Source organism: Cellulophaga omnivescoria (assembly GCF_001999725.1).
Classification (GTDB): domain Bacteria; phylum Bacteroidota; class Bacteroidia; order Flavobacteriales; family Flavobacteriaceae; genus Cellulophaga; species Cellulophaga omnivescoria.
On sequence record NZ_MDDP01000010.1, the window covers coordinates 1 to 115,343 of the forward strand.

Below are 115,343 nucleotides of genomic sequence, written 5' to 3' on the forward strand. Positions count from 1 at the left end.
TTTTTTTTTTTTTTTTTTTTTTTTTTTCCCTTTTCTTTTCCCTTTCTTTATTTTTTATTTTCATTTGATTTGGTATTTCTCCAAATTTCATTTCAATGCTCTTTTTCGGCAGTATGTATGTTATAAATTGGTTAATTGCCATTCGGTTTCTCAAATTGGTTACAACTAGTTAGTAAACGCAGTTTATTGCGTTTATTTCTCTTTCAAATATAATATTATTTAGGTAACATTTCTAAAGGACTTGTAATATTTATAAGATTAGTAGTACTTACATGCGTGTAAATTTCTGTAGTTTTAGAGCTGTTGTGGCCTAGTAATTGTTGTATAAACCTTAAATTAGTGCCCGCATCTAGTAAATGTGTTGCAAAAGAATGTCTTAAGGTATGTACTGTTGCAGGTATATTTATATTTGCTTTTCTTTTAGATCTATTAAAAACTTGCCTAATGCTAGATGCACTGTATTGTTTGCCTTCTACACCCTCAAATAACCACTCTTTAGGTTTATATAACTTGTAATACGCCCTTAATTGTATAAGCATAGTGGGCGATAATAGTGTAATTCTATCTTTATTACCCTTTGCATTTCTTATCCATACCCGCATATTTTTAGAATCTATGTCTTCAATTTTTAAATTTAAACATTCAGATATACGTAAGCCACAACTATATATAGTCATAAAAATAGTTTTATGTTTTATATTGTATGTGCACTTAAGTAAACTATCAACTTCATTTAACGATAATACTTTAGGTAGTTTTTTAGCTTTTCTTGGTCTGCAAAAATCATACTGTACTTTTGGTAAGTTTAATACTTTTTCTATGTAAAACTTAAGTGCATTAATACTTTGGTTTTGGTATGATGTAGATATGTTTTGCTTGGTAATTAACTCTTGGTGGTAAAATGTTATATGTGCAGTAGTTACCTGGTGCAAAGGCATTGGATATATGTACTTTAAAAACTGTTTAAACATATGTAAATATGTTTTTGTAGTGTTTTTACTATAATTTTTTAATATTAACTTTTGTTGCATGAGTGACACAGCCAACACATAATCTGGTTTTGTAGATGCTGTATTTGGTAAGTTGTGTTTTGTTATAATAGATTTCATACCGTAAAAATGATTATAATACCACTAAAATGCTTATTTTTAAGCGATTATATTCGTTTATAAACGTATAATAATACTATTATGTATGAAAATTAAATTTTGTTTGCAGTGTAATAAAGAGTTAATTGGTAGGTCTGATAAAAAATTTTGTGATACCGACTGTAGAAGTTCTTACCACAATACCAACAGACCAATGCATGAAATAACTATTAAGCAAATTAATAGCGCTCTTAGAAAAAATAGAAGTTTGCTTGCTCACTTTTGTCCAAGTGGAAAAAGTACAGTTAAAAAAGAGGTTTTAGTGCAACTTGGTTATAGGGTAGATTTGTTTACTCATATTTTTCCGTTTAAAAACGGAGTTTATTTCTTTTGTTATGAATTTGGTTATTTGCCCATTGTAGATAATGGTGTACACAAAATGCTAATTGTACATAAGCAAGAGTATATGAATACCTTGACCTTTAATCCTTGGAAAATAAAACTTGCAAAGTAATTTGTTACTTATATTTACTAGGGTTAAAGTTGGTAAATCCACTCTTCAGGATTTAACTTGCTAACGTTTTTGTATAAATAAAACTTTAATAATGTTTGTCCGCTAAACTTATTGGTAGCAACTTCTCCTATTTCCTGCTTTGCAGTAACTTTATCTCCTTTTTCTACGTAAGTTGTAGCGAGGTTATAGTATGTAGTTATGTAGTTACCGTGTTTTATTTGCACGCCTTTATTACCACCAGGTACAGCAAGTACCGCTATTACCTCCCCTTCAAAAATAGAGCGTGCCTTAGAGCCCTTGTCTGTAGCTATAATTACACCATTATTTTGGTGTTTAATACCCGGGTATACAGCATCTTTGTATACGCCAAATCCCTTACTTTTAAATCCTTTTGCAACAGGCCAAATAAGCTTGCCTTTATTTGCAGTAAAATTGTTAGCAACAATTTTAGCTTCTGGAGTTAATACAAATTTAGTGCTACTGGTTTTTGTTGTGGTTTTACCGGTAGTTTTTTTGTTGGTAGCTACAATTGCAGAACGTATTAATTTTTCAATTTGCTGATCTATTTTACGTGCTTCAGATTTTTTCTTATTAATACTAGCAGTGTACTTACTTTCATTCTTTTTAATAGTGCTTAAAAGTGCATCTTTAGCTTTCTTCTCTTGTTCTAATTCTTTTTTTGTAGCTAAATTTTCTTTAAGCAACTGTTCCTTTAATTTACGCTGGTCTATTAAAGCCTGGTTTTTAAGTTTTAAAGTGTCCGTTTTGGCAAGTATGGCTTTACCTTGCTCTTGTCTGTAATTTGTATACTGTTTTATGTATTGCAGTCGTTTGTATGCTTGTAAAAAGTTTTCCGAAGAAAGTAAAAATAACAGTCTACTTTGTTGAGATTTGTTTTGATACGATTTTTGTATCATTTGGGCATAATCTTCCTTTAAGCTCAGTAAATTCTTTTTTAAGGTGCCTATGTTACGCACGTTAGCATTTATTTGCCTATTTAACAAGTTGCTTTGTTGGTTGGTAATACGCACTAATTGTTGCTGTGCATTAATTTTTTGCTCTAAACTTTCTACTTGTTCTAAAACATTGCCTTTTTCTTTAGTTTCAGCATATAAAAGTCGGTTTATAGCTCTTATGTCTTTTTGCAATTGCGCACGTTTTTTCTCTAATGCTATTTGCTGGTTGGTTTGTGCAGCCAAAAAACTTCCGCATAGCAGAAAAATAAGTAATGTAAAAAACGTAATTTGGCGCATAAATAGTATGGTTATTTTAAAACAATTTCTTTAAAACCATTTGGTATTTTGTAAGGAAAACCAAATTTTTTGTTTAACTCTATGTTCTTAAAAGTTAGGGCAATAGAGTCCGTTTTGTTTTTGTCTGTAACATAAATGTCTATAATATTTGGCACTAGTTTTTTATCTACTAATTGGTAGTTTTTATATTGTACATCTAATAACCTATTTTTATCTGGCTGTGCTAATTGCATACCAGCAATTTTGTAATTGTTAGGCTCTATTTGTAACAGTGTTTTAAAAAGCTCATTTACTTTTTTAGGTGCCAATTGGTATTGGTTGTTTAGTTCAACGGTGGTATATTTTTCCTTTCGCAAGTCAAACAATGCTTGTCCTAAAAGTAAGTTTTGTAATTTATTATAATCTAATTCTGTACCTAGTAAATTGCTTAAATATGTAAAATCTCCATCAAAATACTCATTTTGTAACCTATTGTAAAAACTAACTCTTGTTGGTGTTATGTAGGCTTTAACTACACCTAACGTGGCGCTAATCCAAATAGCTTTATCTTTTTCCATTCTAAAACTAACTGTATAGCCTTGTGCATCTGTGCCATCGGTATAATCAATCTTTAATCTTCCGCGTAATGTTTTAAAATCTAAGGCGTTTGCATAATGGTTTTTAACAACAGTTTTTGTGTTAAGTTTTTTTAAGGTTGATGTATTACTTGCGATAACCTTTTTAGATTTACATGATACAAAAAACACCGCAATAATAAGTGCAAGTACTAGTTTTGGTGCTATTTGAAGATTTTTTGTCATTTGTTATTTTTTAAATTTTACTTTAGATAAGTACATATTTGCTTTTGCAGGATTGCCCATTGCTGTATATGCGGCAGCAATTTCTCTATAAAAATCATCTGCAAGGCGTATGTCATCTAACACATAGTCCAATCCTGTTTTTAAAGTTTCTAGAGCTTGCCTGTGCTTTCTTTTACCATTATATGCAGCTCCTAACGCATAGTAAAAGTAAGGCTGAGATGGGTATGCCTCTAGAGCCTCTTTAGCAGTGGTCTCTAAAAAAATATAATTTTTCTGTTTTAGTGTAAACTTTAATCTGTTTTTGTAGTTAAAGGCAGAATTACTACTGTTGTTAACACTTTTAGTAGTTGTTGTATTTTTATTTTTAGTAGTGGTTGTGCTAGTACTTGTAAAGGTGTAAGTGCTAGTATTGGCTTTTTTGTGTGCTATGGCAGCCTGTAATTTTGCATTTAAATCTTCTTTAAACGCATCATCTTTTAGTTCAGCAAGTATATTTTTTGCTTCGTTATAATTTTGTTTTAAGTACAACAAGTGCGCTAAGTTTTGCTTTAGGTTGTAGTTATTATAGGGTACTATTTCTTTTAAATTACTAACGTTTTTGTATTGTTTTACTAAGGATATGTATAAACTCTCTAAATACCACAAATTATCTGGTTTTTTACTAAGCGCAATTTCTGCTTGTTCTTGTGCCAAACTATACTGTTTGTTTTTTATATAAGCTTTGGCAAGTTCATTAGCTACTGCTGCATTATCTGGTTGTAGTTTTTGGCAAACCAAAAAGCTATTTATTGCACGGTCATAATTTTCTATACCTTTTTGCTTTAGTCCTTCAAAAAAGGCTTCTTGAAAATTATCTGAATATTCTTCTAAAAAAACATCTGCGCTATTCTCTATCTCTTGCGCATAGCCAAAACTCACTACTATAAACATTAGTAGAGCAGTAATTTTTAAAAAATAGGAGTATATAGTGTTCATACGTTGGTAAAATTATTAAAAAAACAAATGGTATGGTAACCAGAGCTCTATCAATATTTAATAATAGTCAAAAATTATACCGTAGTATTTTTGTTGTACGTTAAATTTCCAATAATTAAAGCAACTGCAGCTGGCAAAACCCAGCCAAGACTAAATTTACTTAATGGTAGGTATTCTGCCGTAAAATTAGAAACACTTGTTATACCTATGCTGTTTAAAAAATCTGGAACACTAAATAAAATGGTAGTGTAAACAACCGCTCTAAAAACTTTTGGTTTTGTGTACCTATCTGACAATACATTAAGCACTATTAAAATAATAGTAATTGGGTAAATAAACATTAAAGCTGGTATGGCCACAATAATAATGTAATCTACATTAAACTGTCCCATAACTATGCCTAAAATACAGCTTATAACTGCAGTAATGGTATATGCTTTGTTAGAGTTGTTGTACCTGCCTTTAATAAAATCTGCAGTACCTGTAACAATACCAATTGCCGTTGTAAAACAGGCTAAACTTACCAAAATACTTAAAAATTTGTTTCCTTCATGACCTAAAAGTGTTCTGCTAATACCGTTTAACAAATCTGTACGGTTTATGCCACTATCAAAACTAGTATGCATTAAAGCGCCTGTTAATATTAAGCCTCCGTATACAAATAGTAAACCTAGGCCTGCAAAAATACCGGCGTTTTTAATGAGTGCTTTCCGGTCTGTGTAAGATATATCTTTGTTTTTTAGATTAATAGATATAATTAGTACGCCACCCACTACAACGGCTGCAATGGCATCAAAAGTTTGGTAACCCTCTAAAATACCGTCTGTAAATGGGTTTTTTATGGTAGATGTGCCAAAGGAAAAATCAAAACTAAAAACGCAAATTCCAATAATTGCTAGTAATATTATAAGTATTGCCGGAGTTAATAACTTACCTAGTAGGTTTAAAATTTTAGATCTGTTTAGAGCAAATACAAGTACCAGGCTAAAATATACAATGCTTGTGTATATAGAAGGTGTATCAAAAAAAGGAGCAATACCAATTTCATGTGTTACTGATGCCGTTCTGGGTGAAGGCAATGCAACAGCTATAATATAAATACAAAATGAAAATACCAAACTAAAGGTGTTAGATACTTTTTTACCAAAGTCAAAAATGGTTCCTTGTAATTTTGCATGGGCAAAAATACCCAATATAGGTATTAGTATAGCAGAGAGGCAAAAGCCTATAGCCATTACCCACCACATTTCTCCAGAGTTAAAGCCTATAAAAGGAGGAAGAATTAGGTTTCCTGCACCAAAAAAGAGCGAAAACAATGCAAAAGCAGATACTAGTGTTTCTTTGGTATTATTCATTGGGTGTGTATTGTATTAAAAGGGAAAGATAGTGTATTCTAAATTATCGACAAACGACTACTTGTTCATAAAATTTTGTGTATTTCATCGAAAAAAATGTTTTTTGTTAAAAAAAATTAACATTAGCTCAATATTTTTAACAATGAAACGTTATTTTAAAAATGATGATAATTAATGGTTATCAATCATCAAAAAAAATATTATTAATATCAGTGCCTGGTCCCCACCAAACATTGTTTAAATCCTACAAGCTATGAAAAAATTTTTAGCCACTTCTAGTTCAGTTTTTAACGCGTTATGTTGTGGAATTTTTGGTCATTATTACGCAGTAACAAAAAAAGTAACGTCCCATATAAACGAGTACGAGTGCATACACTGTAAAAAACAAGTTACTACAGATGTAACAGGAAATTTGTCTGCACTAACACCAGAGTTAGAGGATATTAACAATACTTTGCAAAAGGTTTATAAGAAAAAACGCCAACACACTCCGCAACATGCGGTATAGTGTTATGGTTCTTCAGATAAAGAGTTCCAGCCCTGCGCGGTAATCGGAATTTTAGTATTATTCCTGGAAATTAAGTGAACACCTTCATTCTTATCTGTCATATGCCCTACGACAGTTAGGTTAGGATTCCCTTTTATTTTCGGGAATTCTTTTTGGTCTATAGTAAAAAGCAGTTCATAATCTTCACCACCGCCTAAGGCAACAGTTGTACTGTTTACTTTAAACTCTTCACAAGAACTAATAACAGTTGGGTCTAGTGGTATTTTTTCTTCATACAAATTACAACCAACATTACTTTGTTCGCATAAATGTAAAATTTCTGAAGACAAACCATCACTTACATCAATCATAGAGGTTGGTTTAACTCCCAAAGCATCTAATAAAGGCACAATGTCTTTACGTGCTTCTGGTTTTAATTGTCTTTCTACAATGTATGTGTACATAGATAGGTCTGGGTTGTTATTAGGGTTAACTTTAAAAACCTCTTTTTCGCGCTCTAAAACTTGTAGTCCCATATAAGCAGCACCTAGGTCTCCTGTAACAACAAGTAAATCGTTTGGTTTGGCACCATTTCTGTAAACTAAATCTTCCTCTTTTGCTTGGCCAATAGCAGTAATACTAATTAGCATACCTTTTGTAGATGATGTAGTGTCTCCACCAACTAAATCTACATTATATGTTTTTGCAGCAAGTGCAATACCACTATACAATTCTTCTAAAGCCTCTAACGGAAACCTGTTAGAAACCGCTATAGAAACAGTAATTTGTGTTGCTGTAGCATTCATAGCATAAATGTCAGACAAGTTTACCATTACGGCCTTGTATCCTAAATGCTTAAGAGGTACATAGCTAAGGTCAAAATGCACACCCTCTATAAGTAAATCTGTAGAAACTACTGTTTTTTTGTCTTTAAAATCTAAAACAGCAGCATCATCACCAATACCTTTAATACTAGATTTGTGCTGTAAAGTAAAATCTTTAGTAAGGTGGTTTATTAAACCAAATTCGCCTAATTGTTCAAGAGATGTTCTCTTTGGATTTTTATCGTCTAACATGCTGCAAAAATAATAAGGATATTGTATTAATTGTGATTTTTACACATAAAAGAATCTTAATATAGATTAACTTTTTTGGTAAATAGAGAAATCTTATGTTATCATTCGTTATAATAATGTTAGGATGTATGGTAAAACCCTACTTATACACTATATTTGTAAATTGTTTAGAACTAAACCAAATTAAATTTGTGTTTAACTCTAATTTAAATAAAGATTAGTATGATAAAAGTCTCAGATACAGCAAAGAAGAGAGTCATAGATTTAATGACAGAAAGTGGTTTTGATGCTGAAAAAGATTTTGTGCGTGTTGGTGTTAAAAGCGGCGGATGTAGTGGTTTATCTTACGAGTTAGATTTTGATAAAACTACAACAGATACAGACAAAGTTTTTGAAGATAATGCGGTGCGAATTGTAGTAGATAAAAAAAGTTTTTTATATCTAGTAGGAACTACTTTGGAGTATTCTGGAGGATTAAACGGAAAAGGTTTTGTGTTTAATAACCCAAATGCACAAAGAACTTGTGGTTGTGGCGAGAGTTTTTCGTTATAAACAATGATTAAAATTATAAAAGCAAAGATTTAAAAATTAGCTAGTAAAATAGTGTTTTTAGTAGCAAATTAAGATGATATGGCATATACAGAAGAAGAGTTAAAGAAAGAGCTAGAAACCAAAGAATATGAGTACGGTTTTTATACAGACATAGAATCTGATACTTTTCCTATAGGATTAAGTGAAGAAATTGTAGTAGCTATTTCTAAAAAGAAAAATGAGCCTAAGTGGATGACAGACTGGCGTGTTGAAGCATACCGTGTTTGGGAAAAAATGGAAGAACCAGACTGGGCAAACGTAAATTATGAAAAACCAGATTTTCAGGCAATAAGTTACTATTCTGCCCCAAAAAAAGCAGATCCTAACAAAACTTTAGACGATGTAGATCCAGAGTTGTTAGAAATGTATAAAAAGCTAGGTATTTCTATAGACGAACAAAAGAAATTGCAAAATGTTGCTGTAGATATTGTTGTAGATTCTGTTTCTGTTGCCACTACTTTTCAAAAAACATTAGCAGAAAAGGGTATTATTTTTATGCCAATTTCTGAAGCTATACAAAAACATCCAGATTTAGTACGTAAGTATTTAGGAACTGTAGTACCAACTACAGATAACTTTTACGCAGCATTAAACTCGGCTGTTTTTACAGATGGGTCTTTCTGTTACATACCTAAAGGCGTACGTTGCCCTATGGAGCTTTCTACTTATTTTAGAATTAACCAAGCAGGTACGGGTCAGTTTGAGCGTACTTTGGTGGTAGCAGATCAAGAGAGTTATGTAAGTTATTTAGAAGGTTGTACTGCGCCATCTAGAGATGAAAATCAATTACACGCAGCCGTTGTAGAATTAATTGCAATGGATGACGCAGAAATTAAATACTCTACCGTACAAAACTGGTTCCCAGGAAACAAAGAGGGTAAAGGTGGTGTTTATAATTTTGTTACAAAAAGAGCTTTGTGCGAGAAAAACGCAAAAGTATCATGGACACAAGTAGAAACCGGTTCTGCGGTTACTTGGAAATATCCTTCTTGTATTTTAAAAGGAGATAACTCTATTGGAGAGTTTTATTCTATTGCAGTAACAAACAATTACCAACAAGCAGATACTGGTACAAAAATGGTTCACCTTGGTAAAAATACCAGAAGTACAATTATTTCTAAAGGTATATCTGCGGGTAAATCTCAAAATAGCTATAGAGGTTTGGTACAAGTAAGTAGTCGTGCAGAAAATGCACGTAACTTTTCTCAGTGCGACTCTCTTTTAATGGGTAATGAGTGTGGTGCACATACATTTCCATACATAGAGGCTAAAAACAAAACTGCTATGATAGAGCATGAGGCAACAACAAGTAAAATTGGTGAAGACCAAATTTTTTATTGTAACCAACGTGGTATAGATACAGAAAAAGCAATTGCATTAATAGTAAACGGTTTTAGTAAAGAGGTATTAAATAAGTTGCCAATGGAATTTGCTGTGGAAGCACAAAAACTATTAGAAATTAGTTTAGAAGGCTCTGTAGGATAAGCTTGTTTCTTTAACAAAGAAACGCTTGGTGGTGTTTTTAGATAAATGAAAAAAACGCCCAAAAAAACAAAAGAATAATAAAGAACATTAAAGTAGCGATAAAATGCTTAAAATTAAAGATTTACACGCTAGTGTAGAAGGCAAAGGAATTTTAAAAGGGATTAACTTAGAAGTTGGTGCTGGTGAAGTACATGCTATTATGGGGCCAAACGGATCTGGTAAAAGTACATTGGCATCTGTTATAGCTGGTAATGAAACTTACGAAGTTACTGCAGGAGGCATCTTTTTAGATGAAGAAAACATTGAAGACCTTTCTCCAGAAGAAAGAGCTCACAACGGTGTATTTTTATCTTTTCAATACCCTGTAGAAATTCCTGGTGTATCTGTAACTAACTTTATGAAAACTGCTATAAACGAGTCTCGTAAAGCTAAAGGTTTAGAAGATATGCCTGCTAAAGACATGCTAAAGCTTATTCGTGATAAGTCTGAGTTGTTAGAAATAGACCGTAAGTTTTTATCTCGTTCATTAAACGAAGGTTTTTCTGGTGGCGAAAAAAAACGTAATGAAATTTTCCAAATGGCAATGCTAGAGCCTAAACTTGCTATTTTAGATGAAACAGATTCTGGTTTAGATATTGATGCATTACGTATTGTCGCTAACGGTGTAAATAAGTTAAAAAATAAAGACAATGCTATTGTTGTAATTACACACTACCAACGTTTGTTAGAGTACATTGTGCCAGATTATGTACACGTACTTTATAATGGTAAAATTGTAAAGTCTGGAACTAAAGAACTTGCCTTAGAGTTAGAAGAAAAAGGATACGATTGGATTAAGCAAGAAGCGGCAGTTTAAAAAAGTACTGAGTTATATGTTTAATGTATATATCAAATACATTAAATTTTCACTTACTACTCAACATTAAATAATATGGATTTAAAAGATAAATTAGTTTCTTCATTTTTAGCGTTCGAGAATAACGTAGACGTACACAACCCTGTGCACGATGTACGTACAGAGGCTATTAAAAATTTTGAGACTAAAGGTTTTCCTTCTAAAAAAGAGGAAGCCTGGAAATACACCTCGTTAAACAGCTTACAAAAAATAGATTTTAGCATCTTTCCTAAAAAAGAAAGTTCTTTAGAATACAAGGATGTTAAAAAATACTTTATTCATCAAATAGATACTTATAAAATAGTGTTTGTAGATGGTGTGTATAGCTCTAACTTGTCTGAAACTACACATGATGGTGTAGATATTTGTTTAATGAGCGCAGCATTAACTAAACCAATGTATAAGGCTGTTATAGATGTTTATTTTAATAAAGTAGCTTCTAAAGACGAGTCTTTAACAACACTAAATACAGCCTTTAGTAGAGAGGGAGCATACATTTATATACCAAAAAATAAAGTGCCAAAAAAACCAATAGAGATTATACATTTCTCTACTGGTAATGATGCTGCTTTAATGTTGCAGCCGCGTAACTTAATTATTGCCGAAGAAAACTCAGAGATGCAAATTATAGAGCGTCACCAAAGTTTAACTAGCAATGCGGTATTAACAAACTGCGTTACAGAAATTTTTGCTGCAAAAAATGCAATTGTAGACTATTATAAGGTGCAAAACGATGTAGATTCTGCATCTCTTATAGATAACACTTACGTAGATCAAAAAGATGGTAGTCACGTAAAAGTGCACACTTTTTCTTTTGGAGGTAAATTAATGCGTAACAACCTAAATTTTTACCAAAATGGAGAACGTATAGATTCTACCATGAAGGGTATAACTATTATTGGAGACAAGCAGCACGTAGATCACCATACACTTGTACACCATATACAACCAAATTGTGAGAGTCACCAAGATTATAAAGGTATTTATGCAGACAGCGCTACAGGTGTTTTTAATGGTAAAATTATAGTAGATAAAATTGCTCAGAAAACAAATGCTTTTCAGCAAAACAATAATATATTAATTAGTGATAAAGCAACAATTAACACAAAGCCACAATTAGAGATTTTTGCAGATGATGTAAAATGTTCTCACGGTTGTACTATTGGTCAGTTAGATGAAGAAGCTTTATTTTACTTACAGTCTAGAGGTATACCTAAAAAAGAAGCAAGAGCATTACTAATGTATGCCTTTGCAAATAACGTATTAGAAAGCGTACGTATACCAGAATTAAAAGTTAGAATTAATAAATTAATAGCTAATAAACTAGGTGTTAATTTAGGTTTTGACTTGTAAAAAATACAATCTGATAGCTTAAAAAATTATGCAGAAAACAACCCTAGATATCCAAACAATACGCAAAGATTTTCCTATTTTAAGTAGAACTGTAAATGGGCAGCCTTTAGTGTATTTAGATAATGCAGCAACATCGCAAACGCCTAAACAGGTATTAGATGTTATTGTGGACTATTACAGTGGTTACAATGCAAATATACATAGAGGTGTGCACACACTTTCTCAAGAAGCTACAGATAAGTATGAGCAGGCTAGAGCAACAATACAACATCATTTTAATGCCAAACATGCACATGAAATAATTTTTACTGCTGGTACAACACACGGTATTAACCTTGTTGCAAGTGGTTTTTCATCACTATTAAAAAAAGGAGATGAAATTATTGTTTCAGCATTAGAACACCACTCTAATATTGTGCCTTGGCAAATGTTATGTGAGCGTACTGGTGCTATTTTAAAAGTTATTCCAATGAACCAAAATGGTGAATTGGATATAGAGGCGTATTATAAATTACTATGTAGCAATACTAAACTTGTTTTTTGTAACCACGTTTCTAATGCTTTAGGGACAGTTAATCCTATAAAAGAAATTATAAACGCTGCACACAAGGTTGGTGCAGCTGTTTTAATAGATGGCGCACAGGCTGCACCACATATAAAAGCAAACGTGCAAGCTTTAGATGTAGATTTTTATGTTGTATCTGCACATAAAATGTGCGGACCAACAGGGGCTGGTATGTTATACGGTAAAGAAGAGTGGTTAACTAAACTACCTCCTTACCAAGGTGGTGGAGAAATGATTGCTGAGGTTACTTTTGATAAAACAACCTATGCAGATTTGCCACATAAGTTTGAGGCTGGTACACCTAACATTTGCGGTGGTATAGCTTTTGGTGCTGCTTTAGATTATATGAATGCTATTGGTTTTAGTGCTATTGCAGATTATGAGCATGAACTGTTAGAGTATGCAACGGCACAATTATTAACTGTAGACGGACTTAAAATTTACGGTACGGCAGAACAAAAAACATCTGTAATATCTTTTAATGTAGGCAGCATTCACCCATACGATATTGGTTCTATTTTAGATAAATTAGGAATTGCTGTACGTACAGGTCACCATTGTGCTCAACCTATAATGGATTTTTACAAAATACCAGGTACTGTAAGGGCTAGCTTTAGCTTTTATAATACAAAAGAAGAAGTAGATATTTTAGTTGCTGGTGTAAAAAGAGCAGTAGCAATGCTACAATAAAAAGTTAATTACTACACGCTAATTTGATAAGCACTTTTGTTATCGTATTTTTGTTTTAAATATAAACGCTTCGGCTTTTTGTAAAATTAAAAAGGAACTATGACAATTAAAGAAATACAAGAAGAAATAGTAGACGAGTTTTCTATGTTTGATGACTGGATGCAACGCTATGAATATATGATAGATCTTGGAAAGTCATTGCCTTTAATAGATGAGCAATACAAAACCGATGATAATATTATTAAAGGATGCCAAAGCAAAGTTTGGGTTCATGCAGATTTAGAAGGAGATAAACTTTCTTTTACCGCAGATAGTGATGCTATTATTACCAAAGGAATTATAGCCATTTTAATACGTGCTTTTAGTGGGCAACACCCTAAAGATATTATTGATGCAGATACCAGTTTTATTGATGAAATTGGATTAAAAGAGCATTTGTCTCCTACAAGAGCAAATGGTTTGGTAAGTATGATTAAGCAAATAAAAATGTACGCCATTGCATACCAAACGCAATTAAAATAACAACAAGTAACAAGTATATAAGTTATGAGTGAAGCAGTAGATACACACCAATTAGGAGAAGATATTGTAAAAGTTTTAAAAACCATTTACGATCCAGAAATTCCTGTAGATATATATGAACTAGGTTTAATTTACGATGTTTTTGTAAATGAAGATAATGATGTTAAAATACTAATGACATTAACATCTCCTAACTGCCCAGTTGCAGAATCTTTACCTGTAGAAATAGAAGAAAAAGTAAAATCCTTAGACCTTGTAAAGGGTGCCGAGGTAGAAATTACTTTTGATCCGCCTTGGACACAAGAATTAATGAGTGAAGAGGCTAAATTAGAGCTTGGACTTTTGTAATTAGTAGTTAAATTTTCTGGTATTTAAATCTTACTATATGGCACAGTCTAATGAAATTATAAATAGAGTGGCAAGTTCTAAACTTGTTACTTTTGATTTGGAAGATTACTTTCCAAAGGAAGAAAAAGTGCTTTTAGATATAAAAGATTGGCTTTTTGAAGGCTTTATTTTAAAAGAAAAAGATTTTAGAAAACATATTGCAAATCACAACTGGGAGCAGTATACTAATGCCTATGTAGCTTTACATTGTTCTACAGATGCCATTGTGCCTGGTTGGGCATATATGTTAATTACTACGCAGCTACAACCACATGCAAAATATATAGTGCAAGGAAACCTAGAGGAATTGTACTCTTCTGTTTACCAGTCTATTATAGCTAACTTAGATTTTTCTGTTTATAAAGACAAACCCGTTATTATTAAGGGTTGTAGCAACAAGCCAGTGCCGCCAAATGCATACTTATGGGCTACAGCAAAAATGCAGTCTTACGCTAAAAGTATTATGTATGGTGAGGCCTGTTCTTCTGTGCCTCTATACAAGAGAAAATAAAAATTGGTTTTTATTTTAAAGAACTATACTTACATTTGCGGTTCATTAAACCATTAAAAAAAACTATAAAATGAAGAAAATTGTTTTAACAGCAGCATTATTATTTGTTGCAACTGTATCTTTTGCACAAACAGAAGAAGAATTAAAAGCAGAGCAAGCAGTTAAAAAAGATTCTGTTGCTGCAATACAAGCAAGAATTGGAGCTATACAAGCTAAGTTAGACGCTATGCCAGGTTGGAAAATGGGTGCTTTTGGTACTATTGGTGGTACTATCTCTAGTTTTGATAACTGGTACGCTCAGGGTTCTCCAAACAATAACTCTGGTAACATTGGTTTTACAGTTAATGCATATGCCAATTTAAAAGAAGATAAATTTTTCTGGAGAAACTCTGCTAACGTTAACCTTGCTTGGGTAAAGTTAGATGATAAAGATAATCCTAACGATAGTGATAAGTTTGAAGGTACTACAGATGTTTTTACATTAACATCTTTATATGGGCGTAAGTTGTCTGAGAAATTTGCTATATCTGGTTTAGCAGAATACAGAACTACTATATTAAATAACTTTAATGATCCTGGTTACTTAGATTTAGGTGTTGGTGCTACGTGGACTCCAATACAAGATTTAGTAGTGGTAATACACCCATTAAACTATAACTTTGTTTTTGCAGATAACGACGCTGTTTTTGAGTCTTCTTTAGGTGCTAAAATAGTTGCAGATTACACTAAAAAAATTGGTGCAGTAAACTTTAAGTCTAACTTGTCAATGTTTCAAAGCTACAAAAGCTCAGACTTGTCTAACGTAACTTGGACAAACTCTTTTGGGTATACACTTTGGAAAATGATTGGTGTTGGTTTTGATTTTGGTTTAAGAAGCAACAAACAAGAAGCTTTAAACTATGCTTTAGGTCAGTTTGATGCTACTGCGGTTCCTGCACAAGCAGTTCCAGATTTTGAAAACGTAGATAATAAATTACAATCTTTTTGGATGCTAGGTTTAAACTATGCATTTTAATACACTGTAATTACAATATAAAAAAAGACCGCAATTGCGGTCTTTTTTGTTTTATGTATGTACTTTACTTGTTAAGCAGTTTTAAGTAGCTTGTGCTGTTCATCCAAAAAATTTAAGGACTTTAATAAGCTGGCATAAAAAGCAATGCTTCTGTCATCCCTTTCTATACAAGATCGTAAAAAGTCTTGTAAATCTAAATAATAAAAGTTTGCTTTAAAAGTAGGTAGGTATGTGTTTATAGTATTAGGATTGTAAAACGTATCGTCTATTACTAAATCCATATCTAACCTTTTTCTAAAGTAATCTATAGTTACCTCTGTGGCGTTATAGTGTTTTTTAATAATTGCAGTATGTAACGCTCTAGATTTATCATCTATTCTTTGTGAACATGTAGAAGAAATTAAACTATAGATGTTGTTTTCTATCCTTGATTTAATATCTGTATTTTTCATTCTATTTTTTGATTAATTGATACCTCTAATTTACCAAATAATCTGCAAAAGCCTGTTAATCAGCGTTTATAATTAACACTTGGTCTATGCCTTTGTTGTGAAACATTAAAAAAGTGTTGTGAAAGTATGTTAAACTGATGTCACAAAATTGTAAAATTTAACAAAAATTAAATTGTAAGAAATAACTTTCTTGCCAGAATTGCTCTCATCACTTGTAAACACTGGAGGTTTAAGTCCTTTGTTATGAGCTATTTGGGTATAGTATTCTTCTTTGCTCGGGTAATTAGGGTACACAGCATTAAAAATCTCGTTCCAATAGTTTTTTTCTATTATTAGCTCTATAATTGAAATACAGTCTGTAATATCTATCAAATTAATAGGATAGTTTCCATTAGTTACTTCATTTTTTTTAACTAAATGATTAATTGGATGTCTACCATGACCAATTAAGCCTCCAAAACGTATTATAGTAGCTTTTAAGCTACTATCATTTAAAAATAACTGTTCTATTGCTACTAATTGTTTTGCGGCGCTTGTTTGGGGCTTAGGTGTGGTTTTTTCGGTTATGTCCCCATTTAAATTACCATAAACAGATGTGCTGCTAACAAAAATTACTTTTTTTACGTTTGTAATTTTACATTGTTTATGTACAATTTTCATTTTAGCAAGGTAACTACTTGCGTCTCCAGTTTTCATTCTTGGCGGAATATTGATAATGAGTATATCTACATTGCTTAAAAAAGCATCTAATTGTGTAGTAAAGTCATTATCATTTAAATCAACTAAAAAAGGCATTATAGAAAGCTCTTTTAGGAGACTCAATTTATCTTTAGTAGTAGTACTGCCATTAATTTTATATCCTAGCTTTTGCAATGAAGTGGCTAAAGGTAAACCCAGCCATCCGCAGCCAAATACGGCTATTTTGTTATTCAAAATTTTACTGTTTTTGTAATTAGTATTGCATCGTTTAAAACAAAAGGCATAGGTATTTCATTTACAGGTCTTGCGGGTATACTAAAATGTTGGTTGGTTAGCAAATCATTAGAGGCCTCGTAAAAAGTAAGTTCTAAAGGTGCATTTGGCTCCAAAATTAAACTAATTTCTGTGTAATTGTTATTGCTAATGTAATGTGTTATAAACTTATTTGTTGTATCTAATAAAGAGTAGTCAGGCAATGATACTCCGTTTGCTGTGGCTTTTGCTAAAGCTACATTATTTTTATAAATATCTAAACGGTTTACATTACGCTGCGGCGTAATACAAATTTTTAAATGTCTTTGGTTATTTATAAGTGTATCAACTGTTTTTTCAATTTTAGGTACAAGTATATTTTTTATTGGAGCATTAGTAACATATGTAAAGTTAGAGTTGTATTTACTGCTAATTGTATTGCTAGCCAATTGCTGTGGTTTTGTTTTGTATTGTTTACATATTGTGCCGTCCACTCTGTTAAATAACTGTCATAAGTAGCCCATTTAGCAGTATTGCTGTTAACGTCTAATACATAAAGTAAACTACTAGGTTTGGCATTATTTTTTGTAAAGTTAGACTTTAAATGTGCCTTTGCAAAACCACCTAAACTTAACAATAGACAAAGTAATGCAAGTCTGTTTTTATGTTTGTAAAAGCCAAATATTGGCGTAATAGCAATAAATAAAAGTGTTGTTAAAACAGTACTTGCAACCAACATTTTTAAACCAAGACCAACTGGAAACATTTTTACAAAAGGAGCAAATATGGCTAATAGCGGTAAGGTTAAAAAGAATAGTAAAAAAGGATTTGGATTTTTTTGGTTGCTAACAATCATAAAAGACACTAATAGGGCAAATACAGGTACTATTGTGTAACTGGCGCCTTTTAAAAATGCTGCAGCCATACCAGAAATTACAAGCCATATAAATATTGGCGCAACTACTAAATTTGGTGTTTTTAGTTTTTTAAATTTATGGTAAACGTAAAAGCATACAGCCAAAGTCAAAAGAGTAAATGTTGCTATGTAGGTGTAGCCGTTGTAGGTAAAGCCGTGTAGAATATCTTTGTATTGTGGGTAAATAATTTTTAAAACGGTATAACTAAAATAGCCAACTACGCCCGTAATAAGTAAGGATATAAGTAGCGGAGCAAAGCCAACTATAATTTCTTTGGCATCTAGTTTCTTATTTTTAAAACCTAATATAAGTAGTGTTATAAATAGTAGAACAGCAATAGCAAACATTGGCCAAATCCAGCTAAAAGGGTAGGACACTGTTTTAAATACAGGAACGGTAAAGTAAATAGCGTCTTCATTGGTTTTTAAGGTTGATAAGTTTGCATCTGCAAAATGTTGTAACAACGGCATTAAGTAGCTTCCTTGGTGTGCCAAAGTATTTTTGTCTAAACGCTCATAATTATCTTTCTCTGTATGATAGTCAAAATGATCATCTATAAAAGCAAAATTAAAACCTTGTATATCTGCATCTTCTCTAAAAACAGTTAAATCGGTATCATTAGGAAGCATTTTATAAATACTATAAGCCAAAGAATTTGCAACAGGATATTCTGGGTTGGCAGCGGTAAATTCTTCAATTAATCTGCTATTCCCTTGGTTGGTTTCAATAAGCATATAACTAGGGCCGCCACTACCACGAGCTTCAAAATTTAAAACCAAACCAACATCTTTTGCCCACGGATGTTTATTTACAAAAAGTTCAGCTCCATTTAAGCCAAGTTCTTCACCATCAGAAAATAAAATTACAATATCGTTTTTTGGGGTTTTATTTTCTTCTAAGTAGGCACGTACGCTTTCTAAAATAGCAGCTACGCCGCTACCTGCGTCACTAGCGCCTAATGAGGAATGTGGATTGCTATCATAATGCGAAAGCAGCAACAAAGCATTGTTGCTATTTTCTCCTTTAATTTTTGCTAAAATATTGCTAGCATATGATAAATTTCCCCAATCACCAGCAGTGTAACCTTCTTGTAGTGTAGTTTTTAAACCAAGTTTGTTTAATTCATTAATTATATAATTTTTTACCTCGGTATGCCCTTTAAAACCTATTGCGTGTGGTTTTTTGCTAATTTCTGCAACGTGTTTTAATGCCCTGTCTGTAGAGAAAGATGTTTTAGTAGCGCTACTATCTTCCTTATATGTTGGCATTATAGTGCTAAAACTTAGGTAAGTGGCTAGTACTAAAAGTAATAAGATTAAAACTCTTGCTATTTTGCTCATTTTATTGCGTATTTCCAAATTGATACCTTAAAATTATACAAATTTGGTGCTTTTAATGCAATTTATTTAGATAATTCATTAAAAATCACTAAGTTTAAGATTAACCTAAAACCAAATATTATGGGAATAAAAAGCTTTCAAGGAGTGCGGAAGACCATTAAAAAGGAATTTGAAGCACCAATTTTAGTAGAGGATTATATGACTAAAAAACTTATTACGTTTAAACCAGACCAGTCTATTTTAGAAGTTATGGAGCTGTTTACCAAGCACAATATTTCTGGTGGGCCGGTTTTGGATAATAACGGATTTTTGGTAGGTATTATTTCTGAGGCAGATTGTATGAAACAAATCTCGGAGAGTCGCTATTTTAATCAGCCAATATTAAACAAAAGTGTAGAAAATTTTATGACCAGAGATGTAGAGTTTATTTCTCCAGACATAAGTATTTTTGACGCTGCAGGTATTTTTGTAAAGCACAATAGGCGTAGACTACCTGTGCTTAAAAATGATATTTTAGTAGGGCAAATTAGTAGAAAAGATGTAGTTGTTGCAGCATTAAAGTTAAATGGGCAAAATTATAAATAGCGTACCTTATGATTTCTATTTTTATATGAATGGTTTCTGTCCCCAGAAACCATTTTTTTGTTATTTATTCTTTACGTAAACCTCATTTTTAACATAATATTATAAAATACACCTCTTCATTTTAATAATTGTGTTGATATTCTTTCATTTTGTTGTCATTTTATTAGTTTTTTAGAAAAAATTAACAAAATTAAAAAATGGCACTATGTTTTATTGTCTATTTTGGCATGCAAATTTGTAATTAGGTTTAATTAATATATCTCTTGAGATTCTTTAAAAAACATATTGCTATATTCTTCTGCTTGCTATTTTTTGTAAGTCAGGTAAGCTATGTTTTTCATACTTATTTAGAACCTCACAATCACAATCATTACACCACATTAGAATCTAAGAGTGTAGATCATAATTCTTTACTGCTAGAGAATACTGAATTTACTACAGCTATATATGACTGTTTGCTTTATCATCAGTTTAAGTTATCTAAAATTGTTGTAGCTTATGAAAATAAGCTTCAAATTAAAAAGGAAACATCAACGCATTATTTAAAAACAGCATATGTAGAGCCATATACATTTTTCTATTTTTTAAGTAACAGTCCGCTCAGGGCACCACCTTCTACAAGCTTAATAGCGTAATTTTTCACAAAAAATAATACAGTGTTGTAAACAAATAATACCAATTTAATTTGTTGGTATGTTGTTTTGTATAAGTATGTTATGTGTTGTTGTATACAAACACACTATAGCATATTAACGGCTATTATTTATTGTATGTTTTTATAAAAACAGTATTAAAATATATAAAATCACAACAAGATAAAAAATGATAAAAACAACTAATTTAACCAAGAAATATGGCGATTTTACCGCTTTAGATAATTTAAATGTTGAAATTAAAGAAGGAGAAATATTATGCTTACTTGGTGCTAACGGAGCAGGAAAATCTACCACTATTAATTTGCTGCTAAATTTTATAGCGCCTACATCTGGTAACGCCTATATTAATGGTTTAGACGTGGTAAAAAACCCAAAAAAAACGAAGCCATACTTAACGTATATTCCAGAAAATTTAATGCTTTATCCTACTTTAACAGCTATAGAAAATTTAGATTATTTTTTGGGTATAGGTGGTAAAAGTTTTTCAAAAGCAGAGCTAAAAACCTTTTTAGAGGAAGCAGGTTTGCAACAAGAAGCTTTTAATAAGCGTGTACAGTTTTTCTCTAAAGGAATGAGGCAAAAAGTAGGCATTGCATTAGCAATTGCAAAAGGAGCCAAAGTATTGTTGTTAGATGAACCAACCTCTGGTTTAGATCCTAAATCTAGTAACGAGTTTGGAGAATTATTAAAGCGTATGAAAAACGCCAAAGTAGCCATACTTATGGCTACACATGATATTTTTAGAGCCAAGGAAATAGGTACGCATATTGGTATTATGAAACAAGGCGTTTTAAAGCATTATTTTAGGAATGATGAAATTACACTGCAAAATTTAGAAAAAGTGTATTTAGAGACTATGACCTTAAATAACACTGCTGTATGATACGCTACATTGTAAAAAAAGAAATAAAAGAAATTTTTAGAGACGGACGCTTTAAAATTTCTGCTCTAATAGTATTTGTATTGGCCGTTGTAGCCTTTTTTGTGACATTTAAACAGTATAAAAATACGGCAGCACAGTATAATGAAGCTAAGGCTAATGAACGTAAAGTTTGGGAGTCTCAAGGAGCCAAAAATCCGCATTCTGCTGCACACTACGGAAATTATGTTTTTAAGCCTAAATCTCCATTGTCTTTAATAGATCAAGGTGTAGATAAATATACAGGTATTTCTGTTTTTTTAGAAGCTCATAATAGAAATGAAGCTGCTTTTAGTGATGCTGCAGACCAAACAGCACTGTCTAGGTTTGGAGCTTTAACACCAGATTTTATTTTGCTATACATTATCCCTTTAATTATCATTTTAATTGGGTATAATATTTTTTCAAAAGAGATTGAAGGAAGTACCTTTTTTATACTAAAAAGTCAAGGTGTTGTTGGTTGGAAATTGTTTATTGGTAAATGGCTTGCTGCCTTAATACCTACATTGGTAATTGCAACGGTATTATTTGTTGTAGCAGCTGTAGCACTAACAAGTTTAAATGACTTTGGTTTATTTGAGTGGAAAGAGATTTTGGCCTTGTATTTTGTATATGTGTTGTACTACTTAATATTTACAAACGTGGTATTGTTTATATCATCTAAAGTAAAAAAATCTGGTATTGCACTTGTAATTAATTTGGTGTTTTGGGTTTTAGCTTGTTTTGTGGCACCTAAAGTAGCTAGTAATTTGGCAGATGCTAAATATCCTTATCCATCTCATCAAGAGTTTAATGAGCAAATTGCTAACGAGAGCAAGCAAGGTTTAGACGGACATAACCCTTGGAATGAAGAATCTCAAAAACTGCGAGAGCAAACTTTAAAAGAATATAAAGTAGATAGTGTACATAAATTGCCTTTTAACTTTAATGCGTTTTTAATGCAGAAGAGCGAAGAGTACCAAGCTCAAGTATATGCTAAACATTATGGTCTTTTAAAGGAAAAAGCTAAAAAGCAAGGTGGAGTGTACAAGTCATTATCTACAATTTCTCCATTTTTACCAACTCGTTTTTTATCTATGGCAATTGCCAATACAGATTATGAGTCTCACTGGGCTTTTACAGAAGCAGCAGAAGAATATAGAGTAGGTGTACAGCGATTTTTAAATGGCACTACAGAGAAAAATGCTAAATATAACGAACGTTACGTAGCACCAGCAGACACATGGAGTAAGTTAGAAGAGTTTAATTATGAGAGTCCAACTTTTTCTGAAGTTTACAGACAAAATACAAGCGTGTTTTCTGTGCTTATAATTTGGTTTGTATTTACTGCTGCACTATTGTTTTTCACCAATAAAAAATATTAAAATGTTTAGATATAATTTTAAATATGAATTAAAGTCGTTGCTACGTAGCAGATGGCTTTTACTGTTATCATTACTACTTTTAATTGTAGTTTTATTTGCAGGTTACAATGGAAAAGAAAAAGTTAAAGAGCGCACACAGGAACTAAAAAATGTTGTGCTAGAGTCAAATACTAACGACGCTGCAATGGCATTGGTGTTAGACTCTATAGAAAGTGGTCTGCAGGTAAGTGTTAACCCAAGGAGAATGCCTAATGCTCCAATGAATGTAGCTTATAACTATCCTAGGGTTGCAGCAATTCCTGTAGCACCCTTAACATTTATTTCTACAGGGCAGAGCGATCTTTTTACGCATTTTATTAAACCTAGTGCGTATGGAGATAGTTTTAGTTTAGATTACTCTGAGCTTGCAAATCCAATACAATTACTTTTTGGTTCTTTTGATTTGTCTTTTGTAATTATTTATATATTGCCGTTAATAATTATTGCGTTTAGTTATAATATATTATCTGAAGAAAAAGAATATGGCTCTTTAAAATTATTGGCATCTCAGCCAATATCTATTTACCAATGGATAGTACAAAAAACAGCGCTTAGATTTTTTTGGTTAACCTTAATAACTCTTGCTGTTATTACAATTACGTTATTGTTTTTTGGGTTTGACTTTAAAACTAATTTCTCAGCATTTTTACAGCTAATAAGTTTAGTGTGTGCTTATATACTTTTTTGGTTTACTATTGTTTTATTAGTTAATCTAGTGGTTAATAATTCGGCTAAAAATGCAGTAAGTTTATTAGCAATTTGGGTTTTTGTAATTTTAATTATTCCGGCGGTAGTTGGGCAATTGGCAAACTCTTTTTACCCAATACCATCTAGAACTAAAATGATTACTGAGGTTAGAGAGTTAAAAGAAGAATTATCTAGCAAACAAGATAAAATATTGGATAATTTTTTAAGAGATCATCCTGAGTATGCATCTAAAGACGGGAATAGTAATTATTCTTTTTGGCATAAATATATAGCATCTCAAGAGTTGGTAGAAGAGGAGTTAAAGCCTTTAATTAGCTCTTATGAAGATCAGCTAACAAAACAGCAAAATTGGGTAAGATTGTGGCAATATAGTTCCCCTGCCATACTTATGCAGCAAAGCTTTAATAATTTGGCGCATACCTCTACAACTCATTACCAGAGTTATAGAAATCAGGTTGCTTTGTTTTCTAAAGAATGGCGTAACTTTTTTAAGCCTATGTTGTATGGTAATAAGAATTTTACAACTAACGATTATAAAAAACTTCCTAGTTTTACATACGAGCCACCAATAAATAGTTCGGTTTTATTAAAAGTAGTTGTATTACTTATTTTTTCAGTGATATTTATTTTTATAGGTAAGCAAGTGTTTGTTAAAAAGATTAAAAAAGGAACTATAATTTCTTAACAACTTAAACGTAAGTTTTAGTACTATAAATAGGTGTGTGTTTTGTAACGCACGCCTATTTTTTTACTTTAATATTATAACTTGTTGGTAACTAAATAACACAGGTCTTTTGGTGTAGGTGTAAAAAGAAAGAAATAAGTTAAAATTATATTTTTGTTAAGTTTGCATCTTACAACACTAAAGAAGCGTTTTACCTTACAGAGAATGAAAAATAACAAACAGTTTTACAAACAATTATTCATTGCCTTTTTATTTAACTTAATTATTGTTTTTATAATTGCAGGAACATATTTAAAATATGTAGAAATTGCAGATTATTTTGTTTCAAAAGTATATGTTGTACTATCTACTGTTAGTCATTTTATTCTATTAACAACTCCTGTGTTTTTGTTAAGTGCATTGGTCTTTTTTATTACAAAGAAAAAGATACTAACCAAATGTTTTTTTGTGCTGTTGTCTACTTTATTCTTATTAGGTTTAAAGTTAGATAGTATTGTTTTTAGTCAGTTTAGATATCATTTATCTCCCTTTGTTTTTAGGTTGGTTTTTGGAAAAAAAGCTACAGATATATTTGAGTTTTCACACACCACTTTTTTTAGTGTTATTCTAGCTGTATTGGCCTTAATAGGGATTCAGTTTTTATTTTTGTTTTTAGGAAAGCTAATTGTGAATAAAGAATTTAATTTAAGGATTAAGCTTATGTGCGTGGTGTTTTTTACATCACTTGTTTGTACACATTTGGTGTATATGTGGGCAGATGCTAGTTACTATAGGCCGGTAACTCAAATTGCTAGTGTGTACCCTCTTTTTCACCCTTTAACTGCAAAACGTTTTTTAGCAAAAATTAATGTGGTAGATCCAAAAAAGGCTATTAAAAACAGAGATTTATATAATATTACAACAAGCAATTCTATTGTATATCCTTTACATAAAATAGAATCTGTTGCTCCTGGAGTTAAAAAGAATATACTTTTTATAACCTTAGACTCTTGGCGTTTTGACTGTATGGATAGTATTGTTAGTCCAAATATGTACAATTTATCTAAAAAGTCGCAGGTATTTCAAAAGCACTTTAGTGGGTCTAATGGTACAGATGGTGGTATTTTTTCTCTGTTTTATGGCTTTACAGGCTTGTATTGGGAACAATTTACCAAGTTAGAGCGCTCTCCTGTTTTTATAGATGAGTTTTTAAAGCAAGGTTATGATATTGGAATTTACGGTAGTGCCAACGTGCAAAACCCTCCTTTTGATAAAAATGTTTTTAGTGCTGTTCCTAATTTAAGATTGTCTTCTAACGGTGACTCACCATCTGCAAGAGATGCCGAAATAACTGAAGAATGGATTGCTAATTTGGATAAAAAAGATGGAGAAACTCCTTTCTTTGATTTTCTGTTTTATGATGCTGCTCACGGGTATGATTACCCTAAAGATTATGATATTAAATTTAAGCCATCATCTAAAGAAGTAAACTATTTAGGCTTAGACTCTAATGATACAGAAAAATATACAATGTTTTTTAATAGGTATAAAAACGCAGTGTATTATATAGATGATTTGGTGGGTGATGTACTAAAAGCATTAGAAGAAAAAAACTTGTTGGAGTCTACTATTATAGTGGTTACAGGTGATCACGGACAAGAATTAGATGATAACAAAAAAGGATACTGGTCTCACGGAGGTAACTTTACCAAATATCAAATACAAGTGCCTACGTTTATTTTTGATGCTTCTAAAGCAGCAAAAGAATACAAAACAACTTCGTTACATTATGACATTGTACCTACATTAATGAAAAATTATATGGGTGTAAAAAATCCTATTGGTGATTATAGTATGGGTCAAGATTTGTATAATTTAAGCCAGAGAGATTGGTTTGTAAGTGGCTACAATAATAATTACGCTATTATTGAAAAAGACAGAATTACAAAAGTGTATTCTACAGGTTTGTTTGATATTACAGATCTAAAACTAAACAAACTTATGGATGCAGAATTGCATTATGATGTTATAAAAGAAGCGCTAGAACAAATTAATATGTTTTATGAGAAAAAGGAATAAAACTACTCGCGTTTAACAATCATATAAAAATCATTATCTAAGGGTAAATAACCAAGATCATACACAAAAAAATAGGTAGTTCCTTTTTTGGTGGTATAGGTGTTGGTAATAAACTCAAAGTCAAAACCTTTGTCTATAAGCCTTGTACGTGTAGTTTTAGTTTTGCCTTCTGTAAGTGTAAAACTATCTAAAATACGGTAGTTTTTACGCAGCCTATTGTTTATGTTTCTAATTAGGTTTTTACTGTCTTTATTTATTTTGTTGTTGTAAGCATTACGGCAATAGTCTTCACAGAATTTTTTATCTGCTCTACCAACAAGTTTTTTTCCGCATTCTAAGCAATTAGTCTCCAAATTTATAAGTAACTTTTTAATGGTTTTATGTTTAACAAGTTACAAATAAAACTGTTATGTGAAATTTAGCTAACACTAATTTTATATTTTGTGAGTAAGCCAAACAAACTATCTTTAGAAAATTTAGCTCCTTTTATGGCATTATTTTCTGGGTCTATAACAAAGTTATAAGCCGTTGTAAAGTCTGTTTTATGTAAAACAGTAGTATTAAAAGCTGTATTTTTTAAATTACAATTGCTAAAAATGGCCTCATTTAATGTTGCTTTAGAAAAATCTGCCTGTTCTAAATTACAGTTATTAAAAAGTGTTTTTTTTATTATTAACTTGTAAAACGATGCCAGCTGTAAATTACAATCATTAAAAGTAAAAGACAATAAAAACGGATTACAGCTAGTAAACTGTACACCTAGCAACTTGCAATTGTTAAATGTAGCGTTGTTAAAAGAAGTGTTTTTAGTTTTTGCGTTGGTAAAGTTACACTCTATAAATGTGCATTCTATAAAATTATTATCAGACAAGTATGCTTCTGTAAAATTACACTCTACAAAAGTACAGTTATCATACTCTGCAAGAGCCAACCTGTTTGTTTTATAGTCTTCTTTGGTAAACGTTTTGTCTAAAACAAGGGCATTCATATGTTCTGGTTGTAATTAAGTATAGCTTCAATTCTACTTTTAAAAAACTCTTTGTCTTTAGCAGATATTCTATTTAAAGAGGAGTTTATTTTTCCTTTAAGCATATTGTATTTATCTAGAGTAAAATTTAACTTTATAATGGTTTTAAAAAGTACTTTTTTGGTTTCTACACTTTTAATATCAGAGAGTGGAATTTTTGTATTGGCAAGAATGGTTGTTGGTTTTCTTATCCAGGTGGCGTAGTCAGAAACGTAAATATTGTTATTGTTAATTGTACATATTACTTTATTTTGTTTAAACTGATTGTAAATCATTAGCAGTAAATAAATTGAAATTACTACAGGAGAAAGCAATATAATAGACATAAATATTAAGAAAAATATAGATTTTTTATCAGTTATAGTTTTGCCATCAAAAAAACTCAGAAACATAGTTATTGTAAGTACAGATAGCACTATAAAAACTAGAAGAAGAACAGTTAACACAAGCAATAGTGTAGCTTTTTCTTTTTTAGATTGATAAAAAACAGATGTGTTTTCTGATTTCATATATTGTTACTCACATTTTAAAACTTTTTTGCATTGCAATACACTAAAATCAAAAACTTTTAGGAATACTTTTGCTCTTGTTGCTTTAGTCTTTTTTATATTTTTTATGCGCTATTTTCTTTTTTTCTAAAATTGCATAAAATTTTCGGGGAGATATTTTCAGGTCTTTTGTAATTTCACTTACTTTTTTCTTTCGTTTTTTATAGAGTTTTAAATTATCGTTTACTTTTTTATTAAAGTAATGTTTTTCTAATTTTTCAACTATTTGTAATTCAGTTAAATTAGAATTTTTTGCGTAGTTATCAATTTCTAATTTAATTTTGTTAAGTTTTTCACTCATATTTATGTGTGCTAATGTGTTTATATAGTTAAAGCACTAAAGTTAACAAATAAATAATATGCAGAAAATCCGCAAGCCCCTACGCTTCGGGATTCTAAAGGAGGGGAGCACTAGAAATAAATTACATACGGTATTAGCAAACGTTATTCGCTAAATGTTCCATCTCCATTCCATTTTAAAATTTTTGTAGGTGTATCAAAGAATGGTCCAGAATCACTTTCTGATTTTTGATTTTCATATTTGATTTCTATATTTTTCCCTTTTCTGGGTAATGAAAAAGTAAGTGAAGGATGGAGAGATTCGTATTCTAAAATTTGTTTACGAGTCATTTTAGAATAAAAATCAGTAATTATTAACCTTTTTGTTACCTCTAAATTTGGATAATACTCTTTGAATATAGGTTTGTCTGAAATTTTTAGGTCATTATCATAGATAAAAAATTTAAAATCACTTTGACCATAACTATATGTTCTTGTATTTCCACCATAAGTAGAGATAGCAATCAGTTTTTTATTTTCAAAATTCCAGTAACACATTTCAAATCTAATTTCTGTATTAATATTGGAATCGAAAGAAGTCTTTATTGATAAATAACCATTTTTTTTATCAATAAAGATATTTTGATTCATCTCACCATCCGATATTTTTTTATTTTTCACTAAAGATTTTCGTTCTTGTTTACCTAAAATTGTATATTCTTCAGGTAACATATAAAATAGGTCTACTATATTTTGGCTATACGAACAAAAGCTACATAATAGAAATAATGTAAGTATGTTTAATCTTCTTTTTTTCATTTTTTTAATATTTGCTAACCTATTCGTATATGGTTAGTAAAGAGGTTAAGCGCCTAATTTAGGACACAAATACAATGGAATATTTTAAAAAGGATTAGAGCTTTCCTTAGATACGTTTTGGTGAAGTTCTTTTAGTAAATTATAAACTAGTGTTTGATTCTTTTCTTTATACCTTCTTATCCAAAATGAATAAACAAAAAACACTCTGTTGCTTAATTTACTGCCTTGGTCTTTTTTAGAAGAGTAATTTTCATCAGACAAAATATCTTTAACTTCTTCGCTGGCAAAATTATTAATTGTATTCTCAATTTCTTCATATACATCCCAATAGTTATCTGCGTCTGGGTCTTGAGAATACATTTTGTTGGTTAAGTCGTTTTCATACCTTATAGATTCATTATTTTCTATTTCAGTATAAGCAGTTAATAAGGCTTTTACTATTGACGACGCACCTGAGTCTTTGTATAAATTGTTGTTTTTAAATAATAAATAAAGTACTTGTTTTTCTTTAGGCGTTATAAGTTTCTCTAAGTTCTCTGGACTCCTATCTATACTACTCCAGATATGATTTACAACAGAAAACTGATCTAGGGAGGGGTTTACTTTTCCAAGAATTTTTCTATTTACCAACGCTTGACTGCTCCATATACTTGTCATAATATTTATATGATCAAGATCATGAGATTTAAAAGCAAATTTTATAAAGTTTTTGGTATTTATAATTGGAGTATAATCACCCGTAAAACTAATTAGAGTTTCTGCGTTAATTTGGTTTTCTAAAGTTAAAATTTCAGCGCTACTATTTTCAATTTTATGGTTCGATTTGTCTAAATCCTCAGATATAACATTAATAATAGAGTCTTTAGCTGTTAATTGTCTTTGTAAATTATTAATTTGAAGTTGTTGTTCTTCAGTTTTATTATTGCAAGAGTATAAAGCAAATAAAAGAACTATTAAACATAGTTTTGATTTGTGTTTTTTAAAATTCATATTTTTAGCTTTTAAATTGTTCTAACTTAAATTAACTTTTTAGGGTCTTGTGTATAAAATATAGTGTATAAATATGCATTACTTTTTACTTAACTTTCTTAATTCAATAACATCATTTTTTGCATACTTTATATGGCAAGACCTGTCTCCGCAATAAATATATGGATAAGATTGGTGTAAAAATCTTTCTTCTCTTTCTGTTACTTTTTTTGCATAAATAAGGTACTCTTTATCCAGCATTAATAATGGAGATATACTACTATAAATTCTTGCAAATATTTTAATTTGGTCTTTCTTTTTTCCTTTAAATAATTCCGTTACCTCAAAAACATACCAGTAATTTTGGATAGGACGAAAGTCAGTAGGTCCGTTTTCATCTAAGTCTGATGGTTGAAGTGTTTCTTTTCGTATAATTTCTATAACTTTTCCTGTAAATACGTATTCAGACCTTTTAAATTCATCCAAAATTTTTGGTATATAAGTAATTCCAGGATATTCTACACACAATCTTTTTAAGTGAATACTGTCAATTACTTTTCTTTTTCTTTGACCAAAGCCAAGAAATGAAATTAGTAATATAAAAAGTGTAATTTTTTTCATATGATGTATGGCAAGGGCTTTGGCTATTTAAAGTAGCTAATAGAAAATGATAACTATTTAATTTTGCACTTAGTCTAAACGTCTTATTTTTAAAAACACAAATCTAAAAATAGACAGATCTTTATACTTAAGCCTTAATATATTAGCAATAACTTTTATTAATTACTGTGTTTTAATTAGGATTGTCGTCTGTTAAATAACCATTAAAAACATAACCTTCAGTAGCATATGTATTGTTTGTATTTAATTTTATACACACCCAGTTTCCAGTAATGTATCCATTTATATCCTCATTATAAATTGTTAATTTTTTATTTGTTCTTCGGATAACGTTAACAGCTTCTCCGTAACTTAATGTATGAATTACTTTTCCTTTTTTTCCAGGTTGATCTCTGCAATAAAGACCTTTTTTTGCTGATACGTATTTCCAATGGTTTGTTCTTGTAAAGTTGAACTTGATATCGTTGGTTGATATATAATCAAGTTTTAATGAATTTTTAAGATAAATAACTATTCCTCTACTGCTAATAGTATCTGATAGTTTTCCGTAAGCATCAGAAGAGTATTTTTCAATTATAATACCATCACCTCTATTAGAGTAAAAGGTTTTGCTTTGTGAAGGTATTATGTATTTGCTTGTAGAAGTTAAAGAATCTGTAGCTATTAGTTCTTTTCCATTATTTCTTAAGAATAAAATTTTTGATTTATAAAATGAATTGTCTGAGTTATTTTTAAACCCCCAGAACACTAGTGCATCTAAAAAATTATCATCACCAAAATCAAATGTAACTATATGCTTACTCATAATAGATACTCCTTTTGAAGATATTATGTCTAAATCTACAGTGTTTTTTGTTGCTGTTTTGGCAGCACTAATTATAGAAGCTTCATCGTTTGCTAATATTTTTTTTTCATTACTAGTTTGGTCCTTTTGTGGGCTAATGGCTTTTTTACAAGAAAAACAAACAAATAAGAACACTATGCTTAATATGTGAGTACTCTTAATCATAACTGTAATCTTTTCAAATTTTTAACAGTCTAAATATTAAGATTATTTAATACTAAAGTAACCACCAATGTATATTCGTGGTTTTTCAATTTATATTCGGTGTTAAAAAATTAACAGATAGGAGAGTGAGGGAGTAAGGCCTGAGATTAGTATTGTTTGTAGGCTTTGTAATTTTGCGAATGGTTTTGTGTATGGTTATTAGCATAGTTAAAGCACTAAAGTTAACAAATAAATCACTCATAGGAAGTGTGCGGGTCTCAATGCCTTCCGGATTTAGAAGTAGGCAGAAACAAGCAACAAACTATTTGTTAACCTTAGTTACTTATTCTATTAAAAATTTACTATTTATTTCAAAAATTGACTTTTATCTTACAAACGTTCTTATTAAGAAACACATTTAATATCTATTTATCCGTTAATGTTTTATTTATCTTTAATAGTTTAACAAGAGATTTTACATTTGGTTATTATGCGGATATAAGCACTCCTTTAAAACAATATTATGCTGCTCTAAGTTTTTTATACCGTGTTACTTTTTGGTTTTATTGGCACCTTATTTTAAGATAGTCTCATAAATTTTATTCCACAATTCTTGTCTCATTTTGGAGTTTTGTTGATTAATTAGAATAATTACCCCCCAGTTGTTCTTTCTATTGTAACAGATAATAGAAGATTGCCCCATAGTATCTCCTGTTTTTCGGAAAAAAGTGTTGTTTTCGTCACTATAAATATTAATTCCTAAACCTATTTTTCTGGGTCCTTTTTTTGCTTTGTAAAATATTTTTTCTGTCAATATACTTGCCTTGGCTATATTAGAGTTTTCATTTAATATTTCTTTTAAATACTTAACCATATCTGTGGCAGAAGATTTAAGTAAACCTGCAGCAGCACTTGAATTCCAAGACATTAGATTTTGCTTAACTCCATTATTATTATAACCCGTTGCTATATTTTTAATATCAAACTCATTTGTTAAAGTGTTTTTCATTTTTATTGGGTTTATTAACTTCTCACGTACAATTTCATCATAACTCTTTTTGTATGTGTTTTCTAATATTTCACCCAATAATATAAAGCCAATAGTATGGTAACGATATGTGCCATAATCAGGCAAGGCACTACAATTATTAAAAATATCAATAAAAGTTGCTCTGGTTACATCTTTTAGTGGATTTTGAGGGTTTTTACTGAATAACTCTTTCCAATCAATATCATCTAATCCTGATTGATGAGAAGCTAAATCTGATACCGTTATTTTGCGTCTCAGTTGTTTTTGCAAAACAAAATCTTTTGGGAGATAATTTTCTATATAGTCGTTTAGTTTAATTTTTCCTTCATTTGCTGCTTGAGCTATTAAATTTCCTGTTATGGCTTTTGTTACAGACGCAATCTCAAATACCGTGTTTTTGTCAACATCTATAGAATTTTCTTTGCTTATTTTTCCATAACTTATATAATCTTCATGGCCGTTATAGATATAACCTACGCTAATACTTACCTCAGAGTGTTTTTGGTAATTATCTTTTATTATTGAATCGATTTTTTTGGTTAAGTTTTGCCCAAAAGAAAACGTACTAATTAATACTACTGCTAAAATGTTTAAATGTTTATTCATATCTCTTAATTTTAAATTATGAGACAAATTTGACAAAGCAATTAAACCTATGCGACCGATTAAAAAGATTCGAACGCATTTTTTACTTTATTTTGGTTCGAATCTTTTTTTAAAAACGACCGATTATCTACAATTAGCTTATTGTAAACATTTTACGATAAGATGTTGGTGTTGTTCCAGTTTCTTTTTTGAATGCAGTATTGAAGGATGATTTGGAATTAAAACCAGAATCGTATAAAATTTCTAGAACTGTACGCTTTTTTTGCGTGGCGTCACTCAATAAATTCTTAGCATAATTTATCCTGTAAGAATTTACAAAATCATAAAAATGTTGGTTTAGTTTATGATTTATTAAAATAGAAAGCTCTTTAACAGGAATTCCTATATCATCTGAAACATTTTGAATGGTTAAAGAAGGATTAAGAAATGGTCTGTGGTTTTTCATATGGTTTTTTAGTTTCTCAATATTCTCTTGTTCATACTGCGGAATTTCATTATTCAATCCCTCTGGCAGAATACTTTCTTTTATAGGCTTTAAAGTAGAATTTATTTGTTTAAAAAGCTCTGGATTATTTAAAGCCTTATATAAATACCAACAAATTAAAAGAAATAAGATGAGGTGTATTCCTATTTTAAAATGGCTTGAGATGGCAGAAAATTGAGAAAATTTAATAATGTTTTTTAATAATGCTATGGTGTATAAAAAAGATAATGTGGCTATAAATTGAAATAACCAATCGTATGTTTTAACACTAACTCCAGAGTAGTTTTCTAAGTAGATTTTTTTAATTTTTCTTAGCAACATAAAAATTCCAATAATGTAGCATACAAACTGCATATGAAAAATTATATGATTGAGTTGTATTTCAAACATATATTTATGCTGTTTTAAAAAACTTATTTTATCTGCAGTTTCAACTAGGTAAAATCTGGGCATATATAGTAAGTTTCCAATTGCAAAAGGAATACAGTGTACTAAATGTTTTGGTTTTAACTTAAAATCAGAATAGCAAACAGATTTTATATATAAGTATAAAGTAGGTATTTGTAAAAAAGAAAATGTACTTCTAAAAATAATAAGGTTATATGGCTTTGATGCTAGCTTGTCAAATATAATTCCGCTGGTATCTATAGCAGTCAGAATTAAAAATATTGAAAAAAGATAATTACTAACTTTAATCTTAGTTTTAACCGTGAATAAGTAGAACGCTAAAAATAATGAGATAAATATTGTTATAGAAGAAATTGTGTACATCAAAATAATATCAATTTTGCTTGCAGATATAAGTCTTGTATAGGGTTTTAAGCGTGCAAATTAGCAATTAATTTTTGGTTTAGCATAAACGTTAGCAAATCTGAGTAGATTCCTATGTAGTTGAAACCGCCGTAACTGCGGTTATATAATGTTGCCCACAGTTATTTTTGTTTTTTTAAATCGGTTATAATTTCAGTCAGCATTTTTTCATTAAAATTTTCATTCGACACGCTCGCATATCCATTATCCATTCTTCTGAATGCCGAAGCTGTTGTGATAAATTTATCATTGTAAATAAACACTACTTTTTCATTAGTTTTTGACATTCTTTCAGTTGCATTTGCCCATTTTTCTTTTGCAATTCCGTCATAAACCAATTCAATTATGGTCATTTCTTTTCCGCCCCAATTCGGCCTAGCTATTCCTATTTTCGAATATTCAGAAGCTTTTATTATTGGGTTGGGTTCCACTGTTATAAAATCTACTCCAAAATTATTTCTTACAATTTTAGATTCCGATTTTGATTCCGTAACAAAGTACCAACCGTTTTCAAATTCCAATTGCGTTTTGGATGATTTTTTCACACCGCAAGAAATTGCTAATAATCCTACTAATAATATTGAAAGTACGTTTTTCATAATTGTGGGCAACGGTAGGTATAACCGTCCATTATGGTTTAAAAGTTATTGTTTTTCGGCTTAGCACAGACGTTAGCAATTCCGAGTGGATTCCTACGTAGTCGAATCCGCGTAATTGCTGCTATATATTGTTGGTAAATCGTTTTTATTTTTATTCGTTATCAAATTCATTCTGTTTTGGTGGCGGTGGTGGTGGAATATTTGTAATGTCAAATCCCTCAAAAAGAATGTTATATTTAAAATAGTCAGAACCGTTTTGTGAATTAATTTCTTTAAACTGTCTAACAATTTCTTTTAGAGCTCTTTTTGTTGTTTCAATTGGATATTTATCTTCAACGTAAAAATAAATTAAAGCTGGTTTTAGTTTGTTTTCGTTATACTGAAAGTTATACTTTTTAGATATTATCTTATTCAGTTCCGTTTTTAGGAATTCTATTGGTTTTGTTTTTTTGTTTTTTCCATATTTAATTACCAAAGAATCATTTCTAACAAACAATAAATTCCGCCTGAAGTAACATCCAATTTCTCCAGAAGTTGGGCAGTCAGCAAATCCAGTTAAATGATAAATAGTATCATTTGATTTAAATCTTAAACCTGACGATTTTCCCTCACAGGTCAATTTGCCCATTTTTTGTCTTAATTCCGCAAAATTTGAAACTGAATCTAAATCTATAATTCCAATCTTGTCATCAATTTCGAAACTTTTAAAATCCTCTGAAAATAATTCAGCCAAAGGTTTTTTTTCTTTCAAATTTGAGCAGGAACTTAAAATCAAAAGAAAGATAAATATGTAGATTGATTTTGTCATAATTGTGTACAACGGTCTCGTATAACCGTCAGTTACGGGTTAATATGCGTTAATATTCGGTTTAGCACTGGCGTTAGCAATTCCGAGTGGATTCGGACGTAGTCGAATCCGCCGTAATTGCGGTTACACATTGTTGTAAGTAGTTATTTTCTTTTATTCAATTCAGATGTCATTATTTCATATAATTCCTCAAATTTAATTTTCAATCCATTTGTTGATATTTGAATAGGTGAACCAAACTTTTTAAAATTAGTCTCAACGTTTTTCCTTGTTAGGACATTTTTTTGTCTGTCGATAAAATCATTCGGGTTATTTACAATAACTCGTATAAAATTTTGATTTATGACTTTGCTTTTTTCAATACTTTCAATATTCTCCCATTTTATAAGTCCAGAGTTTATGGAAGTTGAGTTGTCATATATTCCCTCATCATTAATTTTTATTCCGTATTTATTTTCAAAGAGTTTTTTTGCAATTAATATTCCCATTCCTCCAAAGAAGATTATGGAAAGAAATCCAATTGATTTTCGAAAAATATTATTATTTAGTATCTCAAGATTAACAATTGGCGCATAATATGCAATCCATATTCCTAAAAACACGAAGATTAGAGATAGTCCAATTAATCCAATTATTTTAAATTTACTTATTTCTATTATTTTTTCTTCCATTTTCTTTTTTTGGTTTAATTACTTACAACGGTCTTGTGTCTGAAACGAAGCGTGTAAAAAGACACTAACTTTTCGGGTTAACACAGAGCCGAATTTTTATATTTTTGTTTTTAATTTTCTCTTTTTATAAGCCAAATCCATAAGATTTAGCGACATTATAAATATACACGGACCTTTCGGTTTTGCCATAAAGCCCGCATTACGTTTAGGGTTTGTTGTACCACGTTATTTTTTGTTTCTGTATAAATCCTCTATTTCGTCGATTAGATAAAAGTTTTTCAATTTAGATTTAACTCCATCAAAGTCCTTTTTTAAGAATAAACCAATTAGTTCCTTAGGAATTTGTTCGTTTTCAGTTTCCGTCATATAAAGTTTAATCTTTCTATAAGGATTATTTGGGTCATCCCTTTCGAAATGAGTACCAAATCCAACAACAAATTGAAACGAATCTTCGGTATTAGGAGCCGTACTAATGGACAAATACCTTTGTTCATATCTGTTGAGAACTTCTAAGTCTGTCATATTAAAAGTTCCAGATTTAAACTCTTTCCAATAGTTGCTTTTCCAATCAATATTTTCAAAATCCGTATTATGTTTTTCTAAAGAAGTCTTGCCTAGAATTTGGTATAAGTCACTTTCCATACTAGAGGTATGAATCCGTGAAATAAACTCATCGACTATTTCTAAACTATCTATTTTAGCGTCTTTTTTTTCTTTACAAGAAGAAAACAATGTTACTAAAATAATTAGGATTGATATTTTTTTCATAATTGTGTACAACGGTGTTGTGGTGCGTATTTTTTAGTTAATTTTAATTTATTTTTTGAATGTTGGTGGTGGTATCAAAAACTCTTTATCAGTTAACCATATTTTAATATCCGTATTATTTGTTATTCCATAATATTTTTCGGTTAATTTATCTAAATTTTCAAGCAGTTTGTTAAATTCATTTTTCTTGTCATAAGAAATAAAAATCACTAGTTTTTTTGAATTTTCACTCAACATAGGATTTATTCCATTATTGTTAATATCCATTTTTAAAACACTTTCTAAACTATCTAAAGGAAAACTTCCTTTTTTATGTTTAAAAATTGTGTCATTATGAATTTCAATAACATTTTTTGATTTGACAATTTTATAGGAATCACCTTTCCAACAAGGATTATGAAAATAGATGGTTCTAATTTCATTATTTGTATTTAACGTTATTTTTGGAATACTGTCATTACAAACAATCTTTCCAGCTCGTTCAACTAAATCATTCCAATTATTGAACTTTTCAGTATTCAGTTCAACACCAAGACTATCATTTTTTGTTTTCCATTTTCCAAATTCGCTTTGAACTATGGCAGTTTCTTTTTTAATTGACTCTTGTTCTTTTTTTTCAACTTTCCCACACCCATTAATTAATAGAGTTAGGGTTATTACGAAGGACAATTTAAGTGTATTTTTCATTTTTTCATTTTTTTGGCATATGCACTAGAACGGTCTCGGCTATGAGTAGTTGCGTGGTTTAGCACGTAATTTAGTAAATCAAAACCGAATAGAATATTCCGCAGGAATATTCGTAAGTAGGCTAGAACTAGCAATGAATTATATACCTTGTTTTAACACGTTTTTTTTATTTTTTCTCCTAAAATTCCTCCAGATATAAATGTTGGAATAAACCCAAAAAATAAAATCCAAAAGAATGGTTTATAATAATAATCAATAATAGAATCATAAAGATTATTTCCTCTCATTAGTCCTTCTTCTATAAATCCAACAGTTGAACCTCCAAAAACTCCGCAAATCAAAATAACCATTAGTCCGAACATTCCAATAAGAATTGAATTCCATTTTTTTTCACAAATCAGTTTCTCCATTTTTTTACCAACGTAATAACTTGAAATGAATAATGCTGTTATTGCTAGAGCAAAATTTAAAGGAAAATCTAAAATAAAGTCGATTAAATCTTTTATTGGGTTTTTAGTTCCTGCTAAAAGCCAAAGAAAAATCAGAATTGCAATTAGGAGATTTATTCCAACAGTTATATAAGTAAACTTTACTGATTTATTCATTCAGTTCAATTGTTTATAAATTGTATTCTGTGTTTGGTAAAGCAATGTCAACACTAAAGTTAATTCGTGAGATTGTCTTATTTTCCTCTGTACCTTTTGTTTTTGCTCCTAAACCAATTCCATAAACAGATATTCCAGCGTTAATTCCGTTTTCCTCTTTTTCGGTAACAGTTACTGCGACGTCAAAATCGACTTTGGAAACTTTAATTGCACCTTCTTCTTTATTGTAGAAAATATAATTTTCGTTAGAGTCGTTTTGTGGTCTAAATCTCGGATTAATTCTCGCGTTATGTTCGATAGCAAACTCTTTGCAATCATCTAATCCTTTTATAACAGATTTGATTGTTTCGCATATAAATTCGTCTAATTTCATAATTGTCTGTTGGTTTGGTCAAATGTGTTACAACTAGTTAATAAACGCAATTTATTGCGTTTGTTCGGCCATATTGGTGGTATAAACGCACGTTTTTGCATTTTTGGTTACTATTTTTCTTACAATATAAAAACATTTTTTGTACTACAATTACAGAAATACGTAATTTATATTTTTTTAATTAAATAATTACATAACACAAAAAAAGCCTCTAAAAGAGGCTTGTATAAATTATAATTTAGTTTTCTATTCTCCAAGGTGGGTTTAGTCTGTTTTCACCAGCATAAAATAATATCAGTTGGTTTCCATCTACATCTTTTAGCCTGGCTTCTCTCCACATCCAACTTTGGTCTGTTGGTAGTAGGTCAAAATTAATTCCGTTTTGTTGTATAGCGTTCACTTGCTCGTCAAGGTTTTTGCATTCAAAATAAACATAAATACCTTCTCCTTTTGGCAATTCTTTTGTCTGGTGAACAGAAAAAGTTGAGTTGCCATCTGGACACACAAACCTTGCGTAATGCGGTAATGCTTTTACAATTAGTTTTAGCCCTAATTTTTCATAAAACGGTATAGACTTTGTTAAATCTAAAGAGGGTACAGTTACCTGGTTTAGGTTCATTGTTTTTTGGTTTAAATAAGGCTTGTTTTTAAATAAGGTTTAATACGTAAAAATACTATTCTTGCTCAAACCTTTTTGTAGTTTTAGAATACTTAAGTTTGTGTATGTCCCATTTGCTATGGCCTGCATTACGCTCTAGTTTTTGGGCAATTATCATACGCTCACCATCTGTTCTAAGGTTAATCATTCCGTATTTGGTTAAAAACGAGTTTATTTCTTTATTAATTTTTTTTATACTTTTTAAAAACTTCTTTTTTTGCGCTTCTTCGGTTTCTTCTTTATAGTTCTTTTTTATGATTTTTAAATCTTTAAACATTTTAGAAATACCTTGTAGTTTAATATACGTTATTTCTTTTGTAGACCTAGCCAATTCGGTAGAGAAAATAAGTGGTTTTTCTCCATAACCACATTTGCCTAACGCACCAATAGTATCTGGCCTTGGATGAGCATAACTTTCATCATCACCAGAAGATATTACTGTGGCACTAGAATTTATTGCTTGTATAAAGCCATAATGAAAATGATTGCTGCCATGGTGGCAAGCCTTGGCTACATCTACTTGTAATTCATGTAACTGAGCATTATTTTTGTAATAATCTTGTAGTATTTGGCCAAACTCTGTGTTAACATCTCCTCCTAAAAGAATTTTAGACTTACCAAACTCGTACTTTAAAATAACAGAGTGTCCGTTTTTATCTTTTCCTAAATTGTTAATACTTTTTAGTGCATCTTTACCCTCAATTTTTTTAGTAATTGGCCCTAATATTTTTATGGAGTTTTTAGTATTATTTACAGTGCTTTCTTTACTATAATTGGGCAAATAATTAGCGCTAATGTCTAACGCTTTAAAACTAACATTAGGGTTATGTTTTAATACTTTGTACAGTGTTTTACAATAGGTAGACCCTGCACCTTTTCTGTTTTTAGCGTCTGTAATTAAGTGCAGCATTTGCGCCGTAGTTGTTATTACATTTGTATAATAGCCATCTTTTTTAGAGCCTAATCTGTTAGCACCAGGGCGTTCTACTAAACCATTATGGTAAATGGTGTCTATTTTTATTTTATCATTGTCAAAAACATACCCAAAACCTTGGTAGTGGTCAGCATCAGAATGACTAATAATTGTTGTGAACGGAAAAGATAAGGGAGATTTACGGTCATACAAATTAAAACGCCATGATAGATACCGGTTCATATTATCGGTTTTTCCGGCATCTATAAGTATGTGTTTATCGTTTGGAGTAACAATATGGCAACCGTCTCCTTGGCCAATATCTACAAAGTTAACCTCTAATAACCTTTCTTTTCTAAGTTCATCTACTTTTACCCAACCATTGGTATTTCTGCTTCTGGCAAATACCCTATTATTTACAATTTTGGTATCTAAAATTTTTATATAATCACCAAATAAAAGATGATTGCCCCAAGACCTACCATCAGAAGATTTGTAAATTTTTACAGAAGGGTATTCTGCAAACGCATATTTTCTTTTATAGGATCCTATGTTGTACGCGTCTTCTGATAGATGTGTCATTAGAACATTATTTTGGGTTACATATGCCTACTCTTCAACAAACAAATAATTTAATTTTAAGTTGTTAAAGGCAGTATTAAAAGCGGTTATTTCATCATCTAACACCTTATTAAAAGCAGTTAGTTGTGTATTAATTTTTGCTGTTAGTTCATTTTTAACAGCAATATCTTGGTCTGTTGGCGCAAAATCATCCAAGCCAATTAAACTATTTATATGCGCTAATTTGTTGGTGAGTTTTATAGGAAAGTTAAGCGGATCTTGGTTACTTCTGTTTTTAGTTTGATACAGCTCTTTTTCTATATCCTCTAACTTTTCTCGCATTGCCTTGGCTTTTTTTACCAGTTCTTTTGTTGCTTCAGTATCTTTATATTGTTTTTCAAAAGCAGAAAGTTGTGCTGTAATTTTTCGCATTTTTTTAATAGAAGTATGTGCTTTGTTTACCGTAGCATTTACTTCAGTTATAAAATTGTACTGCTTTTGCATATCTGCAATGTTAGCTTCTGCTCTTGGGTCTGGCACAATAGTAAAATCTTTGCTTTGTGTAGCGCCATTAACCACTAATTGTACCTTATACTCTCCAGGTACTGCTTTTGGACCACTAAAACTAGCCCACCAAAATATCATACCTTTAAGTTTCTCGGCTCCCTTTCCGCGCGTGTCCCACACAAAAGTGTTGCCTCCTGTTTTAACTTTTAATTTCTTGTTTTTTTCTTTGGCCTTATTGCTAAACGTAGCTAAAGTATCCCCTTTTTTATTAAAATAGATTAGTTTTACGTTATCGTTTTCTTTTAGTTTGTTAATATAAAAATGCGTAATTACACCGTTTGGGTGGTTGCTTCCTGCTAATTTAGATGGTCTGCTACTGCTACCACCTTTTGTTCTATAAGTGTCTTTTGGTTTGTATAATATTGATGTTGCATTTTTTGCATTTTCATCTAACTGATGCAATACAGACAAATCATCTAAAATCCATAAACTTCTACCTTGCGTAGCAACAATTAAATTGTTGTTTTTAATTGTTAAATCTGTTATGGGTACAATTGGTAGGTTTAACTGAAAAGGTTTCCAGCTTGCACCATCATTAAAAGAAATATACATTCCTGTTTCTGTGCCAGCGTATAACAACCCTTTTTGTTTAGGATCTTCGCGCACTACACGTGTAAAGTGCTCATTGCTTATACCATTGGTAATTTTTGTCCACGTTTGTCCGTAATCTGTAGTTTTGTATAGGTATGGTGCAAAGTCTCCCAACTTGTATTTTGTAGCAGCTACATAGCACGTACCTTCATTAAAAGCAGAAGGTTCTACGCTGTTTATCATAGACCATTCTGGCATATTTTTAGGTGTAACATTCTCCCAAGTTTCACCTCCGTTTTTAGATACGTGTATTAAGCCATCATCACTACCAACCCAAAGCAAACCTTCTTTAAGCGGACTCTCATTTGCGGCAAAAATGGTACAGTAGTATTCTACACTGGTATTGTCTTGTGTAATTGGTCCGCCACTAGAAACTAGTTTGCTAGGATCATTACGAGTTAAATCATCACTTAATAATTTCCAGGACTGACCTTCATTTTCTGTAACGTGTACGTGGTTAGAAAATGTGTATAGTTTTTTAGGGTTGTGTTTGCTAAATAATATAGGAAAGTTCCATTGGAAACGATATTTCATCCCATCTGCACCATAACCCATTGGGTTGTCTGGCCATACGTTTATAGCTCTTGTTGTACCTGTTTTATGGTTTTTTCTAGTTAAAAATCCGCCATAACTACCACCATAAACAATATCGTTATTGGTTGGGTCTACCGCAATATGTGCCGACTCGCCGCCTGCGGTTTCTTCCCAATCATTATCACTAATAGAACGCCCGTCACTTCTGTGGTTTATACGTATGGTAGAATTGTCTTGCTGTGCTGCGTAAATTCTGTACGGAAAAGCATTGTCTGTTGTAACTCTGTAAAACTGTGCCGTAGGTTGGTTGTTGTATGTGCTCCAAGTAGCGCCACCATCATAGGTAATTTGCGCGCCACCATCATCACCAATTATCATTCTTTTTGGGTTTTCTGGAGCTATCCATAAATCATGATGGTCTCCGTGTGGTGCGTTAAAAGTGCTAAATGTTTTACCGCCATTTGTAGATTTGTGGTATTGTACATTTAGTACATAAACAGTGTTTACATCTTCTGTGTCTGCATACAAGCGTGTATAGTACCAAGCACGTTGGCGTAATTTACGTTCAGCATTTACTTGCGTCCATTTTTTACCACCATCATCACTACGGTACAAGCCACCTTTTTCTTTGTTTTCTACAATTGCCCATACACGTTCCGAGTTTTTAGGAGAAACAGTAACTCCAATAATACCCAAGGTGTCTTTTGGGAAACCATCATTTTTAGAGATTTCTGTCCAAGTTTCTCCACTATCTGTACTTTTCCATAAAGCAGAACCATCTCCGCCACTGCTTAAACTATAAGGTGTTCTTTTTGCACGCCAGGTAGATGCATATAAAACACGTGGGTTATTTGGGTCTAACGTTAAATCTACAGCGCCTGCACTGCTATTAACAAATAGGGTTTTGCGCCACGTTTTACCGCCATCTGTACTTTTGTAAACACCACGTTCTTCTGTAGGTTTGTATATGTTGCCTAAAACTGCTGCATAAATAATGTTAGGTTTTTTAGGGTGAATTTTTATACGCGGTATGTGTCTGCTTTTGCTTAAGCCAGCAGAAGTCCAAGTTTTACCACCATCTTCAGTTTTCCATATGCCATAACCTGAAGAAACATTGCCACGTAAAGTTTTTTCGCCACCACCTACGTATATAATATTAGGATCACTTTGTGCAACTTCTATAGCGCCAATACTACCGCCAAAAAAGCCATCAGAAATATTGCCCCAGCTTCTGCCACCATCTTCGGTTTTCCAAACACCACCACCTGTGGCACCAAAATAAAACAAGTTTGGTTTATTTGGTACACCAGTTACTGCCGCAGATCTACCGCCTCTAAATGGGCCAATTAAGCGGTATTGCATACTGCTATATAAAGCTTCTGGATATTGTTCTGTTGTAGATTTTTGTTTTCTTTTTTGGGCAAAAGAAATCTGAGAAATGCATAAAAGCAGCAACAAAAATGTGCTGTTTTTTAAGTGATTGAGTTTCATAATGTTCTTGGTTGTAATTAGTCTCTCTAAAAATAGGGAAAAACTATAAACCAAGGAAATTAAAAAGTAGAGAGATTTAGGCGTTTGGATTTTTACTTCTAATGCTCTTATATAGTTTAATACCTAGCATTAAAAGTAGAGCCAAGGTAAAAATACCAAGCACACCGTAAACCCAGTTAATAGCGTTTCTTACTATTACTAAAAATACCACAGAAAATAAAATGAGCGTAGAAGCCTCGTTCCAAATACGCATAAATTTAGAGCTGTACTTTATTTGGTTTTTTTGTAATTGGTTAACTATTTGATGATTTTTTAAGTGGTATAAAATCAATAAAAATACAAACCCAAGTTTTACGTGCATCCAAGGCAGTTGTAAAAACGAAGGGTTAATTATAAGTAGTAATACAGCAAATAACACAGCTAAAATTGCAGATGGCCAGGTAATAATATACCACAACCGCTTAGTCATTAATTTAAACTGTGTTGTTAATATTTCTTTGTCTGGTGAAGGTTTAAAACTGGCTTCAATATGATAAATAAATAACCTTGGTATATAAAATAAACCAGCAAACCACGTAATTACAAAAATTAAGTGAAGCGATTTTATATACAGGTAATATTCTTCCATTAGTATATTATTATTGGTTTTTAGCTTGGTAAACTACCATCTTTTTCCCAATTATTTAACCAGTCTGCCATTACAGATACCCAGTTTTCATCTGTATTTAAACAAGGTATGTGTTTGTACTCTACACCGCCAGCTTCTGTAAATTGCTCTTTACCTTCCATAGCAATCTCTTCTAAAGTCTCTAAACAGTCTGCCACAAATGCAGGTGTAATTACTGCTAAATTCTTTTTGCCTTCCTTAGGAAAACGCTCAAACTCAAAATCTGTATACGGTTTTAACCAAGGGTCGTTTGGTAAACGAGATTGGAATGATACACTAATTTTATCTTCTGGTATGCCTAATAGAGCAGTAACTCTTTTTGTAGTTTCATAACATTGGTGACGGTAACACGTATTGTGGGCTACAGAGTTAGTAGCACAACAAGAACCATCTATTTTACAATGAAACTTAGTTGGATCTGATTTTTTTATATGACGTTCTGGAATACCGTGGTAAGAGAACAATATATGATCATAATTAAAACCTTCTAAGCTTTTTGCTATACTGTTAGATAGTACTTTTAAATAATCTTCATTTTTATAAAAAGCTTGTAGTGTAGTAATTTTCATTTCAGGAAAATGCTGCTCTTTTTCTTCCATTGTTTTAACCACAACGGTTTCAAAAGAAGACATTGCGTACTGTGGGTATAGAGGAACTAATAAAACTTCATCTACGCCCTTATCTTTTAGCTCTTGCAATCCGTTTTTAATGGTCATACTACCGTAACGCATACCCAAAGCAACAGGCATTTTTGTTTGCTCTTTTACTTTAGATGTAAAACGTTCTGAAATTACAACAAGCGGAGAACCTTCTTCCCACCATATTTTTTTGTATGCTTCAGCAGATTTTTTAGGTCTGGTACGTAAAATAATACCACGTACAATAATATTACGTAACCAATTAGGTACATCTATAACCCTTTCATCCATTAAAAACTCATCTAAATATGGCTTAACATCTTTAGGGGTTGGACTATCTGGTGATCCTAAATTTACTAATAAAACTCCTTTCACAACTGTATCTTTTTATAAATGCAAAAATAAGGCTTGTTGCTCAACTTTAACACTTTTGGTTATAATTTATACTTATTCTTTAATAGCTACAATCATTTTTAAAAGTTTACTATCTTCATAATGTAACGTTAATTAGTGTCTAATTTTTTTAGGATAACTATATTTAATGCAACTTACAATTAAATTTTACGTTGTTATTTCATAAAAATACTGTTTATGCGCATTCTTATTAGTTCTGTTTTACTGTTTTTTTTGTGTTTTGGTACTGCCCAAGAAAAAAATAGTTTGCTTTGGGAGATATCTGGTAACGGATTAAAACAAACTTCTTATTTATACGGAACAATGCACGTGAGTAAAAAGGTGGCTTTTAGGTTAGATGATGTTTTTTACGAATCGTTATTGAAAAGTGATGTTGTAGCATTGGAGTCGGACCCAGCTACCTGGTTAGAAGAAGATATTACAGAAACGGCAGTACGTTACAATTATGTGCCCAAGGGTTTTTATGCGAGTTCTTTTATAATGAATAACCCAGAAACGGAAGAAGTAGGGTCTTATTTGGCTTTTGAAGACCGTATTTTAAATGGCTTGTTGTACAGAACCAATTCTTTTGCTCAAGATTTTGAAGAGGAAACATATTTAGATATGTTTATATACCAAGCCGGACAAAAGTTTAATAAACAAATTGTTGCTTTAGAAGATTTGCAAGAGTCTACAATTTTGGTAGGCAGGGCTAATTTAAATGCAATGAAAGACAAACCAGACGATTGGTTGCTAAAAAAAATGCAACAAAAGGGTATGGATTTTTTATTGCAAGATGCATATAGAGAGCGAAATATAAATTTAATAGATTCTTTAGATTCTGGTATATACACCAATCATTATTTAAAAAATATGCTGTATATACGTAACCAAAATATGGTTAATAAATTAGATACATTATTAAAGACTAATAAGGTTTTTACGGGTATTGGTGCGGCTCATTTGCCAGGAGATAAAGGAGTAATCTCTTTATTACGTAGTAAAGGTTATACCGTAAAACCGTTAACCTCTAAATCTGGCTTTAAAGGCAAGCAGCTAAAAGAAAAAATAGTAAAAAGGTTTAGGGAAAATAATTACCAAGAGCAGGCTCCAGATGATGATGCTTTTACGGTTATGCTACCTAATAAAATGTACCCGGTTACAGATAGTAATGTTACAAGCTATATTGTGCCAGACCTTGCAAATGGAAGCTATGTAATGATAACCCGTATACCTACTTTCTCCTATTTAAAAGATGATAGAACGTTTGATTTTAATAAAATTGATGAATTACTTTTTGAGAATATACCGGGTAAAATTTTAGAGAAAAATAAGTTAGAGAAAAACGGTGTTCCGTTTTTTGAAATTAAAAACTTACTTAAAAATGGTGATCACCAACGCTACCAAATTTACATTACACCTTTAGAAATAATTATTTTTAAAATGGGTGGTGAGGGTACTTATGTGCAACAATACTCAGATACTATTTTTAATACCATTAAGTTAAAAAAAGATGTTTTAAAAAAGGTAAAAGTTACATCCGGATTTAATGATTTTTCTGTAGAAATGCCATCTAATTACATTTTTCCTAATAAATATAGGTTTGGAGACCGCTTGGTACAAGGTGTAGATGATGCTACAGAAGACTACTTTTTTCTTAAAAAAGTTACACAAAACGATTTACGCTTTATTGAAGAAGATACGTTTGAGCTTAAACAAATACAAAAACGCTTTTATCAACAATTAAAAATAAAGGCTAACTACAAAGCTCCTAAAAACAGAGCACTAGTTTCTAGCGCAGTTTTGGATTCTGTTTCTGGTAAAAAATTATTTTTAAAATCTGTTGTAAACGGCATAAACTATTATTTGCTAGGTGCAGTTAGTAAAGATTCTGCCGTTGCAAACACCTATTTTAATTCTTTAGAGTTAAAGAGTCCAACGTACAATAAAGATTTTACTTTTGTTAAAGACACTGCTTTATATTTTACCACAAAATCTACAGTTAAACCACCTAATTTTTCTGTTAATAATTATAGTTTTAACAATGGTAGAAAAAAACCAAAAGAGTACAACCCGTATACCAAAACAAATATTTACCAAAATAACAACGGTGAAATAATTAGTGTTGCTGTAAATAAAGCACATGACTTTTTAATGTTGCCAAGTGTAGACTCTCTTTGGACATTAAGAAAAAAAATGTATCAAAAAAAGAGTTTTGTAATACACAAAGAGCAACAATCTAAAACTCCAGAAGGGTATGAGCAGTTAAATTTAGTTTTAACTGATACAGCTAGTACAAGAGGTATTTTTGTTAGAAATATAGCTAAAGATGGTTTGTTGTATGAGATAAAATCGGTTATAGATACTACTCAAAAATCTAGTGCTTACATTACTACTTTTATAAATAATTTTACGCCAGTAGATACCGTTATTGGTAAATCTTTTTTAGAAGATAAAACACCTTTATTTTTTAAAGCGCTGCGTGAAAATGATAGTATTGCACTTAATGGGTATCGGTTTATAAATTTTGAACCTAAACATTTAGATTCTTTAGAGTATTACGTAACTGAGTTTGATTTTAATGACAGTCAAAAGAAAATACAATCGCATTTAATACAACAAATGGGAAAACTTAAAAGCAATAGAGTAATACCATTTTTTACTTCTTTTTATGAAGATTCCTATAACAACTCTAATGCACAAACCAAAATTTTACAAGCTGTAGCCGCTAAAAATAGTGAGGCATCTGTAAAAACATTGTTAGATTTAATGTCTAAAGATTTACCATTGGTGAGTAATAGTTATGAAATTAACACCATATTTAAACCATATTTAGATAGTCTTCCTTTGGCAAAACAACTGTTTCCTAAAATTTTAGAGTATAGTGCCATTGAGGAGTACAAGGCACCAATATTTTCAATTTTGGCACGTTTGCAACTACATTCGCACATAAAAATTTCTACTTATAAAAAATATAAAAAGCAAATTTTAAATGATGCTAAAATTCAGCTTAAAAGGCATTTAGGTAAAGATAATACTAATGGTGTTGCTAGAGTATTTGGTTCTAGAAATACTTCTTACAACACATTAGAAGATTATACAATATTGCTTTTCCCTTTTAGAAAAGAAAAAGAAGTGCAATGGTTTTATACCAAACTTTTACTAAGTAATGATGCGGCTGTTAAAACAACGTATACAGCTTTACTAGCTAGGTCTAACTCTCCTATACCAAATGGTATTTTAGATTCTTTGGCTGCTAATCCAGAGAGCAGAAAATTATTATTTGATAAACTTAAAGTGGCTAAAAAATTGCAGGTATTTCCTAAGGATTATTACAGTCAACAAAGTTTAGGGGAAAGTCTAATTTACCAGCGCAATAAGTATAATAGAAATAAGTTTACTGTAGAATTTATCTCTAAAAAAGATATAAGCTACAAAGGAAATACATACGTTGGTTATTACTATAAGTTTTCTCAGAAAACAAGTTATGATAAAACTGAAAAAATATACTTATTAGTATATCCTAAAACTAATAAAATTGGTGTGCATCCTTTTTATCAAAATAACGGAAAAAATATAGAAGATGTATTTAGTGAGCAAGAGGTTATAGATATGGTTACAGAAGAGTTTATTTTAAAAGATAGAAAGCGTGCTGCTGTTTATAGACCTAATGCGTATAACAGAAATTTTGGGTATTATAATTACTAAACTTTAGTTACATTTACTTTATATGAAAAAACAATTGTTTTTAATGTTTCTATTTTTTTGTTGTGCAATTTCTTTTGCGCAGCAAATTACTTGCAGTCCCAAAGATAGCGTTGCATTTAAAACTAAAATTAAGCAGGTTAAATTAATAAGTAATGCCAGTAACTTTGGAGATTCTTTAGTGGCTATAGGTAAAACCTTTTTAAAAACACCTTATGTTGCTAAAACATTAGAAATAGGAGAAAAAGAGTCTTTGGTGGTTAACTTGCACGGTTTAGATTGTACCACTTTTGTAGAAAACGTGCTTGCTTTTGGGTTAATTTCTAGAACAGATAGTCTAAATTTTACTGCGTTTACAAACACCTTACAAAAAATTAGGTATAGAGATGGTAATTTAGATGGTTATGGCTCTAGGTTGCATTATTTTACCGAGTGGATTTTTAATAATGAAACCAAAGGTTTGGTAAAAAATATTACCAACCAAATTGGTGGTAAAATTGTTAAAAAGGAAATTAACTTTATGGGTACGCACAGAGATTTGTATCCTTTTTTAAAAAATGACGGTAATTACAATACCATACTAAAAACCGAAGAAGCTTTAAACCAAAATGAATTTTGTGTATTAGCACAAGAAGATATTGCTGCTAATGAACACCTAATAAAAACGGGTGATATTATTGCGCTAGCAACCTCTATTAATGGTTTAGATGTAACGCATACAGGTATTGCTATACGTGCAGAAGATGGGCGTATACATATGTTGCACGCCTCTACAGTGTCTATGCAGGTTGAGGTTACTAAGTTACCACTAGTAGATTATCTTAAAAAGATAAAAAGTAATATTGGTATTATGGTTGCAAGACCCATTTAAATTAGCCGTTAGTTAAAGACATTAAATACTTTTTAGGTGTTGTACCATATTTCTTTTTAAAAGCTGCTATAAAATGGCTGGCAGTACTGTAACCTACTTTTAATCCCACTTCGTTAACATTATGTTGGCCAGTTTCTAACATTTTACGTGCGTAATCCATTTTGTGCTCAAACAAAAAACTGTATACAGAGTCGCCATAAATTTGTTTAAAACCTTCTTTTAACTTTTTTAAAGACAAACCAATTTCATCAGATAGTTCTGCTAGTGTAGGTGGTTCTGCCATTCTAGCAATTATAATTTCTTTGGCCTTACGTATACGTTTAACGTTATCTTCATCTACCAAAAAAGGGCATTGCTCAATATCTGCATCTTCACTTTTGTTAAAATAAAGAGCAATAAGTTCATAAACTTTACCTTTTATGTACAAACTTTTTATAGAAGAGTGCAGGTTGTAGTTCATAATCTGACTTAGAACTATGGCTGTAGCCGGACTCACATTTTCTTGAGAGTAGTATTTTTTATCCTGAAAATCTGAACTTAAAAACGGAATGTAATCTGCTTCTTTAGAAAATAGTGAATGAAATTTACGAATTGTCATTACCACAGATACCATCCAAGAATTTGGACTTAGCTCTAGGTTTAGCGGCAAATCTTTTTGTGTGTTGTAAAGTAAAAGCGAATTTTCTTCAGAAACCTCTAAGGCATAGCTGCTCTCATTAAAAATAAACTTTCCATTGCCTTTTAAACAATAATGAAACTGTATGAAAGAACTGTCTATTTCACGTTCAACTTTTTGATTTTCAATACTATCGTTTTGTATTTTAAGTACGTAAAAACCATCTTCAATTAGTACTTCTTCAAATGAACCTTGAGCGGTATTTTTTACTTCCATTTTAAATTTTGTTACAGTTTCATTCTATTTAGAAACTTTCTAAATAGAAAAGAGCTATTCATTCTTATAGTAACAAATATAAGTATTTAGCTCCTTTTTTGTGTAAATAAGAGGTTAAAAAGCGGTAATCGATACTTATTGTTCTTCTAGCGTTATTTTTATTCTAATGCTAGATTTATTTTTGTAACCGATTTGAAAAATTCCCAATGAAGAATTATCATATTTCTAAACATAGTTCCTTTTACACCATAGGTCTTAATTATGAAAAGGCAGATGCAGTAGTAAGAGGCAAATTTAGTTTAGATGAAAAAGCAATGAATGCATTGCTAGTAGAGGCAGCAGAAGAAGGTATAGATGGTTTGTTGGTAACCTCTACATGTAACAGAACAGAATTACACGGTTTTGCAAAGCACCCATTTCAATTAATAAAATTGTTGTGTGACAATGCAATGGGTACTGTAGAAGAGTTTCAGGAGGTAGCATATGTATACAAAAACAACGACGCTATTAGTCATTTGTTTAAAGTTGGTACTGGTTTAGATAGTCAAATTCTAGGCGATTTTGAAATTATAAGTCAGCTTAAACAAAGTTTTGTTCGTTCTAAAAAGCATAATTTAGCAAACCCTTTTATAGAGCGTTTGTGCAATGCAGTTATACAAGCTAGCAAACGTATAAAAAACGAAACAGAAATATCTAGCGGAGCAACATCTGTAGCTTTTGCATCTGTACAATACATTATTAAAAACGTACCTAACATTTCAGAAAAGAATATTTTACTTTTTGGAACCGGTAAAATAGGGCGTAATACATGTGAAAACTTAATAAAGCACACACAAAACTCACACATTACTTTAATTAATAGAACCAAAGACAAGGCAGAGAAAGTTGCTGGTAAGTTTAATTTGGTGGTTAAAGATTATGGAGATTTACAGGCAGAAATTAGAAATACAGATGTATTAATAGTTGCCACTGGTGCTGCACAACCAACCATTTCTAAAGAGTTAATTTATACAAAAAAGCCGCTTTTAATTTTAGATCTTTCTATACCTAAAAATGTGGCAGATAACGTAGAGGAATTAGACAATGTTTCTTTAATTCATTTAGATCATTTATCTCAAATGACAGATGAAACTTTAGAAAAAAGAAAACAATTTATACCACAGGCAGAAGCAATTAACGATGAAATAAAAACCGAGTTTATTAAGTGGTTAGAGACCCGAAAGTTTGCTCCGGTAATTAAGGCGTTAAAGCAAAAGCTAAATACTATTAAAGAAGAAGAGCTAGATTTTCATAGCAAAAAGGCTGCTAACTTTAACTTAGAAGAGGCAGATATTATAACAGACCGTATTATACAGAAAATTACAAAGCAGTTTGCCAATCACTTAAAAGATGAAAATACAGACGCTAACAATAGTTTAGACTTAATACAGAAAGTTTTTCAATTAGAAGTGAATACAACAAAATGAGCAAAATAATACGCATTGGTACCAGAGATAGTGAACTTGCATTGTACCAAGCAAACAGAGTAAAATCTGAATTAGAAACCCTAGGATTTAAAACCAAAATAGTAGCTGTTAAATCTACTGGAGATTTACAGTTAGATAAGCCTTTGTATGAGCTAGGTATAACTGGTATTTTTACTAGAACCTTAGACGTAGCTATGCTTAAAGGAGAAATAGATATTGCTGTACACTCTTTAAAAGATGTGCCAACTGTTTTGCCTAAAGGTATTGTACAAGCAGCTGTTTTAGAACGTGGTAATGTTAAAGACACTTTGGTTTATAAAAATAACGAAGAGTTTTTAGGCGCTCGTGATGGTATTATTGCTACAAGTAGTTTACGCCGTAAAGCACAGTGGTTAAACCGTTACCCTACACATAAGATTGAGGATATACGTGGTAATGTAAATTCACGTTTGCAAAAGTTAGAGGATTCTGATACGTGGAACGGAGTTATATTTGCTGCTGCTGGTATTGGTCGTTTAAATTTAAGACCAGAAGAGGCAGTAAATTTAGATTGGATGATTCCTGCGCCAGGACAAGGTGCAATAATGGTTACAGCAAAAGAAGATGAGGAAGAAATTTTAGCCATTTGTGATGAAATAAACCATAGAGAAACTGAAATTTGTACAACAATAGAACGTACTTTTTTAAATAGGTTAGAAGGTGGTTGTACTGCTCCAATTGGTGCTTTGGCATACATAAAAAGCGAACAAGTAATTTTTAGAGCTGTATTACTAAGTCCAGATGGAACTAAGAAAATAGAGGTAGACAGACTTGTAAAGTTAGGCGATCATAATAACTTGGCTGTAGAAGCTGCAGAACACGTTTTAGAACGTGGTGGTAAGTATATTATGGAAGGTTTACACAGCGCTAATAAAGAAACCACTGTTTTTTCTACCAAATTGTTAACTAATGACCAAAAAGATAGGTTAGCAAATGGTATTGCTGTAGAAAGTAGTGACTTTATAAAAATTAGTTCTAACAGAATACCACCAAGAGTATTTAAAAAAGAGATTGAAAATGTAGTTTTTACTAGTAAAAATGCAGTAGAATCTGTGCTTACAAATTACGCTGGTTCAGAACTAAAATTTAATAATATTTACTGTGTAGGTCGTAAAACCAGACGTTTTATAAAAAACAATATTGGTCCAGTTGCGCATTTTGAAAAAAGTGCAAAAGAACTAGCAGAATATTTAGTAGCTAACTTAGCGGTAAAAGAAATAACCTATTTTTCTGGTAATTTAAGGTTAGATGATATGCCTTCTATTTTAGAGAAAAACAATATTAAAATTAATGAAGTTGAGGCTTACCAAACAAAGTTTGATGCCAAAAAGGTGCCAAGTAGCGTAGAGGCTGTATTGTTTTATAGTCCGTCTGGTATAGAAAGCTTTTTAAAAGAAAATAAAGCCAATGCAATTGCTTTTTGTATTGGAGACACAACAGCAGCAGAGGCAAAAAAACATTTTTCAGATGTTAGAGTAGCAAAATTACCAACTGTAGAAAGTGTTATAGATTTAGTAAATGAGCATTATAGCTAACTTTTAACCTAGGCTGTTGGTTATTGGTTTTTAGCTTTTGTTTGTTATAAAGTTGAGTTTAAGTTAAACAAATTCCTTCTCTATTGGGAGAGGGTTAGGGATAGGATATGATAAAAAACGATTTATTTTTAAGAGCCTTAAAAGGAGAAACTGTAAACAGACCACCGGTTTGGATGATGCGTCAGGCTGGTAGATACTTGCCAGAGTTTATGGAAATCAAAAAAAAATACGATTTCTTTACACGCTGCCAAACACCAGAATTGGCATCAGAAATAACAGTACAACCTATACGCAGATATGGTATGGATGCTGCTATTTTATTTTCTGATATTTTAGTTATTCCGCAGGCAATGAATATTGAGGTAGAAATGAAGCCAAATTTTGGTCCGTATTTACCAAACCCTATTCGTACTTCTAAAGATTTAGACTCTGTTATTGTGCCAGACATAAACAGCACGCTTGGTTATGTTATGGATGCTATTAAAATGACAAAAGAGAAGTTAAATGATGATATTCCTTTAATAGGTTTTGCTGGTTCTCCTTGGACAATTTTATGTTACTGCGTACAAGGGCAAGGTAGTAAAACGTTTGATAAGGCAAAGGAATTTTGTTTTACAAACCCGGTTGCAGCGCACCAATTATTACAAAAGATAACAGACACTACCATTGCTTACTTAAAAGAGAAAGTTAAGGCAGGAGTTAATGCAGTTCAGGTGTTTGACTCTTGGGGAGGTATGTTGTCACCAACAGATTATAAAGAGTTTTCTTGGCAGTATATACAGCAAATTATAGATGCTTTAAAAGATGAAGCTCCTGTTATTGCCTTTGGTAAGGGATGTTGGTTTGCATTGGGAGATATGGCTAAGTCTGGTGCATCTGCTTTAGGTGTAGACTGGACTTGCTCTGCACGTAATGCACGTTATTTAACAGGAGGTAATATTACACTACAAGGTAATTTTGATCCATCTAGGCTGTTGTCTCCACCAGAAGATATTAAAAAAATGGTGCACCAAATGATTAATGAATTTGGTAAAGATAAGTACATAGTAAACCTTGGTCACGGTATTTTACCAAACATACCGCTAGAAAATGCAAAAGCATTTATAGATGCTGTAAAAGAGTATAAAGCTAACTAGTGAAAATCTGGAACAGAATAAAAAGTTTAAGTATAAGACAGTTTTTTAAACTGTCTTTACTGTTTTTAAGGCATCCATTATTATTGGTTCCTAGTATAAAGGCAACAAAACAAACATTTGCTTTTTGCAATACGTACTATCCAGATGGCCACGGTAAAAGCAATAAAGGCAATGCATTTAGACACGCAGTGTGGAATGCTCTATTGTGTACTTACACGCTAAAACGCACAAAAAGTAAGCAAAAAAGTGTGTTTTGGGCTCAAAAAGTAACCGATTTGTATGAAAAAGTCACCAATAACAATGAGTTAGATGAATTAATGGACTTGCAAAATAATGCGGTAGGCAGACTTTATTTTTTTAATTATGCAGACAAAAAGGAATCGGAATTAATAAACTTTATTTTAGAAAAAAGTAAGGTAGCCGAAAAAATTGCAAATGCAAAAGACATAAAACTATATCCTGCTAATATGGTTTATATTGTATCTTAGTTTTTAAGAATTTTAAAATATAACAAATGCTCAAAAATATCTTGAAAGGAATAAAAGCCTATGCTGGTACTTTTGCTTTAATTTCTAAGCTTAAACTTTGGAAATATTTTCTTGTTCCTGTACTAATTAGCGTGTTAACGGCGGCAATAATTGTTTTGTTGGCTATTTGGTTGTCTGGTAGTATTGGTGGTTTTATAGCACAAATTTGGATTTGGGATTGGGGCAAAGAGACTTTTACAACAGTTTCTAACTTTATAGGTGCAACAGTTATTGTTGTAATAGGGTTATTGTTATACAAACACATTGTAATGGCATTGTCTGCACCGTTTATGAGTCCGGTATCAGAAAAAATAGAGGCACATTTAACAGGTGTACCGGCACATAGCCATACAAACACATCTTTTAGTGAGCAACTATGGAGAGGTATACGCATAAACGTGAGAAATTTGGCAAAAGAAATTTTATTTACCATACCAATTCTATTACTTGGTTTTATACCAGTTATTGGTGTAGCTTCAACCATATTGTTGTTTTTAATGCAAGCCTATTATGCTGGTTTTGGTAATATAGATTATACCCTAGAACGCCATTTTAATTATAAAGAAAGTATAGCTTTTGTTAAAAATAATAGAGGTTTAGCTATAGGTAACGGTATTGTTTTTATGCTGTTTTTATTTGTGCCATTAGTAGGTATAATTCTTGTTTTACCACTGTCGGTAACAGCAGCAACAGTAAAAACAGTAGAAATTTTAAAGAACGAAACCTTAGTTGTTAAAAAATAATTTATATGCCACACTTTGTTATAGATTGTTCTAGTGATGTTTTAAAATTGCAAAATCCAACGGAGGTTTTACAATCAGTACACGCAGTAGCTGTAGCGACTAATTTGTTTGATGAGGCAGATATAAAAGTACGTTTAAATCCTTTTGCAGAGCATTATTTGGTGGGAGGTAAACAAGAACCTTTTATTCACGTTTTTGCTAATATTATGGAAGGCAGAACTAAAGAGCAAAAAGCAAATTTATCAGAACAAATAACACGTAAATTAAGTCGGTTTTTCCCAGAAATCTCTTTTATAGCTATTAACATAAGGGATTTTGAAAAGGAAACATATTGCAATAAATCAATGATTTAAAATGAAGGACAAGTTTTATAACTATATACAAGAATTACAGGATACTATAACCGCTAAGTTAGAAGCTGTAGATGGTGTTGCTAAATTTAAGCAAGACATTTGGAAACGTCCAGAAGGTGGTGGTGGCAGAACCAGAGTTATAGAAAACGGTGCTGTTTTTGAAAAAGGCGGAGTTAATATATCTGGAGTACACGGAAAGTTACCAGAAAGTATGCAAAAGTATTTTGGTGTAGAAGATGCTAACTTTTTTGCCTGTGGTTTAAGTTTGGTGTTGCATCCTAAAAATCCAATGGTGCCTACTGTACACGCTAATTGGCGCTATTTTGAAATGTATGATACAGACGGTAATATTGTGGATCAATGGTTTGGTGGCGGACAAGATTTAACGCCTTATTACTTGTTTAATGAAGATGCTACTCATTTTCATAACGTATGTAAAACCGCTTGCGATAAACACAACCCAGAGTTTTACGCTAAATACAAAGCACGTTGTGATGAGTATTTTTGGAACGCTCATAGAGATGAAGCGCGTGGTATTGGTGGTTTGTTTTTTGACTATTGTAAAGCTACAGAAAGTATGTCTATGCAAGATTGGTACAATTATGTAACAGAGGTTGGTAATAGCTTTTTAACGTGTTATGTGCCTATTGTAGAAAAAAGAAAAGAGTTGGCTTACACTAAGGAGCAAAGAGATTGGCAAGAGATTAGACGTGGCCGTTATGTAGAATTTAATTTGGTGCACGATAAGGGAACGTTGTTTGGATTAAAAACTAACGGCCGTATAGAGAGTATTTTAATGAGTTTGCCTCCCCACGTACAATGGGTTTATGACCATACCCCAGAGGAAGGTAGTGAGGAAGAAAAATTGCTTCAGGTTTTAAAAACACCTAAAGAGTGGGTGTAGTGTAAAGCTTTATAAGCGTATTAAAATAAAAAAGGTGTCTAAAATTATATTAGACACCTTTTTACATTTGGGGAACAATCAATCAAACTAATAAAAAACTATTTCATTGGTAAAACAACCGTATCTACTACGTGTATAACGCCGTTAGACTGGTTTACATCTGCAATTGTAACTGTAGAAACATTACCAGCTACATCTTTTAATTGTACTTTTCCTTTAGTAACCATTGCTGTTAGTTTTTCACCAGCAACAGTAGTAAATTCTGCTTTTCCTTTACCCATTTTTATTGCTTTCATTATATCTGCAGCAGAATGTTTACCAGCAACTACGTGGTAAGTAAGTACCTTTTGTAATGTTGCTTTGTTTTCTGGCATTAATAGCGTTTCTACAGTTCCTTTTGGCAATTTTTCAAAAGCCATATTTGTTGGTGCAAATACTGTAAAAGGACCTTCTCCTTGTAACGTTTCTACTAAATCTGCAGCTTTTACGGCAGCAACAAGTGTGGTGTGGTCTTTAGAGTTTACAGCGTTAGATACAATATCTTTTGATGGGTACATTTCTGCGCCACCAACCATTTTTGTTTCAGCTTTCATCATTTTATCTTGTGCAAATGTGTTTGCTCCAATTAAAAGAATAATAGCTAGTGAAGTCGATTTTAATAATTTAGATAATTTCATTTTTGTGTGTTTTAATATGTGATTACGACCTTACCTACGGCAAAAACTAAAAGAGGGTTTTAAAAAAGTTGTCTTTTTTTATATTGATGTATTTTTTATTCTAAAAAACAAAAAAACGCCCCAAAAGGAGCGTTTTGTTTATATAAGTATTTGGTTGTAGTTTATTCTAAAACCTCTTTTAAGTTATCGTCAGACTTACGATCTATTAATTTGTTATAAGGATCTATTCCCGCTTTTTCAGGTTTTTTATCTGTAACAATTGTGAATGTATTGTCTCCTGGTGCCAACCATTTCAATTCAAAATAATAAGGATCTTTTAGAGTTACATTCTCTTCATTTTTAATATCAGGTCCAAAAAGGCCAACATCTACTAAGTTCTTTTTAGTATCAGTTTCTCTTTCTTTTCCTTTATCATCATAATAAATTTTAGAAGAGTTTACAGTAAAAGTAGTTTCCCATTTTCCGTTATCTAGCTTTTTAGTTTTAGCTTCTGTTACTTTGTTTTCATACAAAACAATTTCTTTAAAGCCATCTGTAACTTTGTATTTTAAAGAGTCTGGAGCAACAGCATACAATGCATCATATAAATTATCGGATGTAGGGTACACGCCTTTATTAAAATACTTGTATTCATTTAAAAATTGCTTTAAAGCGCCATTAATTTTGTTTTCACCAATAACATCTTGTAATTCATACATTACCATAGAGCCTTTGCGGTACCAAATATGCTGACCAGTTTCTACATTGATTAATGAGCGTTCCGGTTTAAAACTAAACTGGCGTGCACTTAAATAAGAATCTAAAGAGTTTTTTAAGAACGATTTTATTCCGTTTTCTCCATATTCGTTTTTCATTGTCATTAAAGACACGTACTCTGCAAGAGTTTCAGAAATAATATTAGATCCAGATGTTTTACTAGGACTAACAATATGTCCCCACCATTGGTGTGCAACCTCATGAGATGTTACCCTAAACGCATAGTTAAAATCTTCAGCTTTTGAAAAATCGGCAACAAAACCAAAATCTTCAGAGTAGGGTATTGTTGTGGCAAAAGATTGCGCAAAAGTTGAGTATGCAGGAAACTCCACAATTCTAATAACCGAGTACGGATACTCATAAAAGTTTTTAGAGTTATAGTCTAATGATACTTTTATACCGTTTATAAAGTGTTTTAAATTTCTTTTGTGTTTTGGAGAATGATAAATTTCTATAGCAACTTTTTTACCACTTGGTGCTGTCCAGTAATCTTTTTCAACATCATAAGCAGCAGATGCAAAGTTGAAAAAGTAATCTGTTTTTTCATCTAATTTATAAGTAAAGTAGCTTCTATTGTCTTTATCCCACTTTTTAATAAGATTACCGGGAGCAATAGCAGTTTGCCCTTTAGAGGTGCTCACAGTAGCTTCAAAATTCATGTAGTTTGCATCTTCATTAAACAAACTCTTTTTTAGAGCAGTACTATCGGTTCTAGGAGGAAATAAGTAGTCCATTTCTTCTAAGTCGTACTTTTTACGAGTACCATTATCATTTAAAGCAATTTCATAATGAAAAGAAGGAAAAATATCATCTCTAAAAAATGTACCGTTATTTAATACATTTGTCTCTAATCCGTTGGCAAAACCTTTTGTTATTGCCCTAGTATTAATAATTAAAGAAGCAGTGTCTTTTGGTTGTAAAGGCTTTGGTAACTTGTATATAAATAGTCTGTAAACACTATCTTTTAAAAAGGGTTGTAGTTCTTTTCCGTTATAAACAACTTTAGTTATTTTAGTATCTGCAACACCAAATTTTACTTCCATTAAGAGTGTATCTATTGGGGTGTCAAAATTATTTACTGCAGTAAAATTACCTTCTGCATAAACGTCTCTTTCTTCTGGATAAATATCTATTTTAGCCTTAAGGTCTACAACTTGTATATGCGGTTTGTTTAGGTATTTTGCGTAATTTTTTTCAGCATCTGCTGCAATTTTATTGCTATGATCTGCACTTCCTATAGTATTTAGTACTTGTAAGTTGTAGTAGCTATATGCACCAACAGCAATAAAACCAATAATAAATGCTACAAAAGCAATTATGGTTTTTCCTTTAAAACGACTAGCAGCTAAACGTAGTCTTTCTTTAAAATTGGAGTAAAATCCTCTATTCCAGAAGGCATAACCAACTACAGCTAAAATACAGCTAAATAAAATCCAGTATAGATTTAACCAGAACCCACCAATTAAATAATGGCCAAATCCATTTAAATCACTTAAAAAACTACTAGGTAAACCGCCATATATAAATAATGGGTTATTTACTTTAAAAACTAATGTAATTAGAATGGGTAAACCCAAAGAAATCACAATAACTAAAAAGTGCCCTAAAAATTTATTGTTTGCTAATATATGTATAAAAAATGCCAGTAGAACGGTTGTAATATATGCAGGAAATATGTTAGCAAAATTAAAGACTAAATACAAACCTACTTCATAGTTAAAATATCCGTTATAGGTTTGGTATAGCATACCAACTATTATTGTAACTATGGTAAGTACAACAGCAACGCCTACTAATGCTATAATTTTAGAAATATAAAGTGTAGTGTTGGTAACAGGCAAAGCATCATAAAATTCAAATGTTTTATTGTTTCTTGTCCTGTGCACTGCCTCACCAGCATAAATAACTAATATAATAATAGAAAAAACCAACAATCCGGAGCTTAACTCTTGCACCATAAAACGAGTTATTGGTAATGATGGTGTGCCGTATGTTTGAGTAGATTGTGTAGCTATAAATACAGAGAAAATAATACCAATTAAAATAAGAATTCTAAACGCATTCTCTTTAACAATTGATAAAAATTCAATTTTACTTAAAGACCATAAATTTCCCCAATTTGCTTTTTTAGTAAATACTTGTTTTATGTTTTCTATTGCCACAGAACTCTGTGGAGCTGTAGTGTCTTCTTTTAATTTTTTAGCTTTCTTAGGAATTAAAAAGCTAGGGTATGAGAATTTAAATACTGTAAAAGCAAAAATTCCAATACTAATAACAAACCACATAAGGCGGTTTAGTAAAAACTCGCCGTACAAAGGTAAGTATAGGGTGTTAACTTCGTTAATAGACCAATATTTTTTTATAAATCTATACGCTTGTGCTCCAAATGGGTCTAAGTAAATGCTTAGCCATTGGCTGTCTAAATTTGCCAATAAAGTGCCGGCTACATTAGTTAAAATAAAGATTACAATTCCGCCTAAATATAAAATAGACATTCTTTTAAAAAATGTCATTAAGCTAAAAAATAATGCGCCAATAAAAAGCGAATTAAGTGTTAGGAAAAATATAAACGGAAGAAAATAAGCTGTAAAATCAAAACTAGTATATGTTCCATAATCTGGTCTGTTTAATAACGCTCCAATAGTAAAGCCAATCATAGCACCAAGTACAGCACCAATGTTCATAACAGTAACAATGGTAAAACTACCTAAAAAGCGGCCTATAATGTAATTTTTTTCTGTTATTGGAAACGAAAAATATGTTTGTGCCGTCTTATGCTCTTCATCTCTGTATACTGGTACACCCATAATTGCTGCATAGAAAAACAAGCCAAGAATGCTTAGACTACCTAAAACACCAGCAATTGCGTTAGGGCTATTTGTAAATTGTGCTGTTCCAGAATCCTCAAAAACGGAAATTAATAGCGGAATTATAAACAGTAGAAAAATGTAAATGTAAGTTACTGGTCTGCGTAACCTGTACTTTAGTTCAAATAAAAATATCTCTTTCATAATTACACAGTTTGTTTAGCCTTTTGGTTAATACTGTAAAAGTAAAAGTCCTCTAAAGTGTTACTTATAACCTCAAAACCTTCTCCAGGGTTACTGTCTGCATATACATTTATGTTTAGATTTCCACCACGTAAATAAGACGATAAAACAGTGTAGTTTTCTTCGTAAGTAGCAATTTCTTCTTTCTTAATACTTTTTCTAAACACCTTGCCATTTAAAGAGTTTGTAAGCTCCATAGGATGACCTTGTACAAGTACTTGCCCTTCATTAAAAACAGCCATATTTGTACAAAGGTTAATAACATCATCTACAATATGTGTAGATAAAATAACAACAGCCTCTTCTCCTAACTCACTTAATAGGTTATGAAAACGATTACGCTCTAGCGGATCTAAGCCAGCAGTAGGCTCATCTACAATTATTAATTTTGGATTGCCAATAAGTGCCTGTGCAATACCAAATCGTTGGCGCATACCACCAGAGTAATCTCCTAAATTTCTTTTTCTAAACTTGTATAAGTTTACTTTGTTTAGCAAATCTGCTACGTATGCTTTACGCTCACCACTATTTTGTATACCTTTTATTTTTGCAATATGGTTTAGCATCATCTCTGCAGAAACTTTTGGGTAAACCCCAAAATCTTGAGGTAAGTAACCCAAAACTTTACGTAATTCTTCGGGCTTATTAAAAACATCAATACCATTAAATTCTATACTGCCGCTATCTGCTAATTGTAAGGTAGCTATGGTTCTCATTAAACTAGATTTACCAGCGCCATTTGGTCCTAAAAGGCCAAACATACCTTTGCTAATTTCTAAATTTACATTGTTTAACGCTTTTGTTCCATTAGGATACGTTTTGTTTAGGTCTTTAATAGATAGCATATGTAATTTTTTATTTTTAGTGATGTTGCTAGGTTAGTAACTATATTTGTTAACTTGTTACACTTTTATATAGTTATTTTAAGAAATGTCTTACTGTTTTAACAATTATCTCCAAGTAATTGCTTTTTTAGATGCATCTTTAAACTGATAAACAATATGTGCTAGCCTTGCTTTAATTAGCTGTTGCCTACCGTACTTTGTTCTGGTGTAAATTAAAGAAGATTTACCAACAAATTCTTCCCAATAAAAATGAAATCTTTTAGCTTCTGCTTTACGTTTACAAAAAATGGTAGGCACAACGTAATAGGTACGTAAATTCCACTTTCTTTTTAACCAAGAGCTATTGTCTATTAAATACTTGGGGTTGTCTACAGGAGCAATAATTTCTTCTAGAGCAGTAATAAATAAAGAGCTCTCATTAGTGGTTACGCCTGATATGTAAAATGCAAAAACACCATTGCTATACCGGTCGGTTTCTAGTTTAATTTTGTTTATTGGTGTTGTTATTTTTTGTAATGCTAGTAAAGAATGTAATACAGCTTCGGCTATTTTTTTTGTTTTACGTTCTGTATTACCAAATAAAAAGTACAGTTTTAGTGCTTTGTAAAACCTGGGTATAAAACCTAAAAATATGGCGCCAAAAAATAAAGATATAAACTGTGTTATTCCTTTGCTTAGTAGTATACCAACGTTTTTTAATATAAACTCTGGTATTAAGGCAAAAGTACCAACTAGTACTTCTAAAAAAAGAAATTTACTGGCGTTTACACTGCGTAATTTTTTTTGTTTGGTATATGGTTCTTTGTAAGGGTATAAAATGTTTAGTTCTCTAATAAAAACCTCTCCTTTACCTATGGCTTTTTGCCATCTTTTAGAAATTAAATCTCTTTGGGTTGCAATAGCAAAAGTCTCTTTGTTTAATTTTTTAATATCTAATTCTGGTGTGTATTGCAAAGGCAAACCTAACCTATCTAAGCCATTAACAATGTAGGGCTCTCCTTTTAGAGCAACACCCATAAATGCATTAAATCTTCGGGTTAGTTTTTCTAAATCTTTACCACCTTCGGGATCTGTAGGGTCTAAACAAGCCAAATGCCAAATATTGCTAGTTTTATTTTTGTTGCCAGCTTGTGTTCTAATGGCTCTGCCACGCATTTGGTTAGACGATACAAAGGACCCTACATAAGAAGCTAACACTAAGGTGTTAATTGCAGGAGCATCCCAACCCTCTCCAAGTAAAGCTTTTGTACCAATTAGTATTTTTACGGTTCCGTTTTCAAAAAGTGCTGTAACTGCAGATACTATAGTGTTTTTACCCTTGGCAAACGATGTTATAATCACAAAATCCTCATCAACCTCTAATGGTTTTATGGTAAACTCTGTGTTACCTACTATTTCTTTTAAATTGATAAGGGCATTTTTATGTAAAATAACAATAGAGCCAGTTAAAATACCCAGTTGCTCTTTATGTTTGCTTTGCGTGCGTAAGTATTGAAAAATAGAAACAACACCTAATTTATTTAACTCATCAAGTTTAGAGCCATCAAAATACAAAAATTCTTTTCGTATAAAATCTGTTAAAATAACAGCTCTTAAATCGTTTTTTAAATTATCACTTTCGGCAGCAATAATAGCATTTATACTTTTTAATTTACTGGGACTATTGGCTAATGTTCTGTACAAATCTTCAACACCAACAAAATCTACTCGCATTTTACTAAAAGCACTAATTTTACGTAAATCTCTTTCAATGGCGTGCAATTTTTCTTCAAAAGGTAAAAGCAACTCTCTTTCTGTAACAAGTATTTCTTGTAATAATACTTGTAGCCAGTTGTAGTTTAAGTTTGGAAACTCAATTTTATCATCTTTAAAGCCCAAAACAGTTGTTTTTTCTAATGGAATTAGAATTTTAGCGGCATTTAAAAAAATTAAAATAGATGAGTAATACAGTGGTTTATTATAAATATTTTCTAACTCTTCTTCGGTGTTTTTGTAAAACGGATGTTGTTGTAATATGTTGGTAAACTCAGTATCATCTACAAGGGTATTTATAAAGTTTAATATGTTTTCACGGTAGGTAACAATGTGTTTTATTTGTTCTTTGTCTGGTTTAGAAAAATGTACATAATCCTGGTGCGGACATAAATCTCCGTTTTTAACCAAATCTGGAACCACAATTTCATCATCTATTGGTCCGCATAAATCAAAATATTTTTTCACCTCTTTAGCTTCGCTATCGTAAGGTGGTGTTGCGGTTAATGATATTACAGTAATATCATCTGCCTTTTTTATTTCAAACAAGCATTTCCACCATTCATTTTTTAAATGGTGAGCCTCATCTAAAACAATAGTTTTTATGTTGTTTGTCTTTATAAAGTTAACCAGAGTTTTAGAATTATCTAGCTTGTTAAAATCTTTATGTAAAGCGTGCAAAGCTTGGTAGGTAGTAAAGGTAATTTGCTTTGGTTTTTTTATGTTTAAAGAGTAGTTTGTATAACTTTTATCTTCTAAAAAAAAGGTGAGCATCCTGTCTCTCCACTGGTTTCTAATGGTTAAAGAAGGAGATAATACCAAAGTAGTTTGGTTAACTCTTTTAAGCATTTCTATGCCTAAAATTGTTTTTCCAGATCCAGGTGGTGCTACAACGTGTAGGTGCTTGTCGTTAATATGCGTATCAAAATTGTCTAAGAATTTTTGCTGATAGGTACGCCAAGTAAACTTAAATTGTAAAATGTTGTTAATAGTACTCAAATGAAGGCTCTTGGTTTCTGTATTTTTGGTTGATATTAAGTAACTTTGACACCACTAAAGTAAACAATAATTATGTATCCAATTATTAGAAACAGAAGATTGCGTAGTAACGAGGCAATCCGTTCTTTGGTTCGTGAAACCATTATTTCTCCAGACGATTTTTTAGTACCACTTTTTGTGGTAGAAGGTAAAGGTGTTAAGCAAGAAATACCGTCTATGCCAAATTATTTTAGGTATAGTTTAGATTTGTTAGAGAATGAGGTAAAGGAGTTATGGAAAATGGGCTTAAAGTCGGTTTTACTTTTTGCTAAAGTGCCCGATAATTTAAAAGATAATAAAGGTACAGAAGCCGTAAATCCAGACGGATTAATGCAACGCGCTGTTAAAACAGTAAAAAACGTTTGTCCAGATATGTTGGTTATGACAGATGTTGCTTTAGACCCTTATTCTTCTTACGGCCATGATGGTATTATAGAAAATGGGTTGGTTTTAAATGATGAGTCTGTTGAGGTACTTACAGAAATGAGCGTGTCTCATGCAGAAGCAGGAGCAGATTTTGTTGCACCAAGTGATATGATGGATGGCCGTATTTTAAGCATACGCGAAGCTTTAGAAGATGATGGTTTTTACAACACAGGTATTATGAGCTACAGTGCAAAGTATGCCTCTGCTTTTTACGGACCATTTAGAGATGCTTTAGACTCTGCACCTGTAGATATGCAAAATGTTCCTAAGGATAAAAAAACATACCAAATGGATTATGCCAATCGTTTTGAAGCTATACGAGAAACGGAAATGGATATTGATGAAGGGGCAGACATTGTAATGGTAAAACCAGGACTTTGCTATTTAGATATAGTACGCGAAATTAAAAACGAGGTAGATGTGCCAGTGGCAGTTTACCAAGTAAGTGGCGAGTATGCTATGGTTAAAGCAGCAGCAGAAAAAGGCTGGTTAAACCATGACGCTGTTGTTATGGAGCAACTAACAGCAATTAAAAGAGCAGGTGCAAATATTATTGCCAGTTACTTTGCTAAAGATGCAATTCGTATTTTAGGGTAATTTTATAAATACAAATTTTAAAAGCTTACTAAAAATTACAATACACTTTTTAGTAGGCTTTTTTTGTAATACATTAAAATATTTAATTTACTATTACGAATAAAGGTTAAAACCTTTCGGAAATAGGTACACATTATAATAGTCCTACAAAAATATATAGTTTAGTCCTGTTTAATACTCTTATTTAATGTACTAATACAATATATATATGATACAGTTTTTGAGAAATATTTTAGGACTTGGCCCTGCAGAACCCAAAAATTTACGTAAAAAGCCCACAGCTAATACACAAGCCACGACCGTTGTAAAAGAAGTTATTACTGATAAATTAGAAATGGATTATAGCATGGTTTATCCGTATTTGGTTTCTAAAAAAACAAAAGAACTAGACTTAGCAAATGAGTTAGTTTCGGTTTTTTATGAATCGGAAGATATTTATGCTCCTACGGTGCAGACTTTTGTGATGATGGATAAAGACAAAGAGGGGGCAAACGGAGAAATAGATGTTTTTCATATAAAAACAAGTAACAAAACAGAAGAAGATTATAAAAAGCTTGATAAACATAGTTTAGCCAATTTAGATAATTTAGAATTGCCTTTTATGTATTGGGATTTTACTGATGAAAAAAGCGATTACGAAATTTTATCAACCAGAATTACCCCGTTTTCGAGTGAAAAAATATTGAGTAGAAAACATATGTTAGAGGCACACAAAATGCTAAACTCTAATGAACTCTTGGTTTCTATTCCAAGAAAAGGGCTTATTTATGTATGTTCTTATTTATTGGATACCCAACATATCAATCAATTTATGGACATTCATGCATATATGATATTAACAAACAAGCAGAATTGTGAGCTGTTATGTGAAGATTTATTTGTGGTTAAAAACGGAGAAATAAGTAATGTGTTAGGTTTAAGTCAGCTGTCTGATAAATTAAAAGAAGGTAATCTTTAATAACCCTGTAAATAGGGTGTAATTAGAGTAACTCTTGTTTTAATTTTACACCTTACTGTATCAACCTTAAAATTGATTTATGAAAAAAATATTACTACTATTAATTGTAATACTGTTTAATAGTTGTTTTGGTGGAGATAAAACAGATGAAGAACTGTTAGCTATAGACAAACAAACACTAGTTAAAAGTATAGATTCTGATAAAGTTTTGACCTATAAATTTGCTAAAATTTTAATTAGGGCTTCAGCAGCAGAAAGTAATATTAGTCCTGAGTACTCCAAATTTAAGTCCGACTTAGATAGAATTTTTAATAAGGTTTCTAATTATGACGCTAAAGATTCTGAAAGTCTAAGTGTTTTAGATTATATATCTATTTATAGAGATTATAAAAAGATGGAGAAATTTATAATGGAAACGGATGAAGATGAGTTTCCTACTTTGTTAGAGGTTTTTAGTAGAGCAAACGCAGCTCCAGAAACACCAAAACAAAATTTGTTGGCAGGAGAGCAAAAAAATTATGTTCAGAATATAGAACACTCTGTTTTAAGTGCAATTGTAGTTTTAAGTAGAGACATTGGTAAAGAGGTGTCTTTATACGAGTGTTCTAAAACCAACCCAGAATTATTGCCAGATTCTGAAATTAAAGCTCTTTTGCAATACTACCGAGGCTTTTTGTTTTTTGAAAAAGGACTGTACTATTTGTCGGAGGATGAAATATCATCAAACATAAATTGGCTTAATGCTAATAAAGACGTAAACCTACCTCTTACAAGAGCAATGTTTCAGTGGGGAAACTTAAATAACGAACAAACTCATATTGGTTTTCATTCTTTAAATCATTTATTTAGAGGTTTTGATAGGTTAATGATGGATCGTGATATAGATGAAGAACGTGCGCTTGAAGATTTTGAAATGTTTTTAAATGACTCAAAAAAAATAGGATTAGATAATGAGGTAATTTGGTCTATAGAGTCTTACTTATATCTAAAAAAAGAAAAAAATGACAAAGCAATAGCAGCTTTAAAGAGGTTGCAGGCTAGTAAATTACTTTCTGCAGATGAAAAAGAGCGTTTAGCAGAATCTATAATATATGTACAAAATAGGGAGCCCGGAAAAGTATTAAACGGTTTTTATGATAAGTATTTTTTAAGTAAAATTGCCACAAAATACATGTTATCTATTTTAGCCAAAGTAGATTGGCAAAGGCTTATGGAAGAACAAAATGTGCCACATACTAAAGAAATTTTTGAAACTTTAGAAAAATTTAAAAGCTTTACAGAAGAATACAATAAGTATACAAGCTCCGAAAATTTGGAAAAAACAAAAGACGAGCTTTTAAAGCAGGGAGAAAGTCTTTGGGACCAAACAAAAGGTTTGTTAGACTAAGTAATTTGTTTAGTAGAATAATGCGCAATACCGGTTTTAGAACCTGTGTTGCGCATTACTATTTCATGAAAGTATTAATATTTCGCATAATTTACTAATTGTTTAAATCTTAAAGTTTTTACATTCGTTGTTGACTAATAATTGAAGTTATTGCTGTTTAAAATATTGAAACAATGAAATTTACATTTATAAAGTACATTGCTTTAACTGCATTTATGTTTACTTTTTATAAAGTATTTTTACCAGCATCATCTACTTCAACTACTTTTAACACTAAAAATACAACACACACTACAGAGTCTAATACAATAGATTTTAATCCAAATTTTCATATTTACATATGTTTTGGACAGTCTAATATGGAAGGTTCTGCAACTATAGAAGATCAAGATTTATTGGAGAACAGCCGTTTTAAAGTATTACAGTCTTTAGATTGTGATAATCTTAAAAGAAAAAAAGGGGAATGGTATACGGCTGTAGCTCCTTTAAGTCAGTGTTACGCAGGTTTGTCTCCTGCAGATTATTTTGGAAAAACAATGGCTAATAATTTACCAGACAGTATTACTGTTGGAGTTGTAAATGTAGCCGTTGGCGGATCTGATATTAGATTGTTTGATAAAGACATTTACAGTAATTATCTTAATACATATAAGGAAGATTGGTTTACAGATAAAATTAACGCCTACAGTGGTAATCCTTATAACCATTTAATACAATTGGCAAAGCAGGCACAAAAACAAGGTGTTATAAAAGGCATTCTTTTACACCAGGGTGAAAGCAATACTGGGGATAAAAAATGGCCAACATATGTGCGTACAGTTTACAACAATATGCTGGCAGATTTGTCTTTAAAAGAAGAAGAAGTACCTTTGCTTGCTGGTGAAATGGTACATGAGCAACAAGGTGGTAAGTGTGAAAGTATGAACCCTATAGTTAATACATTGCCAAGTGTAGTGCCAACAGCTCATATTATTTCTTCTAAAGGTTGTGAAGTCCGCACAGATAGCGTACATTTTAATTCTGAAGGAGTTAGAGAATTAGGAAAAAGATACGCTCTAAAAATACTAGAGCTTAAGTATAAGTAAAAAGCAAACACATTATATTACAACGTTAGTTACGCTTTAATACTAACATAAAATACCATACTTTTGGTTTTTAAGTTGTAAATAGATGTCTACATCATCAGAAATTCAAAAACATGGTTTTAAAGAAGGATTGCCCCAAGAGTTTGAGTTGGTAAATCTTGCAGACTTGTACAACAATTTTTTTGATGATTTAATAGTTCCTCACAGAGCAGATTTTTATCAAATTATATGGTTTAAAAAAGGAAATCCCAGACATATGGTAGATTTTAATCCTATAGATATTAAACCAAACTCAATTTTATTTGTAGATAAAAATAGTGTACAATGTTTTGATGAAAATGTTGCTGTAGAAGGAGAGGTTTTGCTGTTTACAGATAACTTTTTTTGTAAAACAGATGAAGATACCAAGTTTTTAAGAGGCAATATGCTTTTTAATGATTTATATTCCATATCTACCATACAAGTAAAACAGCATACGCATATTTACAATAGTATTTTTCAATTTATAGAACAAGAATTAAACACGGTTAAAGACAATTACCAATCTGATATACTTAGGAATTATCTTCAAAATATATTACTATTATCAGAAAGAGAGCGACAAAATCAAAATATTGCTTTTATAAATAAGGGACCAGATTTAGATTGTGTTATTAAATTTAGAGACTTGCTGGATAAAAATTTTATGAGGCAAAAATCTGTAGCTAAATACACAGAGCAGTTAAATGTTACGCAAAAGCGCTTAAGTGCAGCAACTTTAAAAGTAATGGACATTACACCCAAGCAAATGATAGATGCTAGGGTAATATTAGAAGCTAAGCGTTTATTAGTACATACTTTAGATAGCGTAAAAGAAATTGGTTATACACTTGGTTTTGAAGAACCTACAAATTTTGTAAAATATTTTAAAAAACATCAAGGCTTTACCCCAACTGAATTTAGAAAAAAAATACTACTGGCGTAAAATTACCATTTTTAGCCGTATTTGTATCATAATACCTAACGCCTGTTAGCGCAAATTTGCTTCATAATTTAACCCCAATAAATGAAACAAATTAGTAAAAATGAAATTGTTAATTGATGTATTAGGTTGGTCAGGTTCTGGCTTTTTAATCCTTGCTTATGGGATTACACTTATAGAAAATAATAAGTACGTTAACTATGCAAAGTACTTAAACCTTTTTGGAGCAGTATTAATAGCAATAAACTGTTATTATTATAATGCTATACCATCATTTGTTTCTAATTTAATTTGGAGTGTTATGGCCACATTAACCATATATAAAACAAAAAAAAGAGAGCGCTATTTTGTTAAGCCTAAGCTTAAGGTTTAAATTATTCTTTAATTTTTTTAGTATTTGTTATAATGCAAGGTGGTAATATCTGGTAGTAGTTTTTATTTATACAGAACTGCTAACTTTTTGCTATTTTCGTAATCTAATCATATACTATGGGTCTTTTATTATTTTACGCGTTTATTTCGGTATTCTTTTCATTTCTCTGCTCTATACTAGAGGCAGTGTTACTTAGTGTAACTCCTACTTTTATTAATGTAAAAAAGAAAGAAGGAAAAAGTTATGCAGAAGGTTTAGAAAACTTAAAAAAGGATGTAGACAAGCCTTTAATTGCAATTTTAACCTTAAACACTATAGCGCATACAGTTGGTGCAATTTTAGTGGGTGTACAGGCAAAAGTTGCTTATGCAGAAATGTATGGTACAGCTACAACCAGTATTTTTGGTGTAACTTTTACAGAAGATTTAATGGTAGGAGTAGTATCAACCATTATGACTATTTTAATATTAGTTGCCTCAGAAATTATACCTAAAACTATTGGTGCTACATACTGGAAACAGCTATCTAACTTTACAACAAAAGCTTTAAATATTATGGTTCTAATTTTAAAATGGACCGGGCTTTTATGGTTACTACAAGTATTTACTAAGCTAGTAGGCAGTAAAGAACATCATGGTAGCGTTTTAAGTAGAGAAGATTTTACAACTATGGCAGACATTGCTCATGAAGAAGGCGTTTTTCAGGAGTCTGAGTCTAAAATTATACGTAATTTATTAGAGTTTGATGAAATTTTAGCGAAGCATATTATGACGCCACGTACGGTTTTAAAATCTGCAGCAGAAACAGCAACTATAGGCGAGTTTTATAAGGCTAACCCAAAAATGCGTTTCTCTAGAATTCCTGTGTATAGCGGGTCTTTAGATAATATAACTGGTTTTGTTTTAAAAGATAACATATTAGAAGAAGTTATTAATAAAAACGGAGATTCTCCTCTGTCTAGCATAAAAAGAGAAATTTTAGCAACAGAACGTAATACACCAATTCCGCAACTATTTGAAACCTTTATAAAGAAAAGGGAACACGTAGCTTTGGTTGTAGATGAATACGGATCTGTTAGTGGTTTGGTAACTATGGAAGATGTTATAGAAACCTTACTAGGAATGGAAATTATGGATGAGAGCGACCATATTGCAGATTTACAATCTTTAGCCCGTAAAAACTGGGAGAATAGAGCAAAAAAGTTAGGGTTAATTGTAGAAGAAGATGGTAAAATAGATACTTCTGAAACAAAAACAGATACTCCGGAAGATATTAAATGATAGAAACAGCTTACATAAAGACTCCGTTAGGCATTGCTAAATTACAAGGTGATATAAACGGACTTTCTGTAATTTCTGTATTTGATAATGGCAAAATAACGGAAGTAATTCCTGAAGTGCTGGAAGATGCTGTTTATCAACTACAAGAGTATTTTAGAGGAGAACGTACAACATTTAGTGTTGAGTTAAATCCGGAAGGCACAGATTTTCAAAAAAAAGTTTGGAACGCCTTATTACAAATACCGTTTGGTAAAACTTGCTCTTATTTACAGTTGTCTAAAGTGTTAGGAGACCCAAAGGCCATAAGGGCTGTAGCTGCAGCAAACGGTAAAAATCCGCTATGGATTATGGTACCTTGCCACAGAGTAATTGGTAGTGATGGCTCTTTAACAGGCTATGCAGGAGGCTTACATCGTAAAAAATGGTTGCTAGAGCATGAAAGTCCGGTTACACAAACAACTTTGTTTTAAAGTATAAAAAAATCCGATTTAATTATAAATCGGATTTTTGTTTTTTAAGTAATAAAAACGATTTAGTTTTTACAAGTAATTTCACTTAATTCTGTTTCATCTGCAATTGCATCAGCTTGTTTTACACTGTCATCAAATAAAACAAATTTATCTATAGCGTGTCCAGAAGACCTAGCAGATATTTCCATAGTGTAAGTGCCAGCTTTATCAAATTTTACAAATACAGGATGACTATCGTTGTCTGATGTATTTGCTTGCCATTTAAAATCTAAATCATTACCACTTCTGTATATTTTAAACCAACCATCCTTAGAAGATCCTTTTGGGTTAGGTGTTTTTCCTGTGTCATTAGGGTAAATTATACTACCTTCTTTTTCACCAAAAAAATCGCTAGCATCTGCAAAGCGCAACCAAGTGTCGTTATGCTCAGATCCAGAGTTACCTTTTTTAACAGCAGACTTCCATAAAAATTTATACGTACCTGGTTTATTAATTTTAATGCTATACGTAGCCAAACCTTCTCCTGGTTTTCCAAAGTATTGGTCTCCTTCCCAAACCATATATCCTTTGCCAGAAATATTATTACCGTCATTTTTTTGGATCCAATTCTCCGTAAACACAGCATTCTCAAACTCTACGCTTATAAGTCCATCTTTTTCTACAAAAACATAATTTTTAACTTCATTACAGTTAGTGTTTTGTTCTTCAGAGGTTTCTGCATCATCTACATTGTTGGTGTCATCACTATCGTCACTACTAGAACAAGAAAAAAGTGTAATTGCAATTAAGGCTAATGGTAATAATTTTAATTTCATAAGTATATATATTGTTTAGGTACTTAACTGTATTTGTAAGATTCTATTGGCTAGGTATGCTGTATTTCGTTAAATGGTAATTTATACTTATATTCAGTTTTCTTTTAAACTCTAAACCATTAATATGCTTCATAAAATTAGTTTGGAACATGTGCTTTTCTTAGATATAGAAACTGTGCCTGAGTATGAGAACTATAGCCAAATGACCGATGAAAAAAAAGAACTTTGGGCACAAAAAACAGCCTATAAAAGACAAGATGAATTTACGCCTGAAGAATTTTATGATAAGGCAGGTATTTGGGCAGAATTTGGGAAAATAGTTTGTATTTCTGTAGGATATTTTAACACTAAAGGAGATGTACGTAATTTTAGAGTAACAACCTTTTTTGGAGTAGAAGAAGTACTGCTTAAAGAATTTAAAAACCTATTAACTACACATTTTGCATCACCTAAATACGTGCTTTGCGCTCATAACGGTAAGGAGTTTGATTTTCCGTACATTGCTCGCCGTATGGTTATTAACCGTATAGACCTGCCACCAAAACTAAATTTATTTGGCAAAAAACCTTGGGAAGTACCACATATAGATACTATGGAGCTTTGGAAGTTTGGCGATTTTAAACACTATACATCCTTAAAATTAATGACTAATGTACTTGGAGTTCCATCTCCTAAAGAAGATATAGATGGTAGTATGGTTAGAGATGTTTTTTATGTTGATAATGATATAGACCGTATTATAAAATATTGCGAGTTAGATGTTATTGCTATAGCTCAAGTTTTTCTTAGGCTACGCAATGAGGAGTTACTGGTAGAAAATGAAATTAAACGAGTGTAAACCGGTGGTTACTTATTGTACTTAAGCTGTATAAAAACAGGAAAATGATCACTGTAACCACCAACGTATTTACGGCCAACATATGTTCTAAACGGTGTGCCTTTAAACTTGCCATCAAACTCAGTTAAAAAGTGCTCATCAAAAATATTAGCCTCTAAAAAGCTATGTGTACCTTTTTCATAATTTAAAAAACTATGGGAAATAATAATCTGGTCAAATAAGCTCCATTTTCTCTTGTAGCTGGCACTTCCTTTCTCAAAAGTTAATAAATGTTCACTAGGGTTGTAAAACTTATTTGTATCCATTAAAGTTTTTATACTATCAGACTTAGGACTATCATTAAAATCGCCCATAATAATATAGTTAGGGTTAGGATATTTTTCTTCAATTTTAGCCATGTAGCTAATTAATACCTTGGCAGCTTCAATTCTTTTGTAATCTGTAGAAATTTTTCCTTCTCTTTTAGAGGGCCAATGATTTACAAAAACGTGTACTTCTTCGTCATTTAATATGCCGTGTACATAAAGTATGTCTCTAGTATTATCTACCTCGCCATTGGTATTAATAATATGTACATGTATAGGCTCAGAATATAATACCGTAAAATAATCTTTGTTATAAATAAGTGCAGTGTCTATGCCGCGTTCATCAGGAGAATCATAATGCACATACTCATAATTTATATTTTCTAAATTACTATTACCTACAAGATCTTTAACTACATTTTCATTTTCTACCTCTGCAATTCCAACAAGTACAGGAGGCTCATCTGTATTGTGAGTTCCTATTTCAGAAATGGTTTTAGTGAGTTTAAAAACCTTTTTTTTGTACCTATTATTTGTCCACCTTTTTTCTCCTTTAGGAGTAAAGTCATCATCTAAAGTTGTGGGGTCATCAATAGTATCAAACAGATTTTCTAAATTGTAAAAGGCAATTGTTACCAAATTAATCTTATTTTATTATTTTAAAGTAGTAAAAAAAGTGTTTACTTTTTAATATTAGATGCTAAAATACAAAAATAGCTTAGCAAGTATTGATTAGATTTGCATTATAAATTAAACATATGCTAGAGAAGAAAGTCGTAGAATATGAAAGAGCGGTACTTATAGGAGTTATAAGTAGCACACAAACAGAGCAAAAGGTAAAAGAATATTTAGATGAACTAGAGTTTTTAACCTACACTGCCGGAGGAGAAGTTTATAAGCGTTTTGTACAAAAAATAGATAAGCCCAACCCTAAAACATATATAGGTAGTGGTAAAATGGATGAGGTTGCACAGTACGTAGAGGAGCATAAAATAGGTTCTGTTATTTTTGATGATGAGCTAACACCTGGCCAGCAGCGTAATATAGAGCGCCATTTAAAATGTAAAATAGTAGATAGAACAACACTTATCTTAGATATTTTTGCGCAACGTGCCCAAACTAGTTATTCTAGAACTCAGGTAGAGTTAGCACAGTATGAGTATCTTTTACCAAGATTAACAGGTTTGTGGACACACTTAGAGCGTCAAAAAGGTGGTATTGGTATGCGCGGTCCTGGTGAAACAGAAATAGAAACAGATAGGCGTATTGTACGTGACCGTATTACGTTACTTAAAAAGAAACTTTCTAAAATAGATAGGCAAATGGAAACCCAACGTGGTAACCGTGGTGCTTTAGTTAGGGTTGCCCTGGTTGGGTATACAAACGTGGGCAAGTCTACCTTAATGAACGTGGTAAGTAAAAGTGAAGTTTTTGCAGAAGACAAATTATTTGCAACTTTAGATACTACTGTGCGTAAGGTTGTATTAGGAAATTTACCTTTTTTATTAAGTGATACTGTTGGGTTTATTAGAAAATTACCAACGCAACTTGTAGAAAGTTTTAAAAGTACTTTGGATGAAGTTAGAGAGGCAGATTTGTTATTGCATATTGTAGATATATCTCACCCTAATTTTGAGGACCACATTGCATCGGTACATAAAATATTAGAGGAAATTAAGGCTGATGATAAAAAAACTATTATTGTTTTTAATAAAATAGATCAGTTTACGCATGAGACTATAGATGATGATGATTTGGTAACCGAAAAAACCAAAATACATTTTACATTAGAAGAGTGGAAAAAAACGTGGATGCAGAAAGTAGGCGATAGGGCTTTGTTTATATCTGCATTAAATAATGAAAATTTAGATACGTTTAGAAAAAGGGTTTATGATGAGGTTAGAGACATACATGTAACGCGTTTTCCTTACAACAACTTTTTATACCCAGAGCATTTAGACGAGTACTAAATGTTAGCGTAAATAAATTACTATTTATCTAGAAAAGCGCACTTTATCGAAGAAAATGAACCGCTTATTTTTTATACAACAGAATAGAGCAAGTTCACAACATAAATTGCCAGACTTTTAAGGTTCGCCATATCTTTACACTGTAATTAAGAAATAAGGATTGTAAAAAATCTAAAATTTAAAAATTACACAAACGATATAAAACGCCTTTTTTCCCAAATCTGGCCTTTTTCATAAAAATGATATAAAAAGATCCCAAATCTTATTATCAAATTTAACCTATAAGCCCTCTTTAGAGGGCTTTTTTTGTATTATAACCTTCCTTGTATGTTTTTTTAGTGTTTACTTGAATAATTTTTATAGTTTTGACGCACTAAAAATATGAGAATGAAACAGATAATTATTGCAGTTGTGTTGCTTTTTACGGTAAGTATGGGGGCACAAAATAAGAGCGACTTACTAACGCACTACAAAGCGTTTTACAAACAAATGAAGTCTCAAGGAGATACGCAAGGTATAATTAACGCTATTACGCACCTAAATGTTTTGGAGCCTAGTGAGGCACGTAAAGATACTTTGGCATTTTTATACGTAAACAGTAACCAAAATATGCAAGCATTGCGCGTAATTGGTGTAGATACAAAAGACAGTGACTCTAACCTTGCTGTACAAGTAAGAGCTTTAGCCTTAAAAGCGTTAGGAGATGTAAAAAGAGCTATAGCCCAGTTTGAAATTTTAAACAAAAGAACACCTAATACTTTTTTAGCGTATGAGTTAGCAGATTTAAAAATACAAACAGGAGACAAGGCAGGTGCTTTAGTTAATATTGAGTATGGTTTGGCTAACGCTAAAGATGATATGAAATATGCTTTTTATGAAAGACAACAACCTTATGAAGTACCTATTAAAGCAGCTTTTTTACATTTAAAAGCATTAATTGAGTATAACAATGACCAGTCTAAGCCAGATGTTGCTTTGGCATTAATTAATCAAGCATTAGCAATTGCGCCTAACTTTAACTTGGCTAGTTTAAGCAAGCAAGCTATTGAGGCAAGAAAGGCAGATGTAGAGGCGCCTAAAAAATAATAGTACCATTATAGAATAAAAAAGGAGTGCTAACAGCACTCCTTTTTTATTGTCTTATATTTTTATAGCTTTTATTTTTGTTTTAATTGCTTTTTTAGCTCTAGGTCTTTATCTTTTTTAAGTTCAACCACCTTACTAACATTATCATTTGGTATAGCAATAGATAAAACATAATGCGCTATTTTCCATTTTCCTTTTACTTTTTTAAGAACACCAGAACCACGGCAAATTTCCATTTGGGTATCTAGTAACTCATCAAACCAAGCAATTTTTTTAGATGTATCTATGTATATATTGCGTTCTAGAGCCGTAAAACTCCACGCCTTTCCTTTGTCAAAATACGGTTTAGCAAAAGCTCTAAAATCTTTGTTTTGCCAATTTTCAGTTGCGTCTGTTCCAATAAAAATGCCGTCTTTTGTCATTAAGCCAAAGTAAGTATCAAAATTAGCATCTGCGGCAGCCTTATGCCAAGCATCTACAACAGTATTAATTTCTGCTTTTTGTGCAGTTACTTGCAATGATGCAACTAACAGGCATAGTAAAAGAAAAATCTTATTCATTTTCTAAAATTAAATTAGTGTCTAATGTATTGTTTGCAATAATATTAAACTGGTTTCTAAAACTATTATATGCATTAATTAGCTCAGATGCTGGCTCTAATACATTTAAACTATATTCTATTGCAGCCTTAGTTTTTAAGGTGTAGGTTTTAACTACAGTTTGTCTGCTTTTAATATGTGGTTTGTTAAATTCTTCAGGATAAACAGATTTTTCTAACTTTTTTTGAGCCTCTATAATTTGGTCTAAGGTTAAACGTAAATCTTCATCATTCTCTGCTTTGTACAAACCATCTATAGCTGTATTAAAATCTTTATACTCTTGCCAATTTTCTAAAACCGGAACTACTTTTGAATCTAGTTTTATCTTTTTTGGCAGTTTTTTAGCGTTAAAAGTAATTTCATCTATAATTTGCTCTTCTTTTATGACTTCTTTCTTGGTATTTGTGCAAGAAACTAGACTAAAAATTACAATTAAAAAAAGGAAAAATCTCTTCATAAGACGAAAGTATAAAAAAAGAATAAGATAAGAAGTTTGTTCACTTTCAATTCATTTATAAATTTAGTTAAATAAGTAGTAAATATGTAATTACCACTAAAGTTAATTTAATAAATATATCTTTGTAGCCTAACTTTAGAACACCAATTATTGTGCAAAAATCTATCTTAATTATAGGTGCCTGTGGGCAAATAGGTACAGAGCTTACTTTAGCTTTAAGAGAAAAACATGGTAAAGATAATGTAGTTGCTAGTGATATTAGAGAAGGCGGTGAGGATCTTATGTCTAGTGGGCCTTTTGAGCTTTTAGATGCAACCGATTATAAAGCTATAGAAAATGTTGTGATGCATTATGAGATAGAGGAAGTATATTTAATGGCTGCAATGCTAAGTGCTACTGCAGAAAAATTTCCTATGCGTGCTTGGGATTTAAATATGGGATCTCTTTTTAACGTATTAAATTTAGCAAAAGACAAAAAAATAAATAAAATATTTTGGCCATCTAGCATTGCTGTTTTTGGACCAAATACTCCTAAGGAAAACACACCACAAAATACTATAATGGAACCAAGTACGGTTTACGGTATTAGTAAACAATCTGGTGAGCGTTGGTGTAGTTATTATTTTAATAAATATGGGGTAGATGTACGCAGTTTACGTTACCCAGGTTTAATTAGTTGGAAAACCCAGCCAGGTGGTGGTACTACAGATTATGCCGTAGAAATTTACCATAAAGCACTGGAGAGCAAGGCTTATACTTGCTTTTTGTCTGAAAATACAAAATTACCAATGATGTTTATGGATGATGCTATTAGAGCTACTGTATCTATTATGGAAACTGAAGCAGAAAATATAAAAGAGCGCTCATCATATAACTTAGCGGCAATGAGTTTTACACCAACAGAAATTGCAGCTAGTATACAAAAACAAATACCAGAATTTAAAATTGATTATAATGTAGATTTTAGACAAGAAATTGCAGATTCTTGGCCACAAAGTATTGATGCTTCTACAGCAGAAAAAGATTGGGGTTGGAAAGCAGAATTTGACTTAGAGAAAACCACAGAAACAATGTTGAAGAATTTAGCAAATTAAACTATTCTTCGTCATCAGCTTTTAAAGTTATGTCTGGGATGGCTGTGGGGTCATCATCATTAAAATCCTCATAGTCGTCCTCGTCATAATTTTCCATAGTATGCTCTAACTTGGCACTAATTTTCACAAGGTATTTAGTATCGTTAGTTAATACTTCTACAGCTTCAATGGTTTCGTTTTTTGCGTTTTTAAAAACAATAATATCATTATCGCCATATCCTGCCGGATAACGCTCTACCAATAATTTTAAGACTTCGGGAGTAAGTTTTTTAAAATCTACAATTACCCGTTTAAGATTATTCATAACTAATATATTTAGAGAATTGTAATACACGCAGTATGCGAGTTACTAAAATTAGTCTATTATATTAAAAATGCAAAACCTATAAAGTTAATTACATGTAAATTGTAGTAGGTAATAATTTACGCGTTAGTAATATCAGATTTGCCCCCAGTTTTCTTTAAAAGCCTTATGTGGTGTATTTCTATACTCTTGTCTATAGGTTTTAGCATATCATACATATTTAATGCAACAATACTTGCCCCGTGCATAGCTTCTACTTCTACACCAGTTTTATAGTTTGTTTTTACAGTAATTATAATGGTAATTTCTAAACCATTAATTTGGTAGCTAATGTCTGTATATTCTATTGGTAAAGGGTGGCAATCTGGTAATAAATCTGGTGTTTTTTTAACACCAAGTAAACCCGCAGCTTTGCTCATCGCAAATACATCTCCTTTAGGAACAGTTTTGTTGTTAATAGCATCTATGGTAGCCTGTTTACTTACTTTAACAACAGCTTGTGCAATTGCAGTTCTTAACGTAATTGCTTTTTGTGTAATATCTACCATTGTTATTTATTTACTTTCCATTGATAAGAGCTGTCTTCAAAAATTTCTTTTCCAAAAACAGGTACTTGTGCTTTAATTTCTTCTACCACATAATTAAGTGCATCAAAAACAACTTGCCTGTGCGGAGCAGATACAAACACAAACAAACATATTTCGCCAATGTTTACAATACCTTTACTGTGGTAAATGTGCATACAAGTAATATCAAACTTAGAAAAAGTAGTTTCTTTTATTTCGTGAAATTTAAGATTAGCCATTTCTTCATAAGCAGTGTATTCTATTGCTTTTACAGTATTGTCATCAATCTTATCTTGCCTTACTTGGCCTAAAAATATATTATGTGCGCCAATTTGTGTTTTACTTTGGTGTTTGGCAATAGCTTCAGCTATAAAAGCACTAGATATTGCACCATCTTTAAACACATTTTTTATATTTTCATTCTTCATAAGCCTAATACCGTTTCTTCAGTAAACAGTAAAAATACTGTTTTTTAGGGATAATTAATACTTGTTTAGTGCTATGTATTGCTAAAAATATTTCCAATTTTTTTATTTAACCTTAATGTTTGGGTTGTAAAAATGTAATTAACATATCAAACACAACTTTATTTTATCTTTTTGCTATTTTTGTGTAGATGCAAACTTGGTTAGCATTTAAAGACTAATTAACTCTTAAAAACAAAAAAATGAAAATTACTAACAAATCACTACTAATGGTAGGTTTGGTTGGTGCTTTAGCGGTCACTTCTTGTAAAGATGGTAAAAAAGAAACTGCAGCAACAGAAACTGAAACTAAAGAAGTAGTAAAAATTCCTGGTATTGTACTAGAGAATATGGATACCAATGTGGATCCTAAACAAGATTTTTACAACTACGTTAATGGTAGTTGGATGAAAAATACAGAAATTCCGGATGACAGATCTAGTTGGGGTGGTTTTTCTGTACTACGCCAGTCTACAGATGCAGATGTTTTAGAAATAATTGCAGAAGCAAAAGAAAGTGGTAAGTACGGTGCAGACACAGACCAAGCAAAAGCATTAGCTATTTTTGAAACTAAATTAGATACGGTTGCTAGAAATAAGGCAGGATTAACTCCTATAGAACCAGCTCTAAAAGCTATTGAAGAAGTTAAAAACTTAGCAGATTTACAAACAGTTTTAGCCAAAAATCCAGCGGTTTCTTCTCCGTTTATTGGGTTTAGTGTACGTGCAGATTTAAACAACTCTGCAATGAATGCTGTTTATATGGGTGGTGCTGGCCTTGGTTTACCAGACCGAGACTATTATTTAGAACAAGATAGTAAGTCTAAAGAAATAAGAGAACAGTATAAAAAGTACGTTTCTAAAATGTTGCAAATGTTAGGAGATTCTAAAGAAGATGCAGACAAAGCGGCTGTAACTATTTTAGCTTTAGAAACTAAATTAGCAGAGCCACGTTTAGATAAAGTAGAAAGTCGTGATGCAAGAAACTTTAATAATCCTAGAACAGTAGCAGAGGCAGATGCGATGCTATCTTCTTTAGATGTTAAAAAAATGATTGCAGATTTGGGAATGACTAAAGAGTTTGATACAATTTTGGTAACACAACTAAAGTATACAGCTGCATTAGATAAATTATTAAAAAACACGCCTATTGAAGATTTAAAAACTCTTGTAAAATGGGATACTTTTAACGGTGCTGCTGGTAGGTTAACTACGGCTACAGAAACTGCTAGTTGGGAGTTTTACAGTAAGTATTTAAGAGGTGCTAAAAAACAACGTCCAGCAGACGAGCGTGCTTTAGCAACTGTAAACGGTACAGTGGGTGAGGCTTTAGGTAAATTATATGTAGATGCTAAATTTCCGCCAGAAGCTAAAGTCAAGGCAGAAAAAATGATTACTAATGTAATTACCGCTTATAAAAACCGAATTAAGAAATTGGATTGGATGAGCGAGGATACTAAGGTTAAAGCAATTGAAAAATTAGACAAGTTTACCGTAAAAATTGCATACCCAGATAAATGGGAAGATTATTCTGCTATGGAAGTAGCCGCAGATAAGTCTTATTTTGATAATATGACAGCTGTAGGTAAATGGGGTAGAGATAAGAATTTTGCAGAAATTGGTGAGCCAGTAGATAAGAGCGAGTGGGGAATGTCTCCGCAAACGGTTAATGCTTACTTTAATCCAATGAACAACGAGATTGTTTTTCCTGCTGCAATTTTACAACCTCCTTTTTACAACTATACTGCAGATGATGCTGTTAACTATGGTGGTATTGGTGCTGTAATTGGTCATGAAATATCTCATGCTTTTGATGATAGTGGAGCGCGTTTTGACGCAGAGGGTAATCTTAAAAACTGGTGGACAGATGAAGATTTAGCTGCTTTTACAGAAAGAGGCAATGCTTTAGCTGCACAGTATAGCAATTTAGAGGTATTAGACAGTGTTTATGTAAACGGTAAATTTACTTTGGGTGAAAATATTGGTGATTTAGGTGGTGTTTTAGGTGCTTATGATGGTTTACAATTGTTATTTGAAGAAACTGGAAGACCAGAAGATATTGATGGTTTTACAGCAGAACAACGTTTCTTTATGTCTTGGGCTACTGTTTGGAGAACTAAGTCTAGAGATGAGGCATTACGTAACCAAGTAAAAACAGATCCGCATTCTCCTGGTATGATTAGAGCGGTACAACCTTTATTAAATATTGATGCGTTTTATGAAGCTTTTGATATTAAAGAAGGTGATAAAATGTATGTAACTCCAGAAGAAAGAGTCCGTATTTGGTAGTTTTATACTAGCAATAGTATTAGTTTATAAAGTAAAGGCTACTCCTAATAAGAGTAGCCTTTATTCGTTTTTAAGTGTTTAAAACTGTTTTTTTAGTTTGTTAACTATAAAAATAGTTGCATAACTAAAATTTTAGGTTTAAGTTTGATGTGTGATAAAATTAGTTGTAATAGATACAATATGAAAAAGTTAACAAATAAAGAGGAAGAAGTACTTAAAATTTTGTGGAAGCTAGAAAAAGCTTTTGTTAAAGATGTCTTGGCAGAATTTAAGGAAGATAAACCACATTACAATACGCTATCTACTATAATTAGAAATTTGGAGGAAAAAGGATATGTTAGTCATACTGCATACGGCAATACTCATCAATATTACCCAATAGTAGAGAAAGAGGTGTACAGAAAAGGATTTATGAGTAGGGCAATTACAGACTTTTATAGCAACTCTTACAAAAATCTGGTATCCAACTTTGTTAATGAAGATAAAATTAGCGTAGATGAACTAAAAGAGATTATTAACCATATAGAAAACAATAAATAATGGAGTATTTAATTTTTATTGCTAAAAGTAGTTTGGTTATAGCCTTGTTTTCTATTTGTTTTCAGGTGTTTTTACGTAACGAAACATTTTTTAAAGCGAATAGATGGTTTTTGCTAGCGGGTATATTTGTAGCAATGGCATTTCCTTTTTTAATTATAACCAAGGTAGTTTTTGTAAATACTCCTGTTGTAGATTTTAATAAATTAACCAATATAGTTGTCAATCAGTCATCAGTAGAAAATATAAATTGGTGGTTGGTAATTTTAATTGCCTATGCTGCGGGTTGCTTATTTTTCTTAGGTAGATTTTTAATGCAACTAGCATCTTTATTTAGTTTAATTAATAAAGGAACAAGCACAAGAGTAGGTAAATATAAAATGGTTGAGGTTACTGCGGATACCAGCGCATTTTCATTTTTTAATTACATAGTTTACAATCCAAGTTTACACACGGCAAATGAGCTTAAAACAATTATTAAGCACGAAGAGTTACACGCTAAGCAAAAACACTCTCTAGATATGTTACTTACACATTTGTTATGTGTATTGCAATGGGCAAACCCGTTTGCATGGTGGTACAAAAAAATGGTTTCTGTAAACTTAGAGTACCTTGTAGATGATGCAATTGTATCTCATCAAAATAAAAAAGAATACCAGTATTTGTTATTGCAACAGTCTGTACATAGTATGGCATCTTTAACGGTTACCAATACATTTTTTAATTCATTAGTTAAAAAACGCATTGTAATGCTTAACAAAAGCAAGTCTAGAAAAGAAAGCATACTAAAAATGGGATTGGTAATACCAATGTTGTTTTGTGCCGTTGTTGTTTTTAATACAGAAACTATTGCACAATCTAAACCTGTTTCTAATGACTTAGTTAATGAGGTTCCTAAAATAACAGTTACAGAAAATAGTGAAACTGTAAGTGTAAAAGATTCTGTTAAAACTGTAGTAACCAAGCCTAAAAAACAAGCTAAAACTGTTATTGCGCAACCCAAAGAAAAGCAATCAAAAGAACAACAGGCTAAAGTGTCTAACACATTTAATTTTCAAATAGAAGATAATGTACAAACTTCTATTACTCCTGTTTCTATGACTACGCCAATACGTGAAGCCAAAACACCTGAAAATTCTTATTTAACAAGTAAAAAACCATTAATAATTGTAAATGGCGAGGTAATGCCAAGTTCTTTTGATATGAATCTGTTAATTCCTGAAAATATTGAGCATATAAATATCTTTAAGAATCAATCTGCTATAGATAGGTTTGGTAAAAAAGGAGAAAATGGTGTGGTAGAAATTACAACAAAAAAATAAAAATCAATCTTTAATCAATTAAAAACGAACAGTTATGTTACAACAAATGAAATCAGTAAAAATTGTGATGACTACATCTATTTTAACAGCAGTATTTTGCCTGTTAAGCTTAAGTATAAATGCGCAATCTAATAGCTTTACATTTTCTAAAAAAGAGGGTAATGAAAGTTTTAAACTTTTAAAAATAGACATAAACTCTAAAACAACAGAAAATGATTTAGCTAGCTATATTGCTGACGCAAAAAAAGAAAAAGTAGATTTGTCTTTTACTAGAATAAAGCGAGATGCTAAGGGTAATTTAACAAGTATATCTGCAGTTTATAAAACAAAAGATAATAAAACGGAAACATACACTGAGGTTGATAAAATTGCCATTGATCCTTTTTATTTTTATGTAACTACTTCAGAAAAATCAAAAGTCATAGAGAAAATTGGTTTTAGAATAAATAATAACGCAACAATGGATAACGTACTTTTTGTTGTAAACGGACAAGAAGTTCCTAAACCTTTTGATGTTGGTATGATTGATCCTGAAGATATAGAGGTAATAAATGTTTTGAAAAATGAAAGTGCAACAGCTAAATACGGTTCTAAGGGTAGAGATGGTGTTATTGAAATAACTTTAAAGTAAAAAATGAAGAAAATATGTAATATAGTACAGAAATACACTTGTGTTTCTGTACTTTTTTTATGTCTTGGAAGTACATTTAATACTATTGCACAAGATAAAAAAATAGCAAAGCCAAAGATGATTTTTATTGTCGAAGGCAAAGAAGTAACAGAAGAATATCTTATGGTTTTGCAAAAAGAAAATAAGATAAAAGCAATGCATAACGGTGTTTCTAAAAAAGAGAAAAAAGCCATTGTAAAACGTTTTAAAGAACGATTGGATAACAACTTTGTAATGAAAATAGAAACCTTTTCTGATGAAGAAATGTTAGCCAATAAAGAAAAACAGCTAGTTAATAATAAGTCTAAAAGTAAAGAAGTAAAAGTTGCAAAAAAAGAAGCGGTATCTGCTTCTAAAATTAAAGTTGGTGATACTATTGCTGCTTTTGCCCTAGAAGATATAAATGGAGATGTTTTAAAAAGTAAAGACTTAAAGGGCAAAGTAGTATTGTTAAATTTTTGGGCAACTTGGTGCGTACCTTGTTTACGAGAGTTTTATGAAATACCAGAAGTTATTTTGGAACCAAATACAGATAAAAACTTTGTTTTTATACCAGTATCTGTTGGAGAAAACCGCACTACTGTAGTTAAAAAAATGACAGAATTAAAAGATAGAGGAGTAGACTTTAATGTATATTTAGATCCTAAAAATGAGTTTTACAGTGCTTATAGAAAGCAAGGAATACCGCTAAACTATGTGTTAGATAAAAATGGAGTGGTTGTATATATTTCTATGGGATACAATGAAAAAAACCTTAATAAATTAGCTGCTAAAATTAAGCGATTAGTAAACTAATATTTTAATGTAAAAAAAGCTTCAAACTATTTGTAAACCCATTAGTTTGAAGCTTTTTTTGTCTTGTAAGTTATATTATTTAATGTAAACTGTCTTTTTGTTTACAAACTCTAACATACCTTCTTTAGACAATTCTCTGCCGTAACCAGAGGCTTTTGTGCCGCCAAAAGGTAATCTTGGATCAGATTTTATCATTTCGTTTACAAAAAAAGCACCATCTTCTATTTGGTCTATTGCTTGTCTGGCTGCGTCTATATCCTCTGTAAATAACATAGCTCCTAATCCAAATCTAGAGTTGCTTGCAAGCTCTAAACTGTGTTCTTTATTATTTGCCTTTATAATTGCAGCTACTGGTCCAAATGTTTCTTCCTTAAAAACAGGCATATCCTCTGTAACATTTGTGAGTATGGTTGGTACATAATTAGCGTCATTAAGCGTATTGCCTAAAATTACTTTTGCTCCTTTTTGTACCGACTCATCAACTTGTTTTTTTAATTCTTCAGCCAAATCTTTGCGCGCCATAGATGCCATAAAAGTTTCATCCTCTTCAGGGTTTCCAACTTTTAAAGATTCAACTTCTTTTTTAAATCTATCTAAAAACTCATCATATATTCCCTCTTCAACAATAAAACGCTTAGCAGCAATACAGCTTTGCCCTGTGTTTTGAAACCTAGCTTTTACCATAGTTGGTATGTACGTATCTAAATCTGCATTATCCCATACGATACACGCGTTGTTACCACCCAATTCTAGTACAGATTTTTTTAGGTTTTTACCAGCAATACTAGCTATAGATTTACCAGCTTTTTCGCTGCCAGTTACACTAACAGCTTGTATAAAACTGCTTTCTATAACAGTTTCTGTTGCTTTATGGTCTGCTATAATTGTTTGAAAACAACCCTGTGGATACCCAGCATCTGTAAATAAATCTTGTATGGCCAATGCACAACCAGTTACATTTGCAGCGTGTTTTAAAACGCCCACATTACCAGCTGTTAGTGTTGGTACGGCAAACCTAAATACTTGCCAAAAAGGGTAGTTCCAAGGCATTACAGCTAACACGCCGCCAATAGGATCATAACTAATAAAACTTTCTTGAGCTTCTGTATCTATAATGGCATCACTTAAAAAGTTATCTGCGTTTTTAGCATAAAAATCGCATAACCAAACGCATTTATCTATTTCTGCTCTACTCTGTGCTATGGGTTTTCCCATTTCTGCAGTCATTAAAGCAGATAAATCTTCGCGTTTTTTCTCTAACTGTTTAGCTAATTTTTTTAATAGAGAAGTACGTTCTTTAATACTTGTTTTTTTCCAATCTTTAAAAGTTTTTTCTCCTGTAGATAAAATAGAATCAATTTCATCTTTAGTATGTAAACTATATGTTTTTATATCTTTTCCGGTAAACGGATTTATTGTTGTTATAGTGTTGCTCATTGTTGTGATAATTAAAAAATTAATAAGTCTTGTTCAACAAAATTAAGTAAGATAAAAGTGCTTTTTTAACGCAAAACATTAAATTATTGCTAGTATAAAGTTACTTCTTTTTCTTTTTTTCTTTGTTTTTATCTGCACCCTTTTCAGCATCTTTAAATGCAACATTATTATCTACTTTACCTTTAAAAGCAGATATCCAAGCATTTTTAAAAATATTGGTTACCGTAGGAAAAATTTTTGTTTTTACGTTGTTCAAGTCACCCTCAATGGGTATCTTGGTAGCTAATGTATTCTGTTTTTGGTTTTTTAAAATAAACTTAAAAAAGCCCACAAAGCCTTCCCATAGGGTTTCAAAAAATCCATCTTCCTTACTAATAAGTTTAGCATCTTTTAAAATGGGCTTAAAATACCCAGTTAAAAAACCATCGGCAATGGCAATTTCACTATAAACATTAAAATTACCTTCTTTAAAATCTATACCGCTGTAGTGATTTGTAAAATCGTTTAAAGCGGTTGCATCTGCATTTTGTAGTGATAAGGACATATCCATATCAGGAATTTGTTTTACCAAATCCATTTTGCCATCTAATTTTAATTTTCCGTTACCAATAGATATTGCCGAAGCTGTAATAGTAGAGGGTAGGTTACGTTGTTTTTGTACAACGTTCCTAAGGTTGTTTGCTTGTAAATTTATGTCTCTTAAATGTAAATCTATACTAGGGCTGGTATTAATTTCTACAAAAGCAGCTTTTCCGTTGGTAATAGTTAAGTGGTTAATGTCTATAGGTACAATGTCTGTTAAAGCCTTAGACCAATCTTCTATATCTGTACTATCTGTAGTTTTATGGTCTTCAAAAACATAAATTATACTAGGCTTAGTTAAGTACAACTCACTAACAATTTTACCATTTAATAGTGCTTTCCATTGTATAGATATATCAGTTTTATCTACAGCAATAAAAGGCACCTGAGACTTAGCTTCTTTTTTATTTAAATACAACCCATTAATTACGTAAGCACCTCTAATTAATGATATGTCTATATCTTTAACTTGGCCATAATAGCCAGGTATTTCTGCCAAAACATTGTTTACATAATTTTTTACAAGCGTAGGTAAAAGTAGGCGTGCCACTATAACAATAGTTACTATTGTTAGTGGAACTATGTACCTTTTCTTTTTATATGTTTTACGCTTTTTCATTATATTACTGGTTGCTATTGTTTGATTTAATTTTGATGTGCTTTTCTACGTCTGACGGTGTTTTAATTACATAAAATTTATCTGCATTAATTAAAATAGCGTAGGCTAGTGTTTCTGGGCTATTTTGAAGCACTTTAATACAATCATCAGTAGTAATATCTACTTTTTCTTCACCGTAAACTTCTACAAAATTTGGATGTTCTTGGTCTATTAAATCACAAATGTTAATTTTTAGTTTGTCTGCTATTTCTGCCCATTGTGTACCTGTAACTTTAGTTTTAGAATTGTCTATAGTAAGTACCTCTTTCTCTGCAGATTTTACATAGCCAATTGTTTGTTTGCCTATTCTATTTTCTGAGTTATAAATTAGTGTTATTTTATTATTATCTGTTGCAATTACTCCCATTTTGTTTATTTTTTAATGTTATACTTTGTTTTATGTGGTGTTTATTCTTCTTTTACTCCTTTACCAGTTAAAGCATCTAGTAGTCCGTTTTCTACATTTATCCATAAATAGTTAAAAAACGATTTTGAAGGGTTGCGTTCAACCTCTATTTCTCCGTACCTAAAATTACTAGGGTTTTGCTTGGAGTCTTTTTTAATTAATAGGTTACCCAATTTGGTTAACAGCTTATTTACTCCTAATCTGTCCTTTTTTAAAACTTTGAATTTAAAGTTGTTATACTTAATTTTTAAATCTCCTGCAGATTTTTGTTTTGTTCCGCTAACCGTAAAATACATTTGTTGCATATCTCCTTCTGCTGTTGCTCTTAAATTGGTGTTTAAAAACGGATTTATACTTGGTATATCTAAATTTTTAAAGTTTCCCCAGGCCTTAAAAAAATCTGTTTTTATTAAGGTATTAAAGCTCCAGTTTAATTCTAAAGGTGTTTTGCCCATAAGTAAAGAGTTTGTGTGTACAACAGTAGATTTGTCTTCGTAATTTTGCAAATTAGCTATTGTTGCGTTTAAGTCTTTAAAGGTTAGTTTTTCTGGTTTTATGTGTTGCTCTATTTTTTCTTGATATGTAATTTTGCCTTTATTAATAGCTATGTTTTTTATATTCAAATAAAAGGGCATACCTCTAAGCATTTTGCTATACATTGGCTTGTAGCTAAAATCATCTGCAATTAATTTATCTCTATATACCTCTAGGTTTGGTTTATGAATAGTGATGTTTTCTACGGCAAACGTAAACTGTTTATTTTTAAACGCATAGTTGTAATTTTTTATGTTTACATTAGGTATGTTAAGATGTAAATAGTCGCGTTCTGTGCGTATTTTTTTTGATAATTCTTCTTTAGAATATTTGGTTTTAAGTTGAAGATTTTTAATGTTTAAAGTATAGTTATTAACATCTAATTTATTAATCTTAAGGGTTTCAAAATCCCCTAAATTAGCTTTTAACTGCTGGGCAGAAACTGTGCTATTTTTGTACGTAATAGGTAGTGAATTTGTGCTGCTCTTAGTTTTTATAATAACATCTTTTAAATTAACAAAAATATGCTCTGCACTAGCAACGGTATCTTTTTTATTAGTAATAAAAGCTATTTCTCCGTTTGTTGTCTTAAATTCTGATATACTAATTGGCTTGGCAAATACTCCTTTTTTTGGAGTGGTATTGCGCGCTGTAATAGTATCTAAAAAGGTGTTTTGCGTTAATTGTGGACTATTAATAGTAAGCTTATCTGCACTAAATTGGTTATGTAGTAGCAAGTTGGTATAACCAATGTCTTTTAAGGCAATTTGTTTAGCCTTTGCAAATGTTTTAGTTTTATTACTGCCTTTAACAAGCTGTATAAATACAATGTCATGTAGGGTAATATTACCCAATAATATATTAATGTTAATACCGCTGTAGCTTACTTTTAAATGTTTAGGTAAGTTGTATTGTAAATGTTGATTTATTTTATGTTTGGCATACAAATAAGTACCCAAAAGAGTAAGTAAACACAGGGCAATAGCAGCTATGCTAATTTTTATGATGGTACTCTGTTTTGTTGTCATAGTTTGTGGTGAAATTGGCGTAAATAATACCACTACTAAATTCAGAATAATTTAAAAAAGAGAGTAACGCAAGCAATTAAATCTTTAACTGATTTAGAAAAAGAGTATAAAAAAAGCTCTTTAATAAAATAAAGAGCTAGTGTATGTTTATGTTGTAATTTTTACATTTTTATAGTAAAACCGTTTGCGTGTTCTATTGTGTAGTATGTATGGTCCGGATCATCTCTGTTTAACTTTAAAGTTCCTTTTACAGAAATTAAATCGTCCATAAAAAAATTAGGTCTTTGGTCAAAATACAACTCTATAATAGTTTCTGGTCCGCCATTACCACAAAAAAAGCAAGATGCCATGGGGTTATTAGACAGCATAAAAGAATCTTTTTGTCCTTCTAAAATTAAAAAATAACCGGTAATAGAAATTTCTTGTCCTTCTAAGGCTAGCATTTTTTTGCTGTAAGTTGGCTTTAAAAATTCACCTAATTCTGCACCACCTTCTGGTGTTGTGTAGCTAACACCTTGTATCATATCTTCCCAGTCTAATAAGGCTTGTGCAGAAGTTACTTGAGTAGCGACTATAAAAAGTAATAAAATGCTTAACTTTTTTATCATAGTTGTAATTTTTTATCAAAGATAGTAATCCAATAATTGTTCCAAATGCACTTTTATTTTTCTGAGGATAAAATTTTAGAAACGTTTAGCTTAAAAATAGATAGTGAAGCTAGTACAGATGCTATTATTGTAATACTTAATGTGGCTAGCAATAGTAATGCTTCTGCCGTTGTTGGTGTGGCTAGGCTAAACGTATATCCGTAACTGTTTTGTGCGTAGTTAGCTATTGTCCATAAACCAATCCTACCAATTATCCATCCTAAAACATAACCAATTAACCCTAAAAATAAGCCTTCTAAAAGAACCAGCCATAATAATTGCGCACTTGTAGCACCGTAAGTACGCAGCACAGCAAGTTCTTGTCTACGCTCTCTAATAGCTTTTAGTAGACTAATAAAAATACTAAGGCCAGATACTAATAAAATAGCAATTGCAATAAGCTGTATTGTTTGCACTCCAACTCCTAATAATTTTACCAAACGGTTAATTTCTAAAGATGGTAAAGCAGCTTGCATATTGGTTTTGTCATTAATGTACCTTGGTAACTGCATCATTGCCATTGGGTTGCTAAATTGTATTAACAGAGATGTTACCTCTAAATCTTCTTCATAATGGTGGTGTTCATCATCACTATGCTTATCAGCGTGGCTATGTACATCCCAAATACTTTCTAAATTTGTAATTATTAAATTGTCTACCACACTGCCAGTTGATTTTAAAATGCCAACCACAGTAAACGGATGTCCGTGGTGTTCTTCTAAATTTTGGTCTGCTAAACCGTGTGAACTTAAAAAAGTATCACCTAATTTTAATTGTAATTTTTTTGCTGTTGAATTGCCTAAAACTACTTGCTGTGATTTAGTAAACAACTCACCCGTTGCTAACTCAGCATTATATAATTTTAGGTAACTAGTTTCTGTTCCTAAAATACGTACGCCTTTATAATTGTCTCCATAAGAAACAGGAATAGCTGTTTTTACAAGTCTACTTTTTCTTAGTTTTTCGGCATCTTTTAATTTAATATTTCCTGTAGGAGCATCAATATGTAATACTGATGAAAGCACTAGCTGTAATGGACTTCCTTTTGCACCCACAACTAGGTCTACCGGTTTTATATTTTTATCTAAATTGCCTTTTACTTGTGCACTTAATTGCAACATAAAGGTAACCAAGGCTATACTTAATACTAAAAGCAGTAAGCTTAGTAAAGCATTAAGTGGCTTAGAAATTAAATTTTTAAAACTGAGCTTTACAAGATTCATAAATACAAATGGTTTTTGAACATTGTTTTTACTCTTTGGTCATGGGTAATTATTAGCAAATTTGCATTGCTATTACTAGCTTCTTCCTTTAGTAAAGTAACCACCTTTTCACAGTTTTCATCATCTAAACTAGCAGTAGGTTCATCTGCAAAAATTATGTTTGGCTTATTTACTAATGCAAGAGCAATAGACAAGCGTTGGCGTTGGCCTTCACTTAATGCAGTAACTTTTTTGTGTAATAAATTGCTTATTCCTAGTCTTTCTGCTAATTCTTTTACTCTAGTGGTATCTTTCTTTTTGTCCGGAAAATAAAGACGTAATTTTAGGTTTTCACTAACAGAAAGTGCATTTATAAAATAGTCGTTCTGAAAAATAATGCCCATTTCTCTACCTCTAAAAGCATCTAGTTTTTTTCTTGATAACTTTTGGAGTTCTGTGCTGCCAATAGTAATACTACCAGAACTTGAAGGTAGTAAACCCGCTAATAAATGCAAAAGGGTAGTTTTACCAACACCAGATGAACCCAATATAAGCAGGTGTTCTCCTTGCGGCAATGAAATATCTGGAAAACTAAAGCTGTTTTCTGATGAATATGAAAATTGAAGTTTACTTGTCTTTATCATAAGTATAAATACAAATATAGCAAGTACACAGATACTCTTTTTGTATTTATGAATTTATTATGAAATCTGTACTAATTATTAAAAAAGAAAAAGACCTCTTATTTAAAAGAAGCCTTTTTCATCACCACAAACCAAACAAATAAACGTTGAATAATAAGCTACTCAACAACAATAAGCTTGTTTGTATTTTGTGTTTTATTTTATGAACCTTTTTCAGGTGAATTTATATTTAGTTTATTATTAAATTCTAATGTTCTAATAGGGAATGGTATGTTAATGTCATTGGCGTCAAACTTAGATTTTATGGCTTTTATAGCTACACTTTTGGCATCTAGTTTATTTTTAGCATTCTGTGCATCTACCCAAAATCTACAAATAAAATTAATAGAGCTATCTCCAAATTCTGTAAAGTAAAATTCTATTTCAGAGTCGTCGTCATCCTTATATAAACCAGCAACAGCTTCTTTAGTTAACTTTTGTACTTGTTCTAAATTAGACTCGTAGCCAACACCGCAAGAAACTACAATTCTCATACGTGTGGTAAGTGAATAGTTTTTAAACGGATTTTCTATTATGGTTTTATTAGGTATAACTACCAAATTGTTATCAAACTCTTTAAGTACTAAACTGTTTAAGTTAATATCCATTACCTCACCAGAATAACCATTTGTTTCTATCCAGTTTCCTATTTCTATCTTTTTTCTAAACGATAAAACCACACCAGATAAGAGGTTAGATAAAGTTCCTTGTAAGGCTAAACCAATAACTAAACCAGAAATACCGGCACCAGCAAGTAGTGTATTTAATGTTTTGCTTAGGTCCATTGCGCCTAGAGCTAAAAATAAACCAAGCAATACTACTGCAGTTGCGCTAATACGCCCAATAAGGTTAGATATGCTGTCTTGTGGTATACGTTTAGAAGCTAGTTTAACTACCCATTTGTTTACAAAACGTGCAGCATAATAGGAAATTACCATTACAATAATGGCTACTATTATGTTAGGCAAATTTTCTATTAATGTAGTTACCCAACCTTCAATTTTATCATATATATCTATAAAAGAAGCTTGTATTTTGTCGTTCATGTGGTGTAATTTATAAGGTTAATAGTTGTGGTTAAACAATTTGCCTTATGAGGTAAGCTCTTTGGCTCTAATTTTTAATTGGTCTTCTGTGTTTTTGCGCCAAGCGTCTAACATCCAACTAGATTTCTCTAAATCTGCAATGTAAGAACCCATCATATCAATAGTACCTTCATCTCCGGCTTCTTCTGCAGCTTCAATAGTAATTTTCATCTGCTTTAATATTTTTTGATGATCGCTTAAAATTTCGGCAACCATTTCTTTATCAGTAATTAAAGGAGTAACTTCTTTTACAGAAGAGATTTTTAAATACTTGCTAAAGTTGCTTACTGGGTGGTACCTTAATGTTAAAACTCTTTCTGCTATTTCATCAATTTTTACTCTGGCATCTGTGTATAATTCTTCAAATTTTTCATGTAAATCAAAAAAGTTTTGACCTAAAACATTCCAATGAAAACTTCTTAATTTTTGGTAGTACACACTATAGTCTGCTAATAACATATTTAATTCGCCTACTACAGGCACTAATTTGTTGTCGCTAATGTTTAAATAATTCATAAGGTTTGTGGGGTTTAGTTTAACTGTTAAAAAATAGAATATCTACTCTTTATGTTTAATTGTTCTACACAAAACTACCTATAACAACCAAGTTAGCTTTGCTCTTTTAAATAGATTATTAACTCATATGCTAATAATAAAATAGTATACCTATTATATATATAATTGCATTTATTTGCTTGTTTTTAAATGAGTTAAGAATTGCATTGATTGTGTTAACAAGATCTCTAAACAAGCTTCATCTTTGTAGTGTAGAATTTAAGTATTCGCAAAAAAATAGTATTAACCTTTAAATTAAAAATATTATGTTAAGATGGACAATTACCTTTGTGGTTCTAGCTTTAATAGCTGGAGTTTTAGGATTTGGAGGTATTGCAGCAGGTGCTGCCAGTATCGCTAAAATTTTATTCTTTTTATTTCTGATACTTTTTGTAGTGTCATTAATTACTGGAAGAAAAAGAAACGTTTAGCACACCTAAACTCACACAAATAAACGAGAATATTAATTTTTAAAAAGCAACAACAATGAAAAAGATAGCATATTTTGCAGTATTTGCATTTGCACTAGGTACAATATTAACTAGTTGTAGAGACACTAAAACTACAGGAGAAAAAATTGAAGATGGCGTAGAAGAAGTTGGAGACGGAATTGAAGAAGGAGTAGAGGAAGTTGGAGACGAGATAGATGATGCTGTAGACGACAACGAATAACTAAAATTAACATAATTTTAGTACAAAAAGACAACGTTAGCGTTGTCTTTTTTTGGTGGTAACACCGTATATTTAATAATTAAAACATAAAACAATGAAAAAGATATTAAGTTTATTTTCAATTTTAGCTCTTACTGTATGTAGTTTACAAGCGCAATCTATTGCAGACAACGCTATAGGATTACGTATTGGTGATAATGATGGTTTTGGTGGAGAAATATCATACCAACGTCATTTAGGAGAAAATAACAGATTAGAATTTGATTTAGGATGGAGAGATTCTAATGATGTAGATGCTTTTAAACTAGTAGGTTTGTACCAATGGGTAATGCCTTTAGATGGTAATTTTAACTGGTTTGTTGGTGCTGGTGCAGGTATAGGATCTTTTGATGCAGGTGACAATGATGGTACTTTTGCCTTAGTTGCTGGAGATATAGGTATAGAGTATAATTTTGATTTTCCTTTAATTTTATCTCTAGATATGAGACCAGAATTAGGATTTAATGATGACTATTCTGATGATTTAGATTTAGATATAGCGTTAGGTATTAGATACCAGTTCTAAACATAAACTAATTATTTTAAATAAAAAAGGAGGCAATTAAATATTGCCTCCTTTTTTATTTAAAATAAATGCTTTACTCTTTCTACTAATTTTAGCGGTAAATTATACGGCGGATACCTCAAAGGAGCCTCTAACCAATTGGCTCTTTTTATAATTGCTTTTTGGTGCGTAAAAGTATCAAAAGAAGTTTTACCATGATAGGCGCCAATACCACTAGAACCTACGCCACCAAACGGTAGTTTTTTATTGGTTATATGTATAACAGTGTCGTTAATTGCACCGCCTCCAAAACTGTATTTGTTTATTATTTTTTGCTGAAATTTTCTATTAGTAGAGAATACATATGTTGCCAATGGCTTGCCATATCGCATTATGTACCTTTCTATATCTTTTTCTGTAGTATATGCAATAATTGGTAAAATAGGACCAAAAATTTCTTCTTGCATTAATTTACTATCTTCACTAGGCTCATTAACAAGCGTAGGAGCAATGTAATTATCGTTGGCATTTGTTTGTCCGCCAAAAATAATTTCTTGTCCTTCTAACAATTCAGTAAGATTATTAAAATGATTTTTACTAACCGTTCGGGCATAGTCTTTAGATTCTTCTATGTTTTTTCCGTAAGAGTCTAAAATGCTTTGCTGCAAAGCAGCTACTAACTTATCTTTTACATCTTTATGCACTAAAATGTAGTCTGTAGCAATACAGGTTTGTCCGGCATTTAAAAATTTACCCCAAACAATACGTTTAGCGGCTAGTTTTATGTTTGCGGTAGTATCTACAATAGCAGGGTTTTTTCCGCCCAGTTCTAAAGTAATTGGAGTTAAATGTTTTGCGGCATTTTGGTAAAATATTTTTCCGACTTTAGTACTTCCTGTAAAAAAAATATAATCCCATTTTTGGTCTAACAAATTTTTGGAAACCTCTACGCCTCCTTCTACAACGGCAACATATTCGTCTTTAAAAACAGCATCAATTATTTCTGCTATTATTTTTGATGTATTGGGTGTTATTTCTGATGGTTTTATTACCGCAGTGTTACCAGCTGCTATAGCGCCAATTAATGGTGCAATTGCTAGTTGAAAAGGATAGTTCCAAGGAGCAACAATAAGTACAGTGCCGTAAGGCTCTTTATACAACCAGTCTGATGATGGAAAATTTAATAATGCACCAGATACTTTTTTTGGTCTAGCCCATTTTTTAATATTTTTAATGGTATAGTTAAGCTCTGCTAAAACAAATTGCGTTTCTGCTGCCATAGACTCAAACTTAGGCTTTTTAAAGTCGGCATAAATAGCATTACAAATATCTGCTTCTTTTTTAGTAATTTCTTGCTTAAGTTTTTTTAAAGCGTTTATACGGTAGGTAATGTCTTTAGTTTGTTGCAACTTAAAGAACTTTTGCTGCTTTTGTAGTATCTCCATCATAGTATGCAATATACCAAAAAAGAGCTTTGTGTGGGCTAAATACTAGTTGTCTATTTCTTCTTGATTTGGTAAATCTTTATCTTCAAAACTCTCATTAGCTAGCTCCAGTACTTTTTGTAGCATTGGGTCAGATTTACTTTTTATTTTAGCATACGCATTTGCATCAAAAAGCTGGTCTGCCAAAGCGGCTTTTAAATATCTTTTTAAGCTAACCTCGTACTTATAAAAATCTAAAGAAATATTATTTTTTTTGGCATAGGTAATAAACTCTACAAACAGGTTTTCATCAACCTTAAAATCTCTAATAAATTCATCACGGGTAAACATATCATATTTAGACCTGTCTTTGTCTAAGTGCTCAAAAGTAAAGTAGGATAAAAAGCCATAACTATCTAGATCTATTATAGCTTCTTGTTCATTGTTTCCAATTGGTACAAATTCATCTGGAATAATACCTCCACCACCATATACGGTTTTACCTTTAGGTGTAGTATATTTTAATGAGTCTGCCACTTTAATACTGTCTGCTTCACGCATTTCTCCGTTTGCATAACGTTTCATTAACTCTTGGTAATAATCAGCATTACCTTTTTTATAATCGCGTTGTATAGATCTTCCAGTGGGAGTATAGTATCTAGATATGGTTAAACGCACAGCAGAACCATCTCCCAAATCCATTTCTCTTTGCACCAAACCTTTACCAAAAGAGCGTCTGCCAACTATGGTTCCTATATCGTTATCTTGTAATGCGCCGGCAACAATTTCGCTTGCAGATGCAGAGCGCTCATTTATTAAAACAAAAACGGGTTTGTCTTCAAAACTACCTTTTTCCGTGGCGTATGCATTTTCTATTTTTCCTTTTTTGTTTTTGGTAAATAAAATAAGCTTTCCGTCTTTTAAAAACTCATCTGCCATTTGCTCTGCAATACCCAAGTAACCACCAGGATTGTCTCTTAAATCTAAGGTAAGTTTTGTGGCGCCTTGTTTTTGTAAAGCTTTTAGGGCAGATTTAAATTCTTTGTAGGTAGACTCGGCAAACCTGTTTACTTTAATGTAACCAATATCTTTGGTAAGCATGTAATAGCTGTCTACACTTTTTAATGGTATTGTATTTCTTTTTACAGTTACAGTAAATGTGCGGTCTTCTTTTTTGCGGTAAACTTCTAAATCTATTGTAGAGCCCCTTTTACCTTTTAACTGTTCTACAACACTACCACTAGGTAAATTTTTGCCAAACAATTCTTTGCCATCTGCTTTTAAAATACGGTCTCCGCCTTTTATTCCTTTGTTGTAACTTGGACCATTTTCTACGGTTTTTATTACGGAAATAGTGTCTTGGTACATATAAAAATTAATACCTATACCAACAAAGTCACCTTTCATACTTTCAGACACTTCTGCCATTTCTTTTTTAGGAATATAAACAGAGTGTGGGTCTAATTTGCCTAAAATATTATTTACGGTAACATCTACAATACTATCTGTATTTACGTCGTCTACATACTCATAATCTATGTAGTCTATAAGCCTGTTGAGTTTGTCTTTTTTAGAGTTTGTTGTAAAAAGACGCTCTGGCGAGTCGTTAAAATTTAACTTGCCACCAAGTAAAATGCCTAGTGCTAAAGCAGCTGCAATTAAAACAGGCCATATGTAATACATTTTATTTTTCATTGCAACTTTTACAAGGGTAAATGAGTTAATTTTATACCCGCTTTTTCTAAAAATTTTAAACCAGAATCATCTTTATATGCATTTTGGTATACCACACGTACTATGCCAGACTGGTGAATTAGTTTGCTACACTCTTTACAAGGAGATAGCGTAATATATAAAGTTGCTCCTGTACATGATTGGGTAGAGGATGCTACTTTAGATATTGCATTTGCTTCTGCATGTAACACATACCATTTGGTATAGCCTTCTTCATCTTCGCAAATGTTTTCAAAACCAGTTGGAGTACCATTGTATCCGTCAGAAATTATCATTCTATCTTTAACAATAATAGCACCTACTTGCTTGCGTTTACAGTAGGATAGTTTGCCCCACTCTTGAGCCATACGCAAGTATGCTTCATCGTATTTTCTTTGTTTACTGTCTTTCATTTTTGTTGTAATGGCCACAAGATACAGGCTTTAGCTAACGCACACAATCAATAAAGGATAATTTTAACACTAAAACCTTTTAGTAAGGAAACGTATCTATTAACATTGGTATTGTAATAGCCAGTACAATTACTGATGCAACTATGGCATACAACCATTGCTTAATTTGAAATAAACTAACCACTATATAAGTTAATAATAAAGCTAAAATTAGTATTAATATTTGAGACATTTCTATACCAGTAGCGAAACCAAGTAAAGGTGTAAACTTATTGTCTTCTTCTGCCATTAGCATTTTAAAATAATTAGAAAATCCAAAACCGTGAACTAATCCAAAAAATGCCGTAGCTATAACGTGTAATTTTACAGATGCTAAGGTTTGCTTGTTTTTTGCAGCGTAGATATTAAATAATGCAGTAATAAATATAGTTACAGGAATTAAGAACTCTATTAAACTTACATCTGGTGTTACATAACCATAGCTAGATAAACCCAAAGAAAAACAATGTGTAACAGTAAACACAGTAGCTAAAAGCAATACATTTTTCCAGTCTTTAAATGTAAAAGGAATAGCTAAGGCAGTTAAAAACAAAATATGATCATATGCGCTAAGATCCAATACGTGCTCTAGTCCTAAACCAATGTAAAATAAAAACTGTTCCATAATTTATGTGTAAATAATAATTAAAATTGCTAGTTAATGCCTCGTTCTTTCTGTATTGTCTCATAGGCTTTTTGTACCTCTTTAAACTTTTCTTCTGCTCCTTTTTTTATGGCCTCATTTTGAGTAACAACCTTATCTGGGTGGTATTTTTTAGCCATGGCTCTGTATGCTTTTTTTACCTCGTCATCTGTAGCACTTTTATCAATCTCTAGTATTTTGTAAGCCGTATCTGCAGACGCCACAAACATTGCCTTAACACTTTCGTAATCTCTTTTACCAAGTTTAAAGTACGCAGCAATATCTCTAATAACTTCTACCTCTGCAGCGGTTACAGAACCATCTGCCTGCGCAATGCCAAATAAAAAATGTACTAACTGCAACCTAACTTCATAACGTACACGTTGGTTTAAATAATAGCAAATACGTTTTGCAGAAATTTCGTGTTTTTTGTTAACCTCATTAAAGGTTCTAAAAATAGCATTGGCTTTTTCTTTTCCGTAAGTCTGTACAAAATATTGGCGTACGTAATCTAACTCGGTTTTACTTACTTTACCATCTGCTTTAATAACTATAGAGCATAGCGATATTAATTGCATTTCAAAATCTGCAGGAGACACACTTTGGCGTGTTATATCATTAAAAACAGAACTACCACTTTTATTAGCCTTGCTACCTACAAGATTGTCTAAAAGGCTACCAATAAAAAAACCAGCAATACCACCAGGAATTTTATAAAATACACTGCCTAGTATTGCAAATAACCATTTTAACATACTTTTTTCTAAAAATTTTTTCAAAGATAAACGTTAAGATTAAATGAAAAGTTAAGGTTTGTAGAAAAATGCGACAAATTGGTTACTTTTGTAGAACGCTTATTAACATAAAAAATTAAAATATATGTACCCAGCAGAATTAGTAAAACCAATGAGAGAGGATTTAACCTCTGTAGGTTTTGAAGAATTATTCACAGCAGAAGCTGTAGAAAAAGCAATAAATGCAGAAGGTACTACTTTGGTAGTGGTTAACTCTGTTTGTGGTTGTGCTGCTGCTAATGCAAGACCAGGCGCAAAAATGAGCTTATTAAATGATAAAAAACCAAGTAATACGGTTACCGTTTTTGCAGGTGTAGACACAGAAGCAGTTAACGCAGCAAGAGGACTAATGGTTCCTTTTCCTCCATCATCGCCAAGTATGGCTTTGTTTAAAAACGGAGAATTAGTTCATATGATAGAACGTCACCACATTGAAGGTAGACCTGCTGAAATGATTGCTGAAAACTTAAAAGAAGCATACAACGAATTCTGTTAATTAATAGAATTTAAATTATCTTAAAAAACCGCTCTGTACAAAGAGCGGTTTTTTTATTTTTGTAGCATGCAAAAACTTTTATCATATCCGTTAACGGCATTGTATTTTTTATTTTTTGGACTATCATTAGTTGTTTTTCATCCTATACAATGGGTCTGTTACAATGTATTTGGCTATACGGCACACAAAAAAAGTGTTAGTATTTTAAACTGGTTTTTAATGCGTAGCACGCACTTTTTAGGTACGCATTATTCTTTTAGAAAAAAGTCTAAAATACCTACTAATAGACCAATTATTTTTGTAGCAAACCACCAAAGTATGAACGATATTCCTCCACTTATTTGGTTCTTTAGAAAAAATCATCCAAAGTTTGTGAGCAAAAAAGAGTTGGGTAAAGGTATACCAAGTGTATCTTATAATTTAAGGCACGGAGGTTCTGTTTTAATAGACCGTAAAGATGCCAGGCAAGCACTTACAGAAATTGCAAAACTTGGTAAATACATAGAAAAACACAATCGTAGTGCTGTAATTTTCCCAGAAGGAACAAGAAGTAGAACAGGCCACCCTAAACGTTTTCAGCCAATGGGACTTAAAATACTTATGAAAAATGCACCATCAGCCTTAATAGTGCCTATAAGTATTAATAACTCTTGGAAACTTTTAAAATACGGTAAATATCCATATGGTTTAGGCAGCCATTTTACAATAGACGTGCACACACCTGTAGAAATAAAAGGTAATGCAGATGATATAATTGCAGAAGTAGAACAAACAGTAACCGCAGGTGTAACCTCTTTTAAATGATAAATTCTGATATAATTGCACAAACTAAAGCCTTTGTAAAAAAAACTTTAGAAGGAGCAGAAGGTGGCCATGATTGGTTTCATATAGAGCGTGTGTATAATAACACAATGCTTTTAGCTAAAAATGAAGTTGTAGACCAATTAGTAGTTGCACTTGGTGCTTTATTACATGATATAGCCGATGCTAAATTTTATAATGGCGATGAAACTGTTGGGCCTAAAATGGCAACAAATTTTTTAAGATCTATACAGGTTGATGACAAAATTATAGATCACGTTGTAAAAATTATAGAAAACATTTCTTTTAAAAGCAGTTTAAAGGTTGATGATGAAAACACAGTAAAACCTTTTACATCTTTAGAGCTACAAGTGGTGCAAGATGCAGATAGGTTAGATGCTATAGGTGCTATTGGTATTGCACGTGCTTTTAATTATGGCGGATTTAAAAACAGGGAAATGTACAACCCCAATGTTGCTCCTAATTTAAATATGACTAAAGAGGAATATAAAAAATCTACAGCGCCAACAATTAATCATTTCTATGAAAAATTACTGCTTTTAAAAGATAAAATGAATACCAAAAGCGGAACAAAGCTTGCAGAGCAAAGACATATGTATATGGTTGCCTTTTTAGACCAGTTTTATAACGAATGGAACGGTAAAGAATAATAGTATTTAATTTAAGGTTGTAATTACTCTTTTAACATTTTTTGAAAAAGTGTTGCTGCCATTTTTTATGTATCTTCAGCCAATAAACTACAAGCAACCTTATTATGGAAAGAAGAAAATTTATAAAAAATGTAGCTACGTCTTCTGCTGCTTTTTCTATTGTTCCAAGTTTTGTACTTGGTAAAAACCACGTGCCACCTAGTGATACACTTTACATAGGAGCATTTGGAGTAGGAGGTAGAGGAGCTTCTGTTATTAAAGAACTTACAGATACTGGTAAAGTAAAATTTGTTACCCTTTGTGATGTAGACCAAAGAGGTGTTGCTGATAGTTATAAATTACACCCAAAAGCAAAAAGATATAAAGATTTTAGGGATGTGTATGATAAGCATTTAAATGAAATGGATGCTATTATGGTGGCAACACCAGACCATACACACGCAACTATTGCATTGCCTTTTATGCGTGCAAAAAAACACGCGTATGTAGAAAAACCTTTGGCGCACAATATACAAGAGGTAAGGTTAATGACCAAAGTGGCTAAAGAAAACGGAATTATTACCCAAATGGGGAACCAAGGAGCATCTAGTCCTGGTAGTAGAACAGCTAAAGAGTGGATAGATGCAGGAGTAATTGGAGATGTTACTAAAGTAGATTGTTGGACTAACAGACCTGTTTGGCCACAAGGTGTAAAAACACCAGTAGGCGGACACCCAATTCCTAAAGAGCTAGATTGGGATTTGTGGTTAGGACCAGCAGCAATGAGAGATTATAACCCTGCTTATTTGCCATTTAAATGGCGAGGTTGGTGGGATTTTGGAACGGGTGCTTTAGGCGATATGGGTTGCCATATTATGGAAACTCCGTATAGTGTTTTAGGTTTAGGATCACCAACAGAAGCCGAGGCTAGTTGTACAACTACTTGGGTTGGAGATTTTGTAGAGGCAGATTACTCTAGCTCTTGTCCGCCTTCGTCTGTAGTGCGTTTAAAAGTAGATGCGCACAATCAAGGAAGTATAGATTTAAATTGGTATGATGGCGGAATTATGCCAGATATACCAAGTGAATTAGCTGATGGTGAAAAATTAGGAAACGGAGATGGTGGCGTAGTTTTTCACGGTACAAAAGGGATTATTTTAACAGATGTGTATTCTGCTAACCCTAGATTGTTGCCAGCAGATGTTAATAGTATGTTTAATAAGCCAAAAGAAACATTACCAAGAATAAAGGGTGGTGCTGAAGGGCACCAGAATAACTGGGTAGAGGGTTGCTTAAATGGTACAATAGCATCATCAGATTTTGTAACTAAAGCCGGACCATTAACTGAAGGTGTTCTTATGGGTAATTTAGCTATTAAAGCATACCAGTACAAAACATTAAAAGCGGGTAAAAAAGTAGGAGATTGGGATCCTTATAACTACCCTGGTAGACGTACCATAAAATGGGACGCCGCAAATATGAAAGTTACAAATTTTGATATGGCTAACGAGTGGGTTTCTCGTGACTACAGAAAAGGATGGGAACTAAAGTAAAAGTATTTTAAAGTACAAAAGGCGCTATTAACAATTGCTAATAGCGCCTTTTTACTTGTTTGCAATTAAAAATTAACAACAATTGCCATTTACATCACAAGATTCTCCGCCTGTTGTTGGTAAAACAGTAAGCGACTCTTTTTGGTGTTTTTCCCAAGCTTGTTGTAAAGCCTCAGTAAAGGCCTCTACTGGTTGTGCGCCAGAAACTCCGTACTTGTTATTTAAAACAAAAAAAGGTACACCGCTAATGCCAAGGTTTCTGGCTTCCATTTCATCTTGTCTAACCTCGTAGGTAAAAGCATCTGTTTTGTATATTTCTTCAACAGTAGTTTTGTCCATACCAACTGCAACAGCTGTATCTACTAAAAACGCTATATCATCTATATTTTTACCATCTTCTAAATGTGCTTTTAACAATGCTTCTTTGGTAGCATCTGCAAAACCTACTGTTTTTGCATATTGCAATAAACGGTGGGCATTTAAAGAATTTGCAGTAACAATGTCTTCAATTTTAAAATTAAGACCAACACCACTAGCCATTTCTGTAACTCTGTTAAACATACCTTTAGCATTAACCTCGTCTACACCTTTGCTTAGCATAAAGTGGTCTATAGCATTAATGTCTGTTTGCGTTTTTAAGTTAGGGTCTAACTCAAAGCTTTTCCATTCTACCGTAATTTTATCTTTGTGCGGAAATTTATCTAATGCAGCTGTAAAGTTACGTTTTCCAATGTAACAAAACGGGCATCTAATATCTGACCATATATGTATTTGCATAACTATTTTATCTTTTAGTATTAATGTATTGTTAGACGAAAATAAGGTAGGAAACTTTCAGGAAGGAATTAGATGTTAGTGAAATGTATATTTACTATTTTTTAGAGGTACTAATCCCTCTTTATTTTTGCTAATTATATTATGATTAATTAATAGTTTAGAAAACTCTTTCGATATTATAATTTTTTTATGTCCTCCAAGAAAATCTTCTAGGCTATAACAAATATGAAAATTAAAATCTGTTTCAAATTCAGGAAAAAAATCTAAAGTTTGCGTTGTATATTGCTTAAATCCTCCTGTTTGTTCTTTTGGATAAATATCAAAAGCTGAATTTTTAAGTAATAATTTACTTTTAGCATTAGGTATAATTAGTTGAACAGTATCATCTAGTATTTTATTAGTTTTGTAGTCTATAACTTCCATAGCTTCTAAGCCTAGTGGAGCAAGAGCTTCTGTATAGAATTCTTTTTTAAAAAGTATATATTCATATTCTAAACCTAAATTAAAACAAACTTCTGTTTTTTTCCACTTTGGTGGCATAATTTTAAAAGGAGAAATTTGTTTTTTATTAGCCATACTTATAATTTGGCCATTTTTATATTTATCAAAAATAAATATTTGCTCTTGGTATTCTTGTTTTTTGTTTGGTTGAGGCCATCTATTGGTAGACGTTTCACTACCCAATAGTTCTATAGCATAATATTTAGAATTATTTAATTCTTCTTTAGTAAAAAGGCAACTTGCTTGTTTTATTTCAAAATCTTTTGGTTTAGTTTTTGAAAATAGACCATCTTTTTTTGAGTAATGATTTACGATTTTATCTAAATCCTCCCCTTCTTTTAAAGAAAAAGAACAAGGTCCAATATCTATTTTTTTACTAATATCTAAACTATTGATGAAATCAACGTCATTTTTTCTCCAATTAGCATATATGTAATATAATTTTTTCATATTCCTAGAGCTTTTAAAATTTCAGGCTAATCTTTATAGATTTCTTTGGCTGTTTTCATAAGTTAATCCATTTCCCATCATCTCCCATTATTTTTTCAGGTTGCCAATGGTCTATGAATAATTCCTTTAATTTTTCCTTGTTCTCCTTTATTAGATAATGCTCATAAATTTCTCCCTCATAAGGAAAGGATAGAGAACAGTTGTTGTTTCCGAAATTTGTTTCCTCACGCCCTAAGGAAGCCCTAATTCTAAAAGCTTCTGAATCTTTTTTTGCGCCATTCCATAAGGCTATCCGGAATGAATGCTCAGGGTATTCATCATCTTTACATGTTTTACATATTTCATTTTTAATGGCATCATATTCCAGAGGGATTTTTTGTTCTAAAGCTTCTTTTTTACTCCATCCTTTTTTATACCATATGTCAAAACGTGAATCTAATAGCTTAAGCCTCTCCATAAAAATGATGAATGATTCTGTACATTCTTTTAATGTTTCCCTTCTATTATACCAGCTTACCCCTATGTCTTCTATTAATATCATTAATTTCTTGGTGTGTGTTTTAGAGTTAAGTTAAAAAAATGTCTAACTTTTTTATATTTCTAAATAGGCCAATTGTTAACTGTCATTATCTTTTTTTAATTCTTCGCTAAAACGCTCTATCCAACCATTTTCGCCGTGAATTTCTGCTTTGAGCATTTCACTAATCTCTACAAGGTTAACCTGTTTGCCTTCTTCTTCATAAACAATTTTAAATTGTTCGTTTTCTTCAAAAAATTTCAGGAAGTCAAATAGAGTTCCTTCATTAATTTCATAGACTAAATTTTCAAGTTCCTTTTTTTGAATTAGACTCATTCCTTGAAATAAATTTTTATATTCTTCTGTGTTTGCAAACTCGTTAACGCTTTGTTTTATAAATTTACTATTAGGGTCAAAGATTGTTCGAATTAGTATTTTTCCAAAAAAATTTAGTATTTCTTGATTGTTTTTCATTTAGTATTTAATTTTTACCATTCCACGGAATATTTGTTATTGTTTTTACGCCTTGGACTTTTAAGTCTTGTAATGCTTTTATAACCCAACCTTGTGCAATATTTTTTGGTATGTTTAAGAGTTAAATTATTTTATTCTTTTCTAAAAAAACTTATATCATCGTGGTCAATAAAGTAAATATTATTTGTTCTAAAAACAGCAGGGTACTCATATGGGTTATCATTTGTATAACTCTTAGGGGAGTTATGCAGAAACTTTAGATTGGTAAACTTTATTTCACAATCTTCTTTATAAAAAATCCAAGTTCCATTGTTCTTTTTTATCTTGTTGTCTTTTGCTAAAACTTGTTCAAAACTGCCATCGGCTTTTATAATTAAAATATTTTTGGCTTCTTTATCATAATCACTATAGTAGGTGCCTTCAACAGGGTAGGTGTTATTACAACTATTTCCTTTAATATATTTGCAATTGATTAAAAGTGGTAAAAAAGTAAGAGTTAAAATTATTTTTTTCATAATACTAAAAAGTTAAATTATCTTCTTTCCATTATTAATAGTCATTTCAACATTAAAGGAATTTGGTTCTCCTTTGGCGATATATTCTAAAACTTTTAATGATTCTTTTTTATAGAGCTTTAACAGGTATCTGGCAGACCACAACCTTATTTTAAGGTTTTTATATGATATTAATTCTCTCATTTCTTTAAATCCTTATTCATTTTTTATATACTCATGGGCTTTTTAAAATACTTTTATATGCCAAGTTTGCAATTTTGGAATCTGGAGATTGATTTGTTGCTATACTGTGTATTTTGGAATACCTAATAAACCCATTAATTGCATCTTCTACTCTTAAATATTTCGTATCAAAATTTATTAAAGTGGCAAACCTTTCCACTCTTTAATAATAGTTTCAGCTACATCCCATTTATGTGGTATTTTTTTTTGAATAATATCATTTAAATTATTGATTGCTATTTCTTCGTAATACGGTAGCAGTCGTCTCGAGACTATTAGGCTTAAATCAACATCTTTATTTTTTAAAAAGGGAATGAGGAGTTTTGTTAGATTATTTTTTTCTATGTACAAAAATGCTGGCATCATTTCTTGTGATATTATTTTATTATTGGTTCTAAAGTCACCAACTTTCATTGCTTCTTTACTTTTTTTATGACCTTCTTCTATTACTATTAGAGCTTCTTGGGGGCTAGTAAAATTCATGTTTTATTCAATTTTTATGACTTCAATTTGTTGTCAACTACTGTGATTAAGTTTTTTTTGATAAATTATATCTAATAAGCCCAGATATTCCATTACCATAAAAACTTTTTCAGCCTTTCACCACCATATTCATATTAAAATGAAAAAAATAAAGTAGCTGGTTAATGTAGTAATCTATATGTTACTTCGCTTGAATTATTATTGTATCTAAAAAAGAACTTTATTTCATAATCTTCTTTTGTCCAAACTATAAATAATGGGTTTTCATCAAATTTACATTCCCTTAATTGTATTTTGTTTTTCCTTAGCTTTTGATTAAATGACTTACCTTCCAAAAATCCTTCGCTTGTGGTTTCTGAAGCTTCAATTACAAGAATATTATTTGGCTTATTATAATCTTCAATAAAAGATTCATAAAAATATTTATTTATGGTTTTATCAAAATGAATACTTATTGAGTTAATGTTATCTTTTTCATCAGTTAAAACAGTTACTGAATTATATTGCATTCCATATAAATTCTTTTTTATTGGTTCATTTTTTATGTAATAAAAACTACTATCAAATAGTTCGTTTTCAAACTCCTCACCAATAATCTTACTCAATTTTGAAATATTTTCCCAAGTAAATTCTCTAATTGTTGGCTCTTCATATGGTACGAATGGTTAAATGTTATAGAACGCTAAAAATTTAAAAATAGTAATTAAAAGCAGGAAAATACACTATAAAAACCTTTAAAAAAGTGAGGTTTTGGTTTTAAATGTATACACAAAATAAAAAAAATCCTCTTACTTTTTAGCAAGAGGATTGTAATTTATAAGTTTTGTTTTTTTAAAAAGTAACTTCCACCAACTGTTTTTTTGTGCCACGTTTAGCGTAAAACAAAATATTATTTTTATTAGTTAATGGTTTAGAAACCATTAAAGGTAACCTTGCCGTTTTACTATCTATAATTTTTTCATAGGTCATAAAGCCTTTAGCATCTAACTTAATTAAAAATATGTTTCTGTTTCTACTTAAACCTTGCCTAAAAACCAAACGCTCATTATTTATTAATTGCGGATTTTCTGCCGCCGTACTAATAAAAAAGTAAGTATTGTCTCCTTTTGTAAATGTACTGTATGATGCGTATGCACCATCACCTTGTGTAACCTCAGACTTGTTAATGTTACGTACCCAAATAAGGTCGCCATCATCACTAAGTTTAGCACCAACCATATCATTATAATGGTACCTGCTAATTTTAACTCTAGATCCGCCACCAGGGTTGCTTTGGTAACCAGAGGTTACAAAGTATTCTTCTGCGTTAAAAAGTATAGAGCCATCACTAGCAATTTCTGCATTTTTAAATACTAAGTTTTTTACCTCTTTACTATCTTCTTCTTTGCCAAATTTGTCTGCCATAAATTGCGCAGAAAACGGAATAAATTTTTTGTCTTTTACATCTAAAGAACCTTCATCTAACTTAAAGTAACTTAATCCGTTGTATCGGTTATCTTTTCTATTAGCATAAAAGCCTACACACACAAATTTTTCATCGGTAAGTATGGGTTTTAATGCTTCTAAAAACTTACCCGGTTCATCAAAAGTTTTCATAACTCGTTCTTCTTCAGAAACCTTTAAAAGTTCATACTGAAATTTACGCTCTAGGGCAGAAAAACGCCTCTTTTTAAAATAAGCTTTGGCAACTAAAAATACCTCTTTTTTATTTTTTGTTATTTCTACGCTTTCAAACGCATAGTTTTTAGTTTCTACTTCTGCAGAAAAATCGTGTGTAATAAGTAAATCTAAGTTATTGTTAAAAACATATATAAAATGCTGATTGTCTTTTGCTTTTTTAAAGTGAGCACTAATAACAAAAGCATCTTTACGTTTATTAAACAATACAGAAGTTGTAAAGCCAGACGCAAAATTACGGTTGTAATAGTTTTTATCTAAAGGATTATCTACTTGTTTTGATGGTACAGATAAAATTGTTTTTTGTGTAAAAGCAAAATTATTTAGCGGACTTTGGTGTGCTATATAATCATAAGTCTCTTTGCTTGGGTTGTATTCTAAAAATATAAGATACAATTGCCCGTTACTTATAAAACCGTTAACAAAATCTTTATCTTTAAGTTTGTAGTTGTACTCACTTACCAAATCTAAATTTTTATTGTAATGCTCTATATAATACCCTTTTGGTTTTAATATTAAACCGGTGTAGTAAGAGCGCACAAGTATGGTGCCGTCTGCACCATCATTATCAATGGTAAGTAAATTAGAATATTTGTATCTGTCAGCATATTTTTCACTAAACTTATAGTTTACCTGCATTTTTTGTGCAGTGGCGGTAAAACCAAAGCATAACATAAGTAGTAATGCAATTTTCTTCATCATTTGTTTTCTTAAGATTACGTTATACTAACGCTTAGTATTATTAATTGTTACGTGCTTTTAAAAAAAAGTATTTCTAAAATAGCAATACTTTGCTAATTACATTAAAGTTTAAGTTGAACTACATCGTTTTCGGTTAAATTTATTTCAAAGAAGTATAAATGATGTCTTTGTAATTTTTTATACACAAATTAAACCAATATATTTATGAGCTTAAACCAAACTTATTTAGCACTATGTTATTAACATTACTGTCCTTTGTGGGCTTTACAGTTTTGGTGGCCGTTATATCTTATTTGGCTACCAGAAAAACTAATGAAAACTCTTCTGATGGGTATTTTTTAGGAGGAAGAAGTTTAACTGCAGGTGTTATTGCAGGTTCATTATTACTTACAAACCTTTCTACAGAGCAATTAGTAGGTTTAAATTCTGATGCATACACAGATGGTTTGTCTGTTATGGCTTGGGAAACGTTAGCAGCAATAGCAATAGTTATTACTGCTATTTTTTTATTGCCAAGGTATTTAAAAGGTGGATTAACAACTGTACCACAATTTTTAGCAGAACGTTTTGATGTTACAACAAAAACAATAACATCTGGTTTGTTTTTAACAGGTTACGTAGTTGTGTTATTGCCTGTAATTTTATATTCTGGTTCTGTGGCAATAAGCGGAATGTTTAATGTGCCAGAAAACTTAGGAATTAGTCACACAGCATCTATATGGTTGTGTGTTTGGGGTATTGGTATTATTGGCGGTATTTATGCAGTTTTTGGCGGTTTAAAAGCTGTTGTGGTATCAGATTCTATAAATGCAATAGGTTTGCTAATAGGTGGTATTTTAATTCCTATTTTTGGATTAATGTATATTGGAGATGGTAGTATTTTAGATGGTTTGTCTATTTTAACAACACAAAATCCTGAAAAATTTAATTCTATGGGAACTAAAACAGACTCAGTTCCTTTTTCTACAATTTTTACGGGGATGATGTTGGTTAACCTTTTTTATTGGGGAACAAACCAACAAATTATACAAAGAGCCTTAGGTGCTAAAAACTTAGCAGAAGGACAAAAAGGACTGTTACTAGCTTCTTTTATAAAAATATTAGGTCCATTAATTTTAGTTTTACCAGGTATTATAGCGTTTCATATTTTTGAAGGTAAAATAGATTCTTCTAGCGCATACCCTTTACTAGTAGGTAAAGTATTGCCAGATTATTTAGTTGGCTTTTTTGCAGCAGTATTGTTTGGTGCAATTTTAAGTTCATTTAATAGTGTTTTAAACAGTTCTGTAACCTTATTTGGCTTAGACATCTACAAACAACATATAAACCCAGAAGCTAGTGAAACTAAAGTTGTTAAAAACGGTAAAATATTTGGTATTGTATTGGCTTTAGCGGCAATGTTTATTGCGCCTTTTATAGCAAATGCAGGTAGTTTATTTGGTTATTTACAAGAAGTAAATGGTATTTATAGTATTCCAATTTTTTCTGTTATAATAATTGGGTTTTTAACTAAAAGAGTACCGGCTATTGCGGCAAAGGTTGGTATTATATCTGGCTCATTATTATATATTATTAGTCAGTTTATAATGAAACCTTATTTTGTAGATTCAGCTTTACGTAAAGCAGAAGCTGCAGGTATTTCTGGCGCAGATGCTTTGGCCGTTGTAGAAGCAGACGCATATCCGCATTTTTTACACGTAATGGCTATATTGTGTGTAGTAAACTCATTAATAATGTTGGCTATTGGTAAAATAAAACCAAGAGAAACTGCTTTTGAGCAAAAATATACAGAGCAGGTAGAAATTAAGCCTTACAAATACGTAAACCAAATAGGTATTGTTATTTGTTTAATAGTAGTAGCAATATACGTGTACTTTGCTAATTAAGTAATTGTATTTTAAAATATAAAGAGGCTAGTTTTGCTATACTAGCCTCTTTTTTTATTACAAGTTTTTTGCTTGTATGTTATGGAAAGCATCAGTTTGTTGTTTTAACAACTTTTCTGCTTGTTGTTTTTTATAATTGTAAATTTCATTTTCCTTTTCAATATCTTCATATACTTTTTTATTTATTGCAGCATCTGTTTGCATTAAAGTGTTGCGCTGTTCTACTTTTTGTGTAACCCAAGTTTTAATAACACTTTCTTCTTCCTCTAACTTAAAATCGTACATCCCTTTAGGAGCTAATAATTTTGCAATTATAGGAGATGTTTCTATAGCTAAAAACAATAAAAATATAAAGAAAGATGGTAACCAAGGTAACTTGTCTAAAGCCGTTATACGCGCCATTAAACCATCAAAACCATCAATAATGGGTTGTGAGTCTTTAACAGAGGTAGCATATGCTGTATCTAATGCCACTGCTTGTTCTTCTAGCGTAGTAATTTTTGCATCATTGTTTTCTTTTAGCTTTTGTAATTCTTGCAGGGCAGCATCATGCTTTTGTCTTTTTTCTTCATAAACAGGCCCTTTACCCAGAAGTTTAGTGCCTTCTCTGCCTTCTGCCTCGGCAATGTAAGTGTTGTAAAGCGCATTTGTTTCTGCTTCTTTAGCTGTAATTTCTTGTTTTAATTTTTCTATAGATTGATGA

General features: G+C 31.4%; 118 protein-coding genes (1 of these 118 running past the window's edge). 51 read left to right on the forward strand and 67 right to left on the reverse strand.

Going from position 1 to position 115,343, the window contains the following annotated elements:
- Positions 1–215: 215 nt before the first annotated feature.
- The gene (locus BFJ87_RS05010; protein ID WP_077400849.1) at positions 216–1,109 is read right to left on the reverse strand and encodes a tyrosine-type recombinase/integrase; all 894 of its coding nucleotides are present in this window, start codon (positions 1,107–1,109) and stop codon (positions 216–218) included.
- Between the two features lie 85 nt (positions 1,110–1,194).
- Here BFJ87_RS05010 and BFJ87_RS05015 point away from each other — a divergent pair, with 85 nt between their 5' ends.
- Complete coding sequence (locus BFJ87_RS05015) at positions 1,195–1,602, forward strand: hypothetical protein (protein ID WP_077400852.1); 408 nt, start codon at positions 1,195–1,197, stop codon at positions 1,600–1,602.
- A 23-nt stretch (positions 1,603–1,625) separates the two neighbouring features.
- On the opposite strand, the gene BFJ87_RS05020 is transcribed toward BFJ87_RS05015, so the two are convergent.
- The 4 genes from BFJ87_RS05020 to brnQ all read right to left on the reverse strand — a co-directional run bounded on the left by BFJ87_RS05020 (position 1,626) and on the right by brnQ (position 5,985).
- Entirely contained in the window at positions 1,626–2,855 is a 1,230-nt protein-coding gene (locus BFJ87_RS05020; RefSeq protein ID WP_077400855.1) for a murein hydrolase activator EnvC family protein, read from the reverse strand.
- Between the two features lie 11 nt (positions 2,856–2,866).
- The gene (gene lolB1 / locus BFJ87_RS05025) at positions 2,867–3,655 is read right to left on the reverse strand and encodes a lipoprotein insertase outer membrane protein LolB1 (protein ID WP_077400858.1); all 789 of its coding nucleotides are present in this window, start codon (positions 3,653–3,655) and stop codon (positions 2,867–2,869) included.
- Between the two features lie 3 nt (positions 3,656–3,658).
- Positions 3,659–4,630: a tetratricopeptide repeat protein gene (locus tag BFJ87_RS05030; RefSeq protein ID WP_077400861.1), complete on the reverse strand. Its 972-nt coding sequence runs from the start codon at positions 4,628–4,630 to the stop codon at positions 3,659–3,661.
- Positions 4,631–4,704: 74 nt separating this feature from the next.
- Complete coding sequence (brnQ, locus tag BFJ87_RS05035; protein WP_077400864.1) at positions 4,705–5,985, reverse strand: branched-chain amino acid transport system II carrier protein; 1,281 nt, start codon at positions 5,983–5,985, stop codon at positions 4,705–4,707.
- A 253-nt stretch (positions 5,986–6,238) separates the two neighbouring features.
- Here brnQ and BFJ87_RS05040 point away from each other — a divergent pair, with 253 nt between their 5' ends.
- Positions 6,239–6,493, forward strand: coding sequence for a hypothetical protein (locus tag BFJ87_RS05040; protein ID WP_077400866.1), 255 nt, complete (start codon positions 6,239–6,241; stop codon positions 6,491–6,493).
- Positions 6,494–6,495: 2 nt separating this feature from the next.
- Here the strand turns inward: BFJ87_RS05040 and thiL are convergent, their stop codons facing one another.
- The gene (thiL, locus tag BFJ87_RS05045) at positions 6,496–7,548 is read right to left on the reverse strand and encodes a thiamine-phosphate kinase (RefSeq protein ID WP_077400869.1); all 1,053 of its coding nucleotides are present in this window, start codon (positions 7,546–7,548) and stop codon (positions 6,496–6,498) included.
- Positions 7,549–7,770: 222 nt separating this feature from the next.
- Here thiL and BFJ87_RS05050 point away from each other — a divergent pair, with 222 nt between their 5' ends.
- The 9 genes from BFJ87_RS05050 (at position 7,771) to BFJ87_RS05090 (ending at position 15,562) form a co-directional block, all read left to right on the forward strand.
- Entirely contained in the window at positions 7,771–8,100 is a 330-nt protein-coding gene (locus BFJ87_RS05050; protein WP_077400872.1) for a HesB/IscA family protein, read from the forward strand.
- 78 nt (positions 8,101–8,178) lie between these two features.
- Positions 8,179–9,624 (forward strand): Fe-S cluster assembly protein SufB, encoded by a 1,446-nt coding sequence (sufB, locus tag BFJ87_RS05055; RefSeq protein WP_077400875.1) that lies wholly within the window; start codon positions 8,179–8,181, stop codon positions 9,622–9,624.
- Positions 9,625–9,727: 103 nt separating this feature from the next.
- Entirely contained in the window at positions 9,728–10,480 is a 753-nt protein-coding gene (gene sufC, locus BFJ87_RS05060) for a Fe-S cluster assembly ATPase SufC (protein WP_077400878.1), read from the forward strand.
- A 75-nt stretch (positions 10,481–10,555) separates the two neighbouring features.
- A complete protein-coding gene (sufD, locus tag BFJ87_RS05065) occupies positions 10,556–11,872 on the forward strand; it encodes a Fe-S cluster assembly protein SufD (protein WP_077400881.1) in 1,317 nt (438 codons plus the stop codon).
- Positions 11,873–11,900: 28 nt separating this feature from the next.
- Positions 11,901–13,127 carry an aminotransferase class V-fold PLP-dependent enzyme gene (locus BFJ87_RS05070; protein WP_077400883.1) on the forward strand — a complete coding sequence of 409 codons (1,227 nt, stop codon included), beginning with the start codon at positions 11,901–11,903 and terminating at the stop codon, positions 13,125–13,127.
- A 99-nt stretch (positions 13,128–13,226) separates the two neighbouring features.
- Positions 13,227–13,649, forward strand: a complete 423-nt coding sequence (locus tag BFJ87_RS05075; protein WP_077400886.1) for a SufE family protein — start codon at positions 13,227–13,229, stop codon at positions 13,647–13,649.
- A gap of 24 nt (positions 13,650–13,673) precedes the next feature.
- Complete coding sequence (locus BFJ87_RS05080) at positions 13,674–13,997, forward strand: DUF59 domain-containing protein (RefSeq protein ID WP_013621087.1); 324 nt, start codon at positions 13,674–13,676, stop codon at positions 13,995–13,997.
- Positions 13,998–14,034: 37 nt separating this feature from the next.
- On the forward strand, positions 14,035–14,547 hold the full coding sequence (locus BFJ87_RS05085; protein ID WP_077400889.1) for a DUF2480 family protein: 513 nt from the start codon (positions 14,035–14,037) through the stop codon (positions 14,545–14,547).
- 70 nt (positions 14,548–14,617) lie between these two features.
- Complete coding sequence (locus BFJ87_RS05090) at positions 14,618–15,562, forward strand: DUF3078 domain-containing protein (protein ID WP_077400892.1); 945 nt, start codon at positions 14,618–14,620, stop codon at positions 15,560–15,562.
- A gap of 71 nt (positions 15,563–15,633) precedes the next feature.
- On the opposite strand, the gene BFJ87_RS05095 is transcribed toward BFJ87_RS05090, so the two are convergent.
- The 4 genes from BFJ87_RS05095 to BFJ87_RS05105 all read right to left on the reverse strand — a co-directional run bounded on the left by BFJ87_RS05095 (position 15,634) and on the right by BFJ87_RS05105 (position 19,222).
- Positions 15,634–16,014, reverse strand: coding sequence for a hypothetical protein (locus BFJ87_RS05095; protein WP_077400895.1), 381 nt, complete (start codon positions 16,012–16,014; stop codon positions 15,634–15,636).
- Positions 16,015–16,143: 129 nt separating this feature from the next.
- The gene (locus BFJ87_RS05100; protein WP_077400897.1) at positions 16,144–16,947 is read right to left on the reverse strand and encodes an NAD(P)H-binding protein; all 804 of its coding nucleotides are present in this window, start codon (positions 16,945–16,947) and stop codon (positions 16,144–16,146) included.
- Positions 16,944–17,414, reverse strand: a complete 471-nt coding sequence (locus tag BFJ87_RS17145) for a hypothetical protein (RefSeq protein WP_338064784.1) — start codon at positions 17,412–17,414, stop codon at positions 16,944–16,946. Before BFJ87_RS17145 ends, BFJ87_RS05100 begins: the two co-directional genes overlap by 4 nt.
- On the reverse strand, positions 17,348–19,222 hold the full coding sequence (locus BFJ87_RS05105) for a M20/M25/M40 family metallo-hydrolase (protein WP_338064785.1): 1,875 nt from the start codon (positions 19,220–19,222) through the stop codon (positions 17,348–17,350). The genes BFJ87_RS17145 and BFJ87_RS05105 overlap by 67 nt, the downstream gene beginning before the upstream one ends.
- A 120-nt stretch (positions 19,223–19,342) precedes the next feature.
- On the opposite strand from BFJ87_RS05105, the gene BFJ87_RS05110 reads away from it, so the two are divergent.
- The 6 genes from BFJ87_RS05110 to BFJ87_RS05135 all read left to right on the forward strand — a co-directional run bounded on the left by BFJ87_RS05110 (position 19,343) and on the right by BFJ87_RS05135 (position 26,236).
- Positions 19,343–19,807: a CBS domain-containing protein gene (locus BFJ87_RS05110; protein WP_077400900.1), complete on the forward strand. Its 465-nt coding sequence runs from the start codon at positions 19,343–19,345 to the stop codon at positions 19,805–19,807.
- A 263-nt stretch (positions 19,808–20,070) separates the two neighbouring features.
- On the forward strand, positions 20,071–20,442 hold the full coding sequence (locus BFJ87_RS05115) for a hypothetical protein (protein ID WP_139344209.1): 372 nt from the start codon (positions 20,071–20,073) through the stop codon (positions 20,440–20,442).
- A gap of 187 nt (positions 20,443–20,629) precedes the next feature.
- Positions 20,630–21,346: an ABC transporter ATP-binding protein gene (locus BFJ87_RS05120; RefSeq protein ID WP_077400905.1), complete on the forward strand. Its 717-nt coding sequence runs from the start codon at positions 20,630–20,632 to the stop codon at positions 21,344–21,346.
- Positions 21,343–22,746, forward strand: a complete 1,404-nt coding sequence (locus BFJ87_RS05125; RefSeq protein WP_077400908.1) for a DUF3526 domain-containing protein — start codon at positions 21,343–21,345, stop codon at positions 22,744–22,746. The genes BFJ87_RS05120 and BFJ87_RS05125 overlap by 4 nt, the downstream gene beginning before the upstream one ends.
- 1 nt (position 22,747) lies before the next feature.
- Positions 22,748–24,178 carry a DUF3526 domain-containing protein gene (locus BFJ87_RS05130; protein ID WP_077400911.1) on the forward strand — a complete coding sequence of 477 codons (1,431 nt, stop codon included), beginning with the start codon at positions 22,748–22,750 and terminating at the stop codon, positions 24,176–24,178.
- A gap of 204 nt (positions 24,179–24,382) precedes the next feature.
- Complete coding sequence (locus BFJ87_RS05135) at positions 24,383–26,236, forward strand: DUF3413 domain-containing protein (protein ID WP_077400914.1); 1,854 nt, start codon at positions 24,383–24,385, stop codon at positions 26,234–26,236.
- Between the two features lie 2 nt (positions 26,237–26,238).
- Here BFJ87_RS05135 and BFJ87_RS05140 read toward each other — a convergent pair whose 3' ends face one another.
- From BFJ87_RS05140 to hemH, 22 genes are all read right to left on the reverse strand, one after another.
- Positions 26,239–26,589 (reverse strand): hypothetical protein, encoded by a 351-nt coding sequence (locus BFJ87_RS05140; RefSeq protein WP_077400917.1) that lies wholly within the window; start codon positions 26,587–26,589, stop codon positions 26,239–26,241.
- 65 nt (positions 26,590–26,654) lie between these two features.
- Positions 26,655–27,224, reverse strand: coding sequence for a pentapeptide repeat-containing protein (locus BFJ87_RS05145; protein WP_077400920.1), 570 nt, complete (start codon positions 27,222–27,224; stop codon positions 26,655–26,657).
- Entirely contained in the window at positions 27,221–27,772 is a 552-nt protein-coding gene (locus tag BFJ87_RS05150) for a hypothetical protein (RefSeq protein ID WP_077400923.1), read from the reverse strand. The genes BFJ87_RS05145 and BFJ87_RS05150 overlap by 4 nt, the downstream gene beginning before the upstream one ends.
- Positions 27,773–27,857: 85 nt before the next feature.
- Complete coding sequence (locus BFJ87_RS05155) at positions 27,858–28,112, reverse strand: hypothetical protein (protein ID WP_077400926.1); 255 nt, start codon at positions 28,110–28,112, stop codon at positions 27,858–27,860.
- A gap of 143 nt (positions 28,113–28,255) precedes the next feature.
- Positions 28,256–28,909, reverse strand: a complete 654-nt coding sequence (locus tag BFJ87_RS05160) for a hypothetical protein (protein WP_139344210.1) — start codon at positions 28,907–28,909, stop codon at positions 28,256–28,258.
- Between the two features lie 84 nt (positions 28,910–28,993).
- Positions 28,994–29,899 carry a hypothetical protein gene (locus BFJ87_RS05165; protein ID WP_077400932.1) on the reverse strand — a complete coding sequence of 302 codons (906 nt, stop codon included), beginning with the start codon at positions 29,897–29,899 and terminating at the stop codon, positions 28,994–28,996.
- Positions 29,900–29,977: 78 nt separating this feature from the next.
- A complete protein-coding gene (locus tag BFJ87_RS05170; protein WP_077400935.1) occupies positions 29,978–30,499 on the reverse strand; it encodes a hypothetical protein in 522 nt (173 codons plus the stop codon).
- Between the two features lie 172 nt (positions 30,500–30,671).
- Positions 30,672–31,508 carry an SH3 domain-containing protein gene (locus BFJ87_RS05175; protein ID WP_077400938.1) on the reverse strand — a complete coding sequence of 279 codons (837 nt, stop codon included), beginning with the start codon at positions 31,506–31,508 and terminating at the stop codon, positions 30,672–30,674.
- Between the two features lie 553 nt (positions 31,509–32,061).
- Positions 32,062–33,123 carry a serine hydrolase domain-containing protein gene (locus BFJ87_RS05185; RefSeq protein ID WP_077400944.1) on the reverse strand — a complete coding sequence of 354 codons (1,062 nt, stop codon included), beginning with the start codon at positions 33,121–33,123 and terminating at the stop codon, positions 32,062–32,064.
- Between the two features lie 133 nt (positions 33,124–33,256).
- On the reverse strand, positions 33,257–34,060 hold the full coding sequence (locus BFJ87_RS05190) for a helix-turn-helix domain-containing protein (RefSeq protein ID WP_245799590.1): 804 nt from the start codon (positions 34,058–34,060) through the stop codon (positions 33,257–33,259).
- A 479-nt stretch (positions 34,061–34,539) separates the two neighbouring features.
- Positions 34,540–35,016, reverse strand: a complete 477-nt coding sequence (locus BFJ87_RS05195; RefSeq protein ID WP_077400950.1) for a hypothetical protein — start codon at positions 35,014–35,016, stop codon at positions 34,540–34,542.
- Between the two features lie 151 nt (positions 35,017–35,167).
- The gene (locus BFJ87_RS05200) at positions 35,168–35,767 is read right to left on the reverse strand and encodes a hypothetical protein (RefSeq protein WP_139344211.1); all 600 of its coding nucleotides are present in this window, start codon (positions 35,765–35,767) and stop codon (positions 35,168–35,170) included.
- A gap of 200 nt (positions 35,768–35,967) precedes the next feature.
- Complete coding sequence (locus BFJ87_RS05205) at positions 35,968–36,495, reverse strand: STM3941 family protein (RefSeq protein ID WP_077400956.1); 528 nt, start codon at positions 36,493–36,495, stop codon at positions 35,968–35,970.
- A gap of 225 nt (positions 36,496–36,720) precedes the next feature.
- Complete coding sequence (locus BFJ87_RS05210) at positions 36,721–37,263, reverse strand: hypothetical protein (RefSeq protein ID WP_077400959.1); 543 nt, start codon at positions 37,261–37,263, stop codon at positions 36,721–36,723.
- Between the two features lie 48 nt (positions 37,264–37,311).
- On the reverse strand, positions 37,312–37,950 hold the full coding sequence (locus tag BFJ87_RS05215) for a hypothetical protein (RefSeq protein ID WP_077400961.1): 639 nt from the start codon (positions 37,948–37,950) through the stop codon (positions 37,312–37,314).
- A gap of 152 nt (positions 37,951–38,102) precedes the next feature.
- Positions 38,103–38,555 (reverse strand): hypothetical protein, encoded by a 453-nt coding sequence (locus tag BFJ87_RS05220; RefSeq protein ID WP_077400964.1) that lies wholly within the window; start codon positions 38,553–38,555, stop codon positions 38,103–38,105.
- 13 nt (positions 38,556–38,568) lie between these two features.
- A complete protein-coding gene (locus BFJ87_RS05225) occupies positions 38,569–38,928 on the reverse strand; it encodes a hypothetical protein (protein ID WP_077400967.1) in 360 nt (119 codons plus the stop codon).
- Positions 38,929–39,166: 238 nt separating this feature from the next.
- Entirely contained in the window at positions 39,167–39,547 is a 381-nt protein-coding gene (locus tag BFJ87_RS05230; RefSeq protein WP_013621108.1) for a VOC family protein, read from the reverse strand.
- A gap of 55 nt (positions 39,548–39,602) precedes the next feature.
- A complete protein-coding gene (locus BFJ87_RS05235) occupies positions 39,603–41,081 on the reverse strand; it encodes a ComEC/Rec2 family competence protein (protein WP_077400970.1) in 1,479 nt (492 codons plus the stop codon).
- A gap of 27 nt (positions 41,082–41,108) precedes the next feature.
- The gene (locus tag BFJ87_RS05240) at positions 41,109–44,243 is read right to left on the reverse strand and encodes a VPS10 domain-containing protein (protein ID WP_077400973.1); all 3,135 of its coding nucleotides are present in this window, start codon (positions 44,241–44,243) and stop codon (positions 41,109–41,111) included.
- Positions 44,244–44,319: 76 nt separating this feature from the next.
- The gene (locus tag BFJ87_RS05245; RefSeq protein ID WP_075694922.1) at positions 44,320–44,871 is read right to left on the reverse strand and encodes a CopD family protein; all 552 of its coding nucleotides are present in this window, start codon (positions 44,869–44,871) and stop codon (positions 44,320–44,322) included.
- Between the two features lie 20 nt (positions 44,872–44,891).
- A complete protein-coding gene (gene hemH, locus BFJ87_RS05250; protein ID WP_077400976.1) occupies positions 44,892–45,923 on the reverse strand; it encodes a ferrochelatase in 1,032 nt (343 codons plus the stop codon).
- Positions 45,924–46,139: 216 nt separating this feature from the next.
- Between hemH and BFJ87_RS05255 the strand changes: the two genes are divergently transcribed.
- Both BFJ87_RS05255 and BFJ87_RS05260 read left to right on the forward strand, forming a co-directional pair.
- The gene (locus tag BFJ87_RS05255) at positions 46,140–49,649 is read left to right on the forward strand and encodes a TraB/GumN family protein (RefSeq protein WP_077400979.1); all 3,510 of its coding nucleotides are present in this window, start codon (positions 46,140–46,142) and stop codon (positions 49,647–49,649) included.
- A 43-nt stretch (positions 49,650–49,692) separates the two neighbouring features.
- A complete protein-coding gene (locus tag BFJ87_RS05260) occupies positions 49,693–50,517 on the forward strand; it encodes an N-acetylmuramoyl-L-alanine amidase-like domain-containing protein (protein ID WP_245799591.1) in 825 nt (274 codons plus the stop codon).
- Position 50,518: 1 nt separating this feature from the next.
- Here BFJ87_RS05260 and BFJ87_RS05265 read toward each other — a convergent pair whose 3' ends face one another.
- Complete coding sequence (locus BFJ87_RS05265; protein ID WP_077400984.1) at positions 50,519–51,409, reverse strand: helix-turn-helix domain-containing protein; 891 nt, start codon at positions 51,407–51,409, stop codon at positions 50,519–50,521.
- Positions 51,410–51,615: 206 nt separating this feature from the next.
- Here BFJ87_RS05265 and hemA point away from each other — a divergent pair, with 206 nt between their 5' ends.
- The 7 genes from hemA (at position 51,616) to hemF (ending at position 58,112) form a co-directional block, all read left to right on the forward strand.
- The gene (gene hemA / locus BFJ87_RS05270) at positions 51,616–52,875 is read left to right on the forward strand and encodes a glutamyl-tRNA reductase (RefSeq protein WP_077400987.1); all 1,260 of its coding nucleotides are present in this window, start codon (positions 51,616–51,618) and stop codon (positions 52,873–52,875) included.
- On the forward strand, positions 52,872–54,449 hold the full coding sequence (hemC, locus tag BFJ87_RS05275; protein WP_077400990.1) for a hydroxymethylbilane synthase: 1,578 nt from the start codon (positions 52,872–52,874) through the stop codon (positions 54,447–54,449). Before hemA ends, hemC begins: the two co-directional genes overlap by 4 nt.
- A 107-nt stretch (positions 54,450–54,556) precedes the next feature.
- Positions 54,557–55,585 (forward strand): uroporphyrinogen decarboxylase, encoded by a 1,029-nt coding sequence (hemE, locus tag BFJ87_RS05280; protein ID WP_077400993.1) that lies wholly within the window; start codon positions 54,557–54,559, stop codon positions 55,583–55,585.
- Entirely contained in the window at positions 55,585–56,073 is a 489-nt protein-coding gene (locus tag BFJ87_RS05285; protein WP_077400996.1) for a DUF6973 domain-containing protein, read from the forward strand. The genes hemE and BFJ87_RS05285 overlap by 1 nt, the downstream gene beginning before the upstream one ends.
- A 26-nt stretch (positions 56,074–56,099) precedes the next feature.
- Positions 56,100–56,855 carry an EI24 domain-containing protein gene (locus BFJ87_RS05290; protein ID WP_077400999.1) on the forward strand — a complete coding sequence of 252 codons (756 nt, stop codon included), beginning with the start codon at positions 56,100–56,102 and terminating at the stop codon, positions 56,853–56,855.
- 5 nt (positions 56,856–56,860) lie between these two features.
- Complete coding sequence (locus tag BFJ87_RS05295) at positions 56,861–57,208, forward strand: 5-carboxymethyl-2-hydroxymuconate Delta-isomerase (protein ID WP_077401001.1); 348 nt, start codon at positions 56,861–56,863, stop codon at positions 57,206–57,208.
- Position 57,209: 1 nt separating this feature from the next.
- Entirely contained in the window at positions 57,210–58,112 is a 903-nt protein-coding gene (hemF, locus tag BFJ87_RS05300) for an oxygen-dependent coproporphyrinogen oxidase (protein ID WP_077401004.1), read from the forward strand.
- 98 nt (positions 58,113–58,210) lie between these two features.
- On the opposite strand, the gene BFJ87_RS05305 is transcribed toward hemF, so the two are convergent.
- The 4 genes from BFJ87_RS05305 to BFJ87_RS05320 form a co-directional block, all read right to left on the reverse strand.
- Entirely contained in the window at positions 58,211–58,789 is a 579-nt protein-coding gene (locus tag BFJ87_RS05305) for a fasciclin domain-containing protein (RefSeq protein ID WP_077401007.1), read from the reverse strand.
- Between the two features lie 161 nt (positions 58,790–58,950).
- On the reverse strand, positions 58,951–62,556 hold the full coding sequence (locus tag BFJ87_RS05310) for a M1 family aminopeptidase (protein ID WP_077401010.1): 3,606 nt from the start codon (positions 62,554–62,556) through the stop codon (positions 58,951–58,953).
- Between the two features lie 2 nt (positions 62,557–62,558).
- Positions 62,559–63,440, reverse strand: coding sequence for an ABC transporter ATP-binding protein (locus BFJ87_RS05315; RefSeq protein WP_077401013.1), 882 nt, complete (start codon positions 63,438–63,440; stop codon positions 62,559–62,561).
- A gap of 105 nt (positions 63,441–63,545) precedes the next feature.
- The gene (locus tag BFJ87_RS05320) at positions 63,546–66,191 is read right to left on the reverse strand and encodes a DEAD/DEAH box helicase family protein (protein ID WP_139344212.1); all 2,646 of its coding nucleotides are present in this window, start codon (positions 66,189–66,191) and stop codon (positions 63,546–63,548) included.
- Between the two features lie 72 nt (positions 66,192–66,263).
- Here BFJ87_RS05320 and hemB point away from each other — a divergent pair, with 72 nt between their 5' ends.
- From hemB to BFJ87_RS05360, 8 genes are all read left to right on the forward strand, one after another.
- Complete coding sequence (hemB, locus tag BFJ87_RS05325) at positions 66,264–67,253, forward strand: porphobilinogen synthase (protein ID WP_077401019.1); 990 nt, start codon at positions 66,264–66,266, stop codon at positions 67,251–67,253.
- A gap of 208 nt (positions 67,254–67,461) precedes the next feature.
- The gene (locus tag BFJ87_RS05330; protein WP_077401021.1) at positions 67,462–68,211 is read left to right on the forward strand and encodes a hypothetical protein; all 750 of its coding nucleotides are present in this window, start codon (positions 67,462–67,464) and stop codon (positions 68,209–68,211) included.
- 79 nt (positions 68,212–68,290) lie between these two features.
- Positions 68,291–69,598: a short-chain dehydrogenase gene (locus tag BFJ87_RS05335; protein WP_077401024.1), complete on the forward strand. Its 1,308-nt coding sequence runs from the start codon at positions 68,291–68,293 to the stop codon at positions 69,596–69,598.
- A 173-nt stretch (positions 69,599–69,771) separates the two neighbouring features.
- Positions 69,772–70,683, forward strand: a complete 912-nt coding sequence (locus tag BFJ87_RS05340) for a sialate O-acetylesterase (RefSeq protein WP_077401027.1) — start codon at positions 69,772–69,774, stop codon at positions 70,681–70,683.
- An 85-nt stretch (positions 70,684–70,768) separates the two neighbouring features.
- Complete coding sequence (locus BFJ87_RS05345) at positions 70,769–71,647, forward strand: AraC family transcriptional regulator (protein WP_077401030.1); 879 nt, start codon at positions 70,769–70,771, stop codon at positions 71,645–71,647.
- A gap of 100 nt (positions 71,648–71,747) precedes the next feature.
- Positions 71,748–72,017 carry a CBU_0592 family membrane protein gene (locus BFJ87_RS05350; protein WP_077401033.1) on the forward strand — a complete coding sequence of 90 codons (270 nt, stop codon included), beginning with the start codon at positions 71,748–71,750 and terminating at the stop codon, positions 72,015–72,017.
- A 116-nt stretch (positions 72,018–72,133) separates the two neighbouring features.
- Positions 72,134–73,297, forward strand: a complete 1,164-nt coding sequence (locus tag BFJ87_RS05355) for a CNNM domain-containing protein (protein WP_077401036.1) — start codon at positions 72,134–72,136, stop codon at positions 73,295–73,297.
- Positions 73,297–73,767: a methylated-DNA--[protein]-cysteine S-methyltransferase gene (locus BFJ87_RS05360; protein WP_077402210.1), complete on the forward strand. Its 471-nt coding sequence runs from the start codon at positions 73,297–73,299 to the stop codon at positions 73,765–73,767. The genes BFJ87_RS05355 and BFJ87_RS05360 overlap by 1 nt, the downstream gene beginning before the upstream one ends.
- 62 nt (positions 73,768–73,829) lie before the next feature.
- Here the strand turns inward: BFJ87_RS05360 and BFJ87_RS05365 are convergent, their stop codons facing one another.
- Complete coding sequence (locus BFJ87_RS05365; RefSeq protein ID WP_077401040.1) at positions 73,830–74,582, reverse strand: hypothetical protein; 753 nt, start codon at positions 74,580–74,582, stop codon at positions 73,830–73,832.
- 124 nt (positions 74,583–74,706) lie between these two features.
- On the opposite strand from BFJ87_RS05365, the gene BFJ87_RS05370 reads away from it, so the two are divergent.
- Complete coding sequence (locus tag BFJ87_RS05370; protein WP_077401043.1) at positions 74,707–75,420, forward strand: 3'-5' exonuclease; 714 nt, start codon at positions 74,707–74,709, stop codon at positions 75,418–75,420.
- Positions 75,421–75,428: 8 nt separating this feature from the next.
- Here the strand turns inward: BFJ87_RS05370 and BFJ87_RS05375 are convergent, their stop codons facing one another.
- A complete protein-coding gene (locus BFJ87_RS05375) occupies positions 75,429–76,364 on the reverse strand; it encodes an endonuclease/exonuclease/phosphatase family protein (RefSeq protein ID WP_077401046.1) in 936 nt (311 codons plus the stop codon).
- Between the two features lie 119 nt (positions 76,365–76,483).
- Here BFJ87_RS05375 and hflX point away from each other — a divergent pair, with 119 nt between their 5' ends.
- Both hflX and BFJ87_RS05385 read left to right on the forward strand, forming a co-directional pair.
- Entirely contained in the window at positions 76,484–77,695 is a 1,212-nt protein-coding gene (gene hflX / locus BFJ87_RS05380; protein ID WP_077401049.1) for a GTPase HflX, read from the forward strand.
- A gap of 387 nt (positions 77,696–78,082) precedes the next feature.
- The gene (locus tag BFJ87_RS05385) at positions 78,083–78,781 is read left to right on the forward strand and encodes a hypothetical protein (protein ID WP_077401052.1); all 699 of its coding nucleotides are present in this window, start codon (positions 78,083–78,085) and stop codon (positions 78,779–78,781) included.
- Between the two features lie 71 nt (positions 78,782–78,852).
- Here the strand turns inward: BFJ87_RS05385 and BFJ87_RS05390 are convergent, their stop codons facing one another.
- Both BFJ87_RS05390 and BFJ87_RS05395 read right to left on the reverse strand, forming a co-directional pair.
- A complete protein-coding gene (locus BFJ87_RS05390) occupies positions 78,853–79,341 on the reverse strand; it encodes a nuclear transport factor 2 family protein (RefSeq protein ID WP_077401055.1) in 489 nt (162 codons plus the stop codon).
- Positions 79,334–79,837: a hypothetical protein gene (locus tag BFJ87_RS05395; RefSeq protein WP_077401058.1), complete on the reverse strand. Its 504-nt coding sequence runs from the start codon at positions 79,835–79,837 to the stop codon at positions 79,334–79,336. Before BFJ87_RS05395 ends, BFJ87_RS05390 begins: the two co-directional genes overlap by 8 nt.
- A gap of 152 nt (positions 79,838–79,989) precedes the next feature.
- On the opposite strand from BFJ87_RS05395, the gene BFJ87_RS05400 reads away from it, so the two are divergent.
- Complete coding sequence (locus BFJ87_RS05400) at positions 79,990–80,931, forward strand: NAD-dependent epimerase/dehydratase family protein (RefSeq protein ID WP_077401060.1); 942 nt, start codon at positions 79,990–79,992, stop codon at positions 80,929–80,931.
- A 1-nt stretch (position 80,932) separates the two neighbouring features.
- On the opposite strand, the gene BFJ87_RS05405 is transcribed toward BFJ87_RS05400, so the two are convergent.
- From BFJ87_RS05405 to BFJ87_RS05415, 3 genes are all read right to left on the reverse strand, one after another.
- Complete coding sequence (locus BFJ87_RS05405; protein WP_077401063.1) at positions 80,933–81,235, reverse strand: hypothetical protein; 303 nt, start codon at positions 81,233–81,235, stop codon at positions 80,933–80,935.
- A gap of 119 nt (positions 81,236–81,354) precedes the next feature.
- Positions 81,355–81,783: a cyclic pyranopterin monophosphate synthase MoaC gene (gene moaC / locus BFJ87_RS05410; RefSeq protein WP_077401065.1), complete on the reverse strand. Its 429-nt coding sequence runs from the start codon at positions 81,781–81,783 to the stop codon at positions 81,355–81,357.
- A 2-nt stretch (positions 81,784–81,785) separates the two neighbouring features.
- Positions 81,786–82,229, reverse strand: coding sequence for a molybdenum cofactor biosynthesis protein MoaE (locus BFJ87_RS05415; RefSeq protein WP_171974470.1), 444 nt, complete (start codon positions 82,227–82,229; stop codon positions 81,786–81,788).
- A 239-nt stretch (positions 82,230–82,468) separates the two neighbouring features.
- On the opposite strand from BFJ87_RS05415, the gene BFJ87_RS05420 reads away from it, so the two are divergent.
- The 5 genes from BFJ87_RS05420 to BFJ87_RS17115 all read left to right on the forward strand — a co-directional run bounded on the left by BFJ87_RS05420 (position 82,469) and on the right by BFJ87_RS17115 (position 87,877).
- The gene (locus BFJ87_RS05420; protein ID WP_077401068.1) at positions 82,469–84,553 is read left to right on the forward strand and encodes a M13 family metallopeptidase; all 2,085 of its coding nucleotides are present in this window, start codon (positions 82,469–82,471) and stop codon (positions 84,551–84,553) included.
- A 180-nt stretch (positions 84,554–84,733) separates the two neighbouring features.
- Complete coding sequence (locus BFJ87_RS05425) at positions 84,734–85,093, forward strand: BlaI/MecI/CopY family transcriptional regulator (RefSeq protein ID WP_077401071.1); 360 nt, start codon at positions 84,734–84,736, stop codon at positions 85,091–85,093.
- Positions 85,093–86,412, forward strand: a complete 1,320-nt coding sequence (locus BFJ87_RS05430; RefSeq protein ID WP_077401074.1) for a M56 family metallopeptidase — start codon at positions 85,093–85,095, stop codon at positions 86,410–86,412. Before BFJ87_RS05425 ends, BFJ87_RS05430 begins: the two co-directional genes overlap by 1 nt.
- Positions 86,413–86,458: 46 nt before the next feature.
- Positions 86,459–87,043 (forward strand): TonB-dependent receptor plug domain-containing protein, encoded by a 585-nt coding sequence (locus tag BFJ87_RS05435; RefSeq protein ID WP_171974471.1) that lies wholly within the window; start codon positions 86,459–86,461, stop codon positions 87,041–87,043.
- A 3-nt stretch (positions 87,044–87,046) separates the two neighbouring features.
- Positions 87,047–87,877, forward strand: coding sequence for a TlpA family protein disulfide reductase (locus BFJ87_RS17115; RefSeq protein ID WP_077401079.1), 831 nt, complete (start codon positions 87,047–87,049; stop codon positions 87,875–87,877).
- A gap of 75 nt (positions 87,878–87,952) precedes the next feature.
- Here the strand turns inward: BFJ87_RS17115 and BFJ87_RS05445 are convergent, their stop codons facing one another.
- The 9 genes from BFJ87_RS05445 to BFJ87_RS05485 all read right to left on the reverse strand — a co-directional run bounded on the left by BFJ87_RS05445 (position 87,953) and on the right by BFJ87_RS05485 (position 96,655).
- Positions 87,953–89,314, reverse strand: a complete 1,362-nt coding sequence (locus BFJ87_RS05445; protein WP_077401082.1) for an NAD-dependent succinate-semialdehyde dehydrogenase — start codon at positions 89,312–89,314, stop codon at positions 87,953–87,955.
- A 100-nt stretch (positions 89,315–89,414) separates the two neighbouring features.
- On the reverse strand, positions 89,415–90,515 hold the full coding sequence (locus BFJ87_RS05450) for an AsmA family protein (protein WP_077401085.1): 1,101 nt from the start codon (positions 90,513–90,515) through the stop codon (positions 89,415–89,417).
- A gap of 4 nt (positions 90,516–90,519) precedes the next feature.
- Positions 90,520–90,921, reverse strand: coding sequence for a hypothetical protein (locus BFJ87_RS05455; RefSeq protein ID WP_077401088.1), 402 nt, complete (start codon positions 90,919–90,921; stop codon positions 90,520–90,522).
- Between the two features lie 41 nt (positions 90,922–90,962).
- Positions 90,963–92,522, reverse strand: a complete 1,560-nt coding sequence (locus BFJ87_RS05460) for a DUF748 domain-containing protein (RefSeq protein WP_139344213.1) — start codon at positions 92,520–92,522, stop codon at positions 90,963–90,965.
- Between the two features lie 161 nt (positions 92,523–92,683).
- Entirely contained in the window at positions 92,684–93,130 is a 447-nt protein-coding gene (locus BFJ87_RS05465; RefSeq protein WP_077401093.1) for a hypothetical protein, read from the reverse strand.
- 53 nt (positions 93,131–93,183) lie between these two features.
- Entirely contained in the window at positions 93,184–94,392 is a 1,209-nt protein-coding gene (locus tag BFJ87_RS05470) for an ABC transporter permease (protein ID WP_077401096.1), read from the reverse strand.
- Complete coding sequence (locus tag BFJ87_RS05475; protein WP_245799592.1) at positions 94,389–95,015, reverse strand: ABC transporter ATP-binding protein; 627 nt, start codon at positions 95,013–95,015, stop codon at positions 94,389–94,391. Before BFJ87_RS05475 ends, BFJ87_RS05470 begins: the two co-directional genes overlap by 4 nt.
- Before the next feature lie 200 nt (positions 95,016–95,215).
- Entirely contained in the window at positions 95,216–96,100 is an 885-nt protein-coding gene (locus BFJ87_RS05480; RefSeq protein WP_077401102.1) for a mechanosensitive ion channel family protein, read from the reverse strand.
- Between the two features lie 45 nt (positions 96,101–96,145).
- Positions 96,146–96,655 carry a Dps family protein gene (locus BFJ87_RS05485; protein WP_077401105.1) on the reverse strand — a complete coding sequence of 170 codons (510 nt, stop codon included), beginning with the start codon at positions 96,653–96,655 and terminating at the stop codon, positions 96,146–96,148.
- 305 nt (positions 96,656–96,960) lie between these two features.
- Between BFJ87_RS05485 and BFJ87_RS05490 the strand changes: the two genes are divergently transcribed.
- From BFJ87_RS05490 to BFJ87_RS05500, 3 genes are all read left to right on the forward strand, one after another.
- Positions 96,961–97,125 (forward strand): DUF1328 family protein, encoded by a 165-nt coding sequence (locus BFJ87_RS05490; RefSeq protein WP_013621161.1) that lies wholly within the window; start codon positions 96,961–96,963, stop codon positions 97,123–97,125.
- Positions 97,126–97,180: 55 nt separating this feature from the next.
- Entirely contained in the window at positions 97,181–97,366 is a 186-nt protein-coding gene (locus BFJ87_RS05495; protein WP_077401108.1) for a hypothetical protein, read from the forward strand.
- A gap of 94 nt (positions 97,367–97,460) precedes the next feature.
- Complete coding sequence (locus BFJ87_RS05500) at positions 97,461–97,931, forward strand: hypothetical protein (RefSeq protein ID WP_077401111.1); 471 nt, start codon at positions 97,461–97,463, stop codon at positions 97,929–97,931.
- A 59-nt stretch (positions 97,932–97,990) separates the two neighbouring features.
- On the opposite strand, the gene BFJ87_RS05505 is transcribed toward BFJ87_RS05500, so the two are convergent.
- The 5 genes from BFJ87_RS05505 to BFJ87_RS05525 all read right to left on the reverse strand — a co-directional run bounded on the left by BFJ87_RS05505 (position 97,991) and on the right by BFJ87_RS05525 (position 102,897).
- Entirely contained in the window at positions 97,991–99,358 is a 1,368-nt protein-coding gene (locus BFJ87_RS05505; RefSeq protein ID WP_077401113.1) for an aldehyde dehydrogenase, read from the reverse strand.
- 42 nt (positions 99,359–99,400) lie between these two features.
- Positions 99,401–101,029: a S41 family peptidase gene (locus BFJ87_RS05510; RefSeq protein WP_077401115.1), complete on the reverse strand. Its 1,629-nt coding sequence runs from the start codon at positions 101,027–101,029 to the stop codon at positions 99,401–99,403.
- 8 nt (positions 101,030–101,037) lie between these two features.
- A complete protein-coding gene (locus BFJ87_RS05515; protein WP_034646463.1) occupies positions 101,038–101,460 on the reverse strand; it encodes a deoxycytidylate deaminase in 423 nt (140 codons plus the stop codon).
- 79 nt (positions 101,461–101,539) lie between these two features.
- Positions 101,540–102,124: a HupE/UreJ family protein gene (locus BFJ87_RS05520; RefSeq protein ID WP_077401118.1), complete on the reverse strand. Its 585-nt coding sequence runs from the start codon at positions 102,122–102,124 to the stop codon at positions 101,540–101,542.
- Positions 102,125–102,153: 29 nt separating this feature from the next.
- Positions 102,154–102,897, reverse strand: a complete 744-nt coding sequence (locus tag BFJ87_RS05525; protein WP_077402216.1) for a TerB family tellurite resistance protein — start codon at positions 102,895–102,897, stop codon at positions 102,154–102,156.
- A 124-nt stretch (positions 102,898–103,021) separates the two neighbouring features.
- On the opposite strand from BFJ87_RS05525, the gene BFJ87_RS05530 reads away from it, so the two are divergent.
- The 4 genes from BFJ87_RS05530 (at position 103,022) to BFJ87_RS05545 (ending at position 106,436) form a co-directional block, all read left to right on the forward strand.
- Positions 103,022–103,432 carry a BrxA/BrxB family bacilliredoxin gene (locus BFJ87_RS05530; protein ID WP_013621169.1) on the forward strand — a complete coding sequence of 137 codons (411 nt, stop codon included), beginning with the start codon at positions 103,022–103,024 and terminating at the stop codon, positions 103,430–103,432.
- A gap of 66 nt (positions 103,433–103,498) precedes the next feature.
- Positions 103,499–104,236, forward strand: a complete 738-nt coding sequence (locus tag BFJ87_RS05535) for a lysophospholipid acyltransferase family protein (protein ID WP_077401121.1) — start codon at positions 103,499–103,501, stop codon at positions 104,234–104,236.
- On the forward strand, positions 104,233–104,904 hold the full coding sequence (locus BFJ87_RS05540; protein ID WP_077401124.1) for an HD domain-containing protein: 672 nt from the start codon (positions 104,233–104,235) through the stop codon (positions 104,902–104,904). The genes BFJ87_RS05535 and BFJ87_RS05540 overlap by 4 nt, the downstream gene beginning before the upstream one ends.
- A 104-nt stretch (positions 104,905–105,008) precedes the next feature.
- Positions 105,009–106,436, forward strand: a complete 1,428-nt coding sequence (locus tag BFJ87_RS05545) for a Gfo/Idh/MocA family protein (RefSeq protein WP_077401127.1) — start codon at positions 105,009–105,011, stop codon at positions 106,434–106,436.
- Between the two features lie 72 nt (positions 106,437–106,508).
- On the opposite strand, the gene BFJ87_RS05550 is transcribed toward BFJ87_RS05545, so the two are convergent.
- The 8 genes from BFJ87_RS05550 to BFJ87_RS05585 all read right to left on the reverse strand — a co-directional run bounded on the left by BFJ87_RS05550 (position 106,509) and on the right by BFJ87_RS05585 (position 112,754).
- Positions 106,509–107,213, reverse strand: a complete 705-nt coding sequence (locus tag BFJ87_RS05550) for a DsbA family oxidoreductase (protein ID WP_077401130.1) — start codon at positions 107,211–107,213, stop codon at positions 106,509–106,511.
- A gap of 75 nt (positions 107,214–107,288) precedes the next feature.
- Positions 107,289–108,164, reverse strand: coding sequence for a hypothetical protein (locus tag BFJ87_RS05555; RefSeq protein ID WP_077401133.1), 876 nt, complete (start codon positions 108,162–108,164; stop codon positions 107,289–107,291).
- A gap of 55 nt (positions 108,165–108,219) precedes the next feature.
- The gene (locus BFJ87_RS05560; RefSeq protein ID WP_077401136.1) at positions 108,220–108,705 is read right to left on the reverse strand and encodes an Imm52 family immunity protein; all 486 of its coding nucleotides are present in this window, start codon (positions 108,703–108,705) and stop codon (positions 108,220–108,222) included.
- Positions 108,706–108,780: 75 nt separating this feature from the next.
- Entirely contained in the window at positions 108,781–109,155 is a 375-nt protein-coding gene (locus tag BFJ87_RS05565; RefSeq protein WP_077401139.1) for a hypothetical protein, read from the reverse strand.
- A gap of 131 nt (positions 109,156–109,286) precedes the next feature.
- Positions 109,287–109,670, reverse strand: coding sequence for a hypothetical protein (locus BFJ87_RS05570; RefSeq protein WP_077401142.1), 384 nt, complete (start codon positions 109,668–109,670; stop codon positions 109,287–109,289).
- A gap of 360 nt (positions 109,671–110,030) precedes the next feature.
- Complete coding sequence (locus BFJ87_RS05575; protein ID WP_077401145.1) at positions 110,031–110,375, reverse strand: hypothetical protein; 345 nt, start codon at positions 110,373–110,375, stop codon at positions 110,031–110,033.
- A gap of 161 nt (positions 110,376–110,536) precedes the next feature.
- Positions 110,537–110,980 (reverse strand): hypothetical protein, encoded by a 444-nt coding sequence (locus BFJ87_RS05580; RefSeq protein ID WP_077401148.1) that lies wholly within the window; start codon positions 110,978–110,980, stop codon positions 110,537–110,539.
- A gap of 226 nt (positions 110,981–111,206) precedes the next feature.
- Positions 111,207–112,754 carry a hypothetical protein gene (locus BFJ87_RS05585; protein WP_338064787.1) on the reverse strand — a complete coding sequence of 516 codons (1,548 nt, stop codon included), beginning with the start codon at positions 112,752–112,754 and terminating at the stop codon, positions 111,207–111,209.
- Positions 112,755–112,987: 233 nt separating this feature from the next.
- Here BFJ87_RS05585 and BFJ87_RS05590 point away from each other — a divergent pair, with 233 nt between their 5' ends.
- Positions 112,988–114,640, forward strand: coding sequence for a solute:sodium symporter family transporter (locus BFJ87_RS05590; RefSeq protein ID WP_077401154.1), 1,653 nt, complete (start codon positions 112,988–112,990; stop codon positions 114,638–114,640).
- 57 nt (positions 114,641–114,697) lie between these two features.
- Here BFJ87_RS05590 and BFJ87_RS05595 read toward each other — a convergent pair whose 3' ends face one another.
- Positions 114,698–115,343, reverse strand: the 3' portion of a protein-coding gene (locus BFJ87_RS05595) for a DUF4407 domain-containing protein (RefSeq protein WP_077401157.1). It continues 455 nt past the right edge of the window; the window shows 646 of its 1,101 coding nt (coding positions 456–1,101); its start codon lies beyond the right edge, outside the window; it ends in the stop codon at positions 114,698–114,700.

What these genes read in the sequence shown, in the direction of transcription:
- BFJ87_RS05190 (WP_245799590.1), bottom strand. Translation starts at nt 34,060, where the DNA reads ATGCCCAGATTTTACCTAGTTGAAACTGCAGATAAAATAAGTTTTTTA.
- BFJ87_RS05305 (WP_077401007.1), bottom strand. Translation starts at nt 58,789, where the DNA reads ATGAAATTATCTAAATTATTAAAATCGACTTCACTAGCTATTATTCTT.
- BFJ87_RS05185 (WP_077400944.1), bottom strand. Translation starts at nt 33,123, where the DNA reads ATGAATAAACATTTAAACATTTTAGCAGTAGTATTAATTAGTACGTTT.
- sufC (WP_077400878.1), top strand. Translation starts at nt 9,728, where the DNA reads ATGCTTAAAATTAAAGATTTACACGCTAGTGTAGAAGGCAAAGGAATT.
- BFJ87_RS05105 (WP_338064785.1), bottom strand. Translation starts at nt 19,222, where the DNA reads ATGAGCAAAATAGCAAGAGTTTTAATCTTATTACTTTTAGTACTAGCC.
- moaC (WP_077401065.1), bottom strand. Translation starts at nt 81,783, where the DNA reads ATGGTAGATATTACACAAAAAGCAATTACGTTAAGAACTGCAATTGCA.
- BFJ87_RS05355 (WP_077401036.1), top strand. Translation starts at nt 72,134, where the DNA reads ATGGGTCTTTTATTATTTTACGCGTTTATTTCGGTATTCTTTTCATTT.
- BFJ87_RS05335 (WP_077401024.1), top strand. Translation starts at nt 68,291, where the DNA reads ATGAAAAAAATATTACTACTATTAATTGTAATACTGTTTAATAGTTGT.
- BFJ87_RS05030 (WP_077400861.1), bottom strand. Translation starts at nt 4,630, where the DNA reads ATGAACACTATATACTCCTATTTTTTAAAAATTACTGCTCTACTAATG.
- BFJ87_RS05415 (WP_171974470.1), bottom strand. Translation starts at nt 82,229, where the DNA reads ATGAAGAATGAAAATATAAAAAATGTGTTTAAAGATGGTGCAATATCT.
- BFJ87_RS05460 (WP_139344213.1), bottom strand. Translation starts at nt 92,522, where the DNA reads ATGACAACAAAACAGAGTACCATCATAAAAATTAGCATAGCTGCTATT.
- BFJ87_RS05545 (WP_077401127.1), top strand. Translation starts at nt 105,009, where the DNA reads ATGGAAAGAAGAAAATTTATAAAAAATGTAGCTACGTCTTCTGCTGCT.
- hemF (WP_077401004.1), top strand. Translation starts at nt 57,210, where the DNA reads ATGAAGGACAAGTTTTATAACTATATACAAGAATTACAGGATACTATA.
- BFJ87_RS05395 (WP_077401058.1), bottom strand. Translation starts at nt 79,837, where the DNA reads ATGAAGAGATTTTTCCTTTTTTTAATTGTAATTTTTAGTCTAGTTTCT.
- BFJ87_RS05015 (WP_077400852.1), top strand. Translation starts at nt 1,195, where the DNA reads ATGAAAATTAAATTTTGTTTGCAGTGTAATAAAGAGTTAATTGGTAGG.
- BFJ87_RS05530 (WP_013621169.1), top strand. Translation starts at nt 103,022, where the DNA reads ATGTACCCAGCAGAATTAGTAAAACCAATGAGAGAGGATTTAACCTCT.
- hemA (WP_077400987.1), top strand. Translation starts at nt 51,616, where the DNA reads ATGAAGAATTATCATATTTCTAAACATAGTTCCTTTTACACCATAGGT.
- BFJ87_RS05475 (WP_245799592.1), bottom strand. Translation starts at nt 95,015, where the DNA reads ATGATAAAGACAAGTAAACTTCAATTTTCATATTCATCAGAAAACAGC.
- BFJ87_RS05485 (WP_077401105.1), bottom strand. Translation starts at nt 96,655, where the DNA reads ATGAATTATTTAAACATTAGCGACAACAAATTAGTGCCTGTAGTAGGC.
- BFJ87_RS05125 (WP_077400908.1), top strand. Translation starts at nt 21,343, where the DNA reads ATGATACGCTACATTGTAAAAAAAGAAATAAAAGAAATTTTTAGAGAC.
- BFJ87_RS05075 (WP_077400886.1), top strand. Translation starts at nt 13,227, where the DNA reads ATGACAATTAAAGAAATACAAGAAGAAATAGTAGACGAGTTTTCTATG.
- BFJ87_RS05175 (WP_077400938.1), bottom strand. Translation starts at nt 31,508, where the DNA reads ATGATTAAGAGTACTCACATATTAAGCATAGTGTTCTTATTTGTTTGT.
- BFJ87_RS05510 (WP_077401115.1), bottom strand. Translation starts at nt 101,029, where the DNA reads ATGAAAAATAAAATGTATTACATATGGCCTGTTTTAATTGCAGCTGCT.
- BFJ87_RS05145 (WP_077400920.1), bottom strand. Translation starts at nt 27,224, where the DNA reads ATGAATGCCCTTGTTTTAGACAAAACGTTTACCAAAGAAGACTATAAA.
- BFJ87_RS05290 (WP_077400999.1), top strand. Translation starts at nt 56,100, where the DNA reads ATGCTCAAAAATATCTTGAAAGGAATAAAAGCCTATGCTGGTACTTTT.
- brnQ (WP_077400864.1), bottom strand. Translation starts at nt 5,985, where the DNA reads ATGAATAATACCAAAGAAACACTAGTATCTGCTTTTGCATTGTTTTCG.
- BFJ87_RS05560 (WP_077401136.1), bottom strand. Translation starts at nt 108,705, where the DNA reads ATGATATTAATAGAAGACATAGGGGTAAGCTGGTATAATAGAAGGGAA.
- BFJ87_RS05450 (WP_077401085.1), bottom strand. Translation starts at nt 90,515, where the DNA reads ATGAAAAAGCGTAAAACATATAAAAAGAAAAGGTACATAGTTCCACTA.
- BFJ87_RS05255 (WP_077400979.1), top strand. Translation starts at nt 46,140, where the DNA reads ATGCGCATTCTTATTAGTTCTGTTTTACTGTTTTTTTTGTGTTTTGGT.
- BFJ87_RS05385 (WP_077401052.1), top strand. Translation starts at nt 78,083, where the DNA reads ATGAAACAGATAATTATTGCAGTTGTGTTGCTTTTTACGGTAAGTATG.
- BFJ87_RS05235 (WP_077400970.1), bottom strand. Translation starts at nt 41,081, where the DNA reads ATGACACATCTATCAGAAGACGCGTACAACATAGGATCCTATAAAAGA.
- BFJ87_RS05585 (WP_338064787.1), bottom strand. Translation starts at nt 112,754, where the DNA reads ATGATGAAGAAAATTGCATTACTACTTATGTTATGCTTTGGTTTTACC.
- BFJ87_RS05215 (WP_077400961.1), bottom strand. Translation starts at nt 37,950, where the DNA reads ATGAAAAATACACTTAAATTGTCCTTCGTAATAACCCTAACTCTATTA.
- BFJ87_RS05445 (WP_077401082.1), bottom strand. Translation starts at nt 89,314, where the DNA reads ATGAGCAACACTATAACAACAATAAATCCGTTTACCGGAAAAGATATA.
- BFJ87_RS05080 (WP_013621087.1), top strand. Translation starts at nt 13,674, where the DNA reads ATGAGTGAAGCAGTAGATACACACCAATTAGGAGAAGATATTGTAAAA.
- BFJ87_RS05570 (WP_077401142.1), bottom strand. Translation starts at nt 109,670, where the DNA reads ATGAAAAAAATAATTTTAACTCTTACTTTTTTACCACTTTTAATCAAT.
- BFJ87_RS05160 (WP_139344210.1), bottom strand. Translation starts at nt 28,909, where the DNA reads ATGAAAAAAAGAAGATTAAACATACTTACATTATTTCTATTATGTAGC.
- BFJ87_RS05390 (WP_077401055.1), bottom strand. Translation starts at nt 79,341, where the DNA reads ATGAATAAGATTTTTCTTTTACTATGCCTGTTAGTTGCATCATTGCAA.
- BFJ87_RS05525 (WP_077402216.1), bottom strand. Translation starts at nt 102,897, where the DNA reads ATGTTAAAATGGTTATTTGCAATACTAGGCAGTGTATTTTATAAAATT.
- BFJ87_RS05230 (WP_013621108.1), bottom strand. Translation starts at nt 39,547, where the DNA reads ATGAACCTAAACCAGGTAACTGTACCCTCTTTAGATTTAACAAAGTCT.
- BFJ87_RS05540 (WP_077401124.1), top strand. Translation starts at nt 104,233, where the DNA reads ATGATAAATTCTGATATAATTGCACAAACTAAAGCCTTTGTAAAAAAA.
- BFJ87_RS05085 (WP_077400889.1), top strand. Translation starts at nt 14,035, where the DNA reads ATGGCACAGTCTAATGAAATTATAAATAGAGTGGCAAGTTCTAAACTT.
- BFJ87_RS05470 (WP_077401096.1), bottom strand. Translation starts at nt 94,392, where the DNA reads ATGAATCTTGTAAAGCTCAGTTTTAAAAATTTAATTTCTAAGCCACTT.
- BFJ87_RS05425 (WP_077401071.1), top strand. Translation starts at nt 84,734, where the DNA reads ATGAAAAAGTTAACAAATAAAGAGGAAGAAGTACTTAAAATTTTGTGG.
- hemC (WP_077400990.1), top strand. Translation starts at nt 52,872, where the DNA reads ATGAGCAAAATAATACGCATTGGTACCAGAGATAGTGAACTTGCATTG.
- hflX (WP_077401049.1), top strand. Translation starts at nt 76,484, where the DNA reads ATGCTAGAGAAGAAAGTCGTAGAATATGAAAGAGCGGTACTTATAGGA.
- BFJ87_RS05535 (WP_077401121.1), top strand. Translation starts at nt 103,499, where the DNA reads ATGCAAAAACTTTTATCATATCCGTTAACGGCATTGTATTTTTTATTT.
- BFJ87_RS05480 (WP_077401102.1), bottom strand. Translation starts at nt 96,100, where the DNA reads ATGAACGACAAAATACAAGCTTCTTTTATAGATATATATGATAAAATT.
- lolB1 (WP_077400858.1), bottom strand. Translation starts at nt 3,655, where the DNA reads ATGACAAAAAATCTTCAAATAGCACCAAAACTAGTACTTGCACTTATT.
- hemB (WP_077401019.1), top strand. Translation starts at nt 66,264, where the DNA reads ATGTATCCAATTATTAGAAACAGAAGATTGCGTAGTAACGAGGCAATC.
- BFJ87_RS05365 (WP_077401040.1), bottom strand. Translation starts at nt 74,582, where the DNA reads ATGAAATTAAAATTATTACCATTAGCCTTAATTGCAATTACACTTTTT.
- BFJ87_RS05260 (WP_245799591.1), top strand. Translation starts at nt 49,693, where the DNA reads ATGTTTCTATTTTTTTGTTGTGCAATTTCTTTTGCGCAGCAAATTACT.
- BFJ87_RS05240 (WP_077400973.1), bottom strand. Translation starts at nt 44,243, where the DNA reads ATGAAACTCAATCACTTAAAAAACAGCACATTTTTGTTGCTGCTTTTA.
- BFJ87_RS05405 (WP_077401063.1), bottom strand. Translation starts at nt 81,235, where the DNA reads ATGAATAATCTTAAACGGGTAATTGTAGATTTTAAAAAACTTACTCCC.
- BFJ87_RS05590 (WP_077401154.1), top strand. Translation starts at nt 112,988, where the DNA reads ATGTTATTAACATTACTGTCCTTTGTGGGCTTTACAGTTTTGGTGGCC.
- BFJ87_RS05150 (WP_077400923.1), bottom strand. Translation starts at nt 27,772, where the DNA reads ATGAAATCAGAAAACACATCTGTTTTTTATCAATCTAAAAAAGAAAAA.
- BFJ87_RS05120 (WP_077400905.1), top strand. Translation starts at nt 20,630, where the DNA reads ATGATAAAAACAACTAATTTAACCAAGAAATATGGCGATTTTACCGCT.
- BFJ87_RS05165 (WP_077400932.1), bottom strand. Translation starts at nt 29,899, where the DNA reads ATGAATTTTAAAAAACACAAATCAAAACTATGTTTAATAGTTCTTTTA.
- BFJ87_RS05505 (WP_077401113.1), bottom strand. Translation starts at nt 99,358, where the DNA reads ATGATGGAGATACTACAAAAGCAGCAAAAGTTCTTTAAGTTGCAACAA.
- BFJ87_RS05155 (WP_077400926.1), bottom strand. Translation starts at nt 28,112, where the DNA reads ATGAGTGAAAAACTTAACAAAATTAAATTAGAAATTGATAACTACGCA.
- BFJ87_RS05555 (WP_077401133.1), bottom strand. Translation starts at nt 108,164, where the DNA reads ATGAAAAAATTATATTACATATATGCTAATTGGAGAAAAAATGACGTT.
- BFJ87_RS05370 (WP_077401043.1), top strand. Translation starts at nt 74,707, where the DNA reads ATGCTTCATAAAATTAGTTTGGAACATGTGCTTTTCTTAGATATAGAA.
- BFJ87_RS05340 (WP_077401027.1), top strand. Translation starts at nt 69,772, where the DNA reads ATGAAATTTACATTTATAAAGTACATTGCTTTAACTGCATTTATGTTT.
- BFJ87_RS05495 (WP_077401108.1), top strand. Translation starts at nt 97,181, where the DNA reads ATGAAAAAGATAGCATATTTTGCAGTATTTGCATTTGCACTAGGTACA.
- BFJ87_RS05245 (WP_075694922.1), bottom strand. Translation starts at nt 44,871, where the DNA reads ATGGAAGAATATTACCTGTATATAAAATCGCTTCACTTAATTTTTGTA.
- BFJ87_RS05070 (WP_077400883.1), top strand. Translation starts at nt 11,901, where the DNA reads ATGCAGAAAACAACCCTAGATATCCAAACAATACGCAAAGATTTTCCT.
- BFJ87_RS05010 (WP_077400849.1), bottom strand. Translation starts at nt 1,109, where the DNA reads ATGAAATCTATTATAACAAAACACAACTTACCAAATACAGCATCTACA.
- BFJ87_RS17115 (WP_077401079.1), top strand. Translation starts at nt 87,047, where the DNA reads ATGAAGAAAATATGTAATATAGTACAGAAATACACTTGTGTTTCTGTA.
- BFJ87_RS05020 (WP_077400855.1), bottom strand. Translation starts at nt 2,855, where the DNA reads ATGCGCCAAATTACGTTTTTTACATTACTTATTTTTCTGCTATGCGGA.
- BFJ87_RS05430 (WP_077401074.1), top strand. Translation starts at nt 85,093, where the DNA reads ATGGAGTATTTAATTTTTATTGCTAAAAGTAGTTTGGTTATAGCCTTG.
- BFJ87_RS05210 (WP_077400959.1), bottom strand. Translation starts at nt 37,263, where the DNA reads ATGAAAAAAATATCAATCCTAATTATTTTAGTAACATTGTTTTCTTCT.
- BFJ87_RS05345 (WP_077401030.1), top strand. Translation starts at nt 70,769, where the DNA reads ATGTCTACATCATCAGAAATTCAAAAACATGGTTTTAAAGAAGGATTG.
- BFJ87_RS05110 (WP_077400900.1), top strand. Translation starts at nt 19,343, where the DNA reads ATGGGAATAAAAAGCTTTCAAGGAGTGCGGAAGACCATTAAAAAGGAA.
- BFJ87_RS05500 (WP_077401111.1), top strand. Translation starts at nt 97,461, where the DNA reads ATGAAAAAGATATTAAGTTTATTTTCAATTTTAGCTCTTACTGTATGT.
- BFJ87_RS05265 (WP_077400984.1), bottom strand. Translation starts at nt 51,409, where the DNA reads ATGGAAGTAAAAAATACCGCTCAAGGTTCATTTGAAGAAGTACTAATT.
- BFJ87_RS05090 (WP_077400892.1), top strand. Translation starts at nt 14,618, where the DNA reads ATGAAGAAAATTGTTTTAACAGCAGCATTATTATTTGTTGCAACTGTA.
- BFJ87_RS05050 (WP_077400872.1), top strand. Translation starts at nt 7,771, where the DNA reads ATGATAAAAGTCTCAGATACAGCAAAGAAGAGAGTCATAGATTTAATG.
- BFJ87_RS05220 (WP_077400964.1), bottom strand. Translation starts at nt 38,555, where the DNA reads ATGAATAAATCAGTAAAGTTTACTTATATAACTGTTGGAATAAATCTC.
- BFJ87_RS05225 (WP_077400967.1), bottom strand. Translation starts at nt 38,928, where the DNA reads ATGAAATTAGACGAATTTATATGCGAAACAATCAAATCTGTTATAAAA.
- BFJ87_RS05565 (WP_077401139.1), bottom strand. Translation starts at nt 109,155, where the DNA reads ATGAAAAACAATCAAGAAATACTAAATTTTTTTGGAAAAATACTAATT.
- BFJ87_RS05420 (WP_077401068.1), top strand. Translation starts at nt 82,469, where the DNA reads ATGAAAATTACTAACAAATCACTACTAATGGTAGGTTTGGTTGGTGCT.
- thiL (WP_077400869.1), bottom strand. Translation starts at nt 7,548, where the DNA reads ATGTTAGACGATAAAAATCCAAAGAGAACATCTCTTGAACAATTAGGC.
- BFJ87_RS05515 (WP_034646463.1), bottom strand. Translation starts at nt 101,460, where the DNA reads ATGAAAGACAGTAAACAAAGAAAATACGATGAAGCATACTTGCGTATG.
- BFJ87_RS05435 (WP_171974471.1), top strand. Translation starts at nt 86,459, where the DNA reads ATGAAATCAGTAAAAATTGTGATGACTACATCTATTTTAACAGCAGTA.
- BFJ87_RS05330 (WP_077401021.1), top strand. Translation starts at nt 67,462, where the DNA reads ATGATACAGTTTTTGAGAAATATTTTAGGACTTGGCCCTGCAGAACCC.
- BFJ87_RS05295 (WP_077401001.1), top strand. Translation starts at nt 56,861, where the DNA reads ATGCCACACTTTGTTATAGATTGTTCTAGTGATGTTTTAAAATTGCAA.
- BFJ87_RS05135 (WP_077400914.1), top strand. Translation starts at nt 24,383, where the DNA reads ATGAAAAATAACAAACAGTTTTACAAACAATTATTCATTGCCTTTTTA.
- BFJ87_RS05040 (WP_077400866.1), top strand. Translation starts at nt 6,239, where the DNA reads ATGAAAAAATTTTTAGCCACTTCTAGTTCAGTTTTTAACGCGTTATGT.
- BFJ87_RS05310 (WP_077401010.1), bottom strand. Translation starts at nt 62,556, where the DNA reads ATGAAAGAGATATTTTTATTTGAACTAAAGTACAGGTTACGCAGACCA.
- BFJ87_RS05315 (WP_077401013.1), bottom strand. Translation starts at nt 63,440, where the DNA reads ATGCTATCTATTAAAGACCTAAACAAAACGTATCCTAATGGAACAAAA.
- BFJ87_RS05490 (WP_013621161.1), top strand. Translation starts at nt 96,961, where the DNA reads ATGTTAAGATGGACAATTACCTTTGTGGTTCTAGCTTTAATAGCTGGA.
- sufD (WP_077400881.1), top strand. Translation starts at nt 10,556, where the DNA reads ATGGATTTAAAAGATAAATTAGTTTCTTCATTTTTAGCGTTCGAGAAT.
- BFJ87_RS05575 (WP_077401145.1), bottom strand. Translation starts at nt 110,375, where the DNA reads ATGAATTTTACTAGCCCCCAAGAAGCTCTAATAGTAATAGAAGAAGGT.
- BFJ87_RS05550 (WP_077401130.1), bottom strand. Translation starts at nt 107,213, where the DNA reads ATGCAAATACATATATGGTCAGATATTAGATGCCCGTTTTGTTACATT.
- BFJ87_RS05195 (WP_077400950.1), bottom strand. Translation starts at nt 35,016, where the DNA reads ATGAAAAACGTACTTTCAATATTATTAGTAGGATTATTAGCAATTTCT.
- sufB (WP_077400875.1), top strand. Translation starts at nt 8,179, where the DNA reads ATGGCATATACAGAAGAAGAGTTAAAGAAAGAGCTAGAAACCAAAGAA.
- BFJ87_RS05350 (WP_077401033.1), top strand. Translation starts at nt 71,748, where the DNA reads ATGAAATTGTTAATTGATGTATTAGGTTGGTCAGGTTCTGGCTTTTTA.
- BFJ87_RS05130 (WP_077400911.1), top strand. Translation starts at nt 22,748, where the DNA reads ATGTTTAGATATAATTTTAAATATGAATTAAAGTCGTTGCTACGTAGC.
- BFJ87_RS05095 (WP_077400895.1), bottom strand. Translation starts at nt 16,014, where the DNA reads ATGAAAAATACAGATATTAAATCAAGGATAGAAAACAACATCTATAGT.
- BFJ87_RS05170 (WP_077400935.1), bottom strand. Translation starts at nt 30,499, where the DNA reads ATGAAAAAAATTACACTTTTTATATTACTAATTTCATTTCTTGGCTTT.
- BFJ87_RS05205 (WP_077400956.1), bottom strand. Translation starts at nt 36,495, where the DNA reads ATGGAAGAAAAAATAATAGAAATAAGTAAATTTAAAATAATTGGATTA.
- hemE (WP_077400993.1), top strand. Translation starts at nt 54,557, where the DNA reads ATGATAAAAAACGATTTATTTTTAAGAGCCTTAAAAGGAGAAACTGTA.
- BFJ87_RS05465 (WP_077401093.1), bottom strand. Translation starts at nt 93,130, where the DNA reads ATGATAAAAAAGTTAAGCATTTTATTACTTTTTATAGTCGCTACTCAA.
- BFJ87_RS05455 (WP_077401088.1), bottom strand. Translation starts at nt 90,921, where the DNA reads ATGGGAGTAATTGCAACAGATAATAATAAAATAACACTAATTTATAAC.
- BFJ87_RS05520 (WP_077401118.1), bottom strand. Translation starts at nt 102,124, where the DNA reads ATGGAACAGTTTTTATTTTACATTGGTTTAGGACTAGAGCACGTATTG.